Here is a 113,163-nt window from a genome sequence, read left to right on the forward strand (position 1 = left end):
CGGGCCGACGACAAGCTCTCCGAGGCCGCGATGGAAGACCGCAAGCGCGAGGGGTACTTCTAGCCATGAGCACCAGCACCACGGAACTCGGCCTCGCCGAGACGACCCTGCTGCGGTTCGCGACCGCGGGCTCCGTCGACGACGGCAAGTCCACCCTGGTCGGGCGGCTGCTGCACGACTCCAAGTCGGTCCTCACCGACCAGCTGGAGGCCGTCGAGCGTGCCTCGGCCAGCCGCGGCCAGGACGCCCCCGACCTCGCCCTCCTCACCGACGGGCTGCGCGCCGAGCGCGAGCAGGGCATCACCATCGACGTGGCGTACCGCTACTTCGCGACGCCCGAGCGCCGTTTCATCCTCGCCGACACCCCCGGCCACGTGCAGTACACCCGCAACATGGTCACCGGCGCCTCCACCGCCGAACTGACCGTGATCCTGGTCGACGCCCGCAACGGCGTCGTCGAGCAGACCCGCCGGCACGCCGCGATCGCCGCCCTGCTGCGCGTCCCGCACGTCGTCCTCGCCGTCAACAAGATGGACCTGGTGGGCTACCAGGAGGCGATCTTCGCGGGGATCGCCGAGGAGTTCACGGCGTACGCGACCGAGCTGGGCGTCCCCGAGGTCACCGCGATCCCGATCTCGGCGCTGGTGGGTGACAACGTCGTGGAGCCGTCCGCGAACATGGACTGGTACGGCGGCCCGACCGTCCTGGAGCACCTGGAGACCGTCCCGGTCGCCCACGACCTGAGCCACTGCCACGCGCGCCTGCCCGTGCAGTACGTGATCCGCCCGCAGACCGCGGAGCACCCGGACTACCGGGGCTACGCCGGCCAGATCGCGGCCGGCACGTTCCACGTCGGCGAGGCGGTCACGGTCCTGCCGTCGGGGCGTACCACGACGATCTCCGGCATCGACCTGCTCGGCAAGCCGGTCGACGCGGCCTGGACCACCCAGTCGGTGACGCTCCTGCTCACCGACGACATCGACGTCTCGCGCGGCGACCTGATCGTGCCGACGAAGGACGCCCCGGCGACCACCCAGGACGTGGAGGCGACCGTCTGCCACGTCGCCGACCAGCCGCTGACCGTCGGCCACCGGGTGCTGCTCAAGCACGGCACCCGCACGGTCAAGGCGGTCGTCAAGGACATCCCGTCCCGCCTCACGCTCGACGACCTGTCCCTGCACCCGCACCCGGGACAGCTCGTCGCCAACGACATCGGCCGGGTGAAGATCCGCACCGCCGAGCCGCTGCCGGTCGACTCCTACGCCGACTCGCGCCGCACCGGCTCGTTCATCCTGATCGACCCCGCCGACGGCACCACGCTCACCGCGGGCATGGTCGGCGAGTCGTTCGCCTCCCCCGAGCCGGTCAAGGACGAGACCGAAGACGACGGCTGGGACTTCTGACATGACGATGACCGACGTCTACTCGACGTTCGCGAAGGAGGGCGGCCGCGTCGGCAGCGGCGCCCTCGGCAGCGGGCAGGGCGGGGTGGCGCGATGTGCGCGATGACGTACGCGCACTGCCTGCGCGCCCTGGCCCCCCACCCGCCGTCCCGGATGCGACGAAGACCTGCCGACCTCCCGGCCACGACCTGAGAGACCGTGACCGCCGGGCCAACGAGAGGAAAGCCTCCCGTGCCTGTCAACCGCTCAACCTTCCTTCGCCGCGGCATAGCCGCGCTCGCCGCGCTCCCCTTGCTCACCCTCGCCGCCTGCGGGTACGGGTCGGACTCCAACAAGAGCGACACCACCAAGGTGGCCGCCGGGTCCAAGAAGATCGACGGCCTCGACACCGTCAAGATCGGCTACTTCGGCAACCTGACCCACGCGACCGCCCTGGTCGGCAACCAGAAGGGCTTCTTCCAGAAGGAACTCGGCGCCACCAAGGCGAAGTACGCGATCTTCAACGCGGGTCCCTCCGAGATCGAGGCGCTCAACTCCGGGTCGATCGACATCGGCTGGATCGGCCCCTCCCCGGCGATCAACGGCTACACCAAGTCCAACGGCACCGACCTGAAGATCATCGGTGGTTCGGCCTCCGGCGGCGTGAAGCTGGTCGTCAACCCGAAGAAGATCAAGTCCCTGGCGGACGTCAAGGGCAAGAAGATCGCGACGCCTCAGCTGGGCAACACGCAGGACGTGGCGTTCCTCAACTGGATCGCGGACCAGGGCTGGAAGGTCGACGCGCAGAGCGGCAAGGGTGACGTCACGGTCGTCCGCACCGACAACAAGATCACCCCGGACGCCTTCAAGGCCGGCTCCATCGACGGCGCCTGGGTGCCGGAGCCGACCGCGTCCAAGCTGGTCGCCGAGGGCGGCAAGGTGCTGCTCGACGAGTCCTCGCTGTGGCCCGACAAGAAGTTCGTGATCACGAACATCATCGTGTCGCAGAAGTTCCTCAAGGAGCACCCGAAGGTCGTCGAGGCGGTCCTCAAGGGCTCGGTCGAGACCAACAAGTGGATCAACGCCAACCCGGACGCCGCGAAGGCCTCGGCCAACAAGCAGCTGGCGGTCGACTCCGGCAAGGCGCTGCCCGACAACGTCCTCAACTCGGCCTGGTCGTCCGTCAAGTTCACCGACGACCCGCTGGCCTCCACCCTCAACACCGAGGCCCAGCACGCCGTCAAGGCCGGTCTGCTCACCGACCCGCTGCTCAAGAACATCTACGACCTGACGATCCTCAACAAGGTGCTGAAGGCCGACGGCCAGAGCCCGGTCGACGCCGCCGGTCTCGGCAGCAGCTGACGCCGGTCCCGACGAGATCCCAGGAGGTGACGACCATGGCCACGACCACGACACTCGCCAAGGCCGACGAGTCGGTCGAGTACGCGGCACGCCTTGAGCATGTCTCGAAGTCCTTCGCGACTCCGGGCGGGCAGCAGCTCGTCCTGGACGACATCACCCTCGATGTCGCGCCGGGCGAGTTCGTCACCCTCCTGGGGGCCTCGGGCTGTGGCAAGTCCACGCTGCTGAACCTGGTGGCGGGGCTCGACCGGCCCACCGCGGGCTCCATCGCGACGGACGGGCGGCCCGCCCTGATGTTCCAGGAGCACGCCCTCTTCCCGTGGCTGACCGCGGGCAAGAACATCGAACTCGCCCTGAAGCTCAGGGGGGTTCCCAAGAACGACCGCCGGGACAAGGCCGAGCAGCTGCTCGAACTTGTCCGGCTCAAGGGCGCCCACGGCAAGCGCGTCCACGAGCTGTCCGGCGGCATGCGCCAGCGGGCGGCCCTGGCCCGTTCGCTCGCCCAGGAGAGCCGGCTGCTCCTGATGGACGAGCCGTTCTCGGCGCTGGACGCCATCACCCGTGACGTGCTGCACGACGAGCTGACCCGGATCTGGGAGGAGACCGGTGTCTCCGTCCTGTTCGTCACGCACAACGTGCGCGAGGCGGTGCGGCTCGCCCAGCGGGTGATCCTGCTGTCGTCCCGGCCGGGCCGGATAGCCCGCGAGTGGGAGGTCGGCATCCCGCAGCCGCGCCGCATCGAGGACGCCCCCGTGGCCGAACTGTCCCTCGAGATCACCGATGTACTGCGTGGGGAGATCCGCCGTCATGGCCAGCACTGAGACGACGCCGGCCAAGGACGCCGGAAGTGTCGAGGCCGGCCTCGACGCCCTGGAGACGACGGCCACCAGCCGCCCGACCCTCCGCCAGACCTTCACCGGCAAGATCCTGCCCCCGATCATCGCGCTCGCCGTGGTCCTCGTGGTCTGGACGCTCCTCGTCCCGGTCGTCGACGACCCGTCCAAGCTGCCCTCGCCGACGGCGGTCGGTGACGCCTTCAAGGACGCCTGGCTCAAGGGCGACCTGCTCGGCTACATCTGGACCAGCGTCAGCCGCGGCCTGCTCGGCTTCCTCTTCGCGCTGCTCATCGGCACCCCGCTGGGGCTGCTGGTGGCGCGGGTGAGGTTCGTGCGGGCGGCGATCGGCCCGATCCTGTCCGGCCTCCAGTCGCTGCCGTCGGTGGCGTGGGTGCCGCCGGCCGTGATCTGGCTGGGCCTGAACAACTCGATGATGTACGCCGTGATCCTGCTCGGCGCGGTCCCCTCCATCGCCAACGGCCTGGTGTCCGGTGTCGACCAGGTGCCCCCGCTGTTCCTGCGGGCCGGCCGCACCATGGGCGCGACGGGCGTCAAGGGCATCTGGCACGTCGTGCTGCCGGCCGCCATGCCCGGCTACGTGGCGGGGCTGAAGCAGGGCTGGGCGTTCTCCTGGCGTTCGCTGATGGCCGCGGAGATCATCGCGAGCTTCCCCGACCTCGGCGTGGGCCTGGGCCAGCTCCTGGAGAACGCGCGGACCGCCAGCGACATGGCGATGGTGTTCGAGGCCATCATCCTGATCCTGTTCGTCGGCATCGCGATCGACCTGCTGATCTTCAGTCCGCTGGAGCGGTGGGTGCTGCGCAGCCGCGGCCTGCTGGTGAAGAGCTGAGGTCCATGCGTACGAAGCCCGTTCTCCTCGTCATCGCCCACGGCAGCCGTGATCCGCGGCACGCCGCGACCGTCCACGGCCTGGTGCGCCGGGTACGGTCGCTGCGGCCCGGGCTGCGCGTGGAGACGGGCTTCCTGGACTTCACCATCCCGTCCGTGCACGCGGTGCTGGAGTCCCTGGCGGCGGAGGGCGTCCGTGACGTCGTGGCCCTCCCCCTGCTGCTGACCCGCGCCTTCCACGCGAAGGCGGACATCCCGGCCGTACTGCGGGACGCGCCGGCGCGGCTGCGGATCCGGCAGGCCGAGGTGCTGGGCCCGTCGCCGCTGCTCCTGTCGGCCCTGGAACGGCGGCTGCACGAGGCCGGACTGACCCCCGCCGACAGGTCCTCGACCGGGGTCGTGCTGGCCTCGGCGGGGTCCAGCGACCCGGAGGCGATCGCCGTGATCGCACGGCTGGCGCGGGAGTGGCAGCGCACCGGCTGGGGCGCCGTGCGGCCCGCGTTCGCCTCCGCGTCCCTGCCCCGCACCGAGGAAGCGGTACGCGAGCTCCGGGAGCTGGGCTGCGCCCGGGTCGCGGTGGCCCCGTACGTCCTCGCCCCCGGCTTCCTGCCGGACCGCATCGCGCGGGGCGCGGCGGAGGCGGACGTGCTGGCCGAGGTGCTCGGTCCGGCGCCCGAGGTGGCGCGGGTGCTCCTGGAACGGTACGACGCGGCACGCACTCCGGCCCTGGCGGCCGTCGGGGCCTGAGCGCGGGGCTTGGTGTTCGCGGTCCGGCGCTCCCCTGTCCGTCGGACCGCGAACAGGCCGGCCCGTGGCCGGCACACCTACTTCTGCGTCGCGTCCGGCAAACGCGTCACACCAGGGGCTGCACCGGTCCGCGCGGACCGCCGCGCCGTTGGGGTTGCCCGCGCAGTTCCCCGCGCCCCTGAAGGGGCGCTACAGGTGACGCGCCCCAAAGGAGCGCGGGGAACTGCGCGCGAGCAGCCACGACGGCGCAGCACGTGACCAGCTTCTTGTATCAACCAGTTGTGGAGGCGGCCTCACCGGCGAGGCGGGCGAGTTCCCCGAACGGCATCGAGCCGGGCACCCGGCGCTCGCGCGCGAAGGTGTTGGCGAGCTGCTGCAGAAGGTCGTTGAGCGGCGTCGGAACGCCGTGCAGGCGGCCCAGCAGCCCGATCTCGCCGTTGAGGTAGTCCGCCTCGATGGTGCCGGTACCGCGGCTGAGGGACTGCCAGGAGGAGCCGCCGCCGCGCGGGGCACCGGCCAGCGGGACCAGGTCCACCTTGTGGCCACGTAGCGCCTTCTGCTCCTCGACGCTCGCGTACGCGATACCGGCGGCGTCGAGCACCCTCTCGCCCTCGGCCCGCACCCGCTGGAACAGGGCCTGGGCCGCGTCGTCGGCGACGGGCCCGGCGACCGCCTCCAGGGCGTTGCCGAGGTTGGAGAGCAGCTTGGCGTACTGCCAGCGCGCCACGTCGGGCACGACCGGTGCCTCGAAGTGGGACTTCTCCAGGTCGGCGGCGACCAGCCGGGCGGTCGCGTCGGTGCCGTGCGGGTGACGGCCGAGGTGCAGCATGCCGGTGAGGGGGGCGCCGCCCGCGGAGACGACGCCGGGTTCGACGAAGGTCGACGGCAGCCAGACGCAGACGCCGTAGACGTGCCGGAAGACGCGCAGGGCCAGGCGCTGGCCCTCCACGCCGTTCTGGGCGCAGAACAGGGGCAGCCGCTCCGCCGCCGTGCTACCGCCCGCGACCGGCGTCGGCCCCCAGGCCTGGAGGGCGGTCACGGTGTCCTGTGTCTTCACGGCGAGGACGAGGACGTCGTCCGCGCGCAGCCCGCCCAGTTCCCCGGGCCCGGTGACGGCCTGCAGCCGGTACGTGTACTCGCCGTCCGGCACCTTCAGCCGCAGCCCGGCGTCCCGCAGCGCCGCGTGGTGCGCGCCCCGTGCCACCAGGACGACCTCGTGTCCCGCGCCGGCCAGCCGCCCGCCGACCGCGCCGCCGACGGCGCCCGCTCCGATGATGATGTAGCGCATGGGAGGAGCCTCGCACAGGCCGTCGCCCCGCCCCCGGGGCAGGGGGGCGGCGGCGGTCGGTCATGCTTCCGGGGCCGTCATCTCCACCAGTTTGACCACCGTGTTCCAGTTCCGGGTGGTGGCGGTCAGCCCCTTGTGGATCCGGGGCCTGGACAGCGCCTCGGCGAGCTTGGAGCGGCCGAGGCCGTCCGGGGCGTACAGGTACAGGGCCCGGTCGCCCAGCCGGAACTCCTCGGGGAGGTGGGCGGCCGGGTCGATGTCCGCGTAGCGCTCCGCGGTGACCGGCGCGGAGAGGTACGTGACGTGCAGCTGCCTGGCCGTCAGTTCGGCGGCCGGGAACGGGCAGGACGCCTCGACGGCCTTCAGGTAGGCGTGGTCGCGGACGAGCACGTCGACCGGGAAGCCGAACCGCTCCTCGATCGCCCCGGCCAGCTCCGCCGCCAGGGTGTCGGCGTCCGCGTCGGCGGCGGTGAAGACGGCCTGTCCGCTCTGCAGGTAGGTCTGGACGGAGTCGTACCCCAGTCCGCTCATCAGCGTGCGCAGTTCGGCCATCGGGAGCTTCTTGTTGCCGCCCACGTTGATCCCGCGCAGCAGCGCCGCATACCTCGTCATTCGAACACCTTAGAACGGCCGTCGTGCCCCGTGGGGGTTGGCGCGACGGCCGTGCCGGGCATGCCGGACTGCCCGAAACTCTGGCCGATCGGACCGGTCCGGATCAACTCCTACACGCACCTGTGACTTGTTCAACAAGGTTTTGTAATCACAAAGAGGATCACCGTCGTCGGAAGGGGCGTCCCTGATCATCACCCCCGAGATGGGTGGATAGATGTAAGGGCCCGACATCCTCCCAGGCGACGAGAGACGGCCACCCGACCTCACCGGGCAGCACGAGGAGTCGGTCTTGTCCGGCCCATACCTTCGAATCGAACGAAGGAAGTCGTGAAGAGATCGTGGCGGCCGGGGGGTCGTCACCGCACACGAGGGGGCGGTTCCGTCATGGATCCCGTGAAGGGAAACGGAGAGACGCGGGTGCGGGGGCTGGCCGCCCGGGCCGGCGGCTGGAGCGCCCGGCACCGCTGGGCCGCCGTCGGCATATGGGTGCTGTTCGTCGTCCTGGCGATGGGGCTCGGCTCGGCGGCCGGCCGGGTCGACGTCGACGAGAGCGACCAGCTCAAGGGCGAGACCCACACCGCAGCGCAGATCATCGACGACGCGGGCATCAAGGAACCCGCGAGCGAGACCGTCCTGATCCAGGCCGAGGACCCGTCGGTCAAGGCCACGGACACCGCCTTCAAGGCCGCCGTCTCGGACGTCGTGAAGGCCGTCGGCGGCACCGGCAGGGTCACGGACGTCACCTCGCCCTACGTCACCGGCACGATCTCGAAGGACGGCCGCAGCGCACTGGTCCAGTTCGACATGCGCGGCGACTCCGGGACGGCCGGCGACCGGGTGGAGCCGGTGCTGGACGCGGTGGCCGGGGTGCAGAGGGCGCACGGCACGCTGCGGATCGAGGAGATCGGCGGCGCCAGCATGAACAAGCAGTACGCCGACGCCTTCGGCAAGGACTTCCAGCGGGCCGAGTACTCCGCCGTGCCGGTGGCCTTCGGCATTCTCCTGATCGCCTTCGGCGCCCTGGTGGCCGCGCTGCTCCCGGTGGGTCTGGCGATCACCGCGATCATGGCGACGATGGGCCTGATGGGCCTGGTCAGCCACCTGCAGCCGATGAGCGACACCGCCAACTCCGTGATGCTGCTGGTCGGCATGGCGGTCGGCGTCGACTACTGCCTGTTCTACCTGCGCCGGGAGCGCGAGGAGCGGGAGGCCGGCCGGGACGCGGACGCCGCGCTGCGGATCGCCGCCGCCACCAGCGGACGGGCCATCATCGTCTCCGGTGTCACGGTGTGCGTGGCGATGGCGGGCATGCTGTTCACCGGCCTCGCCGAGTTCGAGGCGATGGGCCTGGCCTCCCTGATGGTCGTCGCGGTCGCCATGGTCGGCTCCGTGACGGTGCTCCCCGCGCTGCTCTCCCTGCTCGGCCACCGGGTCGAGAAGGGCCGCATCCCGTTCCTGCGCCGCCGCAAGCGGGCCCACGGCCCGTCAGAGAGCCGCTTCTGGACGGCCGTGCTGCGGGGGGTCCTCGCCAAGCCGCTGGTCTCCGTCGTCGTGGCGGTGGGCGCGCTGCTCGCGGTCGCGGCTCCCGCCCTCGGCATGAAGACCTCGCAGCTCACCCTGGACCAGGAGTTCGGGAACTCGCTGCCGATCGTGCAGACCTACGACCGCGTCAACCAGGCCTTCCCCGGCGGCTCCGAGCCCGCCGAGGTGGTCGTCAGGGCGAAGGACATCAACGCCCCCGAGGTCCGGCAGGAGCTGACCGACTTCAAGGAGCGGGCGATCAGTTCGGGCGCCTCGCGCGGGCCCGTCGACATCAAGCTGCACGACGCCCAGAACGTCGCCCTGATCACCGTCCCGCTGGTCGGCGGCTCCGACCTGGACAAGGCCGGCAAGAGCCTGCACACACTGCGCGACGAGGTACGGCCGGCCACACTCGGCAAGATCGACGGCGTACGGGCGCCCATCACCGGTAACGTCGCGGGCAACCAGGACTTCAACGACCAGCTGCTCGGCTCGGTCGTCCCGGTCTTCGCCTTCGTGGTCGTCTTCGCCTTCCTCCTGATGCTGCTGTCCTTCCGCTCGCTGACGGTCGCGGTCACCTCGATCCTGCTCAACCTGCTCTCGGTGGGCGCCGCCTACGGCATCCTCGTCGCCGTCTTCCAGCACGGCTGGGGCGCCTCGCTGGTGGGCGCGGAGGGAGTCGGCGCGATCGTCACCTGGCTGCCGCTGTTCCTCTTCGTGATCCTGTTCGGCCTGTCCATGGACTACCACGTGTTCGTGGTCTCCCGGATCCGCGAGGCCCGCCTGCGCGGCCGGTCCACCAGGGACGCGATCCAGCACGGCGTGGTCACCACGGCGGGGGTCGTCACCAGCGCCGCCGTCATCATGGTCGCCGTGTTCGCGATCTTCGGCACGCTGTCCATGCAGTCCATGAAGCAGATGGGCGTGGGCCTGGCGGCCGCGGTCCTCATCGACGCGACCGTCATCCGGGGCGTGCTGCTCCCGGCGGTGATGGCCCTGCTCGGCGAGCGCAACTGGTACCTGCCGCGCTGGCTGCGGTGGCTGCCCGACCTGACGCACGACGAGTCGCCGGAGGCCGGGGCGCCGGCCACGCGGGGCGAGCAGGAGCGGCTGCCGGTCTGAGCCGGGCGGCAACGCCCTTCGACACAGGGTCCGTTGGTCTCCGGGGGAGCCAACGGGCCCTGTCCCTCGTGGGCCTCAGCGCTGGTAGCGGGCCAGCACCAGGTTGCCGTCCTGCTCCAGACGGCGGCGGAGTGCACCGAGGCCGATGACCCCGCTGTAGTACTCCTGGAGGGCCGGGGTGGCCACCTTGTCCTTCCACTCGGGGTAGCCGCGGACCGTCTGGGCGGGGGCCGGGCTGAGGTGTCCGGCCAGAGCGGTGCCGGTGGCCCAGCCGTACTTGGCGGTGCGCAGGGCGGGGTCCCGCAGGGCCTGGGTGCCGGTGGGCAGCATCCAGTCGCCGAGGGCGAGCCGGACCATGTTCTCCGGCCGCAGCAGGAAGTCGATGAACTCCGCCGCCGCCTTCTTGTGCGGGCTGTCCGCCGCGACGGACAACGTCTGCGGGCTGACGCCCTGGGCGAGGCCGTCGGCGCCGGCCGGGGCGGGCAGCACCTCCCAGTCGAAGCCCTTGGGTGCCTGCTGGACGATCTGCTGACGGTAGGAGAACCCGAGCGGGACCATCGCGTACTTGCCGCCGAAGAAGCCCGGCAGGGTGTCCGAGCCGCCGCTGCCCAGGGTGGAGCCGGGCGCGCTGTGGTCGGCGTTCACCTGGTCGTGGATCGTGCGCGGCACGACCTGGTCGGCGGACCCGAACCGCACGGTCACCTTCCCGTCGGCGCCCCGGTGGAAGAGCTGCCCGCCCGCCGACAGCGACAGGTTGAGCGTGGCGGAGACGGGCTCCTTGAGCGGCCACGCGACGCCGTACTTCCCCTCGCCGCTGAGCCGCTCGGTAATCTGCCGGAACTCGGCCCAGGTCCAGGGGTGTTCGGGGGTGGGTATGCGCACGCCGCCCTTGGCGAGCCAGGTCTTGTTGGCGATCAGCACGCGCGGTTCCTGGAGGAAGGGCACGCCGTAGATGCCTTGCCCGAAGGTCGCCGTCCGCCAACTGCGCTGCGGTATGTCGGACTTCAGGCGGTCGGACAGCAGGCCGGTGAGGTCGGCGAGGTAGCCGCCGTAGGCGAAGTCCGCGAGGTCGTCGGAGGCGTCGTGGATGATGTCCGGTGCCTCACCACCCTCGAAGGAGGTGAGCAACTGGTCGTGGACGCTGTCCCAACTCCCTTGGACATACTTGACCTTGACGTCCCTGTGCGTCGCGTTCCACTCCTTCACCAGCTCCTTGTTGGCGGCCACCGACTCGTCCTGCCAGGCCAGGGACTGGAACCGCAGGGTGATGGGGCCGGTGCGGGCGGCGGAGGTGCAGCCCGCGAGCAGCAGGAGGAGTACGAGGACCGCCGTGCCGATCCTGGTGCGCATCAGCTCTTCACCGCCCCGGCGAGCATCCCGCCCGTGATCCGCCGCTGGACCAGCGCGAAGACGACCAGCGAGGGCAGGGTGGCGAGGAAGGCGGCCGCCGCCAGCGGACCCAGGTCGGCGACGCCCTCCGCGCCGATGAAGTGGGTGAGGACGACCGGCAGGGTCTGTTTCTCCGGTGCCTTCAGCAGCACCAGCGCGAAGAAGAACTCGTTCCACGCGGTGACGAAGGCGAACAGCCCGGTCGCCACGATCCCGGGCGCCAGCAGCGGTGCCGTCACCGACACCAGCGTCCGCAGCCGCCCGGCCCCGTCGACGGCCGCCGCCTCCTCCAGTTCCACGGGCACCGCTCGGACGTATCCGACGAGCATCCACAGCGCGAACGGCAGTGCCCACACCACGTACACCATCACCAGCCCGAACAGGGAGTCGATGAGCCGCAGGTTCTTCAGCACCAGGAACAGCGGGATGATCACCAGGACGAACGGGAACGCCTGGCTGACCACCACCCATGCGGTCGCCGCCCGGGCGAGCACGGTGCGGCGCCGGGCCATGACGTAGGCCGTCGGGGTCGCGAGCACGACGGCGACCAGCGCGGCGCCGAGCGCGGCGAGCAGGGAGTTGAGGCCGGCCCGCAGCAGGGGCTGTTCGTCGAAGGCCTGGCGGAAGTTGGCCAGGGTGGGGTGCCGGGGGATCCAGGTGGGATGCAGACTGCCAAGCTCCTGAGGGGACTTGAAGGCGGTGGAGAGCAGCCACAGGAGCGGGAAGGCCAGGAAGACCAGGTAGGCCAGCAGGGCCGCGTACTGACCGGCGCGGGCTGCGGTACGGGTCCTCACGCGTCCTCGCCTCCCCGCAGCCGGCCCGTCAGGAAGACGGCCAGCAGCACCGCGATCACCGCGACCATCACACAGCCCATCGCCGCCGCGTACCCGAACTGGCCGTAGCGGAAGGCCTCTTCGTAGGCGAAGAGCATCGGCAGCCGGGTCTTGCCGCCGGGGCCGCCGTTGGTCAGGACGTAGACCAGGGCGAAGGAGTTGAAGTTCCAGATCAGGTTGAGTGCGGTGACGGCGAGGGCGACGGGTCGCAGGGCGGGCCAGGTGACCGCGCGGAAGCGGCGCCAGGCGCCGGCGCCGTCCACTGCCGCCGCCTCGTGCAGTTCGCGCGGGGTGTTCTGGAGTCCGGCCAGCAGGGCGACGGTGGTCTGCGGCATCCCCGCCCAGACGCCGACGACGATCACGGCGGGCAGGGCGGTGCCGAGACCGCTCAGCCAGTCCCGGCCGTCGCCGAGGCCGAGGTCGTGCAGGGTCTCGTTGAGGACCCCCGCGTCGGGGTTGTAGACCAGCCGCCAGATGATGCCGACGACGACCTCGGGCATCGCCCACGGCACGATCGCGAGCGCGCGGGCCAGCCAGCGCAGCCGTAACTCCTGGTTGAGGAGGAGGGCGAGGCCCAGGGCGAGCAGGAACTGGGGCACGGTCACGCCGACGGCCCAGACCAGGCCGATCCGGAACGACTCCCAGAAGAGGGTGTCGTGCAGCAGGTCCCGGAAGTTGAGACCGCCGATCCACCGCGTCGCCGCGGTCCGGCCCGACTGGGCGTCGGTGAACGCCAGCAGGATCCCGTAGAGCAGCGGACCGACGCTCAGCACGAGGATCGGGATCAGGGCGGGCAGGACCAGGAACCAGGCGCCGCGGCCGTCGACACGGGCGGCGGCCGGCCGCCCCGCACTCGCCACGTCGGTAACCAATGCCACGTCGTCCCCCTTTGCGCGGCCCGGTCGGGCCTGGACATGGTCGTGAAGGCGGGTTGTCCCGTCAAGGCACCGCGCACACCGTCCGACCTCCGTGGATGCGAGACTGGCCGCCGGATGGCGAGAAGGCGACGCCGTGTGCACCCGCACAGCGGCGGGCACCCGGGCGCCGGGAACGGACACGGAGGCGGGCGATGGACGAGGCGAGGGCGCGGGACGTACTGGCCGCGGCGGGTGTGCTGCCCGGTGCGGCGGCCGACGCCGCGCTCCTGGCCCTGGGCGAGAACGCGGTGTTCGCGGCCGGGGACCTGGTGGTGAAGGTCGGCCGGGACGCCGAGCTCCTCGACCGGGCCCGGCGGGAGCTGGAGATCGCCGGATGGCTGGCGGAGGCGGACGTACCCGCCGTACGCGCCGCCGAGCCCAAGGCGCTGCTCGTCGACGGCCACCCGGTGACGGTGTGGCACCGGCTGCCGGACCCGGTGCGGCCGGCCGAGCCGCGGGATCTGGCCGCGGTGCTGCGGATCGTGCACGCTCTGCCCTCTCCTCCCTTCGCGTTGCCGCCCCGCGAGCTGCTGGGCGGTGTGGAGCGCTGGCTGCGGCTGGCCGGCGACGCGATCGACCCCGCCGACGCGGCGTATCTGCGAGAGCGCCGGGACGGTTTCGCGGCGGCCGCGGCCGCGCTGACGCCTCGTCTGGCGCCGGGGCCGATCCACGGGGACGCACTCCCCCGCAACGTGCACGTCGGCCCGGACGGCCCGGTCCTGGTCGACCTGGAGACCTTCTCCTGCGACCTGCGCGAGCACGACCTGGTGGTGATGGCACTGTCCCGCGACCGGTACGGCCTGCCCGCCGACGCCTACGACTCGTTCGTCACGGCCTACGGGTGGGACGTACGCGAGTGGGAGGGGTGCGGAGTGCTGCGCGGCGCCCGGGAGACGGCCAGCTGCGCGTGGGTGGCCCAGCACGCCCCGACCAACCCGAAGGCACTGGCGGAATTCGAACGCCGGGTGGCTTCGCTACGGGAGGGCGACGAGTCGGTGCGCTGGTACCCCTTCTGAGCCGCGGCCCCTGAGCAGCGCCCCTTCGGGGCGCTGGGGTACCCCCGGCCGAAAGCTGGGGGAGGAACTGTACGACAAGCCCCCACCGGCCTGCACTCAAACGACGTCGGCCAGCTCCCGCAGGGGCCACGCCCCGTCCACCACCGCGTCGGCCTCCCCCTTGCCCCGCAAGAACCGCTGGAAATCCGCCGCCCACTCCGCGTACCACTCCACCTGCCGCCGGTGCAGCTCCGCAGGACCCAGCGCCGCGATCTTCGGGTGCCGCTCGGCTATCGCACCGGCCAGCCGCGCCGCGGCAAGGGCGTCGGCCGAGGCGTTGTGGGCGGCGGCGAGGGTGATGCCGTACTCGGCGCACACCGCTTCCAGGTTCCGCTTGCCGCGGCGGTAGCGGTCGACCCAGCGGTCGATGGTGTACGGATCGACGACCGGTGCCGGGTCGAGGCCGCCGAGGCGGTCGGAGAGGGACGGGAGTCCGTGCCGGCGCAGCTCCGCCGAGAGCAGGGTGAGGTCGAAGGTCGCGTTGTAGGCGACGACCGGGACGCCCGTCTTCCAGTAACCGGTGAGGACGTCCGCGAGGGCGTCGGCGACCTGGTCGGCCGGTCTGCCCTCGGCAGCCGCCCGCTCGTTGCTGATGCCGTGCACCGCCACCGCGTCGGCCGGGATCTCCACGCCGGGATCCGCCAGCCACTCGCGGCGGCCCAGCTCCTGCCCGGCCCTGACCTCGATCACGGCCCCCGTGACGATCCGTGCCTCGCGCGGATCCGTACCCGTCGTCTCCAGGTCGAAGCCGATCAGGAGCTCCTGGTGCCAGCCCATGGGCGGCCCCCCTTCTTGGTGGTGCTTTCCCCCAGTGGTCTCCACCCTCGCATGCGCCACTGACAATCAGACGACCGCGTTCCGCTTACCGGTGCGTCAGCGTCGCACACGCGCGTCAGGACACCGGGCGCGAATCCGCCCAAGCCGTCTCGAACTCCTCGCGGTACGTCGGGAAGAGGCCTGTCTCCACGACGTCGTCCGACTTGACCACCTTGCTGCCGTTGCGGAGCACCAGCACCGGTGACTCCATCCCGCGCGCCCCGCGCAGGTAGGACTGGATGATCCCGACGCCGTCGGCGCCGTCCCCGTCCACCAGGTAGGCGGAGAAGCGGGGGGTGTCGTCGTACACCTGGATCTCGAAGGCGCCCGGGTCGCGCAGGCGGGAGCGGACCCGGCGCATGTGCAGGATGTTCATCTCGACCGAGCGGGCCAGTTCGCCCCGTTTCATCCCGAGTTCGCGTTCGCGGCGCTTGACCGCGCTGGAGGCGGGGTTGAGGAAGAGGAGGCGGACCCGGCAGCCGGTCTCGGCGAGGCGGACCAGGCGGCGGCCGGAGAAGTTCTGCACGAGCAGGTTGAGGCCGATGCCGATGGCGTCCAGGCGGCGGGCGCCGCCGAAGAGGTCCTCGGCCGGGAACTGGCGCATGAGGCGGACCCGGTCGGGATGGACGGCGACGACGTCGGCGTAGCGGTCGCCGACCAGGTCCTCCACCGCGTCCACCGGGAGCCGGCGCGCCGAGGGCACGTCGCCGCCCGTGCCGAGCATCTCCAGGAGCCGGGCGGAGGCGCGCTCGGCCTGGTCGAGGACGGCCCCGGACAGCGCCCGGTTGCGGGAGACGACGTTGCGGGTCACCTCCAGCTCGTCCAGGGCGAGTTCGACGTCCCGGCGCTCGTCGAAGTACGGCTCGAAGCACGGCCAGTGCTGGACCATCAGCTCGCGCAGTTGCGGCAGGGTGAGGAAGCTGAGCACGTTGTCGTCGGCGGGGTCGAGCAGGTACCCCTTGCGGCGGCTGACCTCGCGCACGGCGACGGCCCGCTGGACCCACTCCTGGCCGGCCGGACCGGCGGCGGCGACCACCCACTCGTCGCCGTGGACGGGTTCGTAGATGGGCCGCAGCACGGCGGCCACGACCGCCCGCATCCGCTGCTCGACGAGGTTCAGCCAGATGTAGGCCCGGCCGGCCCGCTGGGCGCGCGTACGCACCTCCAGCCAGGCGTCGGCGTCCCACTCCAGCTCCGGCCCGATGGAGCCCGTGGCGTCCATCGGCCGGGCCAGGGACACCGCGCCGGGCGGGACGTCTGTGGAGTTCCCCTCGTGACCCTCGTCACCAGGGGGCAGCTCCAGGCCTCCCGAGCCCACCCGTGCACCGCCTTCCGCTCCCCCGAGCTCTCCCTGTGCCAATGATCAAGGAAGGGTACTCCGGGAGTGGTCGGCGGTGCAGCCGGATGGACAGGTCGTTTCTCAACTACCGTTTCCGGGCTGTCCGTTCTGATCAGCGAGGGCTGCCGGAGTGAGCGGATTCATAGCGGTGACGTCGCGCGGGGCGATGGAGAAGCCCTGCCAGTGGACCGGCATCGGCTGCTGGTCCTCGTCGCGCGCGATGTGGTGGAAACCGACGTTCACCCAGACCACGGGGTCGGTGAGGGTCTGCCCGTTGACGAACTTGTCGACGGTCTTGGGGCGTCCGCTCGGGCAGCCCGGGTTGTTGCTGGCGAACTGCTCGCACTTGTCGTACTGGGTGAAGTAGACGTCGTGCGAAGTGAACGCGTGGCCCGGGTACTTGTTGCTGGCACCCCGGACGATCTCGTAGGACCGCGCGTGCCCGTCCTTGTTCTTGCCGGCCGTGCTGACCACCCGCCACCAGCGCATGTTCTCGGCGTCGCCGGCGAGTTCCCTGGTGACATCGGTGCGGGTGGTCTTGTTGGTGGGCGCCTCCTGGCCGTGCACGGGAGCGCTGACCTTCGAGTCGTACTGCTCGATACGGCTCTTGGAGGAGCCGTCGAGGTCGAAGTCCAGCTTCCAGAAGACGTTGTGGGCGTGGCTGGTTGCATAGGCGGTGGCGCCCTTGCCTATCGGCCAGCCGCGGCCGTCCCCGGCGTCGTAGTCGCCCGGCGAGAGGCTGCCGGTGGCGCCGACGTTCATGTTGATCGTGCCGTCGTCCTGGAACCGCCACTCGGTCATGTACTCGTACCAGCCGACCTTGTTGACGGTGTAGACCAGCAGGTCCTTGCCCTGCGCCTGGTACACCTTGTTGCCGGTGTCGGCCTGCATCCGGTACGCGTGACCACGCGAACGGGTGGTGGTGCACAGGCCGTTGACGTCGGGGTGGGCCGGATCCCAGGCTTCCGGGACCTTGACGGTCTTGATGGTGCCGCCGGGGCACTCGGCCGAGTCGAGCGGCACCAGGCCCTGGGCGAAGCCGAAGCCGGTCAGGTCGTCGTACTCGACGCTGCCGTCGTCGTAGGGGACGTCGATCTGGGCGAGGCGGGCGCTGGAGAGGACCTTGACGGGGGCCGACTCACCCTTGGGCTGGTAGGAGATGTGCTCCAGGACCAGTCCGGCCTTGCTGTCGTAGCGCCAGCACATCCGCCAGGTGGTGCCGGTGGAGAGCTGCTGCTCGATGCGGTAGGCGGCCGAGCAGTCGGCGGCGGCCGCGGCTGCCCGCTTCGGCTGGGCGACGGCGGGTCCGGCCGCGGTGGTGGCGCCGGCGGCCAGCGCGACCGCGGACAGGCCCACGGCGGCCGTCCTGCGGGCATGGCGGATTCTGGGCACGCGCGTGCTCGCGCGCAGGTTCACGTGCATGACGAAGTGACTCCTGGTACGGGAGATGCAGGGTGAAAGGTGAACGGAGGGGCCGGCTCAGTGGCCGAGCTTCACGACCTTGCGCGCGCTCAGGTCGACGATGAGCGACCTGGCGTCGATCCACGGCCCGTTCTTCACCTTCGGGAAGAGCCGCACGCAGCGGTGTTCGCCGCACGCGTCGAGGGCGGCGGGCTGGGCGCCCGGAGTGGCGCGGTAGACCGCGCTGTTGAGCAGCAGCTGCTGTTCCGGATCGGTCAGCGCGGTGCCGGTGGCGTCCTTGAAGTCCGCCTTCAGGCCGGCGCCGAGCGGGTCGGCGACGAGCACCTTGAGCGCCTCGACGTTCTCGTCGTGGCTGAGCGGCGGCTGGACGCCCTTACTGCTGGTGGTGTGCTCGACCTTGCCGGTGTCGAGGTTGACGGTCCGGGTGACGAGGGTGTCGTCCCGGTAGTCGTAGAACGTCACGTCCGCGCGGCGCGGCGCGTCCGGGCTGTCCAGTTCGTTCGCGTCCGGCTCGGCGAGATCGACGCTGAGCCGCTGCGGGCCGCGCCGGCCCTCGACGTTCTCCCCGGCGCTGAACATCTGCTTGGTCAGAGCAAGTTGTTCGACGCGCCTGGTCTCGTCGTCGGTCAGCGGGTCGCTGCCCGTGCCCTTCTTCCCCTCGGCGGGCGCCCGTTCCACCACGCCCGGCTTGACGGCGTCCTGCCCCCGGCCCCCCTGCTGCGCGGCCACCGCCGCGTTCCCGTCGCTGCCTCCCGACTCGTTCGCCCCTGCCGTGCCCGGCAGGGTGATCCCGACCATCACGGCGGTCCCCGCCACCGCCAGTCCCGCACCGGCCACCACCTTGCCCAGATGGCGGTGCACTATCTTGCGCACATCTTCCCCCTACTCCCCCTTGGTCACAGGGAGTACGTGATTGCCCCACTGGTTCGGCACACGTCGCCTTACGGGCTGCTGTGTGCACTGGTCGCGGGGTAAGAGGGACGTAAGTCACGAGGGGTTCCATTACTTTCGGGCAGACTCATGACCAAGGCGCCCCCGGGCGCAGGACACACCTGGAAGAGTCGACTTCATGCAGGTCTGGCCTGGAGAGGCATATCCGCTCGGCGCCACGTACGACGGCGCCGGGACCAACTTCGCGGTCTTCACCGAGGCCGCGGACCGAGTGGAGCTGTGTCTGCTGCACGACGACGGCTCCGAGACGGCGGTGGAACTGCGGGAGAGCGACGCCTTCGTCCGGCACGCCTACCTGCCCGGCGTGATGCCGGGGCAACGGTACGGCTTCCGGGTGCACGGCCCGTACGACCCCGGGCGCGGGCTGCGCTGCAACTCGGCGAAGCTGCTGCTCGACCCGTACGCGAAGGCGGTCAGCGGGTCCGTGCGCTGGGGCGAGGAGGTGTACGGCTACCACTTCGGCGACCCGGACAAGCGCAACGACCTGGACTCGGCGCCGCACACCATGACGTCGGTGGTGATCAACCCGTACTTCGACTGGGGCGACGACCGGCGGCCGCGCACCGAGTACCACCACACGGTGATCTACGAGGCCCATGTGAAGGGCCTGACCATGCGCCACCCTGGGCTGCCTGAGGAGCTGCGCGGCACCTACGCGGGCCTGGCCCACCCGGCCGTCATCGAGCACCTGACGGCGCTCGGCGTCACGGCCCTGGAGCTGATGCCGGTCCACCAGTTCGTGAACGACCACCGGCTGGTCGACATGGGCCTGAACAACTACTGGGGCTACAACACCATCGGCTTCTTCGCCCCGCACAACGCCTACGCCTCCTGGGGCGACCGCGGCCAGCAGGTCCTGGAGTTCAAGTCGGCGGTCCGGGCGCTGCACGAGGCCGGGATCGAGGTGATCCTCGACGTGGTCTACAACCACACCGCCGAGGGCAACCACCTGGGCCCGACGCTGTCCTTCCGGGGCCTGGACAACCCGTCCTACTACCGGCTGACGGACGACCCGCGCTACTACATGGACACCACCGGCACCGGCAACTCGCTGCTGATGCGGTCCCCGCACGTCCTCCAGATGATCATGGACTCGCTGCGCTACTGGGTCACCGAGATGCACGTCGACGGCTTCCGCTTCGACCTCGCGGCGACCCTGGCGAGGCAGTTCCACGAGGTGGACCGGCTTTCGTCGTTCTTCGACCTGGTGCAGCAGGACCCGGTCGTCTCCCAGGTGAAGCTGATCGCCGAGCCCTGGGACGTCGGCGAGGGCGGTTACCAGGTGGGCAACTTCCCGCCGCTGTGGACCGAGTGGAACGGCAAGTACCGCGACACCGTGCGCGACCTGTGGCGCGGCGAGCCGCGCGCGCTGGCGGAGTTCGCATCCCGGCTGACCGGTTCCTCCGACCTCTACCAGGACGACGGCCGCCGCCCGCTGGCCTCCATCAACTTCGTCACCTGCCACGACGGCTTCACCCTGCACGACCTGGTGTCGTACAACGACAAGCACAACGAGGCCAACGGCGAGGACAACCGGGACGGCGAGAGCCACAACCGGTCCTGGAACTGCGGGGTCGAGGGCCACACCGACGACCCCACGGTCCTCGAACTGCGCGAACGGCAGATGCGCAACTTCATCGCCACGCTGATGCTGTCCCAGGGCGTGCCGATGCTCGGCCACGGCGACGAGTTCGCGCGCACCCAGCAGGGCAACAACAACGCGTACTGCCAGGACAACGAGGTGTCCTGGGTGGACTGGCCGGCTCCCGACGACGACAGCGGGCTGCTGGCCTTCACGCGCGCGATGGCGCGGCTGCGCAAGGAGCACCCGGTCTTCCGGCGCCGCCGCTTCTTCCACGGCCGCCCGGTGGAGGGCACCCACGACGAGCTCTCCGACATCGCCTGGTTCACCCCCGAGGGCCACGAGATGGTCCAGCGGGACTGGGACTCGGCCCAGGCGTCGGCCCTCACGGTCTTCCTCAACGGCAACGCGATCTCGGAACCGGACACCCGGGGCCAGCGGATCGCCGACGACTCGTTCCTGCTGATGTTCAACGCGTCGCCGGAGCCGCTGGACTTCGTGGTGCCGGTGAACCACGGCCGGCAGTGGGAGGTGGTGGTCGACACGGCGCAGGCGGAGCCGGTGTCGGCCGGACCGAAGGTGGACGGCGGCGAACGTCTGACGTTGGTGGGCCGGAGCCTGACCGTGTTGAAAAGGCCGGCGTAGGGATGCCCGCGCCACTTCGGGGCGGGGTACCGCACCCGGTGACACAGAAGCCGACCAGAGGGGTACATACGTCCGCATGACAGCCGAGCGAACCGCCCTCACCGTGCCGACAGCCACCTACCGACTCCAGCTCCAGCCCGGCTTCCCCTTCTCGGCCGCCCAGGCCGCCGTGCCGTACCTCGCCTCGCTCGGCGTCTCCCACCTCCACCTCTCCCCTGTCCTGGAGGCCGTCCCGGGCTCCACGCACGGCTACGACGTCGTGGACCACGCGCGCGTGCGTGAGGAGCTCGGCGGCGAGGAGGGACTGCGGGCACTGGCGCGCACCGCGCGGGAGCACGGCCTCGGCCTCGTCGTGGACATCGTGCCGAACCACATGGCGATGTCCCCCCGGCACAACCACGCCCTGTGGGAGGTGCTCCGGGAGGGCCCGAAGTCGCCGTACGCACGCTGGTTCGACATCGACTGGGAGGCGCAGGGCGGGCAGCTGCTGGTGCCGGTGCTGGGCGGCCCGGTCGGCGAGGTGCTGGGGCAGCTGGCGGTCGACGGGGACGTGCTGCGCTATCACGAGCACGCCTTCCCGCTCCGTGACGGCACCGCGGACCTGCCGCTGCCGGAGCTGCTGGACGCCCAGTGGTACCGCCCGGTGTGGTGGCGGCTGGCCCGGACCGAACTGAACTACCGCCGGTTCTTCAGCATCTCGGAGCTGATCGGGGTGCGGGTGGAGGACCCGGAGGTGTTCGAGGCCACCCACGCCAAGATCCTCCAGCTGCTGCACGAGGGCGTGGTGGACGGGCTGCGCGTCGACCATCCCGACGGTCTCGCCGACCCCGACGGCTACCTCGCGCGGCTGCACGAGGCGACCGGCGGGCGCTGGACGGTGGTGGAGAAGATCCTGGCCGACGGGGAGCACCTGCCGGCGGGGTGGGCGGTCGCGGGGACCACCGGGTACGACGCCCTTCGGCACGTGGACGGCGTGTTCACGGATCCCGCGGGCGCCGCCGAACTGCTCGGCGGCTACCGGAGCTTCGCGGCCCCGCAGACGGACCGGGGCGGCGACTGGGCGGCCACGGTGCGGCGGGCGGCGTACAACGTGATCACGCACGAGCTGGCGACCGAGACGGACCGGCTGACGCGGGCGGCCACCCGCGTGTGCGCGACGTCGCCGGATCCCGCGTTGCGCGACCGGGCGCCCTGGGCGCTGCGCACCGCGCTGCAGGAGCTGCTGGTGCGGATGCGGGTGTACCGGCCGTACGCCTCAGGCGACGTGGCCGCCGTGGTCACCGCGGATGCCGCCGAGGAGGCCCGGCGGGCCTTCGTGGTGCCCGCGGAGGGCGGCGCGGTGGACGTGGTGCGCGGGCTGCTCCTGGCGGGGGACGGGCCGGGGGTCGCGGAGTTCCGGACGCGGTTCGCGCAGACCGCGTCGGCGCTGCGGGCCAAGTCCGTGGAGGACACGGCGTTCTACCGCTACGTGCCGCTGCTGTCGGCGACCGAGGTGGGCGGGGACCCGGGCAGCCCCGGCGTCACCCCCGATGCCTTTCACGCGTACTGCGCGCGCGTGCAGCGCGACTGGCCGCTCACGGGGACCGTGGTGACGACGCACGACACCAAGCGCAGTGCCGACGTCCGGGCCGCGCTGGCGGTGCTGACGGAGTGCCCGCAGCGCTGGGCGGACGTGCTGGCCGAGGTGACCCGCGACGAAGAGGGGGTGCCGGACGCGCAGCTGGCCTGGGCGGCCTGGCAGACGGTGTTCGGGCTCGGCCCGGCGGATCCGGAGCGGGTCCGGGGGGCGCTGATGAAGCACGTGCGGGAGGCGGGCCTGTACACGAGCTGGACGGAGCAGGAGCCGCCGTACGAGGAGGCGGTGGTCTCGTTCGTCGCGGCGGGGCCGTGCGGGGCGCCGGGAGAGCGCGTGACGGCCTTCCGGGCCTCGCTGGAGCCGCATGTGCGGGCGAACGTGCTGGGGGCGGCTCTGGCGCACCTGACGATGCCGGGCGTGCCGGACGTCTACCAGGGTACGGAGGGCGAGTACCGGGCGCTGGTCGACCCGGACAACCGGCGGCCGGTCGCCTTCCCGCCGGAGCACCCGGGCGAGAAGGACGCCGTGACCGCGGCGGCGCTGCGGCTGCGGGCGCGGCGCCCGGACGTCTTCGGCGGCACGGCGACGTACGCGCCACTGGCCGCCGAGGGGCCGGCCGCGGCGCACTGCCTTGCGTTCGCGCGCTCCGGGGAGGTGATCACGGCGGTGACCCGGCTGTCGCTGCGGCTGGCCGACGCGGGCGGCTGGCGGGACACGGTCCTGCCGCTGCCGCCGGGCCGGTGGGCCGACGTGCTGGCGCCGGGGCGGGAGTTCACGGGGCACGCGCGCGTGGGCGAGCTTTTCGAGGGGCTGCCGGTGGCGCTGCTGGAGCGGGTGGGAGAGGCGGGCTGACGGGGGTTGACAGGGGTTGACGGGGCTCACGAGGGCTGACAGGGCTCACGAGAGCTGACGAGGTGTGGCCGGAATTGGCGGGAACCGATACCGGAATTCACTCGTACGAGTGAATATGTGGCTGATCCGTCGGTTTGCTGGAACTTGCCGGGCGCCGACCGCGTCGGTTATCGGCGCGCGGAGCCGTTCCGCGCCCCGTAGTGGCTTCGCACCCCTCTCGGCGCCAAACAGTCCCACCGGCCGACGGCACGTGCCTCTGGGCGCCCCCTGGAGCCTCCCCCGAGAGGTTCTTGACAGTTCACCTATGCCGTGCGGGACTGGGGAATGCGAAGCCGGGCGGACAAGTCGGGGGTGAGTCTCCTGCCGGAGCTGCGTTACCCCAGTGTTCCCGAACTCGTCGCCACCGCCCGGGCGCTGGCCGCGCACCGGCCCGGCCTGTGCACGTTGCGGGAGATCGGTGTCTCCCGCGCGGGCAGACCGCTGCACCTGCTGTCCGTCGGACACGCCCGGCGGGCGGTCCTGGTGGTCGCGGGTGCCCACGCCAACGAGCCGACCGGGGGCGGCACCCTCCAGGTGCTGGCCGAACGGGTGCTGAACGAGCGGGAGCTGCGGGCCGAGAACTCCTGGCACTTCCTGCTCTGCGCGGACCCGGACGGAGCGAGCCTGCACGTCACCCCGGCCCCGCGCAGCCTGTTCGACTACCACCTCGGCTTCTACCGGCCGGCTGGCCCGGAGCAGCCGGAATGGTCCCCGTCGGTGCTGCCGCCGGACCGGCTGCCGCCCGAGACCCGGGCCCTGCTCGGGGTGATCGACGAACTGCGCCCCTACCTCCAGGTGACCCTGCACGGCACCGATCTGGGCGGCAGCTGGGTGCAGCTGACGAGGGACGTGCCGGGGCTCGCCGAACCGTTCGCCAAGTCCGCGGCTGAACTGCACATCCCGGTGGAGACGGGCGCCTCGGACGCCGCGGGCTGGCCGCACTCCGGGCCCGGGGTGCGGGTGATGCCGGGTCCGGAGACGGGGGTGGCGTACCCGAGCATGCCGGACGACGCACGGCACAGCACCTGGTACCACGCGCACCGGTACGGCGGTCTCACCGCGGTGGTCGAGGTGCCGATGTGGGCGAGCGACCTGGTCGACGACCCGGCACCGCACCCGGCCCCCGCGGCGGCGATGCGGCGGCTGGCGCTCCGGCTGCTGCGGGACTCGCGGGAGGTGGAGCGGGTGCTGGCCGAGGCGCTGCCCAGGCTGGACGGTCTGAGCGGCCTGGACGGGCCGCTGCTGCGGGCCGCCCGGTGGGCGCTGGGGCTGATCCCCGGGCTGGCCGAGGACTGGATCCAGCGGCCGCCGGTCGACACCACGATGGCGTACGTCGGCAGCGTGGACGCCTTCGGGCGGCGGCTGCCGTTGCGGGCCGCGTCGATGCTCCTGCGGGTGCTGCGGGAGGCGGACGACGGCGCGGCACCGCGGCTGGAGGAACTGGTGGCCTCCTGGTGCGAGGCCTACGGCGAGCGTTTCCAGGCCCGCTGGGTGCCGCTGGAGCGTCAGGTGGAGCACCAGTCCAGGACGGTGCTGGCGGCCGCGCAGCACGCACGTGAGCAGGCGGCGTGAGGCCCGGCCCCGGGGCCTGGCCCGGGAGGCCGCACGCCGCCCGCGGGCTCAGTCGTCGAGGGCGAAGACCGGTCCGGTCCTGGCCGCCATCTGGCAGGCGTTCGGGAACGTCTCGCGGTACTCGATCGGCCTGCCGTTCCACTGCCCGCGCGCCTGGGCGGTCACCGGGGCGTAGACCATCGGGCACATCGCGTCCTTGGCCGGGGTGATGCGGGCGATGTCACCGCCCGTCGCGGCGAGTGCGGCACAGGCCTCGGCCGCGTGCGCGTACCCCTGGGGCGGGTCGCACAGCAGGACGGCGCCGTGCGCGTCGTCCGACTGGTTCTCGCCCTGGCTGACGGTCAGGTACAGGTAGTCGCCGCCGCGCGTCGCGGCCGGCGCGGCATGGGCCGGCCCGGCGGCGAGGAGGGCGGCCGCGGCCAGCAGGGCACCGCAGGCCGCTGTCGCTTTGTTGAGATGTGTCATTCCCCGTGCATCGGCACGGCGGGCGCGGTTCCCCAGTCCGGCTCACCCGATCGGGCCGTCACGCGCGCGTGGCGGCGTGCCAGTTCGAAGGCGCTCAGGACCACCCGCGTCTGGTACTCGGCCTGGCGCGCGACCGGGATCCAGCGCGCGCCGAGGGCGTCCTGGTAGTCCGCGCACCAGGTGTCGATCAGCCGGTCCAGGTCGGGCAGGGCGGCGGCCGGGTCGTGGCCGGTGCTGCGCAGCAGCTGGTGCAGGATCCCGGCGGTGCGCAGGACCAGCCGGCGCCCGGCGATGCGCAGGGCGGCCAGGTGGGCGGAGCTGAGCGGCGGCAGCGGGCGGGCGCTGCCGGCGTCCGTGTCGGGGTCCCAGGCGTCGGCGAGGCCGGGGCGGACCAGCAGGTAGTCGTCGACCGGCGCGAGCAGCCGGGCCGCGTCCGGCGCCGCGTACAGCTGCGGCCGGACCCGGGCCAGGACGCCGTCCAGGAGCTCCGTGTCCCGCCGCAGGGTCCGGCTGACCGAGCGCAGCGCCGCGTCCCGGTCGGCGGGCGGTGTGCCGTCCTGGACGGCGGCCACGCCCCACATGGGCGCCTCGACGATCGCGGTGACGGTGCCGTGCCGGTACGGGTGGAACCAGGTGGACTCGACGGCGGCCTCGGTGATGGCGGCCGCCAGATCGCCCCGGCGGGGCGGCGGGACGCGGTAGACGGCCGGGCCCAGGGTGGGCCAGTACAGGGTGTCGTAGGCGCCGAGTTCGCGGGGGATGCCGAGCCGGGTCGCGGTGTGCGCGAGGCGCCGGTCGAGGCCGGGCAGCTCGCGGGTCAGCTCGACGAAACCGCCGCCGACGTCGACGCCGTGCAGCGAGCACTGGAGGAAGGGCCGCAGCTCGTCCTGGAGGCCGAGCAGGGCCCTGGTCTCGGGCAGCGCGGCGGCGGCCGCCCCGTCGGGCAGCCACTCGGGCTGCTCCAGGAAGCCGGGCCGGAAGAAGTTCCGGAAGTAGTGGCCCAGGGTGTACGGCCCGGCCAGCCAGCCCTCGTTGCGCCGTGCGCCGTCGGGGTCCAGGCACAGCAGCAGGTTCCAGGTGACGTCGGCGTCCTCGGTGAGCCTCGGGTCGGCGAGGAGCCGGTCGGCGAGGCGGAGCACGGTGGCGCCGCCGACGGGTTCGTTGGCGTGCGGGCCCGCGACGACGAGGACGTGGCGGGTGCCGTGACCGATGGAAAGCAGCCACATCGGGGTGCCCGCGCGGGAGGTCCCGGCCCGGCGCAGCCGGGCGTCCCGGGGGCGGTCGGCGACCAGTGCGGCCGCCCGCGCGGCGAGCTCGTCCACGGACGGATAGCGGAGGAGGGGCGGCAGGTCACACCTCCACAGAGCGGTGCCGTCGATTCACATGACGTGCATGGTTCCCGCACAGTCAGTCACGACTTGGGGGGTACGTCAACACCGCGACGGACAAACACTTTTCGGCCATCCCGCGGGACAAGGCCGGGTGCCGGCGGACGGCCCGGGGTTCAGTCGCTCGCGAGCCGGAACGCGATCCGGCCGAACGCGACCTGGTCGCCCTCGCGGACGACGGCGGCGCCGGTCACCCGGCGGCCGTTCACGGTCGTTCCGTTGGTGGAGCCGAGGTCCCTGAGGACCCACAGGCCGCCCTGGCGGCGGAGTTCGGCGTGCACCCGCGAGACGGTCTCGTGGTTGAGCCGCAGCCCGTTGGCGGGGTCGCGGCCGATGCGCAGCGGATGGCCGTTGCCCGGATGCGGAAGCAGCAGCTTGGGCAGCCGCTCGGCCTGCCAGGCCCGGCGCAGCCGTACGGTGAAGCCGGAGACGGCCTCGACGGTGCCGAAGAGCAGGCGCGCGAAGCGGTTCTCCTGCGGCAGGTCGGCGGTGAGCGCGGCGAGTTCGTCGACGCGGCGGGCGGCGAGCGCCAGCTCCATGCGGCGCACGAACGTGTCGTGCGACAGCCGTCCCATGGCGACGCCGTCACGCAGCACGCTCAGTACCTTGTCGCGCTCCGCGTCGGACAGACGCGCGGGGTAGGTGTGGAACTCGAAGGACGACGTCACGCTGCCGATTCTGGGTCAGTGAACCCCGGGTGTCCAGAAAACGGGGAAACGGCCGTCAGCCGCGCGTACGGACGGCGACACCCGTTCCGCAAAGCCGGGATTCAAAGCGGATTGATCTCTTTTCACGGCACGATGGACGTACTACCTCACGATGAGCCAGACGAAGGGGACCGTCCGTGCAGTTCGAGGTGTGGGCACCGCAGGCAGACCGTGTGACGCTCCATTGCGACGGCGCCACGCACGCGTTGGAGCGCGACCCGGACCGGTCCGGGTGGTGGACCGGGGAGGCGGCCGCCGGGGACGGCACCCGCTACGGGTTCGCGCTGGACGACGGCCCGGTGCTGCCCGACCCGCGCTCGCGCCGCCAGCCGGACGGGCCCGACGGGCTGAGCGCCGTCGTCGACCACGAGCGCCATGAGTGGCATGCCGCCTGGCCGGGGCGGGCGCTGCCCGGCGCGGTCCTCTACGAGCTGCACGTGGGCACGTACACCCCCGAGGGCACCCTGGACGCGGCCGCGGCCCGCCTCGGCCACCTGCGGGAACTGGGCGTCACGCACGTGGAGTTGATGCCGCTGTGCCCGTTCCCCGGGCGGCACGGCTGGGGGTACGAGGGCGTCTCGCTGTGGGCGGTGCACGAGCCGTACGGCGGCCCCGAATCGCTGAAACGCTTCGTCGACCGGGCCCACGAACTCGGTCTGGGTGTCGTCCTGGACGTCGTGCACAACCACCTCGGCCCCTCCGGCAACTACCTGCCCGCGTTCGGGCCCTACTTCACGGACGCGCACCAGACGCCCTGGGGCTCGGCGGTGAACCTGGACGCACCCGGATCGGACGAGGTGCGCGCGTACCTGGTGGGCAGCGCGCTGGCCTGGCTGCGCGACTACCGGATCGACGGACTCCGCCTGGACGCGGTGCACGCCCTGTGCGACACGCGCGCGTGCCACTTCCTGGAGGAACTGTCGTCCGCCGTGGCCGGCCTGGCGGCCGAGTCGGGCCGGCCGCTGTTCCTGATCGGCGAGTCCGACCTGAACGACCCGCGGGTCATCACCCCGCGCGCGGAGCACGGGTTCGGCCTGGACGCGCAGTGGAACGACGACTTCCACCACGCCCTGCACGCCGCGCTGACCGGCGAGTCCCAGGGCTACTACGCCGACTTCGCCCGCGCCCCGCTCGCCGCCGTCGCCAAGACGCTCACCGGCGGCTACTTCCACGACGGCACGTACTCCAGCTTCCGCGGCCGCCGGCACGGCCGCCCGCTGGACCGCGCGCGGGTGGCCGGGCACCGGCTGCTCGGCTACACCCAGACCCACGACCAGGTCGGCAACCGCGCCCAGGGCGACCGGCTCTCGGCGGCCCTCTCCCCCGGCCTGCTGGCCTGCGCCGCCACGCTGAGCCTGACCGCGCCCTTCACACCGATGCTGTTCATGGGCGAGGAGTGGGCGGCCGGCACCCCCTGGCAGTTCTTCACCGACCACACGGACCCGGACCTCGCGGACGCCGTACGGCGGGGCAGGCGGCGGGAGTTCGCGGCGCACGGCTGGGCCGAGGAGGACGTACCCGACCCGCAGGACCCCGCCACCCGGGACCGCTCCTGCCTGGACTGGTCGGAGCCGGAACGCGAGCCGCACGCGCGCGTGCTGGCCTGGTACCGCCGCCTGCTGGCGCTGCGCCGCGAGCAGCCGGACCTCACCGATCCCGATCTCGCCGACACCAAGGTGGCGTTCGACGAGGCGGCACGCTGGCTGGCGTTCCGGCGCGGGGACGTGCGGGTGGCGGTGAACCTGGGCAAGGAGCCGGCCGAGATCCCGCTCGGCACCGGGCGGGTGGAGGTCCTGGCCGCGTGGGACACCACGGCGGCACCGGACCCGGACGGGGTGCTGCGGGTGCCGGGCGAGTCGTGCGTGGTGCTCACCCGGGCCTGACCGCGGCTCGACCCGGGCCCCGGCCGCGGGCGTCCCGCTACAGCTCCTCGTCGTCCTCGGTGCCCTCGGTGTCCTCGCGCAGCTCCGTCACCCGTTCCAGCAGGATCGTCTCCCAGGCGCGCCGGAGCTGGGTGCGCAGCAGCGGCAGGGGGCTGTCGTCGCGGCCTTCGAGGCGGTCGGTGAGGCGGATGACGGTGTCGCAGCGGGCCAGCCACAGGCCGCGCAGACAGGGGCGGGCGCCGTAGCCGGCGAGGGTGGCCGCGCGGACGGCCGCGCCGGAGCCGACCGCGAGGGCGAGCCCGGCGATGTCCTCGGCGGGGTCACCGACCGCCGCGTCGGTCCAGTCGAGGACGCCGCGCACCCTGCCGTCGGCGCTGACCACCAGGTGCTCGCCCTTGAGGTCGTGGTGGACCAGCACGGCGGTACCGGGCTGGGCGGCGAGCTGTGCGGCGCCCGGCGGGGTCAGCTGGAGCAGCCGGGAAGGGTCGAACTCGTCGGCGGCGGCGAGCCGTTCGGCGGCGGGCACCGCCATCCTGCGCAGTGCCTCCAGGGAACGCGGCGGGGTGCGGGGCACGCCGAGCGTCTCGGCCTGCCGTACCGGAACCTCGCGGAGCCCGGTGAGCAGCCCGGCCAGGTCCGCCTCGCCCACCGCGGAGACGTCGTGCTCCTCGGCCGTGCCGCCGGGGATCACGGTGTCCAGCGTGTACGTCAGTCCCGGCGCCCACTCACCGTGCGCCACGCCGGCCGGGACCGCTACCGGCAGGTGCGGCCGCATCAGGTCGCGCAGCCGCAGTTCGCGGCGCTGGCGGACGGAGGCCTCCCGGTCGGGGGCGAGGCGCAGAACGTGCCGGCTGCCGACCCACCAGGTGGAGTGTTCACCGCCCTCCGCGACGGGCCGCACCTCGGGGCCCGAGGCGCCGTCCGCGCTCTCCTTGAGCAGTGAACGGACCAGCTTGCGGACGGTGTCCACGGTGGGAGTCGGTGCCTGGGTCATGGATCGCGCCGTTGCCGTTCGGGATGGGTGGGGGCGGGCGGGAGGTTCCGGGGCCGGGTCGGTCAGCCCACGACGACCATCTCGCGGGTGGTGTTGTTGAAACGACGGCCGCCTTCCGCGGTCACCGTGACGATGTCCTCGATCCGCACGCCGAAGCGGCCGGGCAGGTAGATGCCGGGCTCCACGGAGAAGCACATCCCGGGCACCAGCGGCTGCTCCTCGCCCTCGATCATGTACGGCGGCTCGTGCGTGGTGACGCCGATGCCGTGGCCGGTGCGGTGGATGAAGAACTCGCCGTACCCGGCGTCGGCGATGACCGCGCGAGCGGCCCGGTCGACCTCCTGGCAGGCCGCGCCGGGTCGTACGGCCCGGAAGCCGGCCTCCTGGGCGGCGCGCACGATGTCGTGCACCTCGCGCTCCTCCGCGGACGGCGGGCCCACGTGCACGGTGCGGGTGGTGTCGGAGCCGTAGCCGTCCTTGAGGCCGCCGAAGTCGAGGACGACCATGTCGCCGTCCTGGATGACCCGGTCGCCGACCTCGTGGTGCGGGTTGGCGCCGTTGGGTCCTGAGCCGACGATGGTGAAGTCGACCTGTTCGTGGCCGAAGCGGCGCAGCAGGTCGGCGAGGTCGTGGCCGACGTCGGACTCGCGGCGGCCGGCGAAGGGAACCTTGCGGATCTCCTCGAACGTCGAATCGGCAGCCGCTCCGGCGGCGGCGAGGAGTTCGAGCTCGGCCGCGTCCTTGACGGCGCGGAGCATGGGGAGCGCGTCGGTGAGGGAGGCGTAGGACGTGTCGGGAAGTGTCCGCTGCAGGCCCAGCAGGTGCATGGCCCAGGCGTTGTCGCTGATACCGAAGCGGCCGTCCTTGGCGAGCAGGCCGGCGGCCACCGCGTAGGGGTCGGTGCCGTCGGTCCAGTCCCGCAGGCTCAGCACGGCCGCGCCGTCGGCCTTCTCGGCGTCGGGGGCCTCCAGGGTGGGGACGACCAGCACGGGGTCCCTGCCGGGGGCCAGGACGAGGAGGGTGAGCCGCTCGGTGACCGCGGTGGGGGTGTACCCGGTGAGCCACACCATGTCGGGGCCGGGGGCGATCAGGAGGCCGGCGAGCCCGGCGTCCGCCGCGGTGTGCGCCGCGCGCGTCATGCGCGACTTGTAGTCGTCGGCGGTGAAGGGGGCGGCGGTGCCGGTCATCCAGGGCCTCCTTGCGCGGGTGAGGGTGCCTCCGGGAGCATCCTGCCGGGTGCGGCGTGGCCGCGCGAGCCGGTTTGGGCAGAGCCGCCGTCGTGGATTGCGGTCGTGTCGCCGGTACAGGTGTGTGGTGCCGATCGCGCCCAGGCGGCGGAGCCGCATCTCGATGCCACCCCGCGCCCCTGGGGCGGTCACGTCACGACGCCGGGAACTACCGTCAGCTGCTGATACCCACCGCTCGCGTGCCGGACCGTGAGCTTGGCCCCCTTGCCCGGACGGGCGTGGGCCACTGCCCGGACCAGGTCGGCCGCGCTGTCGATTCGGGTGTCGCCGAACTGGAGCAGCACGTCGCCCCTGACCAGTCCCGCCGTATAGCCCGGGCCCGGCACGTGGACGCCCGTCACCAGCGCGCCCACCTTCTCGGCGTCCACGGCCTCCAGGCCCAGGGTCGCGGCGGCCGTCGGCGAGGGGGTGGGGGTGGCCGGGGGTGCGGGGCGCGGTGCCGGCGGCGGGGTCTGCTGTCGCAGTTCGGCCAGCTTGCTCATGCCGATCACCGTGGCGCCCACCGTGCCGAGGCCGACCCCGGACAGCACCAGGACGGTGCCGACGAACGCTCCGAACAGCAGGGTCCTGATGTGGCGGCCGCGCCGGCGCGCGGCGTGCGGACGGCGGGCCGGGTCGGGCGGGGGGCGGGCGGGGTCGGGCGGGGGGCTGTCCCCGCGCTCCTGACCGGGGATCGGCTTGGGACGCAATGCGGTCTGTTCCATGGTTCGCCTCCACCCCGAGCTCTACCCGGCGCACGCGGGCGCGACGAGACACGAACGAGTGAGACTGCCGCTGCGTCAACGGCGGAAGGGCCCAGCCCCAGCCCACGCCGCGGGCCCCGTCGAGCAGGTCCGCCACCAGGTTCGCCGCCGCTCCCGCGGGGGTCCCGCCGTAGACCAGTTCCACGATCCCGACGCCGAGGACCTCCTGATCGAGCCGCTGGCCCGCTCTCTGGTGGGTCACGAGGCCGCGGTGCGCATCGAACCCGGCACGCCGGCCGAGTCGGCGATCGGCTCCGGGCGCACGGTCGAGCGCTACTTCTGCCCGTACGGCCCCTCCCGGGCCCCCGCCGTCCGGCTCCCGGCCTGCCGTGTTGTTCATCGGCCGAGACGAGTCCGCACCATGTCCACCATGGCGTCGACTTCGCTGATGCGCAGCACGCGCGCGAGAAGCAGGAACAGCGCGATCAGTACCGTCGCTCCCGCGGCGAGTGCCGTGAGCGCGGCGACGGCGGGGGCGTGCACCGCTGTCATCAGCCGGGCGGCGACCGATCCGGCCGCCAGGGACGCGGGCAGGGCGGCCCCGACGAGACGGGCGTAGGTCCGGACGACCCGGTGGCCGTCGAGGTCGCCGCCGAGTCGGTCGCGGAGCCGTTTCCAGGCGACGCCGACGCCGATGACGTAGGCCAGGCCGTAGGTGAGCGCCATGCCGGTCACGGCCCACCGCGCGGGGAGCAGAAGATAGGCGGTGAAGGATCCGGCGGCGTTCACGAGCGCGACGACGAGGGTGTTGAAGAAGGGCGTCCGGGTGTCTTCGTAGGCGTAGAACCCGCGCAGCAGCACGTACTGCACCGAGTAGGGGATCAGCCCCAGGGCGAAGGCCATCAGGACGAAGCCGATGTTGCGGGCGCCTTCCTCCCCGGCTCCGGCGTAGAGCAGCTGGATCAGCGGCACCCCGAGAGCGAGGAACGCGAAAGCACAGGGAACGATGGCGACCGCTGACGTACGCAGGCCCTGTGAGATGTCGTCCCGGACCGCTCCGTGGTCGCCGTCGGCGGCCGCGCGGGCGATGCGGGGAAGAACGGCTGTCATCACGGAGACGGTGATGATGGCCTGCGGCATCTGCCACAGGAGGAGCGCGTAGTTGTAGGCGGTGATGCCGGTGCCGGGGTGTCCGCTCTTCTCCGCGGCCGCGCCGGCCGCGGTGGCGAGGCGCGTCACGACGACCATGCCGGCCTGGTTGACGAGCACGAACAGGAAAGTCCATTTCGCCAGGCCGAGAGCCTTCCCCAGACCATGGCCACGCCAGTCGAAGCGCAGGCGGATCCGGAATCCCGAGTCGCGCAGGTAGGGGACCATGGCCAGTGCCTGGACCGCCAGCCCCAGAAGGGTGCCGACACCGAGCAGCCGTGTTCCCTGCGGTGTGATCGTCGATGCCGAGATTCCCGAGCGGGAGGCCGTGCCGAAAACCCAGGCGAACGACCCGAACGCGGCGATGATCAGGATGTTGTTCAGGACGGGCGTCCACATCATGGCGCCGAACCGCCCCCGCGCGTTCAGGATCTGACCCATCACCACGTGAATCCCCATGAAGAACATGGTGGGCAGGCAGTAGCGGGCGAAGGCGACCGCGACCCGCATCTGGTCGGGGTGCGTGGCCATCGAGGGCGACATGACGCGGATGAACTCCGGCGCCGCGACGACACATATCAGGGTCGCCGAGCCGAGGAACGTGACGACCAGGGTGATGAGACGGTTGGCGTAGGCGGCACCTCCGTCGGAGTCCTCCTTCATCGACCGCACCAGCTGCGGGATGAAGACCGCGTTGAGGGCTCCTCCGCCGACCAGCACGTAGATCATGGTGGGGAGGGTGTTGGCCACCTGGTAGGTGTCGTTGAGCGTTCCCACACCCAGCGCGGCCCCCATGACCAGAGTGCGCAGAAATCCGGTCAGGCGTGAGACCAGGGTTCCGGCCGCCATCACGGCGCTGGACTTCATGAGACCGGGAGACTGGCCGGCGCCGGAGCTTCCGCGCGGCGCCGGAACGGCTTCGGTCACGACAGAGTTCACGCCCGCGGCGGAGCCGGGCACCCGGCGGATCCGGAGCGTCTCGAAGTCGCGGGCGGCCGTGCGGCTGCCGTCGTCTTCAGCATCCATGCGTGATCCATCGCTCCCTGTGTCCGGCCGGCACGGCGAACACGCCACCCTACCGGCGGGACGGCGGGACGGACGGCCCTGCCGAGCCCGTCCCGCGCCGGGCCGCTGTCCACCTGGGTGCGGCCGGCGCCCGAGCAGGGGACGACCGAGCTCGCCCGGGTGGCGCTGATCCGCCGCCTGGACGGCATCTTCATGGACCAGAGCCTGCTGCTGCGTCCTGGCGGCAGAACGGACCTCGATCCGGCACCGCTGCTCCGGCTGGCCGAGGAGTTCGATCGGCTGGGCGACCTGGCGCAGGCCGAGCGGGCCCGGGGTCTGCACGCCTCCCTCCGGTAGGCACCCGCGCGACGGGCGCCGTCAGCCGACCGGAAGCACCGGAGCGAGCGGGGGGCGGTCCGGGACGAAGCCGTGGGCCCGGCGGGCGAGGTGGTCCGCCTTGTAGCGGTTGACGTGCTGGTGCCAGTTGAGGATGCCGGCCATCCAGTTCTGCAGGTCGCGGACATAGGCGTCCATGGCCGCACGCGCCTCGGCGGGCAGCTCGAAGTCGTCGTACACGACCGGTAGTTCGCTCGCGACGACGTGTTCGAACTGCTGCATCCGCTGGGTCATCAGGTCGTGGACGACATGGAGCGCGGTCGGGTAGTCGACGCCGAAGAAGTTCTGCACGACGAGGACGGCGTTGTGCAGTTCGCCGTCGTACTGGATCTCCTTCTGGTAGGAGAAGACGTCGTTGACGAGCATGCCGTAGTCGATGGCGGCGTTCTCCAGGGAGCGCACCGGGCCGCTGCGGTACACCTCCGGGGGAATCGCGGGGCCGTGGCCGCGGCGGGCCAGGCTCAGGGTGAGGTCCGATCCGAAGGTGGAACGGCGCATCTCCAGGTAGTCGACGGGGTCGGGGATGCGGTGCTGGAGCTGGTTGGACATCTCCCAGAGCCAGCTCTCGGTCATCCGGTCGACGGACTCCTTGAGGGCGAGCCGGTCCTCGGGACCCATCCCGGCGGTGGTGCGGGCCCACAGGTCGACGAGGCCGCGTTCCATGCCGGTGGCCGGCACCGGCACGGGCTCGTCGGCGAGGGGCATGCACGCCGAGAGCCGGGCCGTGGCGAGCCGGGCGCCGGCCAGGTCGCGGCGGGCGCCGAAGCAGAGCGGGTAGTAGTCGTCGGCATAGGTGCCCCAGGCCAGCCACCGGGCGCTGAGGTCGAGTTCCCCGGGGCCGGCGTCGGGGTCGAGTCCCGCGGCGCAGAGCACGAGGTCGGAGGCGGCGAGCCGGTCCTCGTCCCAGACGCCCTCGGACAGCATGCCGGTGCCGTGCATCCAGGCGGTCAGGCGGGGCCGGGCGGCGTCGAGGTGCGGGTTGAGCTCGACCTCGTACGGCATGTGGAAGTCGGGCAGGAGGGAGGGGCCGACCTGCTGGAAGGGCACGTGGGTGTAGGCGCGCAGGCGCTCGGCGGCGGCCGCGGCCAGTAAGGCGCCGACGTCCGCGGCGGAGGTGCCGGGGCCGGTGAGCTGCTGCCAGGGCGAGGAGGGGACGGCGCCCTGGTTCATGTAGCGGCTGGAGCGCAGGTGCCATTCGTGGCCGCCGGACTGCCAGTCCTGGAGGCCCTTGGTGTAGGCGGCGATCGCGGCGGCCTGGCCGGGGGTGAGGCCCTTCTCGGCGGCGAGGGCCGGGACTTCGGTGAGGGCGGTGTGCTCGAACTGGTGGAGCCGGGAGGTGAGGATGTCGTTGACCGCGTCGGCGGCCTCCTGGGTGGTGCAGTCGAAGAAGGTCTCCAGGACCAGGACGCCGTTGCTGTTCTCGCCCTCGTCCTCCACCTCGCGCTGGTAGGAGAACAGGTCGTTGCGCAGGTGCACGGCGTCCGCGAAGGTCTCCATGAGCACCCTGAGCGGCCGCGAGCCGGAGACGACGGCGGGCACCTCGGCCGTCGCGTACTCCACCAGCCCCGCCGACCAGGGGGCGCCGCCGACCTTGCGGCGCATCTCGATGTACTCGACGGGGTTGGCGATCCGCCCCTCGTTGATGTTGGACAGCTCCCACATCGACTCGTTCAGCAGGTGCTCGGTGGCGACCGAGAAGCGGCGCCGCCAGTCGACCGACATCGACGGCACCGTGCGCGCCCACAGGTCCGCGAGGCCCGCCTCGACCGGGTTCTGCGGCTCCGGCACGTGCGTGGCCAGGTCGAGCGGCATGAACAGCGGGAGCCGGTCGAGGTGGGCCTTGCCGGCGGCGCGGTCCTGGGTGCGCTTGTACATGTCGAGGAAGTGGTCGTCGAAGAAGAACACCCACACGTACCAGTCGGTGATCAGCGAGAGGGCGGGACCGTCGCAGTCGGGGTGGGTGTAGCTGCACAGCAGGCCGTAGTCGTGTGCCTCCAGGTCGGCCTGGGTCCAGATCCCGGACCCCTCCAGCATGCCCATCTCGCGGGCCCACTCGGTCGAATGGGCCCGGGCCTCCTCGAGGTGCGGGTTGAGCCGCGCGGGATACGGCATGTAGAAGTGCGGGAGTTCGAACGGCTGCGTCATGGCCGGGGCCCTACCCGCGCGCCACAAGGGCCATCCACCGCGCGGCACATGATCACACCATCGCGTGAACCGGCGCGGGTTCCGGGCACGGCCTCCTCCGCAGCGTGCCCCCGGCGCCTGCGGCCTCCGCCGCCCTGCCGTTCCGTCTTGCCCGGCCCCGCCGCACGGGTCACCGTGGTCGCATGACTTTCTCCGCCGGCGGCGGTGAAGCCCCGCCCGTACCCGATGTGTTCGATCCGCGCCGGTACGCGGTCGCCGTGCCGCACGCCGACTACCGCGTCCTGCGCGACCACCACCCGGTGTCCTGGCAGCGGGAGCCGGAGGTGCTGGGCTGGCCGGCCGGACCGGGGTTCTGGGCGGTGGCCCGGCATGCGGACGTGGTGCGGGTGCTCAAGGACCCGGGGACGTACTCGTCACGGCTCGGCGCGACCCAGATCCGGGATCCGGACCCGGAGGACCTGCCGTTCATCCGGCGCATGATGCTCAACCAGGATCCACCGCAGCACGGACGGCTGCGGCGGACGGTGAGCCGGGCCTTCACGCCGGGGCGGATCGGGCGGTTCGAGGCGGTGGCGCGGGAGCGGGCGCGGTCCCTGTTCGCCCGGGCGCTGTCGGCGGCCCGGGCGGGGGACGGCACCGTGGACCTGGTCGCCGCCGTCACCGACGAGTACGCGCTGCTCAACCTCGCGGATCTGCTGGGTGTCCCGGAGAGCGACCGGGACCTGCTGCTGCACTGGACGCGGCGGGTGATCGGCTACCAGGACCCGGACGAGGCCGGTCCCGGGAGGCTCGACGGCGAGGGCGGGCCGGTGAATCCGCGGTCGCCCGCGATGCTCCGGGACATGTTCGGGTACGCCCGGCAACTCGCCGCGCACAAGCGCCGGCATCCGGCCGACGACGTCATGACGGCCCTCGCCCACGACTCCGGACTCGCCGACGGCGAACTGGAGATGTTCTTCTTCCTGCTGACCGTCGCGGGCAACGACACGGTGCGCTCGGCCGCGCCCGGCGGACTGCTGGCGCTGGCCGAACACCCCGAGTCCTACCGCCTGTTGCGTGCGGGAAAGGCAGCCCCGGACAGCGCGGTGGACGAGCTGCTGCGCTGGCATCCCCCGGTGCTGACCTTCCGCCGTACCGCCACGCGGGACACCGAGCTGGGCGGTCGGCGCGTGCGGAAGGGCGACAAGGTGGTCGTGCTGCATGCCTCGGCCAACCGTGACGAGCGGGCCTTCGCCGGGCCCGACCGTCTCGACCTCACCCGGGCGCCGAACCCGCACGTGTCCTTCGGGGACGGGCCGCACGTCTGCCTGGGCGCCCACTTCGCCCGGCTCCAGCTGCGCACGCTCTACGCGCAGGCGCCGGCCGTCCTGGAGCCGGCCGGTCCCGCCGGGCGGCTCGTGTCCAACTTCATCAACGGACTCAAGTCGCTCCCGATGCGCCTGGGTTGACCTGGATCAGGGCATGGGTGCCGGCCGTGCGCCAGCGCGCCCCCTCGGCCGCGTCCAGGGCCGCCTCGGTGTCCGCGGAGAGCCCGGTGATCACATCGGACTTGAGGGTGCGCAGCGCGGCCACCGGACCCGGGAACCAGGCGGTGACGTCGGCGAAGGGGGTGGTCGGCGGCCAGAGCCGGTCGCCCACCAGGCGGCGGTAGTTGAGGTCGCCCTTGAAGATCGTCAGCGCGGCGGAGGCGAACTCGGCGCGCAGGTCGCCGGGCATCTCGGCGTACGGCAGCGGGGCGCAGGAGAAGGGGTGGGCGCGCACGGTGAGGCGGCCGTCGGCCATCGCCGACCAGAGGGTACGGCCGTAGTCGGCGGCGGCGCCGGGGGCCGCGGTGAGCCTGCGCAGGGCGTCGAGCACGTCGGCGGTCGTGGCGTCGGAGACGTAGTACGGGTAGGGCTTGATGTGCAGGACCGCGCGGGCGATGCGGTCCGTGTCCAGGAGGTGGGCGATCAGCAGCAGGTCGGGGACGAGTTCGCGGCCCGCGTTGTCGGCGACCAGGCACAGGGTGCCGCCGCCGTGGAGCAGCGGCCACAGGGCGGCGCTGTCGTCGGCGACCAGGGCGGCTACGGCCTCGCCGGACTCCGCGGCGGAGAGCCGGAAGCCGAGGTCGGCGCGGTTGCCCCACAGGGAGCCGTGCAGCAGGGCCCGGTCCGGGTCGTCGCCGAGGTCGTCGAGTGCGGCGAGCTCCTCGTCGGTCTCCTTGGCGTCGAGTTCGGCGAGCTTGAAGGGGCGGAAGGGGTCGATGCCCTGCCAGGGGCCCGGGCCGAAGTAGCCCACGGCGTCCAGGAGTCTGCGGTAGAAGTAGCTCTCCGACCACAGCCACGGCACGTCGAACCAGGACCGGCCGGTGTGGGCGTCCAGGTCCCAGTCGCGCCAGTCGCCCGCGTCGGCGGGCAGGGGCTCGATCACGCCCTCGGTGCAGTCGTGCAGCAGCGCGTCGAGGGCGCGGTGCTGCCCGGGGCCGTACGGGAAGGCGTCCCGCACCTGGCGGATGATCGCGGGGTGCCGTTCGGCCAGCACGCTGTGCGGGAACGGGCCGGTGGTGCCGAGGATCACGGGCGGTTGGGCGGAGTCGGGCATGAGAGCCACGCTATCGCGCGGGCCGCCCGGCTCCGCCGCACCGCACAGCACCTGTCAGGCGGTTCTGATCTCGCGCTCCAGCTGGGTGGCGAGGGTCAGGTAGCGGGCCCGCCGGTGCACCGGGACCAGGCTGCGGATCATCAGGTGCCACATCTCGGCGACCCTGCGCGGCAGCCGCCCCACCGGCTCCAGGTTGCGGCCGGCGACCCGGGTGCCGACGAAGAAGCAGACCAGGGAGTGCGCGACCGCGCCGACGTCTATGTCCGGGTGTATGTCGGACTCCTTGACGGCGCCCGTGAGTTTGCGGGTGGCGAACTCCAGCCACTCGGTGAACGGGTGCCTGAGCGGCGGACGTACGGTGACGTCCGCGGTGGCGAGGCGCAGGCCGGCCCGCGGGATCGGGCCGTCCACGGAGAGCCGTGCGATCGCGAACGTGGTACGCATCAGGGCTTCCAGTGAGGAGTAGCCGCGGCTGTCCATCTCCCGCACCAGCTGGCCGGAGGTGCGGGACTGGAGTTCCATGATGGCGTGCGCCAGGTCCTCCTTGGCGGCGAAGTGGAAGTAGAGCGCCCCCTTGGTGACCTTCGCGTGATCGACGATCTCGCTCAGGCTGGTGGATTCATAGCCGTGCCGGTCGAAGAGGTCGGCGGCGGCCGTGATGATCGTGGCGCGGGTCTGCTCCGCGCGTAACTGCCTCGCCATCGACTCGACGCTCCTTCACGGCTTCGGTACTGCACGGCTTCAACGACGTCCCGGCTGTCAAACCGACGGGGCATGCGGTTTGTTTTTACCCCGTGCACACGATAGCTCACCGTGCGGCAACGGGAGACATCTGTGCGGACCTGGTGACGGACACGTGCAAGTCGAGCGTGCGGCCACGTGATCACGGGCCCGCAGTGCACGAACGCACCAGATCAGCACGCGCTCCTCCCTCGTCCTCGCACCGGTCTCCGGAAGCGTCGCGGCCGGCCGGGCGGCCGTCGGTGATCGCCACGATACGAGCCGCGCGGTTGGTTCTCAATGGCGCCCGGCACGTCGGCAAACCGGACGATCCAGTCGGTGTCGCGCACTTCGACCGGCGCTGTGACCAACCGCGTTGAACGGCGCGGCGCCGATTTCCGTACTCAGTGCGGCAGAACCCCCTACCCGCGCCCGCCGAGGAGACGTCCCGCATGACCCGGACGACCGCCCGCCTGAGAGTCGCGGGAGCCGCTGTCGCGGCCCCGCTCCTGCTCCTGTCGTGGGCGGCGGGTTCCGCCCGGGCGCACGGCGCGCCCACCTATCCCGTGAGCCGGGCCTACGGCTGCTCCCCCAGCGGCGGCAGTGCCGCGACGGCGGCCTGCAAGGCGGCGATCGCGGCGAGCGGGCAGAACTTCGTCGCGTGGGACGACGTGCGGGTGGCGGACGTGAACGGCCGGGACCGGCAGGTGATTCCGGACGGCAGGTTGTGCAGCGGCAACCTGCCGGCGTACAAGGGGCTCGACCTGGCGCGCGCGGACTGGCCTGCCACCGAACTGGCGCCGGGCGCCCGGATGACGATGACGTACGCCGCGACGATCGCGCACTCCGGCACGTTCAAGCTGTATCTGACGAAGCCCGGCTACGACCCGGTGAAGCCGCTGACGTGGTCCGAGCTTTCCGCGCAGCCCTTCGCGGAGTTCAAGGACCCCCCGCTGACGAACGGCGCGTACCACTTCACCGCGGTGCTGCCCGCCGACCGGACGGGCCGTCAGGTGCTGTACACCGTCTGGCAGACCAGCAGCACGCCTGACACCTACTACTCGTGTTCCGACGTGGTGTTCACGGCGAAGAGGACGCCGAAGAAGGAGGCCGCGAAGGGCGCGGCGCAGGGCGGGCAGAAGGACGGCGGCGCGACCGCGGGCACGAAGCCACGACCGAGTACGACGCCGGCTCCCGGCGCCTCGGAGAGCGATCCCGCGCGGGCACAGCGGACGGCGGCGGCGACCCCGGTCTCCCCAACGACCGGAACCCCCGCCGCCGACAGCACTCCGGTGGCCTCCGACACGGACCCCGGCTCGGGCCCGTCGGCGCCACTGCTGGCGGGCGGCGCCGCGGCGGTACTGGTGCTCACCGGCGGCGCCGCCCTGGCGTTGCGTCTGCGTCGACGCTGACGGCCTGTGTTACGGGGTCAGTTGACGAAGACGGCGGCACCGTTGTCGCTGACCGGGGCGTACTTGGCGGTGAAGTAGCCGGCGGAGGGGCAGAGGATGGAGCCGGAGGACTTCGTGAACGCCTGGTTGCTGAAGGCGAGGCTGTTGTCGGTGTTGGAGCTCGTGCCGGACAGGCTCGGGGCCTGGTAGACGCAGGTGATGCTGCCCAGCAGGGTGGTCAGCTTCACCGTGGTCTGGATGGTCGAGCCGCTCGGCGGGGTGACCGCGACCGTGCCGTCCGAGGAGACCGTGGTGGTGTACGGCAGGTTGTTGACCGTGATGCTGGAGACGCCGGTCACGCCGGTCACGTTGCTGGTGCAGTTGCCGAAGGTCTGCGCGCCGGCCGACTCGGTGGCGGTGCCGGGGGCGGCCGGGTTGTCGGTGACCGTCGCCGTGAAGGTCGAGGCGGCACAGGTGATGCCGCTGGTGCTGGTGGCGCTGGAGTAGAGGGTGGCGGTGGTGCCGCTGGCCAGTGCCGCGCTGAGGGTGTCGCCGACCGCGACGGCGGTGCCGCCGGCGCTGCCCGTGGTGAGCACGGCGCCGTCGGCGGAGGCCGGAACGGTGGCCGCGACCGAGAGGGCGACGACGGTACCGGCGAGGGCGATGAGGGTTCGCGTACGCATGCGGGTTTGCCTCTTTCTTTGGGGGGTCCTGCGTGGGGTGAGGTGGGGGGTTCGAGGGCGCTGACGCAGCGCCGGCCGTTGCCGGCTCGTCACGCCTTCTCCGTACGTGACGGGCCGGCAACGGCGGTCAGGCCGGACACCGGCCGAAAGCCTGGGGGGTTAGGCCTCCGGCCGGGCCGGTCAAAGGCGTACGGGTACGGCCCCTGGGGGGAAGCGACCGTGCCGACGCCGCTGAGCGGAGCGGTGATCGAAGAGGCCGGGAAGCGGTCGATGCCGCTCGGCGGATCCGGCGCCACGGATCCGAAGGAAACCAGGGAGAGTTGTAGACCTGATCAGCCGTCAACGTCAAGGCCGAGCAAGGGAGTTGAGTATTGGATCATGGGAATGCATGGTGGGAACATAATTGACGCGAATTCAACACCCTTTTTTCACAACTGTCTTGACCCTGAAAAGTAACCGCCGGTAACTTGCGGCTTGGCTACTGCTGCGTAACGAGAAAGCCCTTGCACCCGCCGGGAGTTGTGAGGAGGCGTGCGCGGCAGCCGCTGTCCGCGCCAGGACAACGTGCCACTGAAGCCCAACCCGCGTGACTAATGCATGGGAGCAGACATGGCCGAGTCCCCGGACGTTCCGTCCGCCGACAACACGCCTGAGAACCCGGGAAGCGGTTCTCTTTCCGAAACACCAGACACCACCGGGGACACCGGAGGGGCACCGAGACGCGGACGGGTCCGGGCCCGCCGGGCCGCCGTGATGGCCGTACCGGCCACGCTGGGCCTCGCCGGCCTCGCGGTCCTGACCGCGCAGGGAGCACTGGGGGTGTCGTTCTCCATCTCCGGCATGCCCTTCACGGTCACCGCCAAGTCGCTCAACGGCACCGGCTTCGAGCAGTTCGGCGCGCTCGACAGCATGGCCGACGGCAGCCCGAACGCCGGTGACACCGGCGGTCAGGTGCTGGTCGTCACCTCGGCGATCAAGAACGCGACCCTGGACAGCCTCTGCCAGAGCGTCGACCTCGGCGGCACCAACCTGCTCATCAAGGCGGGCAGCGGCTCTTCGAAGGTGCAGGCGACCGACCTGACCACCGACTCGACCGAGCTGTCGGGTGACGCGTCCTTCAACAACATCGAGATCGGCAACGACGCGAGCACCCTCACCAAGGCCGGGGTCAAGGGACCCATCGGCGTCTTCAGCCAGCAGGCCGACACCGTGCACATCGACAACCTGCGGCAGACCAACTACGCGACCACTGCCGGGGTGTTCAAGCTTCCCGGCCTGAAACTCAGCTTCAGCGACTCGGGTTGCTGATGTCCGGCACAGACACTCCACCTGTGGGGTGGCGGCCCGCCTTCCGTCGTTGGCGGGCCCGTCGGCCGTTCTGGGGCGGCCTGCTGCTGACCCTGGGCGGCACGTGGATCCTGCTCACGGAGAAGGCCGCGCTGAAGGTCGTCATACACATCGGCATGCAGGGCCTGGTGGGCTACCTGCTGCCGGTGATCATGGTGGTGTGCGGCCTGCTGACCCTCTTCAGCCCCGGACAGCGCCTCTTCTACTCCATCCTCGGCATCCTGTGCTCCCTGGGCACATGGGTCACCTCCAACCTGGGCGGTTTCTTCCTCGGCCTCGCGCTCGGGGCCGTCGGCAGCTGCATGATCTTCGGCTGGCTGCCGGACCAGGAGCCCCGGGTGAGCCGGCGCAGGCGGCGCAAGGCCGCGCGGGCGGCGGCGCAGGGGTTCGGTGAGGGTGCGGAAGCGGCCTGACACCTGCGCGGAAGAGGCGGGCCGGTGGGTTTCGGTCCGCCTCTTCCTGTATGTGCGAGGACCTTAGTGCGCCACTCCCCCGAACAGGTGACTTGGGAACTTCTTTGCCGTTGTCGTGAGTTCATCGGGCAGCCGGACGGCGTGTGGCCGGCCGGGGTGTGCGTGACGAGTACGGCGAAGGAGCGGCGGCTTCATGGTGTTCAAACGGCTGCTGGGGGCGATCGGAGTCGGCGGTCCCTCGGTGGACACGGTGCTCGACGGTGGCACGGTGGTGCCCGGCGGGGTGTTGTCGGGGCGGGTGTGGCTGAAGGGCGGCTCGACGGCGGTGGACGTCGAGCACGTCGGCCTTGAACTGCTCGCGCGCGTGGAGGCGGAGCACGAGGAGGGGGAGAGCGAGGGCGCGGTCGTCTTCGAGCGGTTCACCGTCGGCGGCGGCTTCCGGCTCGGCGCCGAGGAGGAGCGACAGGTGCCGTTCAGCGTGCCGGTGCCGTGGGAGACACCGGTCACCGAGCTGTACGGACAGCCGCTGGGCGTCGTGCTCGGGGTGCGCACGGAGGTCGGGGTGGCCGGCGCCCGGGACAAGGGCGATCTGGACCCGGTCGCCGTCGGGCCGCTGCCCGTCCAGGAAGCAGTCCTCGACGCCCTCGGCGGGCTGGGCTTCGGCTTCCGCTCGGCGGATCTGGAGTACGGCCGGATCGGCGGCACCGGCCAGCAGTTGCCGTTCTACCAGGAGGTCGAGCTGACCCCGGCGCCGCAGTACGCGCACGAGGTCACCGAGATCGAGCTGACCTTCCTCGCCTCCCCCGCCGGCCTGGAGGTGGTCCTGGAGGCGGACAAGCGCGGTGGCCCGTTCTCCGCCGGGCACGACGCACTGACCCGCTTCACGGTCCGCCACGAGGACGCCCGCACCCTCGACTGGAGCAGCGAGGTCGACGGCTGGATCCGCCAGTTGATCGCCCACCGGGAGGCCTACGGCGCCCACGCGGCATACGGCCACGGCGGGCACCACGACGGCGGGCACCACGACGGCCACCACCGCTCCGGGCCGGGCCTCGGCACGGCGGTCGCCGCCGGTGCGGCGGGCCTCGCGCTCGGGGCGGTCGGTGGAATGGTGGCGGCCGAGGTGGTCGACGAGATCGGCGACTTCTTCGAGGGGGACGAGGACTGACGCCGGGGCGGGGTCAGCTCGGGGAGACGGTCGGCTCGCCGGCCGGCTTCGGCTCCGGCTGCGCGGTGGCCGTGACCGGCTCCGCCGCCATCTGTACCGACGTCGGCTCCACCGGCGCCGCCGCGGCCGTGTCGTCGGTCTTCATGGCCTTCGCCTCGCTCTTCAGGATGCGCATCGACTTGCCCAGGGCCCGGGCGGTGTCGGGCAGCTTCCGGGAGCCGAAGAGCACGATGAAGACGATCGCGACGATCAGCAGATGCCAGGGTTCGAGTCCGTTACGGAGCATGACCGCCCCCTCCCTTTCTCACGTTTTTCCGTGCCGACGGAGGGTGCTGCATGCGCCCCGGCCGGGCAGCGACGATTGCTACATTGCGCAACTGTACAACCCGGAGGGGGAAATGCCCCCCGGACCCGGCCCGCGCTCGCTACCGCCGGTCGTGGCGTGCCCGCACCGCCCGCAGCGCGAGGGCGTACAGCCCCAGGACGGCGGCGAGCAGCACGTAGTAGCCGGCGGGCAGGCCGGTCACGCCCAGGGCCGCGCCCAGGGGGCCGGGCGGCAGGAGCAGGCCGACGGCGGCGAGGGCGGCGGCGGCGCGGCCGACGGGCCCGGGGCGGGTGCCACCGCGCAGCAGGAACATCACCAGGGCCTGGGTGAGCAGGTTCTCGGTGAACCAGGCGGAGTGGAAGACCGCCTCGTCGTCGAGGGCGTCGGGGCCGCGCAGGGCGAGCGCGAGGACGCCGAAGGTGGCCAGGTCGGCGACCGCGTTGAGCACCCCGAAGCCGGTGATGAACCGCAGGAAGGCACGCGGCCGCAGCACGGTCGGTCGGCGCAGTGCCGCAGGTCCGGGCCGGTCGTACGCGAAGGCGAGCTGGGCGGCGTCGAAGCAGAGGTTCTGGGCCAGCACCTGGACCGGGAGCATCGGCAGGAAGGGGAGCAGCAGGCCGGCGGCGAGCATCGCGATGACGTTGCCGAGGTTGGAGGAGAGCGTGACCCGGAGGTAGGAGGCGATGTTGGCGCTGCTGTGCCGGCCCGCGGTGACGGCGTGCCCGATGGCGCCGAGGTCCTTCTCGGCCAGCACCACGTCGGCGGTCTCGCGGGCGAGGTCCACGGCGGCGCGGGGCGCGATCCCGACGTCGGCCGCGCGCAGGGCGGGAACGTCGTTGACGCCGTCCCCGAGAAACCCGACGGTGTGCCCGGCGGCCCGCAGCCCCGCGACGATCCGGGCCTTGTCCTCGGGGGTGCAGCGGGCGACGACGACGGCGTCCGCGTCGAGGCGGTCACCGGCCACGGCCACCGGCCCCGCGGCCAGGCCGAGGTCCCGGCAGGCGCGGGCCGCGGTCGACGGGTGGTCGCCGGTGAGGACGCGGACGGCGACACCGAGGCCGGCGAGGCCGCGCAGGGCCTCGGCGGCGCCCGGTGCGAGGGCGTCGCGGAAGGTGACCAGGCCGCGGAAGGTGAGGCCGTGCTCGTCGGCGGCCGTGCAGGGGCGGGTGCGGGCCGGGCGGCGGGCGGTGGCGACAGCGAGGACCCGCAGCCCGGCGCCCGCCTCACGGTCGGCGAGGGCGAGGAGGCGCTCGCGTTCGGCGGGGTCGAGGTCGCAGCGGTCCAGTACGTCCTCGGCGGCACCCTTCATGACGAGGTCATGGGTGCCGAGGGGGCCGGCGACGACGGCGGTGGCGGTGCGCCGCTCCGGGTCGAAGGGGACGGCGCCGATGCCGTCGTACTCCTCCCCCACCGGCCCTGCGGCCGTGAGCAGGGCCTCGTCGAGGGCGTCGGGTGCGGGCAGTTCGGCGAGCTGCAGGGTCCACCAGGCGCCGACGGCCGCCCAGCGCAGCACGTCCGGGTCGTCGGCGCCGTCGGGCCCGAGGGCGCGTTCCACGACGGGCCGGTCCTGGGTGAGGGTGCCGGTCTTGTCGAGGCAGAGCACGTCGACCGCGCCCAGGTCGTGCAGTGCGGGCAGCCGCCGTACGACGACCCGGTGGGCGCGGGCCAGCAGCGCGGCGCCCCGGGCCAGGCAGGTGGTGACGATCACCGGGAGCATCTCGGGGGTGAGCCCGACGGCCACCGCGACCGCGAAGGGCAGTGTCTCGAGTCCGCGGCCGCGCAGGGCGGCGTTGGCCATGAGGACCAGCGGTGGGGTGAGCAGCATGAACCGGATGAGCACCCAGGAGATGCCGTGCACGGACCGGTCGAAGGCGCTCGCCTCCCGTCGGCCGCCCGCGACGCCCTGCGCGGCGGCGAACCGGGTCCGCTCCCCCGTCTCCACGACCACCGCCGTGGCACTGCCCGAGGCGACCCCGCTGCCCTGGAAACAGAGGTACGGCTCCTGGAAGGGCCCTGGGGCCGCCGCGGCGGGGACGTCTACGGCGGCCTTGGCGACCGGCGCGGACTCGCCGGTGAGCACGGCCTGGTGCACGGTCAGCCCACGGGCGCGCAGCAGTCGTACGTCGGCCGGGACCAGGTCGCCCGGGCCGAGCCGGACGACGTCGCCCGGGACCAGGTCGGCGACCGGGACCTCGCGCGGACGCGGCTCCGCGTCCGCGCCGGCCCGGCGCAGCACGGTGGCGGTGCCGGCGACGAGTTCGCGCAGGGCGGCCAGCGAGCGATCGGCACGGTGTTCCCCCGCGGCGCGCAGTCCGCAGCTGACGGCGACCAACGCGAGGATCACGACGGCCGTGCCCCAGGAGGCGACGAGGGCGGAGACCAGGCCGAGGGTGAGCAGGACGGCGGTGAAGGGGTCGCGCAGGGCACGGGCGCAGCGCAGCGGCCAGGAGGCGGTGTGCGGCAGGGGCGGGGAGTTCGCGCCGAGGTCGGCGAGCCGGGCCGCGGCCTCGGCCTCGGTCAGCCCGCGCGGTCCCGTGTCCAGCCGGCGCAGCACCTGCAGCGAGGTGGCCGCCTCGCCCTCAGAGGCCATGGAGCCGTCGGGAGGCCGGGACTTCGGCGCCGGTGGTGCGGGCGGTGAGGCGGCAGACGAGCAGGCGTACGACGTCGACGACGTCGGGGTCGTCGACCAGGTACACCTGGCGGCGGCCTTCCCGGCGGGAGCGGACGAGGCCGGCCAGCTTCAGTTTGGTGAGGTGCTGGCTGACGGCCGGCAGCGCGCCGCCGACCCGTTCGGCGAGGCCCGTGACATCGCTCTCGCCCTGGGCCAGCGCCCAGACGATGTGCAGCCGGGCGGGCGAGGCGAGCAGCCCGAAGGCCGCGGCCGCCTCCGTGAGCACGTCCGCGGTGGGGTCCTCGTAGCCGCTGCCGGGCACCGTCGCCACCGTCGTGGTCCTCCTGTCCACCGCGCTCTGTCCACCAGGCCGGAGGGACAGTTTAGGACGTGGGAACTTATCGGCCGCCGCGCAAGTTTCTACGGTGTTGTAGAAGTAATTTTTTGGCAAGCAGACTTCTTACCGACCGAGGAGTGAGTGCGCATGGCCCTGTGGGACCGCATCAAGGATTCCGCGACGCAGATGCAGACCCAGCTGGTGGCGAAGAAGAACGACCTGAAGAGCGGGGCGTTCCGGGACGCGAGCATGGCGATGTGCGCGCTCGTGGCCGCTGCCGACGGCACCATCGACCCGGCCGAGCGCCAGCGGGTCGCCCAGCTGATCGCCACCAACGAGGTGTTGCAGAACTTCCCGGCGGACGACCTGCGCCGACGCTTCGAGGAGAACCTGAACAAGCTGACCGCCGACTTCGCCTTCGGCAAGGTGAGTGTGCTCCAGGAGGTGGCCAAGGCGAAGAAGAAGCCGGCCGAGGCGCGGGCCGTCATCCAGATCGGCATCGTGATCGGCGGCGCCGACGGCGACTTCGACAAGACCGAGCAGGCCGTGGTCCGCGAGGCGTGCTACACCCTGGACCTGCCGCCGCACGAGTTCGACCTCTGACCGGACCGAAGAAACCGAGGCCGAGGCCGGACCCGGCGGGACGGGGACGGCTCACATCGGACGGCCCGTGGCCCAGTGTCGCCCCCAGCTGCTGTACGGCGTTCAGCGCACCCGCCGCCGTGCCCGCGCCGCCGGCGTGGCTGCGCAGCAGGCGCACGGTGTGGCCGGCCGCGTCGGACGGGTCGACGGTGACCCGGTCGAGCGCCTCGGACGGTACGACGGGAACGGCAACGGCGTCGGCCGGCCGGACGAGTCCGGTCAGGCCGAGGCCGTTGCCGTCGAGCACGACACGGTCCCAGGAGGGTCCAGGGAGGATCCGTGGCAGGTCGGGCACGGTCAGCTGCTGAGGCCGGCCTTCTTCAGCCAGGCCTGGGCGACGTCCAGCGGGTCCTTGTTGCCCGACTGCACCTGGGTGTCCAGATCCAGCAGGGTCGCCGTGTCCAGCTTGGCGGAGACGGCGTTGAGCGCGTCGGTGGCCGTCTGGTTCAGGGCGCTCTTGTATACGAGGGGCTGGACGTTCTCGAAGCCGAAGAGGTTCTGCGGGTCCTGCAGGACGACGAACTTCTCCTTGGTGATGGTCGGGTCCGTGCTGAAGATGTCGCCGGCCTGCACCGCGTTCTTCTTCAGGGCGGCCTGGGTGAGCGGGCCGCCCGCGTCGAGCGCCTTGAAGGACTTGAACTCCAGGCCGTAGACGTCCTTCAGGCCGACCAGGCCCTGCTGACGGGTCTGGAACTCCGGCGAGGCGCCGATGACCAGGTCCTTGGCGATGCTCTTCAGGTCGGCTATGGAGGACTTCTCGGTGAGGTTGTACTTGGCGGCGGTGGCCGCGTTGAGCGTCACCGTGTCCTTGTCCTGCGCGTCCGCCGGGTCGAGCAGCGTCAGCTTGGAGTCCAGCTTGGCCTCGATGGCCGACGTGGTCGCCTCGACGGTCTTCGGGGCGGCCTTCGGGTCGAGGTAGGCGAGCAGGGCGCCGTTGTACTCGGGCAGGACCGAGATCGAACCGTTCTTGAGCAGACCGTAGGTCGTCTCACGACTGCCGATGTTCGCCTTGTAAGTGACCTTGACGCCCTTGGCCTTGAGTGCTTCGCCGTAGATGTCGGCGATCAGGATGCTCTCGGCGAAGTTGTTCGAGCCGACGACAACGGTGTCCCCGCTCGCCTTGCTGTCCGACAGCGGGTCGGACTTGCTGTCGTTGGAGGAGGAGGAACAGCCCGCCAGCAGGGCCGTCGTCGCGGCGAGCGCGACGGCCGCCACGCCTCGGTATGTCCGGATTGACCTGCTGGGAAGGGTGTTGGAAGTCACGGTTGCCGTTCCGGGAGCTGTGGGAAGGGTGGGGGTGTTGCGAACCACGCGGGAGCTTGTGCGCCACGGGGCTGTTGCGAACCACTCCCGACGATCCAATCCAGCCGGTTCTCGGTGAGTCAAGTGTCTCCGGGTCACCGATTGGCTTCGATCCGTGGCCAGTTGTGGACGGAGAGCGGTCTCTTTGTAACGGATTCTTGATAAAGAGCAAGCGGAATCGCGCTTCAAGAACGCTGTAGTCTCACGGCAGTTGATATCGGTCACAGCGGTGCACGGGGCCCGCTACACGGTGTCGTTCCGCAACAGCTCGGGGTGAAGACGCCCCCCAGACCAGACACCCTCATGAAGGAGGCCCGGTGTCCACGAACCAGGTGGACGCGCCCGTCCGGCCCGCCCAGGCGCGGGGCGGGATACGGGGTTTCGCCGACCGTTGGCCCTTCCGGCGCAAGCTCAACCTGCTGGTCGGTGTCCCGCTCGCCGTCATCGCCGTGCTGCTTGCGTACGTCTTCACCGACCTGCTGGAGCAGTCCACCAGCGCGGAGGACGCCGCGCAGACGGTCCGGGACAGCGCGCAAGTGGCACGTCTCGTGGACAGCGTCGAAGCGGAGCACCAGCAGGCGATCCTGCTCTCCGCGCGGTACGAGTCCGGCTACTCCACCCCCTCGGCGGCCGCCTACCGCGCGGCCCAGAAGACGGTGGACTCCCAGGTCGCGAAGGTCCGTGACACCTTCGGCGGCCGGCTGCCGGACACCGAGGCGGCCGCCCTGCGGCAGGTCGAGGGGCTGTCCAGCCTCCGGGACTCCGTCGAGCAGTCCTACCTGCCCGCCGACAACATCGACCCGGCCTACACCAACGCGTCCAACGACCTGATCGACGGACTCGGCCTGGACCGCGACACCAACCTCGCCGCCACCTTCACCGGCAACCTGCTGGACTCGCTGCTGCGCGCGGACGCCGCCCACGGCGCCTTCGAGACCAACGTGCTCGCGGCGACGACCGGTGACACCAACGCCCTGATCGAGTTCACCAACGCGGTCGGCGCCTACGACCTCTACCAGCACCAGGCCGACCGGTTCACCCGGTTCGCCACCGAGGGACAGGCGCGGCAACTGGCCGACGTCGAGCACACCAAGGCCCAGAGCACCATCGCCGAGTCCTTCGCCGAGCTGCAGATCGACCCGACCAAGCTGCAGTCCGGCAACCCGGACCAGATCCGGGCGGCCGTCAAGGACGCGCTCATCGACTACCCGGCCTATCTCCAGCAGGCCACCGCCCGGCTGACCATCACCACCTCACTCATCGGCCAGATCGCCGACCGCGCCGACGCCGCCGACCGCGCCGCCGAACTGCGGGCCGTGCTGCTGCTGGGCGGCGCGCTGCTCGGCTTCGTCCTCTGGATCACCCTCGCGGCACTGGTCCGCCGCTCGGTGATCCGCCCGGTGCAGGCCCTGACCGGGGTCGCGCACGAGGTCGCCGAGGTGGCCGGCCGCGAACTCGCCCGCGTCGCCGACGACGACGCCGAGGACTCCGGCCCGCCCCGGCTGCGGGACATCCCGGTCACGGCGCGCGACGAGATCGGCGACCTGGCCGAGGCGTTCAACCAGGTGCAGACCACCGCCGCGGCCCTGCTCGAACGCCAGGTGCTCAGCCGCCGCAACACCGCCGAGATGTTCGGCAACGTCGGCCGTCGCGTCAGCAACCTGACCACCCGCCAGCTCGCCTTCATCGACGCGGTGGAGCGGGCCGAGACCGACCCGGCCCTCCTCGAACGCCTCTACTCCATCGACCACATCGCCGTCCGCCTGCGCCGCAACGCCGACAGCCTGATGCTGCTGGCCGGCATCCGCGAGACCGTGCTGGCCGCGGGCCCGACCCCGGTGTCCAACGTGGTCCGGGCCGCGCTCGGCCAGATCGAGGGCTACCAGCGGGTTCGGCTGTACGCCGGCACGGAGGCCATGATCGAGCCGGACATCATCGGCGACCTCACGCTGATGGTGGCCGAACTCCTGGAGAACGCGGTGTCGTTCTCGCCGGCCGGCAGCCCTGTCGAGGTGACCGTCCGCTCCAGCGACGCGGGCGCGCACATCGTTGTCACCGACCACGGCCTCGGCATGAGCGCCGAGCGGCTGGCCGAGGAGAACCAGCGGCTGATCCGCCGTGAGCGCCTCGACCTGGTGCCGACCAAGGTGCTCGGTCTGTTCGTGGTGGGTGCGCTGGCCCGGCGCTGGGAGATCGGCGTCGAGCTGACCCGGACCCCGGGCGGCGGCGTCACCGCGGAAGTGACGCTGCCCGCCCGCCTGTTGCTGACGATGAGCGCGGTGGCGGACACCTCCGGCACCCCGTTCGCCGCGGAGCCGACCGGAACGGCCGGGCCGGCCGTTCCGGTGGCGCCGGCGATACCCGCGGCGACCGCGGCACCGGTCGAACCGACCGGCCCGACCCCCGCCGTCACGGTGCCCTCCTGGGCCGAGCAGGAGAGCCCGCTCCCCCGCCGGCTGCCGCGCCGCGAGTCCGCCCCCGAGCCCGCGACGCCACAGCCCCCGCTGATCCCGGCCGCACGCTCCGGCGAACCCCCGGCCGGGGCGGACACGGACGCCGTCCCCGACTCCGCCGACGGGCCCCGCCCGCTGCGCCGCCGGGTACGCGGCGCGACCCTCCGCACCACCGTCGGTGCCGCCCAGACCCTCGCCCAGGCGCCGCGCACCCGTGATGCCGAGGCCGAACGCGACGCGCTGGACGAGTTCGAGGCGGCGGTGGAACGCGCCCGGCGCGAGGGCGACACCGGGAGTTACGAACGGCCCGCACCGCGCACCGACCCCCTGCACCCCCCGCAGGACCAGAACCACCTTCCGGAAGGAGCCGAGCAGTGAGCACGTCGACAGGTGACACCCCGACGGGCGGCGTCACGCCGACCGACCTGCAGGCGGCCGCAGCCGACTTCACCTGGCTGCTGAACCGCTTCGCCACCGAGACCGCCGGCGTGGTCGACGCGATCGCCGTGTCCTCCGACGGTCTGCTGATCGCGGTCTCGGAACTGCGTGAGCGCGCCCACTCCGAGCGGCTGGCCGCGATCGTCTCCGGCATCACGAGCCTGGCCGCCGGCGCGTCCGGCAACTACGGCCTGGGCGGCCTCAACAAGGTCATCATCGACCTGGAGGGCGGCCATGTCATCGTCTCCGCGATCGGCAGCGGCGCCGTGCTCGGCGTGGTCGCCGACAAGGAGGCCAAGCTCGGCAACATCGCCTACGAGATGACGCTGTTCGCCAACCGCGCGGGTGCGGCGCTCAGTCCGCAGCTCGTCCTGGAACTGAAGAACAGCGTCGGCGTCCCACAGACGCGCTGACCGGCATCGCCGGTCGGCACAGCCGAGAAGGCCGAGAGAGGAAGACACAGCCATGGCGGACCCGCCTCCGGGCCCGGACCCGGTCGGCCCCGCCCCGGCCGTACGGCCGTTCCTGGTCACCGCCGGCCGGGTGGCGGACAGCGCCTCCGGACCGGCGATGCCCGTCGAGACCCAGGTGGTGGCCACCGCCGCCGGACTCACCGCCCTGGACCGGCTCTCCTTCGAGCAGCACGACATCGTCGCCGCGTGCCGGATTCCGCAGTCGCTCGCGGAACTGGCGGCCCGGCTGCGGCTGCACCTGAACGTGGTCCGGGTGCTGGCCGAAGACCTGCGCGAGGCCGGGCAGCTGACGGTGCACGTGCCCGACTTCGAGGCCACCCACGACTCGTCCGTCCTGCGCAGGGTTATCGATGGCCTGCGGGCCATCCCCGACTCCCGAGGGGTACTCCGTGACACCGACTGACTCGCTGACCCGGGGCACCGGGCGTACGGCCGTACGGCCGCCGCTGCCGGTGAAGATGGTCATCGCGGGCGGTTTCGGCGTGGGCAAGACCACCGCCGTCGGCTCGATCTCGGAGATCGAGCCACTGACCACCGAGGCCTCGATCACCGAGGTCGCGGCGGGCGTGGACGACCTCTCGCTCACCCCGCGCAAGACGACCACGACCGTGGCGATGGACTTCGGCTGCATCACCATCGACCCGACACTGAAGCTGTACCTGTTCGGCACGCCCGGGCAGGAACGGTTCGGCTTCATGTGGGACGACATCGTGGAAGGGGCGCTCGGCGGGCTCGTCATCGTTGACACGCGTCGCCTCGACGACTGCTACGCGGCGGTCGACTACTTCGAGCACAAGGGGATTCCGTTCGCCGTCGCGATCAACGCGTTCGACGGCCGCGTCGAGCACACGCTGGACGAGGTGCGGTGGGCGCTGGACGTCGCCGAGGGGACGCCGCTGGTCGTCTTCGACGCGCGGGAACGGGGTTCTGTGCGGGATGCGCTGCTTGTCGTGCTGGAACTGGCACTGGCGCGTAGTGGGGGTTAGCGCGGCGGGTGGGGAACTGCGGGCCGTGTGTGGCTGAGCGCGCAGTTCCCCGCGCCCCCGAAGGGGCGCGCTATCCCCTCCGCACTCCGGGAGAAACCGTCACTCGGGCTATGGCCCAGAAGATGCCCAGCGTCGCCAGGGCCATCGCCGCCACCAGGGTGGCGCCGCCCACGACCTTCTCGTAGTTCTTCTGGTAGAGGCCGTCGATGATGTAGCGGCCCAGGCCGCCCAGGCTGACGTAGGCCGCGATGGTCGCCGTCGAGACGATCTGGATGGCCGCCGAGCGCAGGCCGCTGAGGATCAGCGGGAGGGCGACCGGGAGTTCGACCTGGAAGAGGACGCGTGACTCCGGCATGCCCATGCCCCGAGCCGCGTCCACCGGCGACGGGTCGACCGAGCGCATCGCCTCGTACGTCGTGACCAGGATCGGCGGCACCGCGAGGATCACCAGCGGGATCATCACCGGCAGCATGCCGAAGCCGAGCCAGATGAACATCAGGACCAGCAGGCCGAAGCTGGGCAGTGCCCGGCCGGCCGTGGCGATCAGGGCGAGGGTGTTGCCGCCGCGCCCGTAGTGGCCGGTGATCAGGCCGATCGGCAGGCCGATGACGGCCGCGTAGGCCAGCGCCTCCAGGGAGTACTGGACGTGTTCCCAGAGCCGGGTGGGGATGCCGTCGTAGCCGTGCCAGTGACTGCTGTCGCTGAAGAAGGCGTGGACGAAGTTGAGGACGTTCACCGGGTGCTCTCCTTCGGCATCCAGGGCGTCAGCACACGGCGTACGAGGACGAGGACGGCGTCGGCCAGGATGGCCAGCACGGCGGTGGTCACGACCGAGTTCACCGCCAGTTCGGGACGGTGGTAGATGTTCGCGTCGTTGAGCAGGTTGCCGAGCGCGCCCTGGTTGCCGATCAGCATGCCGACGCTGACCAGGGAGATGCTGGAGACGGTGGCCACCCGCAGGCCCGCGATGATGGCGGGGACGGCGATCGGCAACTGCACCTGGAAGTACCGGCGTACCGGGCCCAGGCCCATCGCGGTGGCGGCGGCCAGGGTCTCCGCAGGGACCGAGCGGACGCCGTCCACGATGGCCGGGACCAGGACCACCAGGCTGTACACGGCGAGCGGGATCATCACCGTCGTCTCGGTCTGGCCCGTGTAGTCGATGAGGACGACGAAGAAGGCCAGCGAGGGGATGGCGTACAGGATCGTGGTCACGCCCAGCACCGGCGGGTACAGCCAGCGGAAGCGCACGCAGAGCTGGGCGATGGGCAGGGACACCAGCAGGCCGGCCAGGACCGGGATGAGGGCCTCGCGCAGATGCAGCCCGATCAGCCCGAAGTAGGTGTTCTGGAGGTCGCTCGGGATGTCGAAGAAGCCGCTCATCCCCCGACCTTCGCGTCGTCGCGGCCCTCGGCGTGGGCGGTGCGGATCGCGGCGCCGATGACCTGCTGGGAGACGACGCCGACCGCGCGCCCCTCGCCGTCCACGGCCACGGCCCAGCCGGTCGGCGAGAGGACGGAACCGTCGAGGGCTGCGCGCAGCGAGTCCCGGCCGGGCAGGAAGGGGCGTCCGTACGGGACGAGCTGCTCCGGGCGGATCGACCCCGCGGTGAGGGTCCGCGGCTCGCCCCAGCCGAGCGGCCTGCCGTCCAGGTCCGTGACGAGGAGATAGGGCGCGTCGGCCGTGGCGCGGGCGCCGAGCCGGGTGGCGTCGGCGTCGATCGCGACGATCGGCGCGGTCTGCAGTTCGAGGTCCGCGGACGGGAAGAAGGAGAGCCGCCGGATGCCCCGGTCGGCGCCGAGGAAGTCCTCGACGAAGGCGTCCGCGGGGTCGGTGAGCAGCTCGGCCGGCGGGGCGTACTGGGCGAGGTGGCCGCCGGTGCGCATCACGGCGACCATCGTGCCGAGCTTGATCGCCTCGTCGATGTCATGGGTGACGAAGACGATGGTCTTCCCCAACTCGTCCTGGATCCGCAGGAGTTCGTCCTGAAGCCCCTTGCGGACCACGGGGTCGACCGCGGAGAACGGCTCGTCCATCAGCAGCACCGGCGGGTCGGCGGCGAGCGCCCGGGCCACGCCGACGCGCTGCTGCTGGCCGCCGGAGAGCTGGTACGGGTACCGCTTGGCGAGCGCCGAGTCCAGGCCCACCCGCTCCATCAGCTCGGCCGCGCGGGCCCGCGCCTTCTGCTTGGTCCAGCCGAGCAGCCGCGGCACGGTGGCGATGTTGTCGACGATGGTGCGGTGCTGGAAGAGACCGGCGTTCTGGATGACGTAACCCATCGACCGGCGCAGGGTGTTGACCGGCTGCGCGTGGATGTCGGCGCCGTCGAGGAGGATGCGGCCCTCGGTGGGTTCCACCATCCGGTTGATCATCCGCAGGGTCGTCGTCTTGCCGCAGCCCGAGGGACCGACGAAGACGGTGATCGAGCGGTCCGGTATCTCCAGGGAGAGCCGGTCGACGGCGACCGTACCGTCCGGGTACCGCTTGGTGACTGAATCTATCCGTATCAAAACGCCGAATACCCTTCGGGTTTGCCAGAAAGTGCCCAGTTGTCGACCACGGTCGCCGTGGCGCAGGCTGTTCGCCCAGAGTCTAAACCGGAAGTGTTTCAGCACTTTGGCAGCTGACTGATCCTCTTCAGTTTGTGACCTGACCGTCCTCCGCTGTGCGCCACCTGTGAGTTCCCTGATTCTCATTCCTCGCTCAGTGAGGCCTCAGGACCGCCCCAGGCAGCGCCCCGACCGTCATGGTCATGAACGAAACGAACGCGGCCTTCCCGGACGTCGATCCGTCGACGGCCCCGGTCCAGGACGGCCGGCACCGGGCCGCCGCCCCGCCGGTCTCCCGCACCAGAAGGCTGTTCCTCGGCGCCCCGGAGGACCCGCGCTGGGCCCGCCCGGCCCTGTGGGCGGTCCTGCTCCTGGCCACCGCCCTGTACGCCTGGAACCTCACCTCGATCACCGGCAACTCCTTCTACGACGCGGCGGTCTACTCCGGCACCAGGAGCGACTTCCTGTTCCACATCCGCCGCGGAATGCTGGAGTTCGTCGGCTTCCAGGTCCTCGATCCGGTGGTCACCCACGCACCGGCCCGCATGACCGGCCAGGAGCGGACGGCGGCCCTGGACGCGGTCGCGGAGTCCGTCGCACGTCTCGCGAAGCAGCACCCCTCCCCCGTCCGCTGAGCCGCCGGGACGCGTCAGGCGGCCGTCGGCCGCTCCCCCGCGACCGGGAAGCCCGCCGTCCGCAGCACCTGCCGGCCGGCGTCCACGGCGAACACCTCGCAGCCGGGGCGCGCGGCCGCCCACCCCACGCCCTCGGCACCCATCGCGAAGGCGGCCGTGGCCACGCAGTCCGCCTCGGTCAGTGAGGAGGCGACGACCGTCAGGCTGAGCAGGCCGGTCGCCGGGCGCCCGGTGCGGCCGTCGACGATGTGGTCGCCGCGCTCGTAGCGGGCGGAGGTGGCGACCGCCCCGTCGGTGAGTTCGAGGACCGTGCACAGCCGGTCGGCGTGCTCGGGGTGCCGTACCCCCACCCGCCAGGGCCCGCCGGCGGCGACCACGTCACCGCCGGCGTTCAGCACGAAGCGGCGCGCCCCGGCCGCCGACAGCAGTTCCGCGGCCCGCTGCACCGACCAGCCCTTGACCACCGCGCACGGGTCCAGGCCCCGCCCCGGCAGCCGTACGTCGAACGCGCCCCCGGTCGCCAGCCGGTACTCCTCGCACAGCGCGAGCACCTCGGCGAGGTCCGGACTCACCTCGGCCTCGGCGATCTCGCCCCGGTCCAGGCGGCAGACCTCGCTGTCCGGCCGGAAGGGGCTGAACCGCTCGTCGACCTCGCGCAGCCAGGCGAACACGGCGTCCGCGGCCGCCCCGAAGTCCCCCTCGTCGTCGATCCGCAGCGAGACGGGGAAGCCCATGACGTGTTCGACCCGGTGCATGGTCAGCCCTTCGCGTCGATCGCGGCCTGGAGGGACTCCTTGTAGCCGTCGCTGGTGATCGTCGCGCCGGACACGGTGTCGATGTCGGCGCTCTGTGCCTTCAGTGTCTCAGCGACGAGCACCGGGACCGCGGCCGTGGTCTGCGGGTGGTTCGGCTGCTGGAGCATCGTGACGGCGGAGATCCTGTCGCCGTCGAAGGTGACCTGCACCTGCACCGGCCCCTTGTCGGTGTTGACGGTCGTGCCCTTGACCACCGTCCCCGAAGAGGCGGCGGCCGAGGAACTCGGGGCGGGCTCGGCGGTGGACGTGCTGGTGGTGGTCGTACCGCCGATCGACGGCTCGTAGCGCCAGACGGGGATCAGGCCCGCGATGCTCAGAACGACGACGGGTATGGCTCGCTTCACGGTGTCTCTCTCATCCCGCCAGGCTGAAACGCTCGAAGTGGATCTGCGGTTTGGGCACGCCCAGGTCACCCAGGGTGCGCAGCACCGCGTTCATCATCGGGGGCGGCCCGCACAGGAAGACGTCCCGGTCGGCGATGTCCGGCACGAGCTGCGCCAGTTCGCGCGCCGCCAGCTTGTCCGGCACCGGCGGCCCGGTGACCAGGTGCAGCTCGGCGCCCTTGGCCACGGCGAGGTCGCGCAGTTCGTCGTAGAGGACGGCGTCCCGGTCGGCGGAGACGCGGTAGACGACGACCGCGTGGCCGTCGAGGGCCTCCAGGAGCGCGCGGATCGGGGTGACGCCGACGCCGCCCGCGATGAGCAGGGACTCGGTCTTTCTCCGGTGCAGGGCGGTGAAGGCGCCGTAGGGGCCCTCGGCGAAGACGCGGGTGCCGACCTCGAGGTGGCGCAGGCCCGCGCTGCCGTCGCCCGCGGCCTTGGCGGTCAGGCGCAGGGTGCGGCCGTCCGGGGCGGCGGACAGGGAGAACGGGTTCGCCTGCCACCAGCGGTCCTTCGTCAGGAACCGCCACAGGAAGAACTGGCCGGCCTGGGCGCCCAGCCGGTCCAGATCGCGGCCGGTGACGTACACGGACACGACGTTGTCCGACTCGGGGACGACGGCGGAGACCCGGAACCGGTGCCGGTGGTTGCGCCACAGCGGCAGGACCAGGCGGCCCAGGGCCACCGCGCCGAGCGCCCCGCCCCACACCGCGTACCAGTACGTCTTCGCGGCGGACGACGCCGTGAAGGTCGTACCGACCGCGACCTGGTGGGTGAACGCCAGCACCACGGCCACGTAGGTGTACAGGTGGATGAAGTGCCAGGTCTCGTAGGCGAGCCGGCGGCGGGCGTAGCGGGCCGAGACGGCGCCGACCACGAGGATGATGCCCAGCGCGACCACGGCCCGGAGCACGCCTTCCGTCGTCTCCGCGAGGTCGACCAGCTCGCTCACCGGGCCGACGCCCGCGCCGTCGGCGTAGCCGAAGCTGATGAAGACGGCGTGCGCGAGCAGCGTCCAGAGCAGGGTGAAGCCGGTCCAGCGGTGCCAGGAGGTCAGCCGGTCCATGCCGATCCGGCGGTCCAGCCAGGGCAGCCGGGCCACCAGCACCAGCTGGAAGGCCATGACGAGGGCGCCGTAGAGGCCGAAGAAGCGGCCGATGACGATCAGGGCGTTGGAGGCGAAGCCCGCCTGGGCGAAGAACCAGGCGACCACGGCCGCGTTCGCGGCGAGCACGGCGTACAGGCCCGTGCGGGCCACCACCCTGGGGCGTAGCGCCGTGGGGGGCGCGGGGCGTGAGTGGACGGTCGTCACGGGTGGGCAGCTCCTTGATCGGGTCCTGGGAGTCGAGCTTCACCCGTGGCCGCTGTCGTTTTCCTGTCGGACGACTTTCAACTGGTTATCGATGTGTTCTCGGTGCGGGCACGGGTCTGGCGTCCACGGCCGCGTGCCGCAGTATGAGCGGGTGGAAAAAGTACGACTCCTCGTCGTGGACGACGACCCGCCGATCGCCGACCTGGTCGCGACGGTCGCGCGGTACGAGGGCTGGGACGCGGTCACCGCGTACTCCGGTGAGGACGCGCTGGCGCGGGCCGCCGAGTTCCGTCCGGACATCGTCGTGCTCGACCTGATGCTGCCCGACCTCGACGGCTTCGGTGTGCTCGACCGGCTGCGGCACTCCGGGACGATGGTGCCGGTGGTGTTCCTCACGGCCCGCGACGGGGTCGCCGACCGGGTCGCGGGGCTGACCCGGGGCGGGGACGACTACCTGGTCAAGCCGTTCGCGGTGGAGGAGCTGATGGCCCGGCTGCGCACGGTCCTGCGGCGCAGCGCGGGTCCCGGCTTCCAGCGCTCGGTGCTGCGGGTCGCCGACCTGACGATGGACGAGGACACCCGCGAGGTGCGCCGCGGCGACCGGCTGCTCTCCCTGACCCCGACCGAGTTCGAGGTGCTGCGCTACCTGATGCGCAAGTCGCCGACCGTGCTCACCAAGGCGCAGATCCTCGACCACGTGTGGGAGTACGGCTTCGGCGGCCGTTCGAACGTGGTGGAGCTGGTGGTCAGCCGGCTGCGCCGGAAGATGGACGAGGACGGCGAGCCGCTGATCCACACCGTGCGCGGCTTCGGGTACGTCATACGGCAGCAGGCGGCGGAGTGATCGTGCGGCTGCGGCGCTGGTACCGGTCGATGCGGCTGGGCACCCGGCTGGCGCTCGGGCTCGGGGCGCTGGCGCTGGTGGTGTTCGCGGTCGTCGGCACGTCGCTGACGATGTACATGCGGGACTACCTGTCGGCCCAGCTGGACGACCAGCTGGGGCTGGCCCAGGTCGCCCAGTCCAAGAGCATCGCGCAGAACGGCACGCTCCAGGGCAAGAAGTACTACCACTGGTACTACGCCGTGTACGACGTCTCGGGCGGCACCCCGGTGCTGCGCAAGCCCGAGGAGAGCAGCGACCTGCCCGCGGACATCGCCCCGCTCACCTCGGTGGCGAAGGCGCAGGTCGCCGCGGGCACCGAGGTGCTGCGCACCGAGGACCTGACCGGCGAGGGCCAGTACCGGCTGCGCGGCTGCGCGGTGGAGCCGGGGGTGGTGCTGGTCAGCGGAGCGCCGACGAACAGCATCGACGCGACGGTACGGCAGCTGGTGACGGTCCAGGTGGTCGCCTTCGGGCTGGCGCTGCTGGCGCTGGTGGTGTTCGGCCGCCGGCTGCTGCGGCACGGTCTCGAACCGCTGAGCGACATGGCGCACACCGCCCACGGCATCGCCTCGCACAACCTGACGGAGTCCGCGGCCCGGCTGCCGCTGCGCGCGGCGAAGCGCGGCGGCGGCCCCGAGGTCGAGGAACTGCGCACCGCGTTCAACACCATGCTGGAGCACATCGACCACTCGCTCGCCGTCCGCGCCGAGGCCGAGCAACGGCTGCGCCGGTTCGTCGCGGACGCCTCGCACGAGCTGCGCACCCCGCTGATGTCGGTACGCGGCTACGCCGACCTCTTCCGGTACGCCGCCGCCAACGAGCCCGAGGAACGCGAACGGCACCTGGCCCGGCTGCGCGCGGAGGCGGCCCGGATGGGCATCCTCCTCGACGACCTGCTGCTGCTCGCCCGGCTCGACGCCGCCGAGGTGGAGACCCCGCTGCGGCTGGAGCAGGCCGACCTGACGGAACTGGTCCGGGAGGCGGCCGACGCCTTCCGCGCCGCCCACGCCGACCACCCGCTGACGGTGACCGCCGGCCCGGACCCGGTACCGGTCCGCCTAGATCCGGTCCGGATCCGCCAGGTGCTGGACAACCTGCTCACCAACGCGGCCGTCCACACGCCCACCGGCACCCCGGTCTCCGTCACGGTCACGGTCACCGCGGACTCGGCGTCGGTCGGCGTCACCGACCACGGCCCCGGCATCCCGGCCGGCGACCGCGCCCGGGTCTTCGACCGCTTCTACCGCGTCGACAAGGCCCGCAGCCGGGACCGCGGCGGCAGCGGGCTCGGCCTGTCGGTGGCCCGGGCGCTGGTGGAGGCGCACGGCGGGACCATCGGACTGGGCGACGGCCCCACGGGCACCACGGTGTTCACCCTGACGCTGCCGAGGAAGCAGACGGGTTCGGCGGCGCCCCCCAGGGGCGCGGGGACCTGCGCGACCAGCCACGACGGCGCCGCAGACGACTGACGGCACATCGCGGCTCTTCCAGGGGCGCTCAGCCCCCCGCCTCCTCCACCGAGGTGAACCCGCCCTGCCGCGGGTGCGGACGCGCCGCCAGCACCGCGACGTCGTCCTCGGCGTGCCGCGCGTCGAGGCGGGTGAGGATGGATTCCAGCAGGCCGTCGATGTCGACGGCGGGGGTGAAGTGCAGTTCGGCGAGGCGGTCCAGGGAGCGGTCGATGTCCTCGCCGCGGTGTTCCACCAGGCCGTCCGTGAAGAGCACCAGGGCCTGGTCGGGTTCGAGCCGGTGGGTGGCCGACTCGTAGCCGCCGAAGCCGGTGCCCAGCGGCGGGCCGACGGGGACCTGCAGGAGTGCGGTGTCGCCCTCCCCGGTGATCAGCGCGGGCGGCAGATGGCCGGCGCTGGCCAGGGTGACCTGCCCGCGGCTGGGGTCGACGCGTACCAGGAGGCAGGTGGCGGGTCTGCGGTCCGCCTCGGTGGCGGCGATGTCGTCCAGCTGGCGCAGCACCCGGTGGGGCGGCAGTTCGGAGGAGGCGATGTAGCGCAGCGAGGAGCGGTACGCGTTCATGTCGACGGCGGCCTCCAGACCATGGCCCATCACGTCGCCGACGACGAGCAGCGTGCGCCCGAAGTGCAGCCGTACGGTCTCGCACCAGTCGCCGCCGACCAGTACCCGCCCGCCGGCCGGGAGGTAGCGGATCGACACGTCCAGGTTCGGGTGCGGCCGGCCCGGCTCGGAGAGCAGGGCGCGTTGCAGGTCGGCGGCGGTGCGGTTGACCTGGTCGTACTCGCGGGCGTGCCGGATGTGGGAGGCGGCGCGTTCGGCGAGCAGCGCGAGCAGTTCGGCCTCGGCGCGGGCGAACGCCGGCCCGTCGCGGCCGCAGACCAGGACGCCGTACTGGTCGGAGCCGCTGGCCAGGGGCGCGCACAGGGCCGGGCGGGGATGGCTGCCGAGCGGGCGGGTCAGCCACGGGTCCATCCAGGTGTCTGCCGCCGGGGTGCCCGCGTCCCGGGCGACCGCGGTGGCCCAGCGGGCGTCGGGCAGCAGATCGGCGTCGCCGGAGATCGACTCGTAGCCGGAGACGGTGTCGCCGACCCGCCGCAGCACGGCCGCGCAGCCGCCGGCCAGCCGTACCGCTGCCCGGGTCAGTTCCGTACAGGTGGTGGGCTCGTCCAGGCTGGTGCCGATGCCGGCCGCGGCCGTGCGCAACGCTTTGAACGGCTCGGCGAGCCCGTCCGGTCCGCCCGGGCCGTCGGCGGACGCGGGCCCCCTTCGGCCCTGGAACCATCGCGCGACACCCGACACCCTCACAGAATCTCAAACCGCACCGATCCGGGCACCAGCCGCCCGCGGGCGCGTGGTGTCAGACCCCGTCCGGCGTCCATGCGGCGACCAGGTCGAGCAGGCCGGGGAAGCGCGCGTCGAGATCGTCGACGCGGACCTGGCTGCGGCGCTCCAGCCCGTACTGGCGCTGCCGGGTGACGCCCGCCTCGCGCAGGGCCTTGAAGTGGTGGGTCAGCGAGGACTTCGGGCGGTCGAAGCCGAACCATCCGCAGGTGTGGTCGAACCGCTCGGACTCCAGCAGGAGTTTCTGCACGATGCGCAGGCGCAGCGGATCGCTCAGCGCTCCCAGCACCGTCTCCAGGCGCAGGTCCGCCACCGCGGGCTCGGGCAGCGGCGCGGGCAGATCCGCCGGCTCCGGCAGCACCTTGAACTCCGGCACCCGTACCGACATGGGCGACTCCTCGCATCCTCGCACCCGGTTCCCTTGTACGACTCCAATCGTACTGCATGCTATGTTCGAGAAAACTCGTACTGGATCCAGGGAAGGGACCTGTCATGCCGGAGAGTCGAACGGCGCCTCGGGAAACAGCGGCCGGACCGCGGACACCCGCGCCCTTACGGTGGGTGTGGCTGGCCGCCTGGCCGGTGACTGCGGTTTTCGTCCTGTCCAACGCGGCGACGCCGCTGTACGTGCTGTGGCAGCGCGAGATCGGGTTCTCCAAGGGCACCCTGACCGTGGTCTTCGCCTGCTACATCGTCGGCCTGCTCGGGTCGCTGCTGGTCTCCGGCGTCGTCTCCGACCGGCTCGGCCGCAAGCCGGTCCTGCTGCCCGCCCTGGGGCTGGCCCTGGCCGCCTGTGTGATCTTCGCGACCGCGTCGGGTGTGGCCGCGCTGATCGTGGCCCGGCTCTTCACCGGCATCGCCGTCGGCGCGGTGGTCTCCGCGGGCATGGCCGCCCTGACGGACGTGGCCGGGCCGCACCGCAAGCGGCTCGCGGCCCTCCTCGCCTCCTGCGCCATGGTCTTCGGGGCGGGGCTCGGCCCGCTCCTCGCAGGCGTCCTGTCCGAGACGCTGCCGGGCCCCACCGTCACCGTCTTCGTGGTGGAGACGGCGCTGCTCGCCACCGCCGTTCTCGCCGTGCTGCGTATGCCGGTGCGGCGCCCCGCCGCCCCCGCCCGGGGCTCCTGGCTCCGCGTCCCCGGCGTCCCGCCCGGAAACGGCCGGCAACTCACCCTCGGCATCGCGGTGTTCGCGCCCGGCCTCACCGCGACCTCGTTCGTGCTCTCGCTCGGCCCGTCGCTGCTGTCCGGCCTGCTCGGCACCACCAGCCGGATCGTCGCCGGGTCCATGGCGTTCGTGATGTTCCTGACGGCCACCGGGGTGCAGTTCGCGGTGCGGAAGCTGCCCCGGCACACCGTTCTGGCGGCCGGCGCCGCCGGCACCACGCTCGGCATGCTCGCGCTGGTCACCGCCGTGCACACCTCGTCGGTCCCGGTACTGATCGCCGCCGCGCTGCTGGCCGGGGCCGGCCAGGGCCTGGGGCAGCTCGGCGGGCTCTCGCTGCTCAACCACAGCGTGCCGGCAGAGCGGCTCGCCGAGGCCAACGCGGCGCTCAACGTGGGCGGTTACGTCCCGGCGGGCCTGCTGCCGGTGTCGGCCGGCTATCTCAGCGACGCCGTCGGACTGACCGCCGGCACCACCGTGTTCGCGGCGGTCCTGACGGGCCTGGCCGTCGCGGGCGGCCTGGTGGTCCTCGCCACCGGCCGCCAGGACCACGGGCCCGTCCGATGACGGGCCCGGCCGGACTCAGCTCTCGTCGGCGGTCAGCCGCAGCGAGATCGAGTTGATGCAGTACCGCTGGTCGGTCGGGGTGGCATACCCCTCACCCTCGAACACGTGCCCGAGGTGCGAGCCGCAGCGCGCGCAGCGCACCTCGGTGCGCACCATCCCGTGCGTGCGGTCCTCGATCAGCTCGACCGCGTCGGTGTCCTTCGGGTCGTAGAAGCTCGGCCACCCGCAGTGGGACTCGAACTTCGTGTCGGAGGTGAACAGCTCGGCACCGCAGGCGCGACAGGAGTACACGCCCTTGGTCTTGGTGTCGGTGTACTCACCCCTGAAGGCCGGCTCGGTCGCCGCCTGACGCAGCACGGCGTACTCGGCCGGCGACAGCTCCGCCCGCCACTGCTCGTCCGGCTTCTCGACGTCGTACGACATGACTCTCAGCCCCTCACTTCGTCAGGCGTTCCAGGATCCTCGGGCCCAGGTCGGTCACGTCTCCCGCGCCCATGGTGAGAACCAGATCACCGGGCTTCGTCATTCCCGCGACCACGGCGGGGACCTCGTCCTTGTCGTGCACGGCCGTGACGTCGGCACCGGCCGCGCGGGCGGCCTCGATGATCAGCTCGCTGGTGACGCCGGGGATCGGGTCCTCACGGGCCGGGTAGATGTCGAGGACGACCGAGGCGTCCGCGAGCGCCAGCGCGTCGCCCATCTCCTTGCCCAGCTCCTGGGTGCGGGAGAACAGGTGCGGCTGGAAGACGACCAGGATCCGGGCGTCCCCGCCCGCGGCACGCATGGCCTCCAGGTCGGCGGTCATCTCGGTCGGGTGGTGGGCGTAGGAGTCGATCACCTGGACGCCGGCCGCCTCGCCCTTGAGCTGGAGGCGCCGCTTCACACCCGTGTACGCGGCCAGGGCGGGCGCGAGCTCGGCGGCGGGGACCCCCAGGGCCACGCCCGCGGCCAGCGCGGCGACCGCGTTGTGCGCGTAGTGCCGGCCCGGCACGGAGACCGTGAATGTCAGTTCGGTCCCGTCCAGCAGGACCGTGACCTCGCTCTTCAGGCCCTGCGGAACGACGGACAGCACCCGGACGTCGGCGTCCGCGGCCTCGCCGTACGTCACCGTCCGGACCTTCCCCGCCACTCGCCGGGTCAGCTCGCGCGCCCCCTCGTTGTCGGCGTTGACCACCAGCGTGCCGCCGGGCACGATCCGGCCGGCGAAGGTCTCGAAGGACTCGTAGATCTCGTCCATCGAGGCGTAGTTGGCGTGGTGGTCGAGCTCCACGTTGAGGACGACGGCGACCTCGGGCGCGTACTTGTGGAAGCTGCGGTCGGATTCGTCCGCCTCGGCGACGAAGATCTCGCCCTCGCCGTGCAGGGCGTTGGAGCCGGGGGCGTCGAGGTCACCGCCGATGGCGTACGAGGGGCCGCGGCCCAGCGCGGTCAGGGAGACCGCGAGCATCGACGTGGTGGTGGTCTTGCCGTGCGTGCCGGCGACCGCGATCGGCCGCAGGCCGTCCATCAGGGCGGCGAGGGCGTCGGAGCGGTGCACCACCGGGACGCCCAGCTCGGCCGCGCGGGCCAGCTCGGGGTTGTCCTTCCGGATCGCCGACGACACGACGACACAGCTGGCGTCGTCGGCGAGGTGCCCGGCCGCGTGCCCGATGTGCACGGTGACGCCGAGCGCCCGCAGCGCCCCGGCGGTCTCCGACTCCCTGGCGTCGCTCCCGGCCACCTCGGCCCCGCGCTGCGCGAGGATCTTGGCGATCCCCGACATCCCGGCGCCGCCGATCCCGAGGAAGTGCGGACGCTCCATGGCGGAAGGAAGGCCGGGTGCCATGTGTTTCTCCCAGAGACGGTGACGTGCGAAAGCAGCCCTAGCCTATGTGCTGCACCACCGGTCGCTTCGCAAGGGACGCACGGCAGACCCACCTAGGGGCGCGGGGACTGCGCGACCAGCCGCAAAGCACCCGCAGCCGCGAACGCCCCGCACCGCTCCCCACGGCACCTACGCCTTGCTGTGCGAGAACAGCTTCAGCACCGGCACCCCCACCTTGTGCCGCGCCCGCGACGCCCAGTCCCGGTGGAAGAACTCCTCGACGTAGTGCGGATCGGTCAGCACGATCACCTCGTCCGCGCCCACCTCTTCCACCAGTTTCCGCAGCGCGTCCAGCGGGTGGTCCTCGACCATCCGCCCCTCCGCCGTGCTGCCCGCCGCCCGCAGGGCCGTCAGGGACACGTCCAGCGCCTGCTCCGCGGGGCCCTTCGCCGCATCCCCCTCCGGCGTCTCGCGCTCGCGCGTCGCCTCGTCGAGTTCGCCGAGTGCGATGTCGTCGATGGCCCGCAGCAGGCGGTCCGCCTGGTCGCCGCGCGGCTGGAGCAGTACGTGGAAGGCGACCTGCTCGTCCCCGTGCAAGGTGGTGACGAACTCCACGTCGGCGGACGTCAGGGCCTTCTCGATCATCAGAACGCTTGTGAACACCAGGCGCCTCTTCTCCCTAGAGGGCCGCACGACCCTCTGTCCTCCGTGGGGTCGGCACCCCTGCGGAAACCATCCTGCCCCGTGATCGCACGGGTACTGCCGGATTCAGTTTGCCCGCCGGAAGCTAAGCGGAACGGTATATTCCGCTGATTTCAGGACCGGCGGTAGCGACCGAACAGGAATCCGGCCTCTTCCAGGAGGGACACTAGTTCGAAGCGTCGGGGTACGGCGACACCGGGCCCCCCGGCGATCCGCTGCGCGTCGCCCGCCGTGAGCATCGGGGAGACGGTCAGGCACAGCTCGTCGAGGACACCGGCGGCGACGAACTGCCCGAGCAGCCGGGGTCCGCCCTCGGTGAGCAGCCGGGTGTGGCCGAGACCGGCCAGGGCGCGGACCGCGCGGGCGGGGTCGACGCCGACGCCGTCACCGGCGACCACCACGCGGGCCCCGGCCTTCTCGGCGGCGGCGACGCGGTCGGGAGCCGCGGCCGCGCCGGTGAGGATCAGTGTGGGCACGAGGGGCGAGGTGAACAGCGGGAGCGAGTAGTCGAGGTCGAGGCTCGCGGTGACGACGGCGACCGCGGCGACCACGTCCTGGCCGGCCGCGGCCCGGGCGCCCGCGAACTCCGCCCGCTCGCGCACCGGGCGGTAGCCCTCCTGCCGTACCGTTTCCGCGCCCACGACGACGACGTCCGCGAGCCCGCGCAGGGTGCCGAAGATCCGCATGTCGGCCGCGCCGGAGATGGGCTGCGACCGGCCGTCGTGCTGCCCGGCCCCGTCGAGCGTGGACACCATGTTGGCCCGCAGCCACGCCTCCCGCCCGGCGGACTGGGGCGAGGCATAGGCGTCGGGGTAGGCATAGGCGAGGGCCAGCTCGGCGAGGCTCCACTCCCGGTCGACGGGACCGGTACCCTCGGCCCCCTCCCCTTCGGCCGGACCGCCGGAGGCCCGCGCAGCTGTTTGTTCGGTCACAGGGAACAGGCGTCGCATGTCGTGCAGTGTGGCACGGCGACCGAACGGGTCCGACGAAGTCGGCTGCGGTCGGGCAGCGCACCGATGGGGCGCTGGGGTCACCCCCGGCCGAAGGCCGGCGGAGGAACCGCGCGCCCAGCCACGCCGGCGCCGCGGCCGACCGATGGCCTATCGCGGCACTTCCTTCCGAGCGCTTAGCATGGGTAACCGTGTCGTCTTCTCCCGCCGCATCCGAGGTCAGCCCCATAGCCGACGCGGCCCCGCTGTCCCTGTGCGCCCGTTCGCCGCACGTCCCCGCGGACCGGCTGGTCGCCGAGATGGTGCCGCCGCCCCGCTTCGACTCGGTCCGCTTCGCGACCTACCTCCCGGACCCGAACCAGCCGAGCCAGACCGAGGCCGTGCGGATCCTGGAAGGGTTCGCCGGCGGTCTCGGCGGGGCACACGCGGTGGCCGGGGGCAGGCGCGGCCTCTTCGGCTTCGGGAAGGCGAAGGCACCGAAGGCACCGGCCGGGCCCCGCGGGGTCTACCTCGACGGCGGGTACGGCGTCGGCAAGACCCACCTGCTCGCCTCCCTCTGGCACGCCACCCCCGCCGAGCCCGCCCTGAAGGCGTTCGGCACCTTCGTGGAGCTGACCAACCTGGTCGGCGCCCTCGGCTTCCAGCAGACCGTGCAGACCCTCTCCGGTCACCGCCTGCTGTGCATCGACGAGTTCGAGCTGGACGACCCGGGCGACACGGTCCTGGTGTCGACGCTGCTCGGCCGCCTGGTGGAGGCGGGTGTCGCGCTCGCCGCCACCTCCAACACCCTGCCGGGCAAGCTCGGCGAGGGCCGGTTCGCCGCCGCCGACTTCCTGCGCGAGATCCAGGGCCTGTCGGCCCGCTTCCGCACCCTGCGCATCGACGGCGAGGACTACCGCCACCGCGGCCTGCCCGAGGCACCGCCGCCGTACTCCGACGAACAGGTGACGAAGGCGGCGTACGCCACCCCGGGCGCCTCGCTCGACGACTTCCCGCACCTCCTTGACCACCTGGCCAAGGTGCACCCGAGCCGGTACGGCGCGCTCACCGACGGCCTGAGCGCGGTCTGCCTGACGGACGTGCAGCCGGTGCCCGACCAGTCGACCGCGCTGCGGCTCGTGGTCCTCGCGGACCGGCTCTACGACCGCGAGGTCCCGGTCCTGGCCTCCGGACTCCCCTTCGACCGGCTGTTCAGCGAGGAGATGCTGAACGGCGGCTACCGGAAGAAGTACTTCCGCGCGATATCCCGGCTCACCGCCCTGGCCAGGGACGCCAAGGGGCTCGTGGCCACCGACTAGGCGTCGGCGATCGCGCCGATAGTCGATCAAGGTCACCGGGTCAAGAGCCCGATCAGGCCACGCCACCGACACTTTTCACGCTCTCTTCGGCTCGCAACACCGAGTTAACCCTGCAAACAACTTTGCAGGGTTAACGTGTTTCTTGACCAACCATTGACCTGTGCTTGGTGCACACGAGAGGCGTGAACTGCCGCGAGGGAGGCTCATGTTCCGAGGTACGACAGCCCGGACCGTGCTCTCGCTCCTGGCCGCCGCCCTGCTCGCCGTCCAGTTCTTCGCGCCTGCGGAAACCTTCGCAGCCGCGCACACCCTCAGTCATGTCGAGGCCAAAGCCCAGCCCGGGCCGCAGTCCTCGGCGAAGGCCGTCCGCGCCGGTTCGCACATCCTCCGTGACCTCCACGGCCACTGCGGCGAGCCGCCCGGCCCGCCGCGGAGCGCCGACCGCCATCGCAGCGCCACCGCCGGCTGGGCGGACGACCGTCCGCCCAGCGCACGGCACACCGAGGCCATACGCACCCCGGTGCCCGCCAAGGCCGGGCACCACCGCACGTCGAGAGCGTCCAGAGCCCACTCACCGGCCGCGCTTCAGGTCTTCCGCTGCTGACGGAACGGGCTCTGCCCCGGGCAGTTCACGCCCTTCACCCCCCCACAAACGTCGTGCAAGCCCGACGCGCCGCTGTAGCGCGCCAGGAGGAATCCACACACCATGCAGCCCCTCATCGACAACGCCCGTACGTTCGGACAGCGCCCTGAGGAGTTCGCCAGGCTCGCCGAAGGCCAGTCCCCGCAGGTGCTCTTCATCACGTGCTCCGATTCCCGGGTCGTCCCGGCCCTGATCACCGGCGCCCGCCCGGGCGAGCTCTTCGAGCTGCGCACCGCGGGCAACATCGTCCCGCCGTACGCCTCGACCACCCCCACCAGCGAGGCGGCCACCATCGAGTACGCCGTGGAGGTGCTCGGCGTCCGCGACATCGTCGTCTGCGGGCACTCGCACTGCGGTGCCGTCGGCGCGCTGGTGCGCGGCGACGACCTGACCGCCGTACCCGCCGTACGGGACTGGCTGGCCAGCGCCGGACCGCGGCCGAGCGGGGCGGCCGAGGATCCGGCCGTCGCGGAAGGCGTGCAGAACCACGTGCTCGCCCAGCTGCTGCGGCTGCGCTCGTACCCCTGCATCGACAGGAAGCTGACCGCGGGCGAACTGACCCTGCGCGGCTGGTACTACGAGGTCCACACCGGTGCCGTGCGCGAACACCGCGCCGCCACCGACACCTTCGAGGCCCTGTGAGCGCCACGATGACCAAGTTCCCTTACATACGTCAGGACTTCGCCGCCTCTCTCGTCGTGTTCCTGGTCGCGCTCCCGCTCTGCGTGGGCGTGGCCGTCGCCTCCGGTGTCCCGGCCGAACTCGGCCTGGTCACCGGCATCGTGGGCGGTCTCGTCACCGGGATGCTGCGGGGCAGCAGCCTCCAGGTGTCGGGGCCGGCCGCCGGTCTGACCGTGCTCGTCTTCGAGGCGGTGCGGGAGTTCGGACTGCCGCTGCTCGGGGTGATCGTGCTGGTCACCGGTGTCCTCCAGATCGCCATGGGCGTGCTGCGGCTGGGGCGCTGGTTCCGGGCCATCTCGGTCTCGGTCGTCGAGGGCATGCTGGCCGGAATCGGCCTGGTGCTGATCGCCGGCCAGCTGTATCCGGCCCTCGCCGCCAAGGCCCCGGAGTCCGGCCCCGGCAAGATAGCCGGGCTGCCCGGGGCGTTCCTGGACGCCCTCGGGGACGGCGGGGCACTGGCCTCGCTCGCCCTCGGCGCGGGCACGGTCGCGGTCCTGGTGCTGTGGAAGTACGCGCCGGCGAAGGTGCGGACGGTCCCCGGACCGCTGGCCGCCGTCGGCCTCGCCACCCTGGCCGCCTTCCTGCTGGGCCTCCCGGTCGCCACCGTCGAGGTGCACGGGCTGCTGGACTCGGTCCAGCCGCCCCCGCTCAGCGCCTTCGGCGAGCTGGCGAGCGCCGGACTGATCGGCACGATCGTCGCGTTCACGCTGATCGCGTCAGCCGAGTCGCTGTTCAGCGCGGCGGCCGTGGACCGGCTGCACGACGGTCCGCGCACCCGGTACAACCAGGAGCTGATCGCCCAGGGCGCGGGCAACGCGCTCTGCGGGGTGCTCGGCGCACTGCCGATGACCGCGGTGATCGTGCGCAGCGCGGCCAATGTCCAGGCGGGCGCCCGCACCAAGGCGTCCCGGGTGCTGCACGGCGTCTGGCTGCTGCTGTTCGCGGCCCTGCTGCCGGGAGTCCTGGGGTACATACCGATCCCGGCGCTCGCCGGAATCCTGGTCTACTCGGGCGCCAAGCTGATCCCGGTGCGCGCGCTGGGCGTGCTGTGGCGCGAGCACCGGGGCGAGGCGGTCGTCCTCGTCGTCACGGCCGTGTCGATCGTCGCGGTGAGCATGTTCGAGGGCGTGCTGATCGGGCTGGCCCTGTCGATCGTCAAGACGGCGTGGGAGGCCTCGCACCTGAAACTGGAGGTCGTCGACAAGGGCTCGGGGCCGATCGACGCCTATCTGTCGGGCAACGCGACCTTCCTGCGGCTACCGAAGATCCTCGACAGCCTGGAGGCGCTGCCCCAGGACCGCCCGATCCAGGTGGACCTCTCCGGGCTGCACCACCTCGATCACGCCTGCCGGACCGCGCTGGAGAGCTGGGCCCAGCGGCACAGCGACGCGGACACCGAGCCGGTGAAGGTCACGGCCGCCTGAACCGGCGGCCGCCCCGGGCCGGGGTGCCGACGCCCCTCGGCACCCCGGCCCGGACCAGCTGCCCGGGGCCGTGGCCCCGACCGTCCCGTCGGGCATATCGTTGCAGCAACAGACATATCGGACCTCTTTGACTGGGGGTCGTGATGGTTCAGGAGCTGCTGGTCGCGGTGGTGACGGCGCTGTGCGTCGGTGCGCTGTACCTGGCCGCCGGCGCCCGGGTCGTCAAGCAGTACGAGCAGGGCGTGTTGTTCCGGCTCGGCCGCGTCTCCGGTGACGTGCGGACGCCCGGCTTCAACCTGGTGATCCCGTTCGTGGACCGGCTGCACAAGGTCAACCTGCAGATCGTGACGCTGCCGATCCCGGCCCAGGAGGGCATCACCCGCGACAACGTCACCGTGCGCGTGGACGCGGTCGTCTACTTCCGGGTGGTCGACGCGGTGAGCGCGCTGATCAAGGTCGAGGACTACAAGTTCGCGGTCTCGCAGATGGCCCAGACCTCACTGCGGTCCATCATCGGCAAGAGCGACCTGGACGACCTGCTGTCCAACCGGGAGAAGCTCAACCAGGGCCTGGAGCTGATGATCGACAGCCCGGCCGTGGGCTGGGGCGTGCAGGTGGACCGGGTCGAGATCAAGGACGTGTCCCTGCCGGACACGATGAAGCGCTCGATGGCCCGCCAGGCCGAGGCCGACCGGGAGCGCCGGGCCCGGATCATCAACGCCGACGCCGAACTCCAGGCCTCGAAGAAGCTGGCCGAGGCGGCCCAGCAGATGGCGGACACGCCGTCGGCCCTGCAGCTGCGGCTGCTGCAGACGATCGTCGCGGTGGCCGCCGAGAAGAACTCCACCCTGGTCCTGCCGTTCCCGGTGGAGCTGCTGCGGTTCCTGGAGCGGGCCGGCGGGCAGCAGCCGGGGCCGAACGGCGACGCCCCGGCCGAGATCGACGAGAACACCGTGCGGACGGGGCCGCCGCCCGGGTGACCCGGCGCCGTGCCGCCCGTCGCGCCACACCCGAAAATCGGACATACCGACCTAAGTTCGTACGGTGATCCGACTAGCACGCCGTCTGACCGGTACGAGCACCGTATGTGTCGCCCTGGGCGCCGCGCTCGCCGCCTGTGGCACCACCGAGGCCCCGCACCCCGGCCCCCCGGCCCCCGCCAAGGCCTCCTCCTCCGCCACCCCGCCGCCCACGCTCGCCCCCGGGCCCGGCGGTACGGCCCCCGTCTTCACGAACGGCCCGCGCACCCTGGGCAAGACCGTCGCCCTCACCTTCGACGCCGACATGACCGCCGACCAGGGACCGCGCGCGGCCAAGGGCGAGCACTTCGACAACCCGGCGCTGATCGCGACCCTGCGCAGGCTGAAGGTGCCGGCCACGATCTTCATGACCGGCCGCTGGGCCGACCAGTACCCGGCCCAGGCCCGTTCGCTCGGCCGCGACCCGCAGTTCGAGGTCGCCAACCACTCCTACAGCCACTACGCGTTCACCGGCGACTGCTACGGCCTGCCGACGGTCGCCGCCGCGAACATGAAGTCGGACGTGGAGCGCGCCTACGCCGCCCTGCTCCGCGCCGGGGTGCCGCACCCGATGCCGTACTTCCGCTTCCCCGGCGGCTGCTACGACCGGCAGGCGCTGCGGGCGGTCGGCGCGCTCGGGGTCACCGCGGTGCAGTGGGACGTGGTGAGCGGGGACGCCTTCGCGACGGACGCCGACGCGGTGACCAAGCAGGTGCTGGACGGGGTGAAGCCGGGCTCGGTGGTCGTCATGCACTGCACCCGCAGCGCCGCCCCGACCACCGAGCAGGTGGTACGGAGCGTCGTACCGGAACTGCGCAAGCGGGGCTTCCGGTTCGTGAAGGTCTCCGAGCTGATCGGGCAGACGCCGGGTCACCGGTGACCCGTCCTACGCTGGAGGCATGAGCGACGAGGGCTACTGCACGACCGACGAGGCCGCGAAGCCGCCGGCGGCGGCGGGACCGCCGTACGCGGAGTGCGTACTGTGCCGGGAGCCTACGGAGTACCCGGAGTCGTACAAGGGCATCACGTTGTGCCCGCGGTGCGAGTGGCAGGAGGCGCAGCGGACCGCCTGTTCAGGATGAGCGGCGGCCGTTGAGGGCGCAGGCCAGGGTGAAGGCCGCGGCGGTGAGCAGGGCCGCCGCGGCCACCGGCAGGGGGGAGACGGGGATCCGGCCCGACTCCGAGCCGGTCACCAGACCGCTGACGGCCGCGCGTGCCGGGGAGCCCCCGGCCACCACGGCGAGCAGTGCGGCCAGCAGCATCGTGGGCACCGCCCGGCCCGGCGAGCGCAGCAGCGGGCGGTTGGTGAGCGCACCGACGGCGGTGCCCAGCAGCGCGCAGACGAGGGTGGCGAGGAGTCCGGCGGTACCGGCCCGCAGGGGTGGTACGGGGAGCCGCTGGTCGTTGGTGGCGTGGTGGCTGATCACCGTCACGACCAGGGTGGCCGCCGTGCCGAGCATCGCGGCGGCGCAGAGGGCGGTGAGCAGGGCGGCCAGATGGGTTCTGGCCGGGCCGCGGGCCGCCGTGACACACGCGCGGGCGGCGGGCGGTTCGCCCGTGACGCAGATCCGCACCAGCCAGGCGGCCACCGGCAGCAGCGCGGCGGCCGTGTAGCCGAGCGAGTCCAGCACCGGCTGACCGCTCTGCACGCCCACGCCCAGGAACACCGCGTACAGGATCACCGGGGGCAGCCAGCGCTGGGAGCGCAGGAGGAGAGCGGTCTGGTAGCGCAGGAGTGCGGTCATGGGCGGTCTTTCTCGTCCGGCGGGACGTCCGAGGGGTTGTCGGCGGGGCTGACGGAGACCACGTGCCAGGGCGGGTGGGCCGCGAGCAGGGCGCGCAGCACCACGTCCGAGTGCGACGCGGGAACCGTAAGACGGTAGGTGCCGGGTGCCGGTTCCGCCGCCGAGGCCGCCGTGCGGGTCGCGTCGGCGGGCAGCCGGCCGCCGGCCGGCCCCCGGACGGTGACCACGGTGAGCGGACCGGCGGGTGAGGTCGCGTGCGCGGTACGGGGTCTGAGAGTGCCGTCGACGACCTGGTGGATCGCGTCGGGCGCGCCCGCGAGCCGCCGGGGATCGTGGTCGACGAACAGCACGGCGCCCCCGGCCGCGGTGCGCTCGGCGACGGCCCGCTCCAGCTCGGCGCGGGCCTCGGCGTCCAGGCCGGTCCAGGCTTCGTCCAGGACGAGCAGTTCGGGGTCGGCGAGCAGCGCCTGGGCGACGGCGACCTTCTGGCTGGTGCCCTTGGACAGCTGGGCCATGGGCGTGGCCGCGTAGGCCGCGGCGCCGAACCGCTCCAGCCAGGTCGCTGCGCGGGCGGCGGCCGACCTGCGGGAGAGGCCGTGGACGGTGCCGAGATGGGTGAGGTAGCCGGCGGGGGTGAAGGGGAGGGCGGAGGGGAAGCGCTCGGGGACGTACGCGGTGCGGGGGCGGCCGGTGACGCGGCCCTCGGTGGGGGCGTCTATGCCGGCGACGATGCGGAGCAGGGTGGACTTGCCGGTGCCGTTCGCTCCTTCCACGCGGGTGAGGGAGCCGGGGGTGAGGGTGAGGTCGACGCCTCGTAACACCCAGGGGCCGCGTATGCCGTAACGGCGGCCTACGCGGGCCAGTTCAAGATCACGGTGCATGGGGACATTGTGGAGCGGGATCGAGGTGGTGGGTTGCGGTGGTGTGCGGACTGCGGGTCAGTGGGGGCTGTTCGCGCAGTTCCTCCCCCAGCCTTCGGCCGGGGGTACCCCCAGCGCCCCTTAGGGTGTTCGTGTGAGCGCTCCTTTCCAGGTCACGGCGAACAGTCGTGACGAAGCACCCCAGTTCGTGCTGCCTCTTGTCGTGCGGATAGAGAAGTCGGCTCCCCCGGCCCGCACCGACGCACTCGAAACGGCCGCTCGGGCTGTCCTGGCCATGCTCAGTGATCCGCGTGCCCTCGGCGACGGGGAGTGGGCGCAGGCCGTTCGGGACTGGGAGGACGCGCGGATCCGGAAGGTCGTGCGGCGGGCTCGGGGGGCCGAGTGGCGGCGGGCCGGGGAGTTGCCCGGGATCACCCTCACGGGGAAGTCGGCCGAGGTACGGGTGTTTCCGCCGGTTCCCCTGGACGGGTGGCCCCGGGACCTGGCGAAACTGCAGGTGTCCGGCACCGAGCTGGACGACCCCGAGCCGCCGGTGGCCGCCGACCGGTCCGCCCCCGTGCTGTGGCTGAACCCGGAGCTGGAGATGTCGGCCGGGAAGGCGATGGCGCAGGCCGGGCACGGGGCCCAACTGGCCTGGTGGGCGCTGCCGGAGGAGGAGCGGGAGGCGTGGCGCGACGCCGGGTTCCCGCTCGCCGTGCGGACCGCCGATCCGGCCGAGTGGCGTGAACTGACGGACAGCGGGCTGCCGTTGGTACGGGACGCCGGTTTCACCGAGATCGCGCCGGGCAGCTGCACGGTGGTCGCGGATCATCCGGCGCTTCACTGACCTGGTGTCTTTAGACTTCCCTGGCAAACTTTGCCGTTTGTTTGAACATCGTCGCCGCCCCGCCCGTACGTCCTGGCACTGAACCAGCGACACGGGGAGGCATCCCTTGCGGCGTTTCAACGGTACGGCCATGATCCTGGCGGCCCTGGCCACCACGCTCGGGGCGCTCGCCTACCCCGTGTGGTCTTACGCCGACCGTTCCGGCACCGGTCAGGCGAACCTGGCGGCGGGGACCGTGGCCACCCAGTGGGGTCCACTGTCCGCCGCCGACCGCGATCTGATCGTGCGGGTCCGGCTCGCCGGGCTGTGGGAGCTGCCCGCCGGGCAGCAGGCCATCCAGCGGGCGCCGAGCGCGGAGATCAAGGAGGCCGGCGACCATCTGATCGTCGGCCACACCGACCTGGACCGCCGGGTCCGGATCGTCGCGGGCCAGCTGGGCGTCGAGCTGCCCAACGTGCCGAACGAGCAGCAGCAGGGCTGGCTCCAGGAGATGTCGGCGGCGACCGGCGCGGAGTACGAGTACAAGTTCGTGAACCTGCTGCGGGCCGCGCACGGCAAGATCTTCCCGGCGATCGGGACGGTGCGGAACACCACCCGCAACAGCCTGGTACGGCAGCTCGCCTCGGACGCCAACCAGACCGTGCTGGACCACATCACGATCCTGGAGAAGACCGGGAAGGTCGACTTCGAGGCGATCGCCAACGAGATCGCGGGCGCGAGCACCGCCAGCCCGACCGGTCCGCCGGTGCCGGCGCCCGGGGTGGTGGTGCCCTCCGCACCGGCCGCGCAGGCGAGCGGCGGCGTGCGCACCACCTCCCGGCCCTCCCCCGGCGAACCGGGCACGGTGAACACCGCGCGCCCCGACCCGGTGGACAGCCTGGGCGTGCTCGGCGGGTAGCCGCCCGGACGGCTCCCCGGAGCGCGGCCGCGAACCTCAAATGTTGCTCTGAAGCGGCAGAGGACACGGTTCGCGGCCGCGCTCCGGGGCCATACCCCCGTCATCCGGAACAGGTCGGAGCAGGAGGGGGACGGCCATGACCCTGGAGCGGCTGGGCACGGGCATCGGCTGGCGGCCGGAGATCGCGGACGCCGTGGAACGCATGCCGGGCATCGACTGGGTCGAGGTCGTGGCCGAGAACACCTGTCCTGGGCACCTTCCCGAGTCGCTGCGGCGGCTGCGCGAGCGCGGGGTGAGGGTCGTGCCGCACGGTGTCTCGCTGGGCCTGGGCGGCGCGGACCGCCCGGACGAGGGCCGGCTCACCGCGCTCGCCGAGCGGGTGGCGGCGCTGGGTTCGCCGCTGGTCACCGAGCACATCGCGTTCGTCCGGGCGGGCGGCGAGCGCACGGTCTCGCCCGTCCTGGAGGCGGGCCACCTGCTCCCCGTCCCCCGCACCCGGGACGCCCTCGACGTGCTCTGCGAGAACGTCCGCATCGCCCAGGCCGCGCTGCCGGTGCCGCTCGCGGTCGAGAACATCGCCGCGATCGTCTCGTGGCCGGGCGAGGAGATGACCGAGGGGCAGTTCCTGTACGACCTCGCGGACCGCACCGGGGTACGGCTGCTGATCGACGTGGCGAACCTGCACACCAACCACGTCAACCGGGGCGAGGACCCGGCCAAGGCGCTCGCCGAACTTCCCGTCGAGGCGATCGCCTACGTCCACGTCGCGGGCGGCTTCGAGCGGGACGGCGTCTGGCACGACAGCCACGCCCACCCGGTGCCCCCGGCGGTCCTGGACATCCTGACCGGCCTCGCGTCCCGGGTCACGCCGCCCGGTGTGCTGCTGGAGCGGGACGAGAACTTCCCGGAGCCGGCCGAGCTGGAGCGGGAGCTGGCGGCGATCCGGGTGGCGGTCGCGGCCGGGGGTGCGGTGGCCGGCGGCCCGTGGGAGCCCTCGCCGGCGGTTCCCGCCTCCGACGTCCCCGACGCCGTCCGGGAGCGGGTCGGGCTCGCGCAGACCGCGATGCTGTCGTCACTGATCGCGGGGACACCGGTGCCGGAGGGGTTCGACCGGGCGCGGATGGGGGTGCAGGCGCGGGCGCTGGCGGCGAAGCGGGCGGACGTGGTGGCGAAGGTCGCACCGGAGCTGCCGGAGATCCTGGGGGCGGGGTACCGGGCGGCGTTCCTGGCGTACGCGCAGGAGCGGCCGATGACGGGCGGCTACCGGCGGGACGCCCTGGAGTTCGCGGGCGCGCTGCTGCGGGCGGGGGGCGGCTCCTCTCATCGGCGGCTGGAGCAGTGGTGGCTGGAGCGGGCGGGGTCGGCGCCTCGGCGGTCGCGCGTGCGGAGGGCGTTGCGGCGGCGGGGTTAGCGGCCGGGGGCGGGGTCGCTCACCGGCGCTTGCCGGGTGAAAGACACGGCTGGACAGCGCGCCCCAAAGGGGCGCTGGGGGTACCCCCGGCCGAAGGCTGGGGGAGGAACTGCGCGACCAGCCCCCACCGGCCCGCAGTCGACGTACGGCCCACACGCCCCCGTCGCTGCTTCGTCCGTCACACCCCACGACCGCTTTCCGCACCCGTCGGTAATATGCCAACCCCGCACCCAACCGGCGTGCGGTGCTGGAGGCACTATGCGACCCCGACCCCCCGTCCAGGGACGAGGCATATTCAGCGGTACCGGGCTGATCATCGTCTGTCTCGCGGCGACCCTCGCCGCCCTGGTGTTCCCGATCTGGTCGTACGCCGACCGTTCCGACCCCACCGGCTCGGTGAACGTGCTCAGCGCCCAGACCGTGTCGACGGCCTACGGCCCGCTGTCCGCGCAGGACCGGGACTTCATCGTGAAGGTCCGCCTCGCCGGCCTCTGGGAGCTGCCGGCCGGGGAGATGGCGGAGCAGAAGGGCACCACGGCCGCCGTACGGACGGCCGGGCAGCACCTCGTCGACGGGCACACCTCCCTCGACGCCCACGTCCGCACCGTCGCCACCCAGCTCGGCGTGCCGATCCCGAACGCGCCGAACGTCCAGCAGCAGCAGTGGCTCGCCACGCTGAACGCCGCGCAGGGGCAGGACTTCGACCGGGAGTTCGCGAACATCGTGCGGCTGGCGCACGGCCGGGTCTTCTCCGTGGTGGCCCAGGTCCGCGCCGCCACCCAGAACACCCTGGTCCGCGATCTCGCCGACGACGCCAACAGCACCGTCCTGGACCACATCAAGGTCCTGGAGGCGACCGGCTACGTCGACTTCGGCACGCTGGCCCGGCAGTTGGCCGGCACGCCCTCCCCCGTGGCCGCACCGCCCGTCGTCGCCCCGGCGGACGCGACCCCGATCGCCCCCGGGCCGACATCGGCGCCGTCCCCGACGTACACGCTGCCGCCCGCCACCGCCAGCCCGGAGACGGCTGCCCAGAACCCCTGACCTGGGCGGAAAACGGAACGTCACATACCTACAACACTCGGTCCGGAATGTGAACAGGGCATGGCGAAGGCCAGGACCCTGGCATAGAAACGTGTCATGTTCTGGGTCCTTCTGCTGCTCCTGGCCTGGGCCGTCGCCGGCACCGCCTGCACCCGGCTGTGCCTGGCCGCCGTACGGACGGCGGCCGTCGACGCGGACGCGGGCCACGGACACGATCTGACGCTGTACGAGGCGGCGTTCCTGTCCGGCGGGCCCGCGCGGGTCGCCGATGTGACGCTGGTGTCCATGGCCCGGCAACGGCGGCTGCTGCTCGCCCACACCGGCTGGGCGACCGTCGTGGACCCGTGGGGCCGGGACGAGATGGAACGGTCGGTGATAGGGGCCATCGGGCCCGAGGGCCAGTCCCGGATAGCGCCGGTGCGCTCGGCGGCGGCCGACACGGACGCCGTGCGCAGTCTCGGCGAGGAGCTGGTGCGGGCGGGGCTCGCCGTGCCCGACGCGGCCGCGCGGACGACGGTCGCCTCCGGCGTCCGGCAGGTCCGGGCCGCCGCGCTGGCGATCCTCGGGCTCGCCGTCGTCGCGCTCACGCTGCCCGCTCCGACCGAGATGCCGCGCGACCTGGTCGCCGTCTGGTTCGCGCTGCCCCTCACCCTGACGCTGAGCTGCCTGGCCATCGCCCGGGTCGAGGTGCACCCGTACTCGCGCTGGGCCTCGCCGGCCGGCCAGCGGCTGCTCGGCACGCTGCACCGGCGGGCGAACCGCGCGGCCGACGACCACTCGCGGCTCGCCTCCGTCGCCGTCCGGGGCATCCGCGCGATCGGCGAACCGGAGCTGCGTGCGGCCTTCGCACACCGGGATCAGCTGCCGCGGGAGTGAGCGGGGGCGCATAGGGGGCATTGCGCCGACACCGGCCCGATGGTGCTTGCCTTCGCCGGCAACCGGTCGAAATATCCCTTTTATTGCTGCCGTGCAGTCGCTGCGGTGTCCTTGCCGCCACGCCACCGCAGCCGTTGCACCGAAGGGATACGCATGAGAGCCCCCGCCCTGTACTCGGCCGCCGGGTCCCTGATCCTGACCGCCCTGGCCGCCGCCCCGGCCGGGAGCGCCCCCCGCGTCCCGGACACGGCGGCGGCCGAACTGCACGGCACCGCCGTGGCCGCCGCGCGGGCGCATGCCGCGGGCATCGCCTTCGGCAGGTGCGCCGCCGACCTGGAGGCGCCGGACACCTTCCGGTGCGGCACGGTGAGCGTCCCGCTGGACTACGCGCACCCGGACGGCAAGCAGATCAGACTCACCGTCAGCCGGGTGGTGGCCACCCACAAGGACCCGCACAACAGCAAGCGCCGGGTCCCCCGGCAGGGCGTCCTGGTCTACAACCCTGGCGGCCCCGGCGCCTCGGGCATGCTGTTCCCGATGGTCGGCGCGCAGCCCGAGTGGAAGCGCATCGCCGCCGCCTACGACCTGGTCGGCTACGCACCGCGCGGCGTCGACCGCTCCGCCCCGCTGTCCTGCGTCGACCCCAAGCACTTCTACAAGGTGCCCTCGCAGTCGCCGACGCACCCCTCGGAGGCGTACAAGAAGGCCCGGATCAAGGAGGCGAAGGCGTACGCCCAAGGCTGCCTGAAGCGTTCCGGGAGCAGGCTCCGCCACTACACCTCGCTCAACAACGCCCGCGACCTGGACGTGCTGCGCGCGGCGCTCGGCGAGAACCGGCTGACCTTCATGGGCGCCTCGTACGGCACCTACTTCGGCGCGCTGTACGCGACCCTCTTCCCCTCGCACGTGCGGCGGATGGTGCTGGACTCGGCGGTGGACCCGGATCCGTCGCAGGTCTGGTACCGGAACAACCTGGAGCAGTCGGCCGCGTTCGAGAGCCGCTGGGCGGACTTCCGTGAGTGGATCGCCAGGAACGACGCCGTCTACAAGCTCGGGAACACGGCCGCGAAGGTGCAGGCGAGTTACGACAAGGCGAGCAGGCGGCTGGCCAAGAAGGCGGCCGGCGGGAAGGTCGGGCCCGGCCAGCTGCAGGGCGCGTTCCTGTCGGCCGGGTACTACGACGACTTCTGGCCGAGCCGGGCGCAGGCGCTGTCGAAGTTCCTGCACGGGGACGCCAAGCCTTTGGTCCGGCTGGCGGCACCAACGGCGGAGACGGCCGCCGAGGCGGAGAACGGCAACGCGGTCTACACGGCCGTCGAGTGCAACGACGCGTCCTGGCCGGCGAAGTGGGCGACCTGGAACCGGGACAACACCCGGCTGGCGCGCGTGGCACCCTTCGAGACCTGGGACAACGCCTTCATGAACCTGCCGTGCGCCTACTGGCCGGTGCCCCGGCAGCAGCCGCTGGACGTGCGCACGGGCCCCGGTGAGCTGCCGCCGACGCTCATCCTGCAGGCCGAACGGGACGCGGCCACGCCGTACGCGGGCGCGCTGGAGATGAACCGGCGGCTGTCCGACTCGGTGCTGGTGACCGAGCGGGACGCGGGCACGCACGGCATCGGCGGCGGCCCCAACAAGTGCGTGAACGGCTACCTGGAGGCCTACCTGCTGGAGGGCCGGCTCCCGCAGCGGCACGCCTCGTGCGCGGGGCACGCGGAGCCGAAGGCGACCGCGCCGGCCGACCATGCCCGGCGGAAGAACCTGCGGGACTCCCTGAAGGGCAAGACCGGCCGGCACTGACGAGCGTCAGGCGAGGCCCGCGACCAGGTCGGCCACCGACTTGCGGCGCCCGGTGTAGAACGGGACCTCCTCGCGGACGTGCCGGCGGGCCTCGGAACCGCGCAGGTGGCGCATGAGGTCGACGATGCGGTACAGCTCGTCGGCCTCGAAGGCCAGCACCCACTCGTAGTCGCCGAGCGAGAACGAGGCGACCGTGTTGGCCCGCACGTCCGGGTAGCCGCGGGCCATCTTGCCGTGGTCGGCGAGCATCCGGCGGCGGTCCTCGTCGGGCAGCAGGTACCAGTCGTACGACCGCACGAACGGGTACACGCTGACGTAGTTGCGCGGGGTCTCGTCGGCGAGGAACGCCGGGATGTGCGAGCGGTTGAACTCGGCGGGGCGGTGCAGCGCCATGTTCGACCACACCGGCTCGAGCGCGCGGCCCAGCTTCGTGCGGCGGAACAGGTTGTACGCCTCCTGGAGCTGGTCGCTGGTCTCGGCGTGCCACCAGATCATCAGGTCGGCGTCGGCCCGCAGCCCGGAGACGTCGTAGGTGCCGCGGACGGTCACGTCCTTGGCGGCGAGCTGGTCGAACAGCTCCTGGACCTCGTCGGCGTAGCCCGCGCGGTCCTCGGGCAGCACGTCCTTCAGCTTGAAGACCGACCACAGGGTGTAGCGGATGACCTCGTTGAGGTCCTTGGCCAGCTTGCCCTTGTTCGGGATCCTGCCGGAGTCGGTGGTGGAGGCGTCGTCACTCATGGTCCCTATTCTCCCGCTCCCCCGTGCAGGCTCTGCACCGGGTTGGCCGTCAGCTCCTCGACGCCCCTGAGGTCGCCCGCCAGCTGGTCCACCGCCGCGTACGCGCTCGCGATGCAGGCGGGGATGCCGACGCCGTCGTACTGCGCGCCGCACACCGCGAGGCCCGGGAGCTTGGCGACGTGCTCGCGGACGCGGGCCACGCGCGCGTGGTGGCCGACCGGGTACTGGGGCAGGCCGTCGGTCCAGCGGGTGACGCGGGTGGCGACGGGGGTGGCGTCGATGCCGGTGGCCGCGCGCAGGTCGTGCCGGGAGAGGTCCACGAGCTCGCGGTCCTCACGGCCGAGGACCGCGGTCTCGCCGTACCGGCCGACCGAGGTGCGCAGGACGACGGTGTCCGGGTCGTCGTCGGCGATCCAGCCCCACTTCTGGGAGGCGAAGGTGGACGCCTTGATGGTGCGGCCGTCCACGGGCGGGACGAGGAAGCCGCTGCCGGCGGGGAGGTCCAGCTCCGCGCGGCGGTAGGCGAGGGTGATCAGGGCCATCGAGGCGTACTCGACGGCGGACAGCTCGGCCGCGGCGGCGGGTGCCTCGGCGCGCAGCAGGCCGGCGGCGACGGGCGCCGGTACGGCGACGATCACGGCGTCGGCGTGCAGCTCCCGGTCGGCCGTGGTGATCCGCCAGCCCCGGACTTCCCTGCGCAGTCCGGTCACGGGCGTGCCGGTGCGGATCTCGCCGCCGCGGGCCCGCACCGACTCGGCGACCGCGAGCGGCAGGGTGCCGACACCGCCCTCGATGCCCATGAACACCGGCCCGGTCTGCTGGTTCGCCGCCGCCTTGGCCTGGATCTCCCGGACGGCCTCCGTCAGCGAGTCGTGGGTCCGCGCGGCCTGGTAGAGCTGGGGGACCGCGGAGCGCATCGAGATGCGGTACGCGTCGCCCGCGTAGACCCCGCCGAGCAGGGGCTCGACCAGCCGGTCGACGACCTCCCGGCCGAGGCGCGCGGCCACGTACTCCCCCACCGCCACGTCGTCGCCGACCTCGGTGCGGGGCAGGTCGGCGTCGCGCTCGATGCGGGCGAGGCCCTCGTCGGACAGCACCCCGGACAGCGCGGCGGCGGTTCCGGGAACGCCCATGACATGGCCCTTGGGCATGGGGCGCAGGGCGTCCCGGGTCCAGATGGCGGCCGTGGCGGTGGCGGGGGCCTGCAGCCGCTCGCCGAGCCCGGCCTCGCGGGCGAGGGCGACCGCCTCGGGCCTGCGGGCCAGCATCGACTCGGCGCCCAGGTCGACCCGCACGCCCGCGATCTCGCCGGGCAGCAGCTTGCCGCCGACCCTCTCCGAGGCCTCGAGGACGGTCACGCGCGCTCCCCGCTCCAGCAGCCGGTGCGCCGCGGCCAGCCCCGCGATCCCGGCTCCGATGACGACGACCTGGCCCGTACCCGTTGCGCTCATGAGGCCCACTCTCTCAGACCCCACCGACAGCCCCGCCCCGGCCCGGTGACCCGTACGCGTCCGGACCGTGACCGCACCGGGACCGTCGGCCCCCGAACGTCCCGCCCCGCCCCGGCGTCGAAGTCGCGTCAGTCGTCACCACCCTCGGGGGGAACCATGCGCCATCCCGTACGACCCGCCCTCGCCGGCCTCCTGCTCGCCGCCGCCCTCGTCCTCACCGGATGCGGTGCGAACGACACCTCCGGCAGCGGCAGCTCGGCCGGCGATGCCAAGGCCGATGTCGGCAGCGCCGCCCAGGAGGCGGCGGGCTCCGCGGGCGCCAAGGACAGCGGCAGCGGGGCCGGCCGGACCGCACCCGACCTCACGGTGAACCGGATCATCCGCACCGCCTCCCTGACCGTGCAGGTCAAGGACGTCCCCAAGGCCCTCGACGCGGCCCGCACCACGGCCGAGGACGCCGGCGGCTACGTCGGCAACGAGACGACCACCCGGGATTCCGGGGGCCACGAACGCACGCGTGTGGTCCTCCGGGTGCCCACCGGGAAGTACGACGAGGTGCTCGGCGACCTCCAGGGCGCGGGCAAGCTGATCGACCGCACCGCGAAGGCACAGGACGTCACCGACCAGGTGGTCGACGTGGACAGCCGGGTCAGGTCGCAGCGGGCCAGCGTGGCCCGGATCCGCGAGCTGATGGACCGGGCGGCCAAGCTCAGTGACGTGGTCACCCTGGAAGGGGAGTTGAGCAGCCGGGAGGCCGACCTGGAGTCGCTGCTCGCCCAGCAGGCGTCCCTGAAGGACCGCACGAGCATGGCCACGATCACGCTGTCCCTGACCCGGACTCCGGTGCACAAGGCCGCGAAGGACGACTCGCCGGGGTTCGTGGACGCCGTGTCCGGCGGCTGGCACGTCTTCGTCACCATGCTGCGCTGGATCGCCCTGGCCCTGGGCGCGGCCCTGCCGTTCGCGGCACTGGCGGCCGTGGCGGCGCTGTTGTGGTGGAAGCTCCTGCGCAGGCGCCGCACCCCCGCGCAGCCCGGCAGCGAGACCTGAGCGAGCCCGAAATGACCGCGCCCCGTAGCGTGTTCGCATGAGCATGAACGGTGGGCGGGAACGACTGGTCGTGATCGGCGGTGACGCCGCGGGCATGTCCGCGGCGTCCCAGGCGCGGCGGCTGCGGGGACCGGACGAGCTGGAGATCGTGGCCTTCGAGCGCGGCCACTTCACCTCCTACTCGGCGTGCGGGATCCCGTACTGGGTCGGCGGCGACGTCGGGGAGCGGGACGAGCTGATCGCCCGCTCGCCCGAGGAGCACCGGGCCCGCGCGATCGACCTCCGGATGCGCACCGAGGTCACGGAGATCGACGTGGCCGGGAAGCGGGTACGCGCGCGTGACGTCGATTCCGGCGCCGAGTCCTGGACGCCGTACGACAAGCTCGTCATCGGGACCGGCGCCCGCCCGATCCGCCCCGACATGCCGGGCGCGGACGCGCCGGGGGTGCACGGCGTGCAGACCCTGGACGACGGCCAGGCCCTCCTCGACACACTGGCACGCACGCGTGGCCGCCGGGCCGTGGTGGTCGGCGCCGGCTACATCGGCGTCGAGATGGCCGAGGCGCTGATCAACCGGGGCTACAAGGTGACCGTCGTCAACCGCGGCAGCGAGCCGATGTCCACGCTCGACCCCGACATGGGCCGCCTGGTGCACGAGGCCATGGAGGGCCTCGGCATCACCATGGTCAACGACACCGAGGTCACCAAGGTGCTCACCGGCCAGGACGGCCGGGTGCGCGCGGTGGCCACGGAGGACGCCGAGTACCCGGCGGACGTGGTGATCCTGGGTATCGGCGTCCGCCCGGAGACCGGCCTCGCCCAGGCCGCGGGCCTGCCCGTCGGGCAGCACGGCGGCCTGCTCACCGACCTCGCGATGCGGGTGCGCGGGCACGGGGACATCTGGGCGGGCGGCGACTGCGTGGAGGTCCTGAACCTGGTCTCGGGCCAGGAGCAGTACATCCCGCTGGGCACCCACGCCAACAAGCACGGCCAGGTCATCGGCACCAACGTGGGCGGCGGCTACGCCACGTTCCCGGGGGTCGTCGACACGGCGGTGAGCAAGGTCTGCGACCTGGAGATCGCCCGCACCGGTCTGCGCGAGAAGGACGCCCTCCGGGCGGGCCTGCGGTTCGAGGCGGTCACCATCGAGTCCACGAGCCGCGCCGGCTACTACCCCGGCGCCAGCCCCATGACGGTCAAGATGCTCGCCGAACGCCGCACGGGCCGCCTGCTCGGCGTGCAGATCGTCGGCCGGGAGGGCGCGGGCAAACGGGTCGACATCGCGGCGGTCGCCCTCACGGCCAACATGACGGTGGAACAGATGACCGCCCTGGACCTGGGCTACGCGCCCCCGTTCTCACCGGTGTGGGACCCGGTACTCGTGGCGGCCAGAAAGGCGGCAACCAAGGTGCGCAACGGTCACTGAAGCGCCCCGTAAGGGGCGCGGGGAACTGCGCGATCAGCCACAGCGCACCCGCACCCCGCAACGGCGATCAAGCCGTCCCGCTGATCCGCGGCAACGAAGTCACCCCCGCACCACCCGGCGCAGCCGCGGCAGCGGGCTGCTCGGTCCCCGGCCGCGCATGCGCGGCCGCGGGACGCGTCGACCGCAGCCGGTTGCTCACCGCCTCGTCCAGCGTCACCGGCCGCTGCATCTGCGCAGCGAGCCGTCCCGCCTCCTGGCCGAGCCGTGCCACGTCCTCCCAGGGCAGCCGTACGACAAGGGAGATCTCGGCCTCACCGTCGGGCAGGGCCTGCATGGGAGGGAATGCCTGGGGAGTAACCCGCTCGTTCATCGCCTGTTCCTCACGTCGCCTGAACCTCACGTCGGTCGCAAGGACATACGCACGCGCGGGTGACGACGTTCACCGGGGCTCCCCGCGCATCGAGCGCCCCCGCCCTGGGCACTAGTCAGCTGTGGTCATCCCCGTTCATGACGTGAACCCGGTGCGTCGCACGCCGTACGTGACGTACGCGCTGATCGCGGCGAACGTGCTCGTCTTCCTGTTCACGCCCGGCATAGCCGGCTCCGTGGCCGGCGGCAGCGATCTGGCGCAGCTGTGCCATCTGCAGGCCTTCATGGACCACTACGCGGCGGTCCCCCGGGAGCTGATCCACCACCAGATGCCGCAATTGGTCCCGACCGGCCAGGTGGGCGTCGGCCGCAGCGGCCCCGGCTGTGTCGTGGGCCCGCCCGGCTACGACAAGTCGCCCGCCCTCTCGGTCTTCACGGCGATGTTCCTGCACGGCAGCTGGCTGCACCTGCTGGGCAACATGCTGTTCCTGCTGATCTTCGGCAACAACGTCGAGGACCGGATGGGCCACATCCGCTTCTTCCTCTTCTACGTCTTCTGCGGCTACGCGGCCGGCTACGGCTTCGCGCTCCTCAACGCCTCGTCGGGCGACCCGCTGATCGGCGCGTCCGGCGCGATCGCCGGTGTCCTCGGCGCGTACCTCGTCCTCTACCCGAGGGCCAGGGTCTGGGTGCTGGTCCCGTTCCTGGTCTTCCTGCCGCTGCGGCTGCCGGCCTGGCTGGTGCTGGGCTTCTGGTTCGTGCTCCAGGCCGTCTACTCGTCCGGCGAGGGCGTCTCGGACGCCGGGACCGTGGCGTACGCGGCGCACATCGTCGGCTTCCTGGTCGGCATGGTGCTCGCCTGGCCGCTCAAGCCGGGCACACCTCCGCCGCCGGAGCCGCGCGGCCTGCTGTTCGGCAGGCGGGCCCGGCCCCGGCACGGCTGGTAGCGGACCGGGTCAGCGCTCGCTCTCGGTGTGGACGAACTCGACGAGGCGGGTCAGCGCGTCGGGGTCGGTGGACGGCATCACGCCGTGGCCGAGGTTGAAGACGTGGCCCTCGAGACCGGCGGCCGCGTCGAGCACCTCGCGCGCCTTGGTCTCCACCGCGTCCTTGCCGGCGAACAGGACGGTCGGGTCGAGGTTGCCCTGGAGCGCCTTGCCGGGGCCGATGCGGCGGGCGGCCTCGTCGAGCGGTACCCGGTAGTCGACGCCGACGACGTCCGCACCGGCCTCGCCCATGAGCTGGAGCAGCTCGCCGGTGCCGACGCCGAAGTGGATGCGCGGGACGCCGTATCCGGCGACGGCGTCGAAGACCTTCGCGGAGGCGGGCAGCACCGAGCGCCGGTAGTCGGCGGGGGCCAGCGCCCCGGCCCAGGAGTCGAAGAGCTGGACGGCGGAGGCGCCGGCCTCGATCTGCACCTTGAGGAACGCGCCCGTGATGTCGGCGAGGCGGTCGAGCAGGTCGGCCCAGAGCTCCGGGTCGCCGTACATCATCGCCTTGGCGTTCTCGTACGTCCGCGAGGGGCCGCCCTCGACGAGATAGCTCGCGAGGGTGAACGGGGCGCCGGCGAAGCCGATCAGCGGGGTCGGGCCGAGCTCGGCGGTGAGCAGGCCGATCGCCTCGGTGACGTACCAGACGTCCTCGGGGGTGAGGTCGCGGAGCTGGGCGAGGTCGCCGCGGGTGCGGATCGGGTGGGCGACGACCGGGCCGACGCCGGGCTTGATGTCGAGGTCGACGCCGATGGCCTTGAGCGGGACGACGATGTCGCTGAAGTAGATCGCCGCGTCCACGTGGTGCCGGCGGACCGGCTGGAGGGTGATCTCGGCGACCAGCTCGGGCCGCGTGCACGACTCCAGCATCGGGATGCCCTCGCGCACCTTGTGGTACTCCGGCAGCGAACGGCCGGCCTGGCGCATGAACCACACGGGGGTGTGCGGCACGGGTTCACGCCTGCACGCCTTCAGGAAGGGGCTGTCGTACGTCGCTGTCGGCTGCTGGCCCGCGGGGCTTCCGTTCGCACTCACGACGGCAAGTCTCGCACGCCCCGGAACCCGGGCCCGCGCCGCCCTTACATGGTCCTTAGGTGGTGTCTCTCCCTGCGCGAAGGCGTCGTTCCCCTTACTCTTCCCCGCATGGCTGCGGCTCAGGGACGACTGTCGGACGGCGCTGGCGGGATGGGCGAGGGGAAGGACACCGGGGAGGACGAAGGACATGCCGGGAGTGCGGCGCCACCGGTACCGCCGGCCTTCCGGGCCGCGGTCGACGCGCTGCGCGGTGCCCGGCTGCGGCCGCAGGTCGAGGTGGAGCCGACGCCCGCCCCGCAGCGCCTCGCCCCGTTCGCGTACGCCGTGGAGGCCGCGGTGGTCGACGGCGAGCAGGATCTCGCCGACGGGCGGCTCGTACTGCTGCACGACCCGGCAGGCCACGACGCCTGGCACGGCACGTTCCGGCTGGTCACGCTGGTCCGCGCGGAGCTGGAGCCGGAGATGGCGGCCGATCCGCTGCTGCCGGACGTCTGCTGGGCGTGGCTGACCGGCGCGCTCCAGGCGCGCGGCCTGGCGTACGGCGAGCCGAGCGGGACCGTGACGCGCGCCAGTTCGCACTACTTCGGCGGGCTGTCCGCGCGCCCCGCCGCCTCGCAGATCGAGATCCGGGCGTCCTGGACGCCCCGGGAGGGCCGCGCCGGCGTCCCGGACACCGCCGGCCACCTCGCCTCCTGGTGCGATCTGCTGGCACAGGTGGCGGGTCTGCCGCCGGCCGCCCCCGGCGACGCCTCGGTGGTCACGCTGCCGCAGCGCCGTGACCCGCAGGCGCGCTGAGCCGCACCGTCACGGACCGGGGACCCGTCCACTCGGGTCCCGCCGAATCACCCTGTCCACCCGAGTCCCGTCGACTCACCCTTCATTGACCATCCCTTTGTCGATACGGCCACTTTCTGTCCCGTACGGCAACGGCCCGAACCGATTCGATCTTCGGATGATCGATCGCGTGTCCGAATTGCACGTATTGTTACTCACCAGATCGTGATCATTCTCTAAAGGCGGACGGGTTTGGTGCCGAAGACGACTGTGACCTTGAAAGCACGGTTCGTCCCGGCTTCTTCCCCACAAGCCGGCCCCGTCCCCCCACCCCAGGAGGCCTGGTGTCCGTTCTCCTAGAGCAGCCCGCAAGCCTGGTCGCCTACCGCCCGAACAAGCCCACCGCCATGGTGGTCGTGGCCGACCCGCGCGTCCGTTCCACCGTCACCCGCCACCTGTGGGCGCTCGGTGTGCGCGACGTCATCGAGGCCTCGTCCATCGCGGAGGCTCGTCCCCGCATCGGCAACCCCCGCGACATCTGCGTCGCCGACGTCCACCTCCCCGACGGCTCCGGCCTGACCCTCCTGTCCGAGACCCGCGCGGCGGGCTGGCCCAACGGCCTGGCCCTGTCCGCCGCCGACGACATCGGCGCCGTGCGCAACGCCCTGGCCGGCGGTGTCAAGGGCTACGTCGTCACCGGCACCCGCACCAACATCGGGCTCCCCACCCGACCCGGTGCCGCCCCGATGGGCTCCGCCGCCCGTATGCACCGCCGCCCCCCGGGTGCCCCGAGCCACCCGGGCGGCTACCGCGAGCTCTCCGGCCGTGAGGTCGAGGTGCTCCGGCTGGTCGCCGAAGGCCAGTCGAACAAGGCGATCGGTGTCTCGATGGGGCTGTCCGCCCTGACCGTCAAGAGCCACCTCGCCCGCATCGCCCGCAAGCTCGGCACGGGCGACCGCGCCGGGATGGTCGCCGTTGCCCTGCGCACCGGCATCATCCACTGACCGATCCTCTCCGACGGCCTGCCACTGTCTGCGTCCACCACCGATTGCCCACCAGCGGCGGCCGACCGTCGACGGCCGGTCCGGCCGCCGGCCCGGCGTCACCCCGTAAGCTGTTGTCCCCCGTTCGTGGACCTGATCTTTCACCGGCCTGACTGGTTTACGACCCTCCGGCGCCCGTCGACGGAACGTTCCGTCGACGGGCGCCGTCCACACACAGATACCCTTGACATGTGACGGACGCCCAAGACACCGCAGCAGACAGTTCACTGCGCACCACCGGGGGCACTCCTCCGGACGACGCCGGATCTTCTGTGACGGGGGCGCCGGTCCCTTTGCTGGAGCCCCGTGAGGGCATTCCGCCGGTGGTCGTGGACGAGGCCGCGCTGGCCGGCGTGATCGCCGCCTTCGCCGCCGGCTCCGGACCCGTCGCCGTCGACGCCGAGCGCGCCTCCGGCTACCGCTACGGCCAGCGCGCCTACCTCGTCCAGCTGCGCCGCGAAGGCGCCGGAACCGCGCTGATCGATCCCGTCGCCTGCCCCGACCTGTCCGGCCTCGGCGAGGCGCTGGCCGGCGTCGAGTGGGTGCTGCACGCGGCCACCCAGGACCTGCCCTGCCTGCGCGAGATAGGCATGACGCCCAGCAGCCTCTTCGACACCGAGCTGGCCGGCCGGCTCGCCGGGTTCCCCCGGGTCGGGCTGGGCGCGATGGTCGAGGGCGTCCTCGGCTTCGTGCTCGAGAAGGGCCACTCCGCCGTGGACTGGTCGACCCGGCCGCTGCCCGAGCCCTGGCTGCGGTACGCGGCGCTGGACGTCGAACTCCTCGTCGACCTGCGGGACGCCCTGGAGAAGGAGCTGGACCGGCAGGGGAAGCTGGAGTGGGCGCGGCAGGAGTTCGACGCGATCGCGGCCGCGCCGCCGGCCGAGCCGCGCAAGGACCCCTGGCGCCGCACGTCGGGAATGCACAAGGTGCGCCGGCGCCGGCAGCTGGCGGTGGTACGTGAGCTGTGGCAGACCCGGGACCGGATCGCGCAGAAGCGGGACGTGTCACCTGGCAAGGTGCTCAGTGACACGGCGATCGTGGAGGCCGCGCTGGCGCTGCCGGCCAACGTGCACGCCCTCGCGGGGCTGAACGGCTACGGCCACCGGATGGGGCGGCGGCAGCTGGAGCAGTGGCAGGCGGCGGTGGACCGCGCCAAGGCGCTGCCGGACGCCGCGCTGCCGCAGCCGGGACAGCCCGTCACGGGGCCGCCGCCGCCCCGGGCGTGGGCGGACAAGGACCCCGCCGCGGCGGCACGCCTGTCGGCGGCCCGGGCCGCGGTCTCGGCGCTGGCCGAGCAGCTCACCATGCCGCAGGAGAACCTCATCGCGCCGGACACCGTGCGCAGGCTCTGCTGGGAGCCGCCGCAGGTGATCGACGCGGAGACCGTGGGGGCCGCGCTGGTGGGATACGGCGCCCGGCCCTGGCAGGTGGAGCAGGTGACACCGGTGCTGGTGGCGGCGCTGTCCGCCTAGGCGGACGGTCGGCGTCCGGTGCCGGCGGCCGTTCCGCCGCGCTCACTCGCCCCCGGGCTGCTCGGACGGTTCGCCCTGCGGTGGTTCCGGCTCCGCCTCGTCGGCCGGGCCTTCGAGGAACTCGGTGTAGAGGTGCCTGCCCCGGTGCACGGAGAAGTCGATCTCGGGCAGGAGGTCCGGAACCGCGATCGCGGTCAGCAGGTTGCGGTACATGCGGGAGATCCGCGCCTCGACATTCCGCATGTGCCGGTCGAGGGTGTTCGTGACGAGCACCACTCCGGCCCAGTTCCCCGCGATTTGGCAGGCCTGCTCCTCGACATCGACGAAAGCTTTCAGCTCACCGCGTCGGCGCGCTTCCGTGAGCTGCCCGGTATTGAATGCGATCCAGTCCGGCCACGGAGTTCCGTAGGTCTCCGGCGCACTGCTGTGGAACGACAGCTGCAAAGCGGCCCGAAGGGCGTTCTCTCGGGAGATCCGGTAGGCCAGGATCATTCCGATGTCGACCACTTCCTGGAGCATGATCCGCTGTTCCCGCAGGCCGTCCATGGTCAGCGTGTCGTGCATGATGGCCGTCGCCACTTCGATCTTTCCGCCCGGGAAATGCCGGTAGAAGGCCCCTTTGCTGGTCCGTGCGGCGGTGATGAGGTCGCCGACCGACATGCCTTCGTAGCTGTCCTTCACGAAAAGCGCGCCGGCGGTGTCGAGGATTCGCTGCCTGGTGTCGATGGCGCGTTGTTGCTGACGTCGCGGCCTGCGCGGGTTGCTCATTCGATCTCGCCTTCGAGGCCCATCGACGGGTTCATGACCGAACGGGCATTGTCCGGGAAAGCTGCGCACGCATTTCGGAACTCGCCTTCGCGTACGCGCTGATCAGCGTCCCGATACTACCGCGGGGGCCGGATCGGGCGAGAGGTTCACGGGATTGCGGAAAAGCGCTCCGGCCCCCGTCTCCCGTCGCGGTGGGCACCGCCCGCGACCCGCGCTCGCTTGACGTGACCGTGCCAGGGTTCCAGACTGGCCGCATCAGAACAGACCGAACGGTCCCTTCTAGCCTGGAGACCGTCACGACAGAACAGACATCACGCCTCTTCGACCGGCCGACCGGTCCGGACTACCGTCTCCCGCTTCCGTCAGGTTGCCCGGTATTCCCAGGACACGACGGCCTGTTCAGCAGGAGCAGGCCGCCACAAGGGGGAAGCAGAGCAGAAGAGACCACTCGGTCCAAACGGGCTCGGCACCACGGGGCCCGGGCAGTCGGCCCGGCCCGGTACGGCAGTGCCCTTTCAGACACTTTCACCGGCCGGGCGGCGGGCCGCACCCCGGCCCCGCCGTCGCCGACATCCGCTCGGGAGACCGCCGTCATGACCACCGCCCTTTCCGCCGCCGCGACCGTGTCAGGGGCCGATCCAGCCGCCGGTACCGCGGCGGTGGTCGCACCGTACGAGGGCGGCGGACCGTGTCCGCGGGCCTTCGCCCGGCACGGCTGGCGGACCGTGGCCGTCCTTCCGGAGCACCGGCTGCGCCCGCCGGCGTACCGGAACGCGGCGCCGCCCGCCGGGTACGGCGGCACGGTCGTGCACCGGGGGCTGCGGCAGACGGTCAAGGCGCTGCGGGCGCTGGAGGTGTCCGCCGTCGTCGCGGGCGGGACCGGGGGCATCGAACTGGCCGAGCGGATCGCCTGGCAGCTCGGCCTCCCCGGACCCGATCCGGCGTCCTCCTCGCTGAGATACGACCGCGGCGCCCAGGCGGCACGGCTGGCCCGGCTGGGGATCCCGGCGCCGCGGGGCATCCGTACCGCGTGTCCGGCCGAGGCCGCGGCCTGGGCACGGTCGTACCCCGCGGCCGGCTATCTGCTCGCCCCGGCAGCCGCCGGAACGCCGGTCGACGAGGTGGAATGCGCGGACGTGGGCCGCCTCGACACGGCCTGGCCCGCGCTGTGGCACGCGGCCGCCCGGCACTCGGGCAGCCCGCACCTGGTCCTGACCGAGTTGCCCGGTCGCCGCCGGTACACGGTCGGCACCGTCACCCGCCCCGGCCCGGACGGACGGCCCGAGCACGTCGTCACCGGGCTGCGGGCGGACCCACCCGCCGGACCGCGCCCGCCGAGCGGCCCGGCGGCGCAGGCCCTCGCGCGCTACACGGTCCGGGTGCTCGACGCGCTCGGCGTGGTCCGCGGTCCGGCCACCGTCCGGCTCGCGTACGACGACACGGCCGGCCACGGGCCGCTGCTGGTCTGCGCGCTCGCGGCGCCCCTCATGACACGGACCGACGACCGTCCGGATACCTGCACCACGATCTGAGAGGAGCCCCTGTGCCCACGTCACCCGCGCATCGGTCCCGGCCCGCCCGTACCCGGCGGCTGCTGACGGGCAATGCCCGCATCTTCGAGTTGGGCACGCCGCACACCGAGCCGTCCGCGCGGCAGCCATCCACCGGCCCCGTGATGCGCGCCGTACCGGTCTGCGGGTCCGATGCGGCTGGTCGCGCGGTTCCTCGCGCCCCTGCCGGGGCGCTGCGGCGCGGCCCGCTTGCCATGTGACCTTCGCCGCTCCCCCCTCCAGGACTGGGCAGTCACGTTACTCATAAGTAGCATGGGCCCTGAGCGCGCGCTCAGCGCATCGCAGCAGTGCCATCCCGCACCCTGGAGGAGAGCCAATCGTGCCTCGTACCGTCAGGGATGTCGTCTTCGTCGACGGCGTCCGTACCCCGTTCGGCAAGGCGGGCCCGAAGGGCATCTACCACGAGACCCGGGCCGACGACCTCGTCGTGAAGGCGATCCGGGAGCTGCTGCGCCGCAACCCCGGTCTGGACACCAAGAAGATCGACGAGGTCGCCGTCGCCGCGACCACGCAGATCGGTGACCAGGGTCTGACCATCGGCCGTACCGCGGGCATCCTCGCGGGCCTGCCGACCTCCGTGCCCGGCTACTCCATCGACCGCATGTGCGCCGGCGCCCTGACCGCCGTCACCACGGTCGCCGGTTCCGTCGCCTTCGGCGCGTACGACGTCGCCATCGCCGGCGGTGTCGAGCACATGGGCCGCCACCCGATGGGCGAGGGCGTCGACCCGAACCCGCGGTTCGTCAGCGAGAAGCTGGTCGACGAGTCCGCGCTGTTCATGGGCATGACCGCGGAGAACCTGCACGACCGCTACCCGCAGATCACCAAGCTGCGCGCGGACGAGTACGCGGTGCGCTCGCAGGAGAAGGCCGCCAAGGCGTACGCCAACGGCAAGATCCAGGCCGACCTGGTGCCGATCTCGGTGCGCCGGACCAACCCGGAGGGCGGCGAGACCGGCTGGGGTCTCGTGACGGCCGACGAGCCGATGCGCCCGGGCACGACGCTGGAGAGCCTCTCCGGTCTCAAGACCCCGTTCCGTGTGCACGGCCGGGTCACCGCCGGTAACGCGGCCGGTCTCAACGACGGTGCGACCGCCTCGATCATCGCCTCCGAGGACTTCGCCCGCGAGAACAACCTGCCGGTGAAGATGCGCCTCGTGTCGTACGCCTTCGCGGGCGTCGAGCCGGAGGTCATGGGTTACGGCCCGATCCCGGCCACCGAGAAGGCCCTCGCCCAGGCGGGTCTGTCGATCTCCGACATCGGTCTGTTCGAGATCAACGAGGCCTTCGCCGTGCAGGTGCTGGCCTTCCTCGACCACTACGGCATCGCGGACGACGACGAGCGCGTCAACCAGTACGGCGGCGCCATCGCCTTCGGTCACCCGCTGGCCTCCTCCGGCGTCCGTCTGATGACGCAGCTGGCCCGCCAGTTCGAGGAGCAGCCGAACGTCCGCTACGGCCTGACCACGATGTGCGTCGGCTTCGGCATGGGCGCGACGGTCATCTGGGAGAACCCGCACTTCGAGGGGGACAAGTGAGCACCACCGCCGAGCTTCTGAAGCAGGCCTCGGACCTGTTCCCCGACGAGGTCGTCACGTCGGCGCACGTACGCCACTTCGACCTGCCGGCCGGGGCCGGCCGCTTCGCGCTGATCACCCTGGACAACGGCCTGGACCACACCAAGCCGACCACCTTCGGCCCGGCCTCGCTGGCGAACCTCAACACCGCGATCGACCAGGTGGAGAAGGAGGCGGCCGAGGGCGCGATCGTCGGTGTCGGCATCACCGGCAAGCCGTTCATCTTCGCGGTCGGCGCGGACCTCAAGGGCGTCGAGCTCCTCAAGGAGCACGAGCACGCGCTGGCCATCGGCAAGGGCGGTCACGAGGTCTTCAAGCGCCTCGCGGGCCTGGCCGTGCCGACCTTCGCGTACTACAACGGTGCCGCCATGGGCGGTGGCGTCGAGGTCGGTCTGCACTGCCAGTACCGGACCGTCTCCAAGGCCATCCCGGCGTTCTCCCTCCCCGAGGTCTTCCTCGGTCTGGTCCCGGGCTGGGGCGGCTGCGCGCTGCTGCCGAACCTGATCGGCGCCGACAAGGCCGTCTCGGTCATCATCGAGAACAGCCTCAACCAGAACAAGCAGCTCAAGGGGCAGCAGGTCTTCGACCTGGGCATCGCGGACGCCCTCTTCGAGGGTGCCGACTTCCTGGAGCAGTCGCTGATCTGGACCGCCCAGGTACTGAAGGGCGAGATCGAGGTCGAGCGCCCGGTGATCGACCGCGGCGAGGCCTGGGACCAGGCCGTCGCCCGTGGCCGGTTCATCGCCGACTCCAAGGTGCACGGCGCCGCCCCGGCCGCCTACCGCGCGCTGGACATCATCGCCGCCGCCAAGAACGGCGACCTGCAGCAGGGCTACGACGCCGAGGACAAGGCGCTCGCCGACCTGATCATGGGCGGTGAACTGCGCGCCGGCATCTACGCGTTCAACCTGGTGCAGAAGCGCGGCAAGCGGCCCGCGGGCGCTCCGGACAAGAACCTGGCGCGCCCGGTCACCAAGGTCGGCGTGGTGGGCGCGGGCCTCATGGCCTCGCAGCTCGCGCTGCTCTTCCTGCGCCGCCTTGAGGTGCCGGTCGTGCTGACCGACATCGACCAGGAGCGCGTCGACAAGGGTGTGGGCTACGTCCACGCCGAGATCGACAAGCTGCTCGGCAAGGGCCGTATCAACCAGGACAAGGCCAACCGCCTCAAGGCCCTGGTCACCGGCGTGCTGGACAAGGCCGAGGGCTTCGCGGACGCCGACTTCATCATCGAAGCGGTGTTCGAGGAGATCGGCGTCAAGCAGCAGGTGTTCGCGGAGGTCGAGGCGGTCGCCCCGGCGCACGCGATCCTCGCCACCAACACCTCCTCGCTGTCGGTGACGGAGATGGCGTCGAAGCTCAAGAACCCCGAGCGGGTCGTGGGCTTCCACTTCTTCAACCCGGTCGCGATCCTGCCGCTCCTGGAGATCGTCCGCGGCGAGCAGACCGACGACGCCTCGCTGGCCACGGCCTTCGCCGTCGCCAAGAAGCTCAAGAAGACCGCGGTTCTGGTGAAGGACGCCCCGGCGTTCGTCGTCAACCGCATCCTGACCCGCTTCATGGGCGAGATCCAGAACGTCATCGACGAGGGCACCCCGGTCGAGGTCGCGGAGAAGGCGGTCGAGCCGCTGGGCCTGCCGATGTCCCCGCTGGTCCTCCTGGAGCTGGTCGGTCCCGCCATCGGCCTGCACGTCTCGGAGACCCTCAACCGGGCCTTCCCGGACCGCTTCACGGTCTCCCCGAACCTCGCGGCCGTCGTCAAGGCGGGCAAGCGCGGCTTCTACGTCTACGACAGCGGGAAGCCGGAGCTGGACCCCGAGGTCGCCGCGCTGCTCAAGCAGGGTGACTCCGTCCTCACCGAGGAGCAGGTCCGGGACCGCGTCCTGGACGCCGTCGCCCAGGAGATCGGGCTCATGCTCGACGAGGGTGTCGTCGCCGAGGCGCAGGACATCGACCTCTGCCTGATCACGGGCGCCGGCTGGCCCTTCCACCTGGGCGGCATCACGCCGTACCTGGACCGCGAGGGCGTCTCCGAGCGCGTGAACGGCAGGAAGTTCCTGGCCCCGGGCGTGGCGAGCGTCCCGGCGTAGCCGCGTCCGTACGGACGCGATGCCCGGCACACCGACTGGTGTGCCGGGCATCGGCGTGCCGGGGACGCACCGGTCGCACCCGCTTCAGGAGGGCGGAGTCACCTCGACGTGGACGACGCTCAGTTCCGTGCCGTCGAGGTCGCGGCGGGAGCGGCCCAGGAGGCCGACGGCCAGGTGGGACGGGTCCTCTGGGTCGTCGCGCGGCACGAAGGTGATGACGTCCGGATGGTGGCTCGTCACCAGCCAGCCGTCGCCCTGGTTGAGTTCGAGCACACGGAAGTCACCCGCCGCCGTGGCGACATGCATGGGACCGAACTCGCCAAGAATGCCGACGGCCTGCTCGGCGACATCGCCGGTGGGGTGTTCGAGCACCACGCAGGTGCCGTGCGCGAACAGCACCCATGACTTGCCTGAGCCGGTGAGCAGACGCCGCCAGGCGTCGATGAGTGTCTGGTTGTCCACGGTGCTCATCATGGCGCACGCGCGCCCCCCGCCGTGCCTCGGGCTCCGGGCCCGCAGACCCGGCTGCGAAGGGCCCGGAGCGCGTCAGAGCTGCCGCCAGGCCTCGAGCGCCAGCCCCGGTTCGTCCTTACGGCCGGTGAGGAGGAGCTGACCGGTGGACGGGGACAGGCTCGCCGCGGTCACCCGGCCCGCCTCGTCGGTGGTCAGGGCGACCCTGGCGTCGGCCGGGAGCTGCGGTCCCGACTCGGTCCACCAGGCGCCGGCCCGCTCGTCCTGGGTCGGGTAGGCGGCGAAGGCCACCCGGCCGCTCGCCGAGCGCTGGGCGAGCAGGGTGCAGTCGTACCCGTCGAGTTCGCAGCGGACCGCGGCGACCGGGCCGGGCCCGGCGGAGGGCAGCAGGGCGTACGGCTTGCCGCCCGGGCGCCAGGCGCACAGGTCGCCGGACTCGTCGGTGTAGTAGAGCGTGGTGCTCTCGGCCGACGTGGCGAGGGCGGTGAGGGTGCCGGGCCGGACCGGGGCCTCCAGCGCCTCCAGCTGCACGGGCGGCTTACCGGCCTCCTCCTGACGCCAGTACACGATCCCGCCGGGCACGGCAGCGTACACCTCGACGCGCCCGGACTCGCCGGTCACCGCGGCGAGCCCGTCCTCGACCAGCCGCCCCTTCAGGTCCCGCCAGGGCTCCCAGCCGCCCTTCTCCTTCTGGGCGACCATGCTCAGCCCGCGCCCCTGGTTGCGGACGAAGACATGAGCGCGGCCCGCCGCGTCCACGGCGACGGCCGGGGCTCCGGTCACCTCCCCCTTCCTGTTCGGGTGGCCGACCGACTGCCAGTCCAGGGCGGCCAGGTGCGGGCGGAAGTGGGTGGAGTGGACGAGCCCCGACTCGCCCTTCACGGTGGGGCGCCAGGCGACCAGATGGGCGTACCCGTCGACGCCCCGACCCACCGCGAAGCCGGGATGCAGCCGCTGCTCGCCGCCCACTTTCCGGGGCGTGCCCCAGGGCGCGCCGGGTCCGCGTTCCGCCCGGCACAGCACGGCGTCGCCGGACGGCAGATAGACACTGAGCCGGCCGTCACGGCCGCGGAGGAGCCAGTCGCCGTTCACGGCTTCACTCTAAGCGGGGCCGTTCGCAGCAGTGGGGCGGCCCCGGGCGTGCGAGGCTTGGGGCATGGAAGACAGAGCTCCCCTGCTGGTGATCGTCGACGGCGCCAACGTCGTCGGGTCGCGGCCGGACGGCTGGTGGCGGGACCGCAAGGGTGCCGCCGAACGGCTCCGCGACCGGCTCGCCGAGCGAGGGCTGCCCGGCCGGCCGACGCCGGTGGAGCTGGTGCTCGTCGTCGAGGGCGCGGCCCGCGGGGTGGCGTCGGTGCCCGGCGTACGGGTGGAGTCGGCACCCGGCAGCGGCGACGACCGGATCGTGGAGCTGGCCGCCGAGGACCCCGGCCGGCCCCGGCTCGTCGTCACCGCCGACCGTGAACTGCGGAGTCGGGTGACCGAGTTGGGCGCCGAGGTGATCGGGCCGAGCGCGCTGCTGTAGCGCTCCGCTGGTGGGCGGTTCGTTCGCCTGCGGGCCGGTGGAGGCTGGTCGCGCAGTTCCTCCCCCAGCCTTCGGCCGGGGCCCCCAGCGCCCCTTACGGGGCGCTGCCGCGACCGCCTGTTCCCCCGGCGCCCTGACTTGCAACACCGCGACAGGCCGGCTGTCGACTGCGGCGCCGTCGTGGCCGGTCGCGCCCGCGCGGCGGAGCCGCATACGAATACAGCCTCGCGCCCCTTACGGGACTCAGTTCCCCGGCGCTCTGACGTAGAGCACCGCCCCGTCCACCTCGCCCGCGTGCTCGTAGCCGGCCGCGAGCAGCCTGCGCAGGCTCGGGACGCGGTCGGGGCCGTAGGGCTTGCCGCGGGAGTCGTCGATCACCAGGGCCGGTGCCCGGTCGGCCAGTTCCGCGCGGAAGACGGGCCAGGTGCCGGCGACGGCGTACTTCTCGCCGACCTGCGGGCCGTCCCGGCCGCCGCTGAAGTTGGTGAGGAGGCCGGCGGTGAGGTAGCGGGTGGCGGGGGTGCGGTCGGCGAGCCAGTACGTCTCCGGGTGCATGCCCCAGACCAGGACTCGGTCGCCGGGAGCGGTACGGCGGTCGAGGGTGAGCGCCAGCCGCTGCGCGTGCGCGAGTTCGGGGCGGGGGGCGAGGGCGCCCCAGGTCAGGAAGAGGGTGCAGGCGCAGGCCGAGGCGAGGACGGCGGCCGAGGTCCGTTCCCGCGGCAGCACCTGCAGCGCGGCCGTGGCCAACAGGGCGAGGGGCGGGGTGAGTTGCAGGAAGTAGTGGCCGAAGAAGTGGAAGCCGAGGGTGACTGCGGCCACCGACGCGGCCAGCCACAGCCACAGGTCGGCGGCGCCGGTGCGGGCGATGCGCAGGGTCCGCGCGATGGGCGGGAGCAGGCCGGCCGAGGCCGCGCCGAGGATCGCGGTGTTGGTCAGCGCTCGTGCCAGCACGTGGAGTTCGGAGCCGGTGAAGGAGGCGTAGGCGCCGGATCCGGTGACCGTCCAGAAGGTGAAGCCGGCCGGGTCGGTGGCCAGGGCCGCGCCCAGGACGGGCAGGGCGGCGCCGGCCGCCAGCCGGAGCAGGCCGGCGCGCGGCCCGCCGTACCGGTTGAGGAGATAGAGCACCGGCAGCAGGACGGCCCCGCCGGTCTGCTTGGTGAGGAAGGCGCAGGCGACGGCGGCCCCGGCCGCCGCGAAGCGGCGCCGGTCGGCGCACCACATCGCGGCGGCCGTGCAGGGCAGCATGAACACCTCGAAGGTGGCCGCCTGCGCGTCCTCGGGGTTGAGCCCGACCGAGACCAGCAGGTACAGCGCCCCGGCGGTGCGGCCCGCGCGGTCGCCCCAGCGCCGCCGGGCGACGGACGCGAGCAGCGCCGCGGTGGCCAGCTGTGCCAGTACGGCGAGGACCCGGACCGGGGTGAGCGATCCGGACCCGAAGACCGCGAACGTCCCCTCGTACAGCCATGGCAGCAGCGGCGGCTTGCGGTCCACCACCGTCTCGTAGAGCTGCCCGCCGCCCGCCAGCATGCGTGCCTGGACGGCCAGATAGCCCTCGTCCGGGTTCCAGAGCGGCCGGAGGAAGGACGGCACCCGGGTCACGCAGGCCAGCACGGCGAGCAGGGGCAGCAGCCGCGTCCAGTACCCCTTCCCTGCGACTACGGACCGTGGCGGGGCGTGGGGCGCGAGAAGCATGGGGAGCACGCTATCCGGCCCCGCAGTCCCATCAGGACGGGACATACGGGGCCGGGGTGGCGAGACTGCCGGTCACGGAGCGTCGGCGGGGGCCCGTTCGGCCTGGGCGAGGCGGCTGTGCGTACGGCCGTAGAGGAAGTAGACGACGAAGCCGATGACCATCCAGACGGCGAACCGCAGCCAGGTCTCGGCGGGCAGGTTGAGCATCAGCCACAGCGAGGCCAGCACGGACAGGACCGGCAGCACCGGCACCCAGGGGGTGCGGAAGGACCGCTCCAGGTCCGGCCGGGTGTTGCGCAGGATGATCACGCTGATCGCGACGACGATGAAGGCGAAGAGCGTGCCGATGTTCACGAGTTCGGCGAGTTCGCTGAGACTGGTGAACCCCGCGACGACCGAGATGACGACACCGAGCAGGATGGTCGGCCGGTACGGGGTGCGGAACCTCGGGTGGGTGTGCGAGAAGAAGCGGGGCAGCAGGCCGTCCCGGCTCATCGCGAAGAACACCCGGGACTGGCCGAGCAGCAGGATCATGCAGACGGTGGTCAGGCCGACGGCGGCGCCGAAGCTGATCAGGCCGGCGAACCAGGGGTGCCCGGTGGCCTTGAAGGCGTCGGCGAGCGGGGCGTCCACGGACAGCTCGCTGTACTTCTGCATGCCGGTCACCACGACGGCCACGGCGACGTAGAGGGCGGTGCAGATGATGAGGGAGCCGATGATGCCGCGCGGTACGTCACGCTGGGGGTTGCGGGTCTCCTCGGCGGCGGTGGCGACGACGTCGAAGCCGATGAAGGCGAAGAAGACGACGGAGGCGGCGGTGAAGATGCCCATCACGCCGAAGTTGGAGGGCGCCCAGCCGATCATGAGCTGGATCAGCGGGGCCTTGAGGTTGCCGCCGGCCGGCACGGCCTCCTTCGGCGGGACGAAGGGGCTGTAGTTGCCGCTGTGGATGAAGAAGGCGCCCGCGATGATGACGACCAGGACGACGGCCACCTTGATGGCGACGACGACCGAGGTGACCCGGGCGGAGAGCTTCATGCCGACGACGAGGATCGCGGTGAGGGCGAGGACCAGGGCGGCGGCCAGGATGTCGAAGCCGAAGCCGTGGGCGCCGTCGCGGCCGCTGAGGTACTCGGGCAGGTGCCAGCCGGCGTTGTCGAGCAGCGAGTGGATGTACCCCGACCAGCCGACGGCGACCACCGCCGTGCCCAGCGCGAGTTCGAGGACCAGGTCCCAGCCGATGATCCACGCGGGGAACTCGCCGAGGGAGGCGTACGAGAAGGTGTACGCGGAGCCGGCCACCGGGACGGTCGAGGCGAACTCGGCGTAGCAGAGTGCGGCGAGGCCGCAGACGACGCCGGCCACGACGAAGGACAGGGCCACCGCGGGCCCTGCGGTGTTCCTGGCGGCTGTGCCGGTCAGGACGAAGATGCCGGTGCCGATGATGACACCCACGCCGAAGACCGTGAGGTCCAGGGCCGAGAGCGACTTCCTTAGCGCGTGCTCCGGTTCCTCGGTGTCCCTGAGGGACTGTTCGACGTTCTTTGTCCTGAAGAGGGTACTGCCCACGTGCCTACCTCCCACGTTTGTCGTCCTCGACATGATCGAGAGGGCCGGGGGTGCGTATGCCCCGGCAAGGGCAGGTTCACGCAGATGGGTCGGTCTCGCCACCGGAGAGGTGAGCGGGACCGACCCGTCGGGGTGGTTCGTGTCTCGTCGGGGTCTGCCGGCCGGTGGGGGCTGGTCGCGCAGTTCCTCCCCCAGCCTTCGGCCGGGGGTACCCCCAGCGCCCCTTCAGGGCGCGTTGCAGCTCAGTCCCTCGCGGGCGCCACGGAGTCGACCTCCGTCGTCGTGCCGTCCAGCTTCGCGACCAATCCGGTGACCTGGCGGGCGATGTCCGGAGCGGTCAGGCCGATCTCCGCCATCACCTCGGCCCTCGACGCGTGGTCGAGGAAGCGGGGCGGGATGCCGAAGTCGCGGAGCGGGACGTCTACGCCCGCGTCGCGCAGGGCCTGGGCGATGGTGGAGCCGACGCCGCCGACGCGGCTGTTGTCCTCGACCGTGACGACGACCCGGTGGCGCTCGGCCAGCGGTGCCATGGCCTCGTCGACCGGCTTGACCCAGCGCGGGTCGACCACGGTCGTCGAGATGCCCTGCTTGTCGAGGAGGCCGGCGATCTCCAGGCACATGGGGGCGAGGGCGCCCACGGAGACCAGGAGCACGTCCGGGGTGTCGGTGCCGGGCTCGCGCAGCACGTCCATGCCGCCGATCCTGCCGACGGCCGCGACGGCGGGGCCGACCGCGCCCTTGGAGAAGCGGACGACCGTCGGGGCGTCGTCGACCTGGACGGCCTCGCGGAGCTGGGCGCGGACCTGGTCGGCGTCGCGCGGGGCGGCGAGCCTGAGGCCGGGGACGACCTGGAGGATCGACATGTCCCACATGCCGTTGTGGGAGGCGCCGTCGGTGCCGGTGACGCCGGCCCGGTCCAGGACGAAGGTCACCCCGCACTTGTGCAGGGCCACGTCCATCAGCACCTGGTCGAAGGCGCGGTTGAGGAAGGTGGCGTACACGGCGAAGACGGGGTGCAGGCCGGCCGTGGCGAGGCCGGCCGCGGAGACGGCGCCGTGCTGCTCGGCGATGCCGACGTCGTAGATGCGGTCCGGGAAGGTGTCCGCGAACTTCTTCAGGCCGACCGGCTGGAGCATGGCCGCCGTGATGGCGACGATGTCCCCGCGCTCCTTGCCGAGCTCGACCATCTCGTCGCCGAAGACCGAGGTCCAGTCGGCGCCGGAGGCCTTGACGGGCAGGCCGGTGTCGGGGTGGATGGGGCCGATGCCGTGGAAGCGGTCGGCCTCGTCCTGGAGGGCGGGCTGGTAGCCGCGGCCCTTCTCGGTGAGGCAGTGCACGATGACCGGACCGCCGAACCGTTTGGCCCGCGCGAGCGCCGACTCCAGGGCCTCCATGTCGTGGCCGTCGATCGGGCCGACGTACTTCAGGCCGAGGTCCTCGAACATGCCCTGCGGGGCGATGAAGTCCTTCAGCCCCTTCTTGGCGCCGTGCAGGGTGTCGTAGAGCGGCCTGCCGACGACCGGGGTGCGCTCCAGCAGGTCCTTGCCGCGGGCCAGGAACCGCTCGTACCCGTCCGTCGTGCGCAGGGTCGCCAGGTGGTTGGCGAGGCCGCCGATGGTCGGGGCGTAGGAGCGCTCGTTGTCGTTGACGACGATGACGAGCGGGCGGTCCTTGGCGTCGGCGATGTTGTTCAGCGCCTCCCAGGCCATGCCGCCGGTCAGGGCGCCGTCACCGATCACGGCGACGACGTGGCTGTCGCGTTCGAGCAGCTGGTTGCCCTTGGCGATGCCGTCGGCCCAGCCGAGCACGGTGGAGGCGTGGCTGTTCTCGATGACGTCGTGCTCGGACTCGGCCTGCGAGGGGTAGCCGGACAGGCCGCCCTTCTGCTTCAGCTTCGAGAAGTCCTGGCGGCCGGTCAGCAGCTTGTGCACGTAGGACTGGTGGCCGGTGTCCCAGAGCACCTTGTCCTTCGGGGAGTCGAAGACGCGGTGCAGGGCGATGGTGAGCTCGACCACGCCCAGGTTGGGACCGAGGTGTCCGCCGGTCTTGGAGACCGCTTCCACGAGGAAGCTCCGGATCTCCTCTGCCAGCTGGACCAGCTCCTCGGGGCTGAGCCGGTCCAGATCGCGCGGTCCCCTGATACGGGTCAGCAGCGGCACCCGTGCCTCCTTGCAGTAGAGCTGATCGAGCTGTTGCCGGGCTCGTCGAGTCTAATGTTCCGCCCGGGCGGAACGACTCCGGCCCTTGGGTCATGGGTCACGCGATCGGCTGTACCCATCCTGACCCCCACCTATGACACGACTGTGCCCGGCACTGTCCAGTGCCGGGCACAGTCAAAAACCTAGGGGCGCTGGGGGTACCCCCGGCCGAAGGCTGGGGGAGGAACTGCGCGACCAGCCACGACGGCGAGTCAGCCGCACCGTCACCGCACCCCCGACGGCGATCGGCGTCAGCCGCGCCCCGCCGCCTTCTGGCTCTTGCGGGAGACGGAGTCGATGACGACCGCACCCAGCAGAACGCCACCGGTGATCATGTACTGGATCGACGTGTTCATGTTCAGCAGGTCGAGGCCGGTCTGGATGGACTGGATGACCAGCATGCCCAGCAGCGCGGACCAGACGGTACCGCGGCCACCGAACAGCGACGTACCACCGATGACGGCCGCCGCGATGGCGAGCATCAGCGTGTTGCCGCCACCGGCGTTGAGCGTCGCGCTCGCCGTCTGGCCGGCGAAGAACATGCCGCCGATCGCCGCGAAGCCGCCGGAGATCGCGAACACGGTGATGCGGACCATCGGCACGCTGATACCGGCACGACGGGCGGCCTCGATGCCGCCGCCGACCGCGAAGACCTTGCGGCCGTACGTGGTGCGGCGCAGCACGAAGTCGACGATGACCAGCGACGCGAGGAAGATCACCAGCGCGTTGGAGACACCGGCCGCGTTGTTCAGCACGGCCGCCGCCGCGAAGGACGCGACCGCGAGCAGGATGACGCGGATCAGGATCTCGCTGGTGGGCCGGAACGGCACACCCGCCGCACGGCGCCGGCGCTGCTCGTTGAACTGGCCCAGGGCCGAGAGCACGACACCGAGGCCGGCCAGCAGGTAGGCGCCGATGATGGCCTGGTTCATGAAGAAGGAGCTCTGGCCGAGGAGGTTCACCGGGCCGCTGTCGGCCGGGATGTTGATCGTGCCGCTGGAGCCCAGCAGCCACAGCATCAGACCGTTCCAGCCGAGGAAGCCGGCCAGGGTGACCACGAACGCGGGTACGCCGATCTTGGCGAAGAACCAGCCGTGCAGCGCACCGATGCCGATGCCCGTGATGATCGTGAGGATCAGGGCCAGCCATTGGTTCATTCCGTGGTTGACCACGAAGACGGCGAACACCGTGGAGGCCAGACCGCTCACCGAGCCGACGGACAGGTCGATCTCGCCGAGCAGCAGCACGAACACCAGGCCGATGGCGAGCATGCCGGTGGCCGAGAGGAAGTAGCTGATGTTGGAGAGGTTGTCCGCGCTGAGGAACAGGCTGTTCTTCACCTGGAAGATGGTCCAGATGATGATCAGGCCGACGACCACCGGCAGCGAGCCCAGCTCGCCGCCCTTCACCCGGCGGGTGAACTCCGTGAGGTAGCCCTTGAAGCCCTCTTCACGGACCAGCAGCCGCGGGTCGACGACCGTGACGGGCGCGGCCGTCGGGTCGTCGGCGGGGGCGACCGTGGTCGGGGCCGCCGCCTCGGTCTTGCCGAGCTCGGGCGACTCGTCGCCCTTCACGGTCTTGTTCGACGTCTCGCTCACTTTGCCGCCTCCGTGGTGCGTCGCTCGGAACGACGGGTCACGGCGTTGTCCGTGGCACCCGTGATCGCGGCGATGATCTCTTCCTGGCTGGTGCTCTTCACGGGGAAGAAACCGTTGTTCTTGCCCAGACGCAGCACGGCGACGGTGTCCGCCACCGCCTTGACGTCGGCCATGTTGTGGCTGATGAGGATGACGGCGAGGTTGCGCTCGCGCAGCCGCTCGACCAGGTCGAGGACCTGCGCGGTCTGCTCGACACCGAGGGCGGCGGTGGGCTCGTCGAGGATGACGACCTTGGGGTCGCCGATCAGGGCGCGGGCGATGGCCACGACCTGACGCTGACCGCCGGAGAGGCTGGCGATCGGGATGCGGACGCTCGGGATGCGGATGGAGAGCGTGCTCAGCAGCTCGCGGGCCTGCTTCTCCATCGTGACCTCGTCGATGACGCCGCGGTGCAGCAGCTCACGGCCGAGGAAGAGGTTCCCCACCACGTCGAGGTTGTCGCAGAGCGCGAGGTCCTGGTAGACCGTCGCGACACCCAGTCCCTGGGCGTCGTGCGGCTTGTTGATGCTGACGGAGTTGCCCTCCCACTCGATGACGCCCTCATCGATGGGGTGCACACCCGCGATCGTCTTGACCAGGGTCGACTTTCCTGCGCCGTTGTCGCCCACCAGGGCGACCACTTCTCCGGCGTGGACCTCCAGATCGACGTCGGTGAGGGCCTGGACCGCACCGAATCGCTTGGAGACTCCGCGCAACGCCAGCACGGGCGTAGCGGACACGTGAACCATCTCCTTCGCCGCCTGACCGGCGGGGATGCCGCGCTTGGTGATCAGGCGCGGAGGGTCGTGCGGTACCCCGGACTGTCGTCGGGGAACGCACGCGGTTTACAAGATGAACATGCGCGAATCCGCTGCGCTTGGCAACGGGTCCGTCCGACGCCCGCTCCGGCAGCGGGGTATGAAGGCCGGAGCGGGCGTCGGAGGGGTTTCGCGAGACCGCCGGACGGCCGGGGCACCTTGCGGAAGGGCCGGCGTGTCGGGCGGCCGGGGCCCGGGTGTCGTACTGCGACCACCCGGGCGCTGGCGGCCGGAGCCTCAGGGCTCCAGGGCGGGACTACTGCAGGTTGGCGGCCTTGCAGGCCTTGGCGAACTCGCTGGTGCAGATGTCCGAGACGGTGTACAGACCGTCCTTGATCACCGTGTCCTTGATGTTGGCCTTGGTGACCGACACCGGGGTCAGCAGCTGCGAGGGCACCTGGTCGCCGGAACCGCTGGTCTGCGTGGTGGTGGCGAGCGAGGAGATGCTCTTGCCCTGCAGCAGGTCCACGGCGATCGTGGCGGCGGCGTCGGCCTCCGGCTTGAACGCCTTGTAGACGGTGGAGGACTGGGTGCCGGCGACGATGCGCTGGATGCCCGCGAGCTCCGCGTCCTGACCGGTCAGCGGGATGCCGCTGATGCCGGCGCCCTTGAGGGTGGTGGCGATACCACCGGCCATGCCGTCGTTGGCGGAGTAGACACCCGCGATGTTCTTGGCACCGAGCTGGGTGATGGCCGCCTTCATCTTCTGCGCGGCGACGGTGTCCTTCCACAGGCCGGACTGCTCGTAGGCGATGTTCACCTTGCCGTCGAGGGCCTTGTGCGCGCCCTGCTTGAACTGGCCGGCGTTCGGGTCGGCGTCGTCACCGTTGATCATGACGATCTTCGACTTGGTGGTCGCCTTGGAGCCGAGGGCGTCGAGCAGGGCCTGGCCCTGGAGCTCGCCGACCTTGACGTTGTCGAAGGAGACGTACGCCGAGACCTTGCCCTGGGCGAGGCGGTCGTACGCGACGACCTTGACGCCCTTGGCCACGGCCGCGTCGATGGAGGACTTGATGGCCGCAGAGTCCTGGGCCGAGATCACGATGACCTTGACGCCCTTGGTCACCATGGTGCTGACCTGCTGGGCCTGCTTGGCGGCGTCACCGGCGGCGTTCGCGTAGTCGACGGTGCAGTCGGCACACAGCGACTTGACCTGCGCCTCGAAGTACGGGTGGTCGAACTTCTCGTAGCGCGCGGTCACGCTGTCGGGGAGCAGCAGGCCGATGGTCTTGCCACCGGAGGAGCTGCTGCTGCTCGAGTCGCTCTTCTTGCTGTCGCCGGCCTTGCCACAGGCGGCGACGGACAGCGCCATGGAAACCGCGGCGGTGCCGATCACGACTCTACGCATCGTTGCGTTCATTTGGGGGTGCCTCCCTGACAGGGCCGCAACGCTGCGGCCGAGGTGGCTCGAAGTCAACTCGGCCGCAAGTTCGACGTCAAGAAGTAAATACTTAACGAGATGGCAACGGCGCCATGCGTTCTCTAAGTGAAGGCAGGTGCGATGACAGGTACAGATCCGTCCAGAAGGGTCGAATCGCCCATCTCGCTGAGCGCGAGAGCGAGCGCTCCGAGCACCTCCGCACGGCCGCCGAGGGCGCCCGGAAGCACCGAGAGCTGACGTGCGGCGCTGGGGATCGCGTAGCGCCCCACGGACTCCCTGATGGGCCCCAGAACCAGCTCTCCGGCCTCGGCGAGGTCGCCGCCGAGGACCACCCGGCTCGGGTTGAGCAGGTTGCAGAGATTGGCCACCCCGCTGCCGATGTGGCGGCCGACGTCGCCGATCACGCGACGGCAGCCCGGATCGCCGTCCCGGGCCAGCCGTACGACGCCTTCCATGGTCAGGTCGGGGCCGTGACCGGGCTGGAGCAGCGGCAGCACGTAGCGGGCCGCCGCGAAGGTCTCCAGGCAGCCGCGGTTGCCGCAGCGGCAGACCGGACCGGACTCGTCGAGTGTAATATGTCCTATTTCGCCAGCCGTGCCGCCGGGGCCCCGGTAGATCTTCCCGTTGATCACCAGACCGGCGCCGACACCGCTCGCGACCTTGATGTACGCGAGATCGCGGACGCCCTTGCCGCTGCCCCAGACCAGCTCGCCCAGGGCGCCGAGGTTGGCGTCGTTGTCGACGTGCACGGGGACGCCGAGGCGGAGCCGGAGCTCCTCCGCGGGTCTCGCACCGATCCAGCCGGGCAGGATGGCGCTGGAGCCGAGGGTGCCGGACTCGACGTCGATCGGGCCGGGGACGCCGACACCCACGCCGGCGATCTTCGAGCGGTCCACGCCGGTCGCCGCGATCAGGCGGTTGACCAGCTCTTCCGCCCTGTCGAAGCCCTGGCTGGACGACGCGTCCACGTCGAGCGGCTCGGACTCCTCGGCCAGCACCTGGTGGGCGAGGTTCCCGATCGCGACGCGCAGGTGGGTGTGGCCGAAATCGACCCCTATGACGATGCCGGCGTCACCGCTCAGGCTCACGCTGCGAGCCCTGCGGCCGCCCGCCGACGTGGGCGTGACCTCGACGGTTCCGCCGTCCTTGAGCTCGCGCACGATGTTGGAGACCGTTGCGGCCGACAGGCCGGTCGTGCGCGCGATCTCCGCCTGCGTGAGCGATCCGGCCAGACGTACGGCCCGTACGACACGTTCCAGGTTGGCTCGGTGCAGCGACGACTGCGACCCCGGAGTCTCCATCGACCCATCCACTCCCGCCATCGGAGGCGGCCACGGTGCCGCCAACGTGACCCAGATCACCTCACTGAGACCGGGTCACTTACAAGTTATGAACTCCAAGCTCTGCTGAACGGGTTACCGACGTCAAGTCCTTGACAGAAATCGTTGGCGGTTCGGAGGTTGCCTGAGGGACACGCGACGGACACGTCCAGGCCACTGGTCAGCAGGTCGAAGGGCGCGCGCGGAGGGTCGGGTGCGGCGCCGTCGTGGCTGGTCGCGCAGTTTCCCGCGCCCCTTCGGGGCGCGCTCGTGGGCGCCGGTACAAGGGCGCCCTCTTTCGGGTTGCGAACGTTCGGGCTACTTCAGAGCACCCGCCGTCAGACCCGCCACCACCTGGCGCTGGAAGACGATGTACGCCGCGAGGACCGGGAGCATCGCCATCACCAGGCCGGCGAAGAGGCCGGACCAGTCGCCCTTGTAGCCCTGGCTG

102 protein-coding genes (1 of these 102 only partly in view) are annotated in these 113,163 nt (G+C 72.1%); 49 read left to right on the plus strand and 53 right to left on the minus strand.

Annotation, left to right across the window (positions count from 1 at the left end; translation table 11 throughout):
- The first annotated feature begins 65 nt into the window (after nt 1-65).
- The 5 genes from ACFY0K_RS42715 to ACFY0K_RS42735 all read left to right on the plus strand — a co-directional run bounded on the left by ACFY0K_RS42715 (nt 66) and on the right by ACFY0K_RS42735 (nt 5,176).
- The gene (locus ACFY0K_RS42715; protein WP_390644446.1) at nt 66-1,403 is read left to right on the plus strand and encodes a sulfate adenylyltransferase subunit 1; all 1,338 of its coding nucleotides are present in this window, start codon (nt 66-68) and stop codon (nt 1,401-1,403) included.
- A 231-nt stretch (nt 1,404-1,634) separates the two neighbouring features.
- Nucleotides 1,635-2,744 carry an aliphatic sulfonate ABC transporter substrate-binding protein gene (locus ACFY0K_RS42720; RefSeq protein WP_390644447.1) on the plus strand — a complete coding sequence of 370 codons (1,110 nt, stop codon included), beginning with the start codon at nt 1,635-1,637 and terminating at the stop codon, nt 2,742-2,744.
- A 35-nt stretch (nt 2,745-2,779) separates the two neighbouring features.
- Nucleotides 2,780-3,565 (plus strand): ABC transporter ATP-binding protein, encoded by a 786-nt coding sequence (locus tag ACFY0K_RS42725; protein ID WP_351962848.1) that lies wholly within the window; start codon nt 2,780-2,782, stop codon nt 3,563-3,565.
- Nucleotides 3,552-4,430 (plus strand): ABC transporter permease, encoded by an 879-nt coding sequence (locus ACFY0K_RS42730; RefSeq protein ID WP_390644448.1) that lies wholly within the window; start codon nt 3,552-3,554, stop codon nt 4,428-4,430. Before ACFY0K_RS42725 ends, ACFY0K_RS42730 begins: the two co-directional genes overlap by 14 nt.
- 5 nt (nt 4,431-4,435) lie before the next feature.
- Nucleotides 4,436-5,176, plus strand: a complete 741-nt coding sequence (locus tag ACFY0K_RS42735) for a sirohydrochlorin chelatase (protein ID WP_390644449.1) — start codon at nt 4,436-4,438, stop codon at nt 5,174-5,176.
- A 271-nt stretch (nt 5,177-5,447) separates the two neighbouring features.
- On the opposite strand, the gene ACFY0K_RS42740 is transcribed toward ACFY0K_RS42735, so the two are convergent.
- Together ACFY0K_RS42740 and ACFY0K_RS42745 are read right to left on the minus strand one after the other, a co-directional pair.
- Nucleotides 5,448-6,464: a ketopantoate reductase family protein gene (locus ACFY0K_RS42740; RefSeq protein ID WP_390644450.1), complete on the minus strand. Its 1,017-nt coding sequence runs from the start codon at nt 6,462-6,464 to the stop codon at nt 5,448-5,450.
- 60 nt (nt 6,465-6,524) lie between these two features.
- Nucleotides 6,525-7,076, minus strand: a complete 552-nt coding sequence (locus ACFY0K_RS42745) for a DUF1697 domain-containing protein (protein WP_390644451.1) — start codon at nt 7,074-7,076, stop codon at nt 6,525-6,527.
- 384 nt (nt 7,077-7,460) lie between these two features.
- Here ACFY0K_RS42745 and ACFY0K_RS42750 point away from each other — a divergent pair, with 384 nt between their 5' ends.
- Nucleotides 7,461-9,719: an MMPL family transporter gene (locus ACFY0K_RS42750; RefSeq protein ID WP_390644452.1), complete on the plus strand. Its 2,259-nt coding sequence runs from the start codon at nt 7,461-7,463 to the stop codon at nt 9,717-9,719.
- Between the two features lie 75 nt (nt 9,720-9,794).
- Here ACFY0K_RS42750 and ACFY0K_RS42755 read toward each other — a convergent pair whose 3' ends face one another.
- Genes ACFY0K_RS42755 through ACFY0K_RS42765 form a run of 3 tightly spaced genes read right to left on the minus strand, consistent with a single transcriptional unit; the run spans nt 9,795 to nt 12,813 of the window.
- Nucleotides 9,795-11,069, minus strand: a complete 1,275-nt coding sequence (locus ACFY0K_RS42755; protein WP_390644453.1) for an ABC transporter substrate-binding protein — start codon at nt 11,067-11,069, stop codon at nt 9,795-9,797.
- Nucleotides 11,069-11,902 carry a carbohydrate ABC transporter permease gene (locus ACFY0K_RS42760; protein WP_390644454.1) on the minus strand — a complete coding sequence of 278 codons (834 nt, stop codon included), beginning with the start codon at nt 11,900-11,902 and terminating at the stop codon, nt 11,069-11,071. The genes ACFY0K_RS42755 and ACFY0K_RS42760 overlap by 1 nt, the downstream gene beginning before the upstream one ends.
- The gene (locus tag ACFY0K_RS42765; RefSeq protein WP_351961975.1) at nt 11,899-12,813 is read right to left on the minus strand and encodes a sugar ABC transporter permease; all 915 of its coding nucleotides are present in this window, start codon (nt 12,811-12,813) and stop codon (nt 11,899-11,901) included. Before ACFY0K_RS42765 ends, ACFY0K_RS42760 begins: the two co-directional genes overlap by 4 nt.
- 197 nt (nt 12,814-13,010) lie before the next feature.
- Here ACFY0K_RS42765 and ACFY0K_RS42770 point away from each other — a divergent pair, with 197 nt between their 5' ends.
- Nucleotides 13,011-13,874: a phosphotransferase enzyme family protein gene (locus ACFY0K_RS42770; RefSeq protein WP_390644455.1), complete on the plus strand. Its 864-nt coding sequence runs from the start codon at nt 13,011-13,013 to the stop codon at nt 13,872-13,874.
- 96 nt (nt 13,875-13,970) lie between these two features.
- On the opposite strand, the gene ACFY0K_RS42775 is transcribed toward ACFY0K_RS42770, so the two are convergent.
- The 4 genes from ACFY0K_RS42775 to ACFY0K_RS42790 form a co-directional block, all read right to left on the minus strand.
- Nucleotides 13,971-14,690, minus strand: a complete 720-nt coding sequence (locus tag ACFY0K_RS42775) for a 3'-5' exonuclease (RefSeq protein WP_351961966.1) — start codon at nt 14,688-14,690, stop codon at nt 13,971-13,973.
- A gap of 115 nt (nt 14,691-14,805) precedes the next feature.
- On the minus strand, nt 14,806-16,047 hold the full coding sequence (locus ACFY0K_RS42780) for an SAV2148 family HEPN domain-containing protein (protein ID WP_351961965.1): 1,242 nt from the start codon (nt 16,045-16,047) through the stop codon (nt 14,806-14,808).
- Nucleotides 16,048-16,149: 102 nt separating this feature from the next.
- Nucleotides 16,150-17,490: a copper amine oxidase gene (locus tag ACFY0K_RS42785; RefSeq protein WP_390644456.1), complete on the minus strand. Its 1,341-nt coding sequence runs from the start codon at nt 17,488-17,490 to the stop codon at nt 16,150-16,152.
- Between the two features lie 57 nt (nt 17,491-17,547).
- Complete coding sequence (locus tag ACFY0K_RS42790) at nt 17,548-18,363, minus strand: Tat pathway signal sequence domain protein (protein ID WP_390644457.1); 816 nt, start codon at nt 18,361-18,363, stop codon at nt 17,548-17,550.
- Between the two features lie 196 nt (nt 18,364-18,559).
- Between ACFY0K_RS42790 and glgX the strand changes: the two genes are divergently transcribed.
- The 3 genes from glgX (at nt 18,560) to ACFY0K_RS42805 (ending at nt 24,707) form a co-directional block, all read left to right on the plus strand.
- Nucleotides 18,560-20,668 (plus strand): glycogen debranching protein GlgX, encoded by a 2,109-nt coding sequence (glgX, locus tag ACFY0K_RS42795; protein WP_390644458.1) that lies wholly within the window; start codon nt 18,560-18,562, stop codon nt 20,666-20,668.
- Between the two features lie 76 nt (nt 20,669-20,744).
- Nucleotides 20,745-23,096: a malto-oligosyltrehalose synthase gene (gene treY / locus ACFY0K_RS42800; protein WP_390644459.1), complete on the plus strand. Its 2,352-nt coding sequence runs from the start codon at nt 20,745-20,747 to the stop codon at nt 23,094-23,096.
- 351 nt (nt 23,097-23,447) lie between these two features.
- Entirely contained in the window at nt 23,448-24,707 is a 1,260-nt protein-coding gene (locus tag ACFY0K_RS42805; RefSeq protein WP_390644460.1) for a M14 family zinc carboxypeptidase, read from the plus strand.
- Between the two features lie 48 nt (nt 24,708-24,755).
- On the opposite strand, the gene ACFY0K_RS42810 is transcribed toward ACFY0K_RS42805, so the two are convergent.
- From ACFY0K_RS42810 to ACFY0K_RS42820, 3 genes are all read right to left on the minus strand, one after another.
- Complete coding sequence (locus tag ACFY0K_RS42810) at nt 24,756-25,172, minus strand: SSI family serine proteinase inhibitor (protein ID WP_390644461.1); 417 nt, start codon at nt 25,170-25,172, stop codon at nt 24,756-24,758.
- A complete protein-coding gene (locus ACFY0K_RS42815) occupies nt 25,169-26,494 on the minus strand; it encodes a M14 family zinc carboxypeptidase (protein WP_388720598.1) in 1,326 nt (441 codons plus the stop codon). Before ACFY0K_RS42815 ends, ACFY0K_RS42810 begins: the two co-directional genes overlap by 4 nt.
- 182 nt (nt 26,495-26,676) lie before the next feature.
- Nucleotides 26,677-27,228, minus strand: coding sequence for an FHA domain-containing protein (locus ACFY0K_RS42820; protein WP_390644462.1), 552 nt, complete (start codon nt 27,226-27,228; stop codon nt 26,677-26,679).
- A gap of 176 nt (nt 27,229-27,404) precedes the next feature.
- Between ACFY0K_RS42820 and treZ the strand changes: the two genes are divergently transcribed.
- On the plus strand, nt 27,405-29,150 hold the full coding sequence (treZ, locus tag ACFY0K_RS42825; protein ID WP_390644463.1) for a malto-oligosyltrehalose trehalohydrolase: 1,746 nt from the start codon (nt 27,405-27,407) through the stop codon (nt 29,148-29,150).
- A gap of 37 nt (nt 29,151-29,187) precedes the next feature.
- On the opposite strand, the gene ACFY0K_RS42830 is transcribed toward treZ, so the two are convergent.
- The 4 genes from ACFY0K_RS42830 to murJ all read right to left on the minus strand — a co-directional run bounded on the left by ACFY0K_RS42830 (nt 29,188) and on the right by murJ (nt 34,249).
- A complete protein-coding gene (locus ACFY0K_RS42830; protein ID WP_390644464.1) occupies nt 29,188-30,144 on the minus strand; it encodes an aminoglycoside phosphotransferase family protein in 957 nt (318 codons plus the stop codon).
- A gap of 62 nt (nt 30,145-30,206) precedes the next feature.
- Nucleotides 30,207-31,331 carry an aminopeptidase P family protein gene (locus ACFY0K_RS42835; RefSeq protein WP_390644465.1) on the minus strand — a complete coding sequence of 375 codons (1,125 nt, stop codon included), beginning with the start codon at nt 31,329-31,331 and terminating at the stop codon, nt 30,207-30,209.
- Nucleotides 31,332-31,519: 188 nt separating this feature from the next.
- Nucleotides 31,520-32,095, minus strand: a complete 576-nt coding sequence (locus ACFY0K_RS42840; protein WP_390644466.1) for a PDZ domain-containing protein — start codon at nt 32,093-32,095, stop codon at nt 31,520-31,522.
- A gap of 375 nt (nt 32,096-32,470) precedes the next feature.
- Nucleotides 32,471-34,249 (minus strand): murein biosynthesis integral membrane protein MurJ, encoded by a 1,779-nt coding sequence (gene murJ, locus ACFY0K_RS42845; protein WP_390644467.1) that lies wholly within the window; start codon nt 34,247-34,249, stop codon nt 32,471-32,473.
- Between the two features lie 117 nt (nt 34,250-34,366).
- Between murJ and ACFY0K_RS42850 the strand changes: the two genes are divergently transcribed.
- A complete protein-coding gene (locus tag ACFY0K_RS42850; protein WP_390644468.1) occupies nt 34,367-34,585 on the plus strand; it encodes a hypothetical protein in 219 nt (72 codons plus the stop codon).
- 21 nt (nt 34,586-34,606) lie between these two features.
- Here ACFY0K_RS42850 and cyc2 read toward each other — a convergent pair whose 3' ends face one another.
- The gene (gene cyc2, locus ACFY0K_RS42855; protein ID WP_390644469.1) at nt 34,607-36,769 is read right to left on the minus strand and encodes a germacradienol/geosmin synthase Cyc2; all 2,163 of its coding nucleotides are present in this window, start codon (nt 36,767-36,769) and stop codon (nt 34,607-34,609) included.
- 182 nt (nt 36,770-36,951) lie between these two features.
- On the opposite strand from cyc2, the gene ACFY0K_RS42860 reads away from it, so the two are divergent.
- Entirely contained in the window at nt 36,952-38,217 is a 1,266-nt protein-coding gene (locus tag ACFY0K_RS42860; RefSeq protein ID WP_390644470.1) for a cytochrome P450, read from the plus strand.
- Here ACFY0K_RS42860 and ACFY0K_RS42865 read toward each other — a convergent pair.
- Together ACFY0K_RS42865 and ACFY0K_RS42870 are read right to left on the minus strand one after the other, a co-directional pair.
- A complete protein-coding gene (locus ACFY0K_RS42865; protein ID WP_390644471.1) occupies nt 38,189-39,349 on the minus strand; it encodes a damage-control phosphatase ARMT1 family protein in 1,161 nt (386 codons plus the stop codon). The two genes, ACFY0K_RS42860 and ACFY0K_RS42865, sit on opposite strands and share 29 nt — an antisense overlap.
- A gap of 54 nt (nt 39,350-39,403) precedes the next feature.
- A complete protein-coding gene (locus ACFY0K_RS42870; protein ID WP_390644472.1) occupies nt 39,404-40,051 on the minus strand; it encodes a ScbR family autoregulator-binding transcription factor in 648 nt (215 codons plus the stop codon).
- A gap of 470 nt (nt 40,052-40,521) precedes the next feature.
- On the opposite strand from ACFY0K_RS42870, the gene ACFY0K_RS42875 reads away from it, so the two are divergent.
- Nucleotides 40,522-41,481 carry a lytic polysaccharide monooxygenase gene (locus ACFY0K_RS42875; RefSeq protein WP_390644473.1) on the plus strand — a complete coding sequence of 320 codons (960 nt, stop codon included), beginning with the start codon at nt 40,522-40,524 and terminating at the stop codon, nt 41,479-41,481.
- Between the two features lie 17 nt (nt 41,482-41,498).
- Here ACFY0K_RS42875 and ACFY0K_RS42880 read toward each other — a convergent pair whose 3' ends face one another.
- Complete coding sequence (locus ACFY0K_RS42880; protein ID WP_390644474.1) at nt 41,499-42,143, minus strand: Tat pathway signal sequence domain protein; 645 nt, start codon at nt 42,141-42,143, stop codon at nt 41,499-41,501.
- Between the two features lie 609 nt (nt 42,144-42,752).
- Between ACFY0K_RS42880 and ACFY0K_RS42885 the strand changes: the two genes are divergently transcribed.
- The 3 genes from ACFY0K_RS42885 (at nt 42,753) to ACFY0K_RS42895 (ending at nt 45,071) form a co-directional block, all read left to right on the plus strand.
- Nucleotides 42,753-43,451, plus strand: a complete 699-nt coding sequence (locus ACFY0K_RS42885; RefSeq protein WP_390644475.1) for a DUF6230 family protein — start codon at nt 42,753-42,755, stop codon at nt 43,449-43,451.
- On the plus strand, nt 43,451-43,903 hold the full coding sequence (locus ACFY0K_RS42890) for a DUF6114 domain-containing protein (protein ID WP_352359762.1): 453 nt from the start codon (nt 43,451-43,453) through the stop codon (nt 43,901-43,903). Before ACFY0K_RS42885 ends, ACFY0K_RS42890 begins: the two co-directional genes overlap by 1 nt.
- Before the next feature lie 193 nt (nt 43,904-44,096).
- A complete protein-coding gene (locus ACFY0K_RS42895) occupies nt 44,097-45,071 on the plus strand; it encodes a sporulation protein (RefSeq protein ID WP_390644476.1) in 975 nt (324 codons plus the stop codon).
- A 13-nt stretch (nt 45,072-45,084) separates the two neighbouring features.
- Here the strand turns inward: ACFY0K_RS42895 and tatA are convergent, their stop codons facing one another.
- From tatA to ACFY0K_RS42910, 3 genes are all read right to left on the minus strand, one after another.
- Nucleotides 45,085-45,357 (minus strand): Sec-independent protein translocase subunit TatA, encoded by a 273-nt coding sequence (gene tatA / locus ACFY0K_RS42900; protein WP_390644477.1) that lies wholly within the window; start codon nt 45,355-45,357, stop codon nt 45,085-45,087.
- 139 nt (nt 45,358-45,496) lie between these two features.
- Complete coding sequence (gene mgtA / locus ACFY0K_RS42905) at nt 45,497-47,986, minus strand: magnesium-translocating P-type ATPase (RefSeq protein ID WP_390644478.1); 2,490 nt, start codon at nt 47,984-47,986, stop codon at nt 45,497-45,499.
- Entirely contained in the window at nt 47,976-48,338 is a 363-nt protein-coding gene (locus tag ACFY0K_RS42910; RefSeq protein ID WP_390644479.1) for an ArsR/SmtB family transcription factor, read from the minus strand. The genes mgtA and ACFY0K_RS42910 overlap by 11 nt, the downstream gene beginning before the upstream one ends.
- Before the next feature lie 153 nt (nt 48,339-48,491).
- On the opposite strand from ACFY0K_RS42910, the gene ACFY0K_RS42915 reads away from it, so the two are divergent.
- Nucleotides 48,492-48,947 carry a tellurite resistance TerB family protein gene (locus ACFY0K_RS42915; protein WP_093498487.1) on the plus strand — a complete coding sequence of 152 codons (456 nt, stop codon included), beginning with the start codon at nt 48,492-48,494 and terminating at the stop codon, nt 48,945-48,947.
- A gap of 336 nt (nt 48,948-49,283) precedes the next feature.
- Here the strand turns inward: ACFY0K_RS42915 and ACFY0K_RS42920 are convergent, their stop codons facing one another.
- Nucleotides 49,284-50,249 (minus strand): ABC transporter substrate-binding protein, encoded by a 966-nt coding sequence (locus ACFY0K_RS42920; protein WP_390644480.1) that lies wholly within the window; start codon nt 50,247-50,249, stop codon nt 49,284-49,286.
- 356 nt (nt 50,250-50,605) lie between these two features.
- Here ACFY0K_RS42920 and ACFY0K_RS42925 point away from each other — a divergent pair, with 356 nt between their 5' ends.
- Genes ACFY0K_RS42925 through ACFY0K_RS42940 form a run of 4 tightly spaced genes read left to right on the plus strand, consistent with a single transcriptional unit; the run spans nt 50,606 to nt 54,638 of the window.
- Nucleotides 50,606-53,119, plus strand: a complete 2,514-nt coding sequence (locus ACFY0K_RS42925) for an ATP-binding protein (protein ID WP_390644481.1) — start codon at nt 50,606-50,608, stop codon at nt 53,117-53,119.
- The gene (locus tag ACFY0K_RS42930) at nt 53,116-53,592 is read left to right on the plus strand and encodes a roadblock/LC7 domain-containing protein (protein ID WP_351712298.1); all 477 of its coding nucleotides are present in this window, start codon (nt 53,116-53,118) and stop codon (nt 53,590-53,592) included. Before ACFY0K_RS42925 ends, ACFY0K_RS42930 begins: the two co-directional genes overlap by 4 nt.
- A gap of 52 nt (nt 53,593-53,644) precedes the next feature.
- Nucleotides 53,645-54,055, plus strand: coding sequence for a DUF742 domain-containing protein (locus ACFY0K_RS42935; RefSeq protein ID WP_352359780.1), 411 nt, complete (start codon nt 53,645-53,647; stop codon nt 54,053-54,055).
- Nucleotides 54,042-54,638 (plus strand): ATP/GTP-binding protein, encoded by a 597-nt coding sequence (locus ACFY0K_RS42940; protein ID WP_217547088.1) that lies wholly within the window; start codon nt 54,042-54,044, stop codon nt 54,636-54,638. The genes ACFY0K_RS42935 and ACFY0K_RS42940 overlap by 14 nt, the downstream gene beginning before the upstream one ends.
- 70 nt (nt 54,639-54,708) lie before the next feature.
- Here the strand turns inward: ACFY0K_RS42940 and ACFY0K_RS42945 are convergent, their stop codons facing one another.
- Genes ACFY0K_RS42945 through ACFY0K_RS42955 form a run of 3 tightly spaced genes read right to left on the minus strand, consistent with a single transcriptional unit; the run spans nt 54,709 to nt 57,148 of the window.
- Nucleotides 54,709-55,374, minus strand: a complete 666-nt coding sequence (locus tag ACFY0K_RS42945) for an ABC transporter permease (protein WP_390644482.1) — start codon at nt 55,372-55,374, stop codon at nt 54,709-54,711.
- Nucleotides 55,371-56,021 (minus strand): ABC transporter permease subunit, encoded by a 651-nt coding sequence (locus ACFY0K_RS42950; protein ID WP_351497229.1) that lies wholly within the window; start codon nt 56,019-56,021, stop codon nt 55,371-55,373. Before ACFY0K_RS42950 ends, ACFY0K_RS42945 begins: the two co-directional genes overlap by 4 nt.
- A complete protein-coding gene (locus tag ACFY0K_RS42955) occupies nt 56,018-57,148 on the minus strand; it encodes an ABC transporter ATP-binding protein (protein WP_351961934.1) in 1,131 nt (376 codons plus the stop codon). The genes ACFY0K_RS42950 and ACFY0K_RS42955 overlap by 4 nt, the downstream gene beginning before the upstream one ends.
- Nucleotides 57,149-57,390: 242 nt before the next feature.
- On the opposite strand from ACFY0K_RS42955, the gene ACFY0K_RS42960 reads away from it, so the two are divergent.
- Nucleotides 57,391-57,822, plus strand: a complete 432-nt coding sequence (locus tag ACFY0K_RS42960) for a hypothetical protein (protein WP_390644483.1) — start codon at nt 57,391-57,393, stop codon at nt 57,820-57,822.
- 14 nt (nt 57,823-57,836) lie between these two features.
- Here the strand turns inward: ACFY0K_RS42960 and ACFY0K_RS42965 are convergent, their stop codons facing one another.
- From ACFY0K_RS42965 to ACFY0K_RS42975, 3 genes are read right to left on the minus strand one after another with little or no spacing between them, the layout of a single operon-like run.
- A complete protein-coding gene (locus ACFY0K_RS42965) occupies nt 57,837-58,577 on the minus strand; it encodes an FAD:protein FMN transferase (RefSeq protein ID WP_390644484.1) in 741 nt (246 codons plus the stop codon).
- Between the two features lie 2 nt (nt 58,578-58,579).
- Complete coding sequence (locus ACFY0K_RS42970; RefSeq protein ID WP_390644485.1) at nt 58,580-58,981, minus strand: FMN-binding protein; 402 nt, start codon at nt 58,979-58,981, stop codon at nt 58,580-58,582.
- Nucleotides 58,982-58,991: 10 nt separating this feature from the next.
- Nucleotides 58,992-60,329 (minus strand): ferric reductase-like transmembrane domain-containing protein, encoded by a 1,338-nt coding sequence (locus tag ACFY0K_RS42975; RefSeq protein WP_390644486.1) that lies wholly within the window; start codon nt 60,327-60,329, stop codon nt 58,992-58,994.
- Nucleotides 60,330-60,480: 151 nt separating this feature from the next.
- On the opposite strand from ACFY0K_RS42975, the gene ACFY0K_RS42980 reads away from it, so the two are divergent.
- Together ACFY0K_RS42980 and ACFY0K_RS42985 are read left to right on the plus strand one after the other, a co-directional pair.
- On the plus strand, nt 60,481-61,173 hold the full coding sequence (locus tag ACFY0K_RS42980) for a response regulator transcription factor (RefSeq protein ID WP_351961926.1): 693 nt from the start codon (nt 60,481-60,483) through the stop codon (nt 61,171-61,173).
- On the plus strand, nt 61,170-62,681 hold the full coding sequence (locus ACFY0K_RS42985; RefSeq protein ID WP_390644487.1) for a sensor histidine kinase: 1,512 nt from the start codon (nt 61,170-61,172) through the stop codon (nt 62,679-62,681). Before ACFY0K_RS42980 ends, ACFY0K_RS42985 begins: the two co-directional genes overlap by 4 nt.
- 28 nt (nt 62,682-62,709) lie before the next feature.
- On the opposite strand, the gene ACFY0K_RS42990 is transcribed toward ACFY0K_RS42985, so the two are convergent.
- Entirely contained in the window at nt 62,710-63,981 is a 1,272-nt protein-coding gene (locus ACFY0K_RS42990) for a PP2C family protein-serine/threonine phosphatase (protein WP_390644488.1), read from the minus strand.
- A gap of 58 nt (nt 63,982-64,039) precedes the next feature.
- A complete protein-coding gene (locus ACFY0K_RS42995) occupies nt 64,040-64,411 on the minus strand; it encodes an ArsR/SmtB family transcription factor (RefSeq protein WP_390644489.1) in 372 nt (123 codons plus the stop codon).
- A 104-nt stretch (nt 64,412-64,515) separates the two neighbouring features.
- Between ACFY0K_RS42995 and ACFY0K_RS43000 the strand changes: the two genes are divergently transcribed.
- Nucleotides 64,516-65,751: an MFS transporter gene (locus ACFY0K_RS43000; RefSeq protein WP_390644490.1), complete on the plus strand. Its 1,236-nt coding sequence runs from the start codon at nt 64,516-64,518 to the stop codon at nt 65,749-65,751.
- 15 nt (nt 65,752-65,766) lie between these two features.
- Here the strand turns inward: ACFY0K_RS43000 and msrB are convergent, their stop codons facing one another.
- From msrB to ACFY0K_RS43020, 4 genes are all read right to left on the minus strand, one after another.
- Nucleotides 65,767-66,174, minus strand: a complete 408-nt coding sequence (gene msrB / locus ACFY0K_RS43005; protein WP_093498502.1) for a peptide-methionine (R)-S-oxide reductase MsrB — start codon at nt 66,172-66,174, stop codon at nt 65,767-65,769.
- A 13-nt stretch (nt 66,175-66,187) separates the two neighbouring features.
- A complete protein-coding gene (murC, locus tag ACFY0K_RS43010) occupies nt 66,188-67,576 on the minus strand; it encodes a UDP-N-acetylmuramate--L-alanine ligase (RefSeq protein ID WP_390644491.1) in 1,389 nt (462 codons plus the stop codon).
- Nucleotides 67,577-67,744: 168 nt separating this feature from the next.
- Nucleotides 67,745-68,218, minus strand: coding sequence for an indole-3-glycerol phosphate synthase (locus ACFY0K_RS43015; protein ID WP_351712262.1), 474 nt, complete (start codon nt 68,216-68,218; stop codon nt 67,745-67,747).
- Between the two features lie 152 nt (nt 68,219-68,370).
- On the minus strand, nt 68,371-69,207 hold the full coding sequence (locus tag ACFY0K_RS43020) for a pyrimidine reductase family protein (protein WP_390644492.1): 837 nt from the start codon (nt 69,205-69,207) through the stop codon (nt 68,371-68,373).
- A 191-nt stretch (nt 69,208-69,398) separates the two neighbouring features.
- Here ACFY0K_RS43020 and zapE point away from each other — a divergent pair, with 191 nt between their 5' ends.
- From zapE to ACFY0K_RS43055, 7 genes are all read left to right on the plus strand, one after another.
- Nucleotides 69,399-70,505, plus strand: a complete 1,107-nt coding sequence (zapE, locus tag ACFY0K_RS43025; protein ID WP_390644493.1) for a cell division protein ZapE — start codon at nt 69,399-69,401, stop codon at nt 70,503-70,505.
- Nucleotides 70,506-70,710: 205 nt separating this feature from the next.
- Nucleotides 70,711-71,109 carry a hypothetical protein gene (locus ACFY0K_RS43030; RefSeq protein WP_390644494.1) on the plus strand — a complete coding sequence of 133 codons (399 nt, stop codon included), beginning with the start codon at nt 70,711-70,713 and terminating at the stop codon, nt 71,107-71,109.
- Between the two features lie 102 nt (nt 71,110-71,211).
- Complete coding sequence (locus tag ACFY0K_RS43035; protein ID WP_351961916.1) at nt 71,212-71,790, plus strand: carbonic anhydrase; 579 nt, start codon at nt 71,212-71,214, stop codon at nt 71,788-71,790.
- Between the two features lie 8 nt (nt 71,791-71,798).
- Nucleotides 71,799-73,253 carry a SulP family inorganic anion transporter gene (locus ACFY0K_RS43040; RefSeq protein ID WP_390644495.1) on the plus strand — a complete coding sequence of 485 codons (1,455 nt, stop codon included), beginning with the start codon at nt 71,799-71,801 and terminating at the stop codon, nt 73,251-73,253.
- A gap of 143 nt (nt 73,254-73,396) precedes the next feature.
- Nucleotides 73,397-74,233 carry a slipin family protein gene (locus tag ACFY0K_RS43045; RefSeq protein WP_390644544.1) on the plus strand — a complete coding sequence of 279 codons (837 nt, stop codon included), beginning with the start codon at nt 73,397-73,399 and terminating at the stop codon, nt 74,231-74,233.
- A 64-nt stretch (nt 74,234-74,297) separates the two neighbouring features.
- A complete protein-coding gene (locus tag ACFY0K_RS43050; RefSeq protein ID WP_390644496.1) occupies nt 74,298-75,152 on the plus strand; it encodes a polysaccharide deacetylase family protein in 855 nt (284 codons plus the stop codon).
- A 19-nt stretch (nt 75,153-75,171) separates the two neighbouring features.
- A complete protein-coding gene (locus tag ACFY0K_RS43055; RefSeq protein WP_390644497.1) occupies nt 75,172-75,354 on the plus strand; it encodes a hypothetical protein in 183 nt (60 codons plus the stop codon).
- Here ACFY0K_RS43055 and ACFY0K_RS43060 read toward each other — a convergent pair.
- Nucleotides 75,346-76,017, minus strand: a complete 672-nt coding sequence (locus ACFY0K_RS43060; protein ID WP_390644498.1) for an ABC transporter — start codon at nt 76,015-76,017, stop codon at nt 75,346-75,348. The genes ACFY0K_RS43055 and ACFY0K_RS43060 overlap by 9 nt on opposite strands.
- Complete coding sequence (locus ACFY0K_RS43065) at nt 76,014-76,898, minus strand: ATP-binding cassette domain-containing protein (RefSeq protein ID WP_390644499.1); 885 nt, start codon at nt 76,896-76,898, stop codon at nt 76,014-76,016. Before ACFY0K_RS43065 ends, ACFY0K_RS43060 begins: the two co-directional genes overlap by 4 nt.
- A 133-nt stretch (nt 76,899-77,031) precedes the next feature.
- Between ACFY0K_RS43065 and ACFY0K_RS43070 the strand changes: the two genes are divergently transcribed.
- From ACFY0K_RS43070 to ACFY0K_RS43095, 6 genes are all read left to right on the plus strand, one after another.
- On the plus strand, nt 77,032-77,724 hold the full coding sequence (locus tag ACFY0K_RS43070; RefSeq protein WP_390644500.1) for a peptidyl-tRNA hydrolase: 693 nt from the start codon (nt 77,032-77,034) through the stop codon (nt 77,722-77,724).
- 106 nt (nt 77,725-77,830) lie between these two features.
- On the plus strand, nt 77,831-78,622 hold the full coding sequence (locus ACFY0K_RS43075; protein ID WP_390644501.1) for a DUF4142 domain-containing protein: 792 nt from the start codon (nt 77,831-77,833) through the stop codon (nt 78,620-78,622).
- Between the two features lie 142 nt (nt 78,623-78,764).
- Nucleotides 78,765-80,033: a DUF692 domain-containing protein gene (locus ACFY0K_RS43080; RefSeq protein ID WP_390644545.1), complete on the plus strand. Its 1,269-nt coding sequence runs from the start codon at nt 78,765-78,767 to the stop codon at nt 80,031-80,033.
- Between the two features lie 258 nt (nt 80,034-80,291).
- Nucleotides 80,292-81,077 carry a DUF4142 domain-containing protein gene (locus tag ACFY0K_RS43085; protein WP_390644502.1) on the plus strand — a complete coding sequence of 262 codons (786 nt, stop codon included), beginning with the start codon at nt 80,292-80,294 and terminating at the stop codon, nt 81,075-81,077.
- A 96-nt stretch (nt 81,078-81,173) separates the two neighbouring features.
- Nucleotides 81,174-81,953, plus strand: a complete 780-nt coding sequence (locus tag ACFY0K_RS43090; protein ID WP_382733636.1) for a TIGR04222 domain-containing membrane protein — start codon at nt 81,174-81,176, stop codon at nt 81,951-81,953.
- Between the two features lie 153 nt (nt 81,954-82,106).
- Nucleotides 82,107-83,753 (plus strand): alpha/beta hydrolase, encoded by a 1,647-nt coding sequence (locus ACFY0K_RS43095; protein ID WP_390644503.1) that lies wholly within the window; start codon nt 82,107-82,109, stop codon nt 83,751-83,753.
- 6 nt (nt 83,754-83,759) lie between these two features.
- Here the strand turns inward: ACFY0K_RS43095 and hemQ are convergent, their stop codons facing one another.
- Complete coding sequence (gene hemQ, locus ACFY0K_RS43100; RefSeq protein WP_390644504.1) at nt 83,760-84,491, minus strand: hydrogen peroxide-dependent heme synthase; 732 nt, start codon at nt 84,489-84,491, stop codon at nt 83,760-83,762.
- Nucleotides 84,492-84,496: 5 nt separating this feature from the next.
- On the minus strand, nt 84,497-85,942 hold the full coding sequence (gene hemG, locus ACFY0K_RS43105; protein ID WP_390644505.1) for a protoporphyrinogen oxidase: 1,446 nt from the start codon (nt 85,940-85,942) through the stop codon (nt 84,497-84,499).
- Nucleotides 85,943-86,098: 156 nt separating this feature from the next.
- Here hemG and ACFY0K_RS43110 point away from each other — a divergent pair, with 156 nt between their 5' ends.
- Complete coding sequence (locus ACFY0K_RS43110; protein WP_390644506.1) at nt 86,099-86,992, plus strand: DUF4349 domain-containing protein; 894 nt, start codon at nt 86,099-86,101, stop codon at nt 86,990-86,992.
- A gap of 37 nt (nt 86,993-87,029) precedes the next feature.
- Nucleotides 87,030-88,418 (plus strand): FAD-dependent oxidoreductase, encoded by a 1,389-nt coding sequence (locus ACFY0K_RS43115; protein ID WP_390644507.1) that lies wholly within the window; start codon nt 87,030-87,032, stop codon nt 88,416-88,418.
- Nucleotides 88,419-88,485: 67 nt separating this feature from the next.
- Here ACFY0K_RS43115 and ACFY0K_RS43120 read toward each other — a convergent pair whose 3' ends face one another.
- Nucleotides 88,486-88,788: a hypothetical protein gene (locus ACFY0K_RS43120; protein ID WP_351961903.1), complete on the minus strand. Its 303-nt coding sequence runs from the start codon at nt 88,786-88,788 to the stop codon at nt 88,486-88,488.
- A gap of 121 nt (nt 88,789-88,909) precedes the next feature.
- Here ACFY0K_RS43120 and ACFY0K_RS43125 point away from each other — a divergent pair, with 121 nt between their 5' ends.
- Nucleotides 88,910-89,734, plus strand: a complete 825-nt coding sequence (locus ACFY0K_RS43125) for a rhomboid family intramembrane serine protease (RefSeq protein WP_351961902.1) — start codon at nt 88,910-88,912, stop codon at nt 89,732-89,734.
- A gap of 9 nt (nt 89,735-89,743) precedes the next feature.
- Here ACFY0K_RS43125 and hemE read toward each other — a convergent pair whose 3' ends face one another.
- Entirely contained in the window at nt 89,744-90,811 is a 1,068-nt protein-coding gene (hemE, locus tag ACFY0K_RS43130; RefSeq protein ID WP_390644508.1) for a uroporphyrinogen decarboxylase, read from the minus strand.
- 108 nt (nt 90,812-90,919) lie between these two features.
- On the opposite strand from hemE, the gene ACFY0K_RS43135 reads away from it, so the two are divergent.
- The 3 genes from ACFY0K_RS43135 (at nt 90,920) to ACFY0K_RS43145 (ending at nt 94,100) form a co-directional block, all read left to right on the plus strand.
- Nucleotides 90,920-91,606 carry a DUF3000 domain-containing protein gene (locus tag ACFY0K_RS43135; RefSeq protein WP_390644509.1) on the plus strand — a complete coding sequence of 229 codons (687 nt, stop codon included), beginning with the start codon at nt 90,920-90,922 and terminating at the stop codon, nt 91,604-91,606.
- A gap of 323 nt (nt 91,607-91,929) precedes the next feature.
- The gene (locus ACFY0K_RS43140; RefSeq protein ID WP_093498522.1) at nt 91,930-92,589 is read left to right on the plus strand and encodes a response regulator transcription factor; all 660 of its coding nucleotides are present in this window, start codon (nt 91,930-91,932) and stop codon (nt 92,587-92,589) included.
- Nucleotides 92,590-92,819: 230 nt separating this feature from the next.
- Nucleotides 92,820-94,100: an HRDC domain-containing protein gene (locus ACFY0K_RS43145; RefSeq protein WP_390644510.1), complete on the plus strand. Its 1,281-nt coding sequence runs from the start codon at nt 92,820-92,822 to the stop codon at nt 94,098-94,100.
- A gap of 42 nt (nt 94,101-94,142) precedes the next feature.
- On the opposite strand, the gene ACFY0K_RS43150 is transcribed toward ACFY0K_RS43145, so the two are convergent.
- Nucleotides 94,143-94,868 carry a TetR family transcriptional regulator gene (locus ACFY0K_RS43150; RefSeq protein WP_390644511.1) on the minus strand — a complete coding sequence of 242 codons (726 nt, stop codon included), beginning with the start codon at nt 94,866-94,868 and terminating at the stop codon, nt 94,143-94,145.
- A gap of 593 nt (nt 94,869-95,461) precedes the next feature.
- Here ACFY0K_RS43150 and ACFY0K_RS43155 point away from each other — a divergent pair.
- The 3 genes from ACFY0K_RS43155 to ACFY0K_RS43165 all read left to right on the plus strand — a co-directional run bounded on the left by ACFY0K_RS43155 (nt 95,462) and on the right by ACFY0K_RS43165 (nt 100,102).
- A complete protein-coding gene (locus tag ACFY0K_RS43155) occupies nt 95,462-96,400 on the plus strand; it encodes a hypothetical protein (protein WP_390644512.1) in 939 nt (312 codons plus the stop codon).
- Nucleotides 96,401-96,758: 358 nt separating this feature from the next.
- Entirely contained in the window at nt 96,759-97,976 is a 1,218-nt protein-coding gene (locus ACFY0K_RS43160; RefSeq protein ID WP_351962576.1) for an acetyl-CoA C-acyltransferase, read from the plus strand.
- Nucleotides 97,973-100,102, plus strand: coding sequence for a 3-hydroxyacyl-CoA dehydrogenase NAD-binding domain-containing protein (locus ACFY0K_RS43165; protein WP_390644513.1), 2,130 nt, complete (start codon nt 97,973-97,975; stop codon nt 100,100-100,102). Before ACFY0K_RS43160 ends, ACFY0K_RS43165 begins: the two co-directional genes overlap by 4 nt.
- Before the next feature lie 84 nt (nt 100,103-100,186).
- Here ACFY0K_RS43165 and ACFY0K_RS43170 read toward each other — a convergent pair whose 3' ends face one another.
- A complete protein-coding gene (locus tag ACFY0K_RS43170; RefSeq protein WP_390644546.1) occupies nt 100,187-100,573 on the minus strand; it encodes a hypothetical protein in 387 nt (128 codons plus the stop codon).
- A 75-nt stretch (nt 100,574-100,648) separates the two neighbouring features.
- Nucleotides 100,649-101,665 carry a hypothetical protein gene (locus ACFY0K_RS43175; protein ID WP_390644514.1) on the minus strand — a complete coding sequence of 339 codons (1,017 nt, stop codon included), beginning with the start codon at nt 101,663-101,665 and terminating at the stop codon, nt 100,649-100,651.
- A 64-nt stretch (nt 101,666-101,729) separates the two neighbouring features.
- Between ACFY0K_RS43175 and ACFY0K_RS43180 the strand changes: the two genes are divergently transcribed.
- The gene (locus ACFY0K_RS43180) at nt 101,730-102,098 is read left to right on the plus strand and encodes an NTP pyrophosphohydrolase (RefSeq protein ID WP_351962573.1); all 369 of its coding nucleotides are present in this window, start codon (nt 101,730-101,732) and stop codon (nt 102,096-102,098) included.
- Between the two features lie 243 nt (nt 102,099-102,341).
- Here the strand turns inward: ACFY0K_RS43180 and ACFY0K_RS43185 are convergent, their stop codons facing one another.
- The 8 genes from ACFY0K_RS43185 to ACFY0K_RS43220 form a co-directional block, all read right to left on the minus strand.
- A complete protein-coding gene (locus tag ACFY0K_RS43185; protein WP_390644515.1) occupies nt 102,342-103,790 on the minus strand; it encodes a glycosyltransferase family 39 protein in 1,449 nt (482 codons plus the stop codon).
- Between the two features lie 72 nt (nt 103,791-103,862).
- The gene (locus ACFY0K_RS43190; RefSeq protein ID WP_390644516.1) at nt 103,863-105,359 is read right to left on the minus strand and encodes an amino acid permease; all 1,497 of its coding nucleotides are present in this window, start codon (nt 105,357-105,359) and stop codon (nt 103,863-103,865) included.
- Nucleotides 105,360-105,601: 242 nt separating this feature from the next.
- On the minus strand, nt 105,602-107,518 hold the full coding sequence (gene dxs, locus ACFY0K_RS43195) for a 1-deoxy-D-xylulose-5-phosphate synthase (protein WP_390644517.1): 1,917 nt from the start codon (nt 107,516-107,518) through the stop codon (nt 105,602-105,604).
- A gap of 290 nt (nt 107,519-107,808) precedes the next feature.
- Entirely contained in the window at nt 107,809-109,155 is a 1,347-nt protein-coding gene (locus ACFY0K_RS43200; protein WP_390644518.1) for a sugar ABC transporter permease, read from the minus strand.
- On the minus strand, nt 109,152-109,943 hold the full coding sequence (locus ACFY0K_RS43205) for an ATP-binding cassette domain-containing protein (protein WP_093498532.1): 792 nt from the start codon (nt 109,941-109,943) through the stop codon (nt 109,152-109,154). Before ACFY0K_RS43205 ends, ACFY0K_RS43200 begins: the two co-directional genes overlap by 4 nt.
- A 325-nt stretch (nt 109,944-110,268) precedes the next feature.
- Nucleotides 110,269-111,360 carry a sugar ABC transporter substrate-binding protein gene (locus ACFY0K_RS43210; RefSeq protein ID WP_390644519.1) on the minus strand — a complete coding sequence of 364 codons (1,092 nt, stop codon included), beginning with the start codon at nt 111,358-111,360 and terminating at the stop codon, nt 110,269-110,271.
- A gap of 134 nt (nt 111,361-111,494) precedes the next feature.
- On the minus strand, nt 111,495-112,694 hold the full coding sequence (locus tag ACFY0K_RS43215) for an ROK family transcriptional regulator (protein WP_390644520.1): 1,200 nt from the start codon (nt 112,692-112,694) through the stop codon (nt 111,495-111,497).
- Between the two features lie 336 nt (nt 112,695-113,030).
- Nucleotides 113,031-113,163, minus strand: partial view of a carbohydrate ABC transporter permease gene (locus ACFY0K_RS43220; protein WP_390644521.1) — the 3' end only. It continues 767 nt past the right edge of the window; 133 of the gene's 900 nt are visible here — the last part of the coding sequence; the start codon falls outside the window, past its right edge — the gene reads right to left on this strand; the stop codon is at nt 113,031-113,033.

Origin of the sequence: Streptomyces sp. NPDC001507 (genome assembly GCF_042894765.1) — a bacterium.
Lineage (GTDB): Bacteria > Actinomycetota > Actinomycetes > Streptomycetales > Streptomycetaceae > Streptomyces.

Bases quoted from the DNA above. Each gene is read 5' to 3' on its own strand.
- mgtA (WP_390644478.1), bottom strand. From the start codon at position 47,986: ATGGCCTCTGAGGGCGAGGCGGCCACCTCGCTGCAGGTGCTGCGCCGG.
- ACFY0K_RS42735 (WP_390644449.1), top strand. From the start codon at position 4,436: ATGCGTACGAAGCCCGTTCTCCTCGTCATCGCCCACGGCAGCCGTGAT.
- ACFY0K_RS43020 (WP_390644492.1), bottom strand. From the start codon at position 69,207: ATGCGACGCCTGTTCCCTGTGACCGAACAAACAGCTGCGCGGGCCTCC.
- ACFY0K_RS43065 (WP_390644499.1), bottom strand. From the start codon at position 76,898: ATGCACCGTGATCTTGAACTGGCCCGCGTAGGCCGCCGTTACGGCATA.
- ACFY0K_RS43115 (WP_390644507.1), top strand. From the start codon at position 87,030: ATGAGCATGAACGGTGGGCGGGAACGACTGGTCGTGATCGGCGGTGAC.
- ACFY0K_RS43155 (WP_390644512.1), top strand. From the start codon at position 95,462: ATGACCACCGCCCTTTCCGCCGCCGCGACCGTGTCAGGGGCCGATCCA.
- ACFY0K_RS42715 (WP_390644446.1), top strand. From the start codon at position 66: ATGAGCACCAGCACCACGGAACTCGGCCTCGCCGAGACGACCCTGCTG.
- ACFY0K_RS42750 (WP_390644452.1), top strand. From the start codon at position 7,461: ATGGATCCCGTGAAGGGAAACGGAGAGACGCGGGTGCGGGGGCTGGCC.
- ACFY0K_RS42870 (WP_390644472.1), bottom strand. From the start codon at position 40,051: ATGGCGAGGCAGTTACGCGCGGAGCAGACCCGCGCCACGATCATCACG.
- ACFY0K_RS42965 (WP_390644484.1), bottom strand. From the start codon at position 58,577: ATGCACCGGGTCGAACACGTCATGGGCTTCCCCGTCTCGCTGCGGATC.
- murJ (WP_390644467.1), bottom strand. From the start codon at position 34,249: ATGGATGCTGAAGACGACGGCAGCCGCACGGCCGCCCGCGACTTCGAG.
- cyc2 (WP_390644469.1), bottom strand. From the start codon at position 36,769: ATGACGCAGCCGTTCGAACTCCCGCACTTCTACATGCCGTATCCCGCG.
- ACFY0K_RS42725 (WP_351962848.1), top strand. From the start codon at position 2,780: ATGGCCACGACCACGACACTCGCCAAGGCCGACGAGTCGGTCGAGTAC.
- ACFY0K_RS42960 (WP_390644483.1), top strand. From the start codon at position 57,391: ATGAACGAAACGAACGCGGCCTTCCCGGACGTCGATCCGTCGACGGCC.
- ACFY0K_RS43095 (WP_390644503.1), top strand. From the start codon at position 82,107: ATGAGAGCCCCCGCCCTGTACTCGGCCGCCGGGTCCCTGATCCTGACC.
- ACFY0K_RS42745 (WP_390644451.1), bottom strand. From the start codon at position 7,076: ATGACGAGGTATGCGGCGCTGCTGCGCGGGATCAACGTGGGCGGCAAC.
- ACFY0K_RS42785 (WP_390644456.1), bottom strand. From the start codon at position 17,490: ATGCACGTGAACCTGCGCGCGAGCACGCGCGTGCCCAGAATCCGCCAT.
- ACFY0K_RS42880 (WP_390644474.1), bottom strand. From the start codon at position 42,143: ATGCGTACGCGAACCCTCATCGCCCTCGCCGGTACCGTCGTCGCCCTC.
- ACFY0K_RS43035 (WP_351961916.1), top strand. From the start codon at position 71,212: ATGCAGCCCCTCATCGACAACGCCCGTACGTTCGGACAGCGCCCTGAG.
- ACFY0K_RS42890 (WP_352359762.1), top strand. From the start codon at position 43,451: ATGTCCGGCACAGACACTCCACCTGTGGGGTGGCGGCCCGCCTTCCGT.
- ACFY0K_RS43090 (WP_382733636.1), top strand. From the start codon at position 81,174: ATGTTCTGGGTCCTTCTGCTGCTCCTGGCCTGGGCCGTCGCCGGCACC.
- ACFY0K_RS43045 (WP_390644544.1), top strand. From the start codon at position 73,397: ATGGTTCAGGAGCTGCTGGTCGCGGTGGTGACGGCGCTGTGCGTCGGT.
- treY (WP_390644459.1), top strand. From the start codon at position 20,745: ATGACAGCCGAGCGAACCGCCCTCACCGTGCCGACAGCCACCTACCGA.
- ACFY0K_RS42840 (WP_390644466.1), bottom strand. From the start codon at position 32,095: ATGGAACAGACCGCATTGCGTCCCAAGCCGATCCCCGGTCAGGAGCGC.
- ACFY0K_RS42755 (WP_390644453.1), bottom strand. From the start codon at position 11,069: ATGCGCACCAGGATCGGCACGGCGGTCCTCGTACTCCTCCTGCTGCTC.
- ACFY0K_RS43210 (WP_390644519.1), bottom strand. From the start codon at position 111,360: ATGCGTAGAGTCGTGATCGGCACCGCCGCGGTTTCCATGGCGCTGTCC.
- ACFY0K_RS42740 (WP_390644450.1), bottom strand. From the start codon at position 6,464: ATGCGCTACATCATCATCGGAGCGGGCGCCGTCGGCGGCGCGGTCGGC.
- tatA (WP_390644477.1), bottom strand. From the start codon at position 45,357: ATGCTCCGTAACGGACTCGAACCCTGGCATCTGCTGATCGTCGCGATC.
- ACFY0K_RS42860 (WP_390644470.1), top strand. From the start codon at position 36,952: ATGACTTTCTCCGCCGGCGGCGGTGAAGCCCCGCCCGTACCCGATGTG.
- ACFY0K_RS43030 (WP_390644494.1), top strand. From the start codon at position 70,711: ATGTTCCGAGGTACGACAGCCCGGACCGTGCTCTCGCTCCTGGCCGCC.
- ACFY0K_RS42830 (WP_390644464.1), bottom strand. From the start codon at position 30,144: ATGACCCAGGCACCGACTCCCACCGTGGACACCGTCCGCAAGCTGGTC.
- ACFY0K_RS43110 (WP_390644506.1), top strand. From the start codon at position 86,099: ATGCGCCATCCCGTACGACCCGCCCTCGCCGGCCTCCTGCTCGCCGCC.
- ACFY0K_RS43085 (WP_390644502.1), top strand. From the start codon at position 80,292: ATGCGACCCCGACCCCCCGTCCAGGGACGAGGCATATTCAGCGGTACC.
- ACFY0K_RS43205 (WP_093498532.1), bottom strand. From the start codon at position 109,943: ATGGTTCACGTGTCCGCTACGCCCGTGCTGGCGTTGCGCGGAGTCTCC.
- ACFY0K_RS42875 (WP_390644473.1), top strand. From the start codon at position 40,522: ATGACCCGGACGACCGCCCGCCTGAGAGTCGCGGGAGCCGCTGTCGCG.
- ACFY0K_RS43120 (WP_351961903.1), bottom strand. From the start codon at position 88,788: ATGAACGAGCGGGTTACTCCCCAGGCATTCCCTCCCATGCAGGCCCTG.
- msrB (WP_093498502.1), bottom strand. From the start codon at position 66,174: ATGTCGTACGACGTCGAGAAGCCGGACGAGCAGTGGCGGGCGGAGCTG.
- ACFY0K_RS43185 (WP_390644515.1), bottom strand. From the start codon at position 103,790: ATGCTTCTCGCGCCCCACGCCCCGCCACGGTCCGTAGTCGCAGGGAAG.
- ACFY0K_RS42935 (WP_352359780.1), top strand. From the start codon at position 53,645: ATGGCGGACCCGCCTCCGGGCCCGGACCCGGTCGGCCCCGCCCCGGCC.
- ACFY0K_RS43135 (WP_390644509.1), top strand. From the start codon at position 90,920: ATGGCTGCGGCTCAGGGACGACTGTCGGACGGCGCTGGCGGGATGGGC.
- glgX (WP_390644458.1), top strand. From the start codon at position 18,560: ATGCAGGTCTGGCCTGGAGAGGCATATCCGCTCGGCGCCACGTACGAC.
- ACFY0K_RS42885 (WP_390644475.1), top strand. From the start codon at position 42,753: ATGGCCGAGTCCCCGGACGTTCCGTCCGCCGACAACACGCCTGAGAAC.
- ACFY0K_RS42995 (WP_390644489.1), bottom strand. From the start codon at position 64,411: ATGTCGGTACGGGTGCCGGAGTTCAAGGTGCTGCCGGAGCCGGCGGAT.
- ACFY0K_RS42895 (WP_390644476.1), top strand. From the start codon at position 44,097: ATGGTGTTCAAACGGCTGCTGGGGGCGATCGGAGTCGGCGGTCCCTCG.
- ACFY0K_RS42915 (WP_093498487.1), top strand. From the start codon at position 48,492: ATGGCCCTGTGGGACCGCATCAAGGATTCCGCGACGCAGATGCAGACC.
- hemG (WP_390644505.1), bottom strand. From the start codon at position 85,942: ATGAGCGCAACGGGTACGGGCCAGGTCGTCGTCATCGGAGCCGGGATC.
- ACFY0K_RS43215 (WP_390644520.1), bottom strand. From the start codon at position 112,694: ATGGAGACTCCGGGGTCGCAGTCGTCGCTGCACCGAGCCAACCTGGAA.
- ACFY0K_RS42950 (WP_351497229.1), bottom strand. From the start codon at position 56,021: ATGAGCGGCTTCTTCGACATCCCGAGCGACCTCCAGAACACCTACTTC.
- ACFY0K_RS42775 (WP_351961966.1), bottom strand. From the start codon at position 14,690: ATGGGCTGGCACCAGGAGCTCCTGATCGGCTTCGACCTGGAGACGACG.
- ACFY0K_RS42810 (WP_390644461.1), bottom strand. From the start codon at position 25,172: ATGACACATCTCAACAAAGCGACAGCGGCCTGCGGTGCCCTGCTGGCC.
- ACFY0K_RS43000 (WP_390644490.1), top strand. From the start codon at position 64,516: ATGCCGGAGAGTCGAACGGCGCCTCGGGAAACAGCGGCCGGACCGCGG.
- murC (WP_390644491.1), bottom strand. From the start codon at position 67,576: ATGGCACCCGGCCTTCCTTCCGCCATGGAGCGTCCGCACTTCCTCGGG.
- ACFY0K_RS42770 (WP_390644455.1), top strand. From the start codon at position 13,011: ATGGACGAGGCGAGGGCGCGGGACGTACTGGCCGCGGCGGGTGTGCTG.
- ACFY0K_RS42865 (WP_390644471.1), bottom strand. From the start codon at position 39,349: ATGCCCGACTCCGCCCAACCGCCCGTGATCCTCGGCACCACCGGCCCG.
- ACFY0K_RS43180 (WP_351962573.1), top strand. From the start codon at position 101,730: ATGGAAGACAGAGCTCCCCTGCTGGTGATCGTCGACGGCGCCAACGTC.
- ACFY0K_RS42835 (WP_390644465.1), bottom strand. From the start codon at position 31,331: ATGACCGGCACCGCCGCCCCCTTCACCGCCGACGACTACAAGTCGCGC.
- ACFY0K_RS43040 (WP_390644495.1), top strand. From the start codon at position 71,799: ATGACCAAGTTCCCTTACATACGTCAGGACTTCGCCGCCTCTCTCGTC.
- ACFY0K_RS42730 (WP_390644448.1), top strand. From the start codon at position 3,552: ATGGCCAGCACTGAGACGACGCCGGCCAAGGACGCCGGAAGTGTCGAG.
- ACFY0K_RS43060 (WP_390644498.1), bottom strand. From the start codon at position 76,017: ATGACCGCACTCCTGCGCTACCAGACCGCTCTCCTCCTGCGCTCCCAG.
- hemQ (WP_390644504.1), bottom strand. From the start codon at position 84,491: ATGAGTGACGACGCCTCCACCACCGACTCCGGCAGGATCCCGAACAAG.
- ACFY0K_RS43055 (WP_390644497.1), top strand. From the start codon at position 75,172: ATGAGCGACGAGGGCTACTGCACGACCGACGAGGCCGCGAAGCCGCCG.
- ACFY0K_RS43150 (WP_390644511.1), bottom strand. From the start codon at position 94,868: ATGAGCAACCCGCGCAGGCCGCGACGTCAGCAACAACGCGCCATCGAC.
- ACFY0K_RS43170 (WP_390644546.1), bottom strand. From the start codon at position 100,573: ATGAGCACCGTGGACAACCAGACACTCATCGACGCCTGGCGGCGTCTG.